Below are 113,175 nucleotides of genomic sequence, written 5' to 3'. Positions count from 1 at the left end.
CTCGGCAAGGCGCTGCACGGTCACGGCACGGTCGCCGCGCTCGTACGAACCGACCACGACCGCCTTCCAGCGTCCCTGGGACTTCTCCTCGACACCGTGGAGGGAAAGGCCCTGCTGGGTGCGGATCGCCCGGAGCTTGGCCCCGAGCTGTTTGGCGTATTCGCTGGACATATAGCTCCCCGGCACTGTGTCGACGCGTCTGGCGTGGGTGCCAGGCCGCGCGGCTGGTAACTCACTGTGAGGTTACGCAGCGTTACTCTGCCGCGTCAAGCCGAATGGTCCGCACCGACTCTTCCGTGGTATCGGCACTCTGTTAGGCCGAGTGGGTGATCCGAGGGGGCCGTCCGGGTGACGGCGAGGGCCTGCTACCGTGGATGGCGCAATCCCGACGTCCTTTAAGGTCCGTCCCGTGAGGCGGAGAAGGAGGTCCGTTTCGTATGGACTCGCACGGCACACCATCCGATGCCCGGCCCGTTCTCGAAGGCCCCGACATCGCGCGGGTACTGACCCGCATCGCCCACGAGATCGTCGAACGCGCGAAAGGCGCCGACGACGTGGTGCTCCTGGGCATTCCGACCCGGGGCGTCTTCCTCGCCCGGCGGATCGCCGACAAGCTCGAGCAGATCACCGAGCGCAAGGTTCCCTGCGGCTCGCTCGACATCACCATGTACCGCGACGACCTGCGCATGCACCCGCCGCGTGCGCTGGCCCGCACCGAGATCCCCGGTGACGGCATCGACGGCAAGCTCGTCGTCCTCGTCGACGACGTCCTCTTCTCCGGCCGCACGATCCGCGCCGCCCTCGACGCCCTGAACGACATCGGGCGCCCCCGCGCGGTGCAGCTCGCGGTCCTCGTCGACCGCGGCCACCGCGAACTGCCCATCCGCGCCGACTACGTCGGCAAGAACCTCCCCACGTCGTTGCGGGAGACGGTCAAGGTCCAGCTCGCCGAGGAGGACGGTCGCGACACCGTGCTGCTCGGTGCCAAGCCGGCCGCCCAGTAGCGCTCCAGGCGTACGCCGCTGTCGTACGCCGGCTCAGTGCGCGCACGCGCGCGCCCGTCTGCCCCGAATCTCCCGTTTGAACTGCCTTACGGAGCCTGACAGATGCAGCGTCATCTCATCTCGGCCGCCGACCTCACCCGCGACGACGCCGTCCTGATCCTCGACACCGCCGAGGAGATGGCCCGGGTCGCCGACCGGCCGATCAAGAAGCTGCCGACCCTGCGCGGCCGCACGATCGTCAACCTCTTCTTCGAGGACTCCACCCGGACCCGGATCTCCTTCGAGGCCGCCGAGAAGCGGCTGTCCGCGGACGTCATCAACTTCTCCGCCAAGGGGTCGAGCGTGTCCAAGGGCGAGTCCCTGAAGGACACCGCCCAGACCCTGGAGGCCATGGGCGTCGACGCCGTCGTCATCCGGCACGGCGCCTCAGGAGCCCCGTACCGCCTGGCCAACTCCGGCTGGATCGACGCGGCCGTCGTCAACGCCGGCGACGGCACCCACCAGCACCCCACCCAGGCCCTGCTGGACGCCTTCACCATGCGCCGCCGCCTGATCGGCCCGGACGCCGGGATCGGCCAGGACCTCGAAGGCAGGCGCATCACCATCGTCGGCGACGTCCTGCACAGCCGGGTCGCCCGCTCCAACGTCGACCTGCTGCACACCCTCGGTGCCGAGGTCACCCTCGTCGCCCCGCCGACGCTGGTGCCCGTCGGCATCGGGAGCTGGCCCTGCGAGGTGTCGTACGACCTCGACAGCACGCTGCCCAAGTCCGACGCGGTGATGATGCTGCGCGTCCAGCGCGAGCGCATGAACGCCGCCTTCTTCCCGACCGAGCGCGAGTACTCCCGGCGCTACGGCCTCGACGGCGACCGCATGGCGCGGATGCCCGAGCACGCCGTCGTGATGCACCCCGGCCCGATGGTCCGCGGCATGGAGATCACCGCCGAGGTCGCCGACTCCGACCGCTGCACCGTCGTCGAGCAGGTCGCAAACGGAGTGTCCATCCGGATGGCCGTCCTGTACCTGCTGCTGGGCGGAAACGAACCCGCCGTCACCCAGACCCGTACCGAGGAGAAGTAAGACAGATGAGCAAGATCCTGATCCGTGGTGCGAAGGTGCTGGGCGGCGAGCCGCAGGACGTGCTGATCGACGGCGGGACGATCGCCGAGGTGGGTGCCGGCCTGAGCGTCGAGGGCGCGGAGGTCGTCGAGGCCGAGGGCAAGGTGCTGCTGCCGGGCCTGGTCGACCTGCACACCCATCTGCGCGAGCCGGGCCGCGAGGACTCCGAGACCGTCCTCACCGGCACCCGGGCGGCGGCCTCCGGCGGCTACACCACCGTGTTCGCCATGGCCAACACCTTCCCGGTCGCCGACACCGCCGGTGTCGTCGAACAGGTCTGGCGGCTCGGCAAGGAGCACGGCTACTGCGACGTCCAGCCGATCGGTGCCGTCACCGTCGGACTGGAGGGCCGCAAGCTCGCCGAGCTGGGCGCCATGCACGAGTCGGCCGCCGGGGTCACCGTCTTCTCCGACGACGGCAAGTGCGTCCACGACGCGGTGATCATGCGCCGGGCCCTGGAGTACGTGAAGGCCTTCGGCGGTGTCGTCGCGCAGCACGCGCAGGAGCCGCGGCTGACCGAGGGCGCCGAGATGAACGAGGGCGTCGTCTCCGCCCAGCTGGGGCTCGGGGGCTGGCCCGCGGTGGCCGAAGAATCGATCATCGCCCGGGATGTCCTGCTCGCCGACCACGTCGGCTCCCGCGTCCACATCTGCCACCTGTCGACCGCCGGGTCCGTCGAGATCGTCCGCTGGGCCAAGTCCCGCGGCATCGACGTCACCGCCGAGGTCACCCCGCACCACCTCCTGCTCACCGACGAGCTGGTCCGCACGTACAACCCCGTCTACAAGGTCAACCCGCCGCTGCGCACCGAGCGCGACGTGACGGCCCTGCGCGAGGCGCTCGCCGACGGCACGATCGACATCGTCGCCACCGACCACGCCCCGCACCCGCACGAGGACAAGGACTGCGAGTGGGCCGCGGCCGCCATGGGCATGGTCGGCCTGGAGACCGCGTTGTCAGTGGTGCAGGAGACCATGGTCGACACGGGCCTGCTGGACTGGGCCGGCGTCGCCGACCGGATGTCCTTCAAGCCCGCGCAGATCGGACAGGCCAAGGGGCACGGCCGTCCCGTCTCGGCAGGTGAGCCCGCCAACCTCACCCTCGTCGACACGGCATACCGTGGCTCTGTGGACCCCGCGGGCTTCGCCTCGCGCAGCCGCAACACCCCCTACGAGGGTCGTGAGCTGCCGGGCCGTGTGACGCACACGTGGCTGCGGGGCAAGGCCACGCTCGTCGACGGGAAGCTCACGTGACACCTGTACTCCTGCTGGCCGCCGAGAAGGAATCGGCGCAAGTGACCGACTGGGCCGCCCGCATCGGCTGGGTCGTCGGCCTCGCCCTGTTCGTCGCGCTCGTCTACTGGCTGATGCGCGAGGGCTGGAAGTGGCGCGGCACGCTCCAGGGCGACCTGCCCGAGCTGCCGACCACCCCGGACGAGACGGGCCCGGAGCGCCTGACCATGAGCGGCCGCTACCACGGCTCCACCACCGCCGGACAGTGGCTCGACCGCATCGTCGCCCAGGGCCTGGGCACCCGCAGCCGCGCCGAGCTCACCCTCACGGACGCCGGACTGGACGTCGTACGCCCCGGGGCGAGCGACTTCTTCGTCCCGGCCGCACAGCTGCGCGAGGCCCGGCTCGACAAGGGCATCGCCGGCAAGGTGCTCACCGAGGGCGGCCTGCTCGTCGTCACTTGGGAGCACGGCGACCGGCTGATCGACTCCGGCTTCCGCTCCGACCACGCGGCCGAACACAACGAGTGGGTCGAGGCCATCAACTCCATGATCGAAACGAACAGCAGGGAAGGCGCCGAACGATGACCACCTCCACCAGGGGAGCCGCCAAAACTCCCGCCGTACTCGTCCTGGAGGACGGCCGGGTCTTCCGCGGCCGTGCCTACGGGGCCGTGGGGGAGACCTTCGGCGAAGCGGTGTTCTCCACCGGCATGACCGGCTACCAGGAGACCCTCACCGACCCCTCGTACCACCGCCAGGTCGTGGTGATGACCGCCCCGCACGTCGGCAACACCGGCGTCAACGACGAGGACATGGAGTCCAAGAGGATCTGGGTCTCCGGGTACGTCGTACGCGACCCCGCGCGCGTGCCGTCCAGCTGGCGCTCCCGGCGCACGCTGGACGAGGAGCTGGCCGCGCAGGGCGTCGTCGGCATCTCCGGCATCGACACCCGCGCCCTCACCCGCCACCTGCGCGAGCGCGGCGCGATGCGCGTCGGCATCTTCAGCGGCGACGCCGTCAAGGACGACAGCGCACTCCTTACGCGCGTGCAGGAAGCCCCGCAGATGAAGGGCGCGAACCTCTCCGCCGAGGTCGCCACCACCGAGCCGTACGTCGTCCCCGCGATGGGCGAGAAGAAGTTCACCGTCGCCGCCGTCGACCTCGGCATCAAGGGCATGACCCCGCACCGCATGGCCGAGCGCGGCATCGAGGTGCACGTGCTCCCGGCCACCGCGACCGTCGAGGACGTCTACGCGGTCAACCCGGACGGCGTGTTCTTCTCCAACGGCCCGGGCGACCCGGCCACCGCCGACCACCCCGTCTCCGTCATGCAGGGCGTCCTGGAGCGCGGCACGCCGCTGTTCGGCATCTGCTTCGGCAACCAGATCCTGGGCCGCGCGCTCGGCTTCGGCACCTTCAAGCTGAAGTACGGTCACCGCGGCATTAACCAGCCGGTGCAGGACCGCACGACCGGCAAGGTCGAGGTCACCGCGCACAACCACGGCTTCGCCGTCGACGCCCCGCTCGACCAGGTCTCCGAGACCCCGTTCGGCCGCGCCGAGGTGTCCCACGTCTGCCTGAACGACAACGTGGTGGAGGGGCTCCAGCTCCTCGACCGCCCCGCCTTCAGCGTCCAGTACCACCCCGAAGCGGCAGCCGGCCCGCACGACGCCGCGTACCTGTTCGACCGCTTCGTATCCCTGATGGAGGGCCAGCGTGCCTAAGCGCACCGATATCCAGTCCGTCCTGGTCATCGGCTCCGGCCCGATCGTCATCGGCCAGGCCGCCGAGTTCGACTACTCCGGCACCCAGGCGTGCCGCGTCCTGAAGGCCGAGGGCCTCAGGGTCGTCCTGGTGAACTCCAACCCGGCGACGATCATGACCGACCCGGAGATCGCCGACGCCACGTACGTCGAGCCGATCACCCCCGAGTTCGTCGAGAAGATCATCGCCAAGGAGCGCCCCGACGCGCTGCTGCCCACCCTGGGCGGCCAGACGGCCCTCAACACCGCGATCTCGCTGCACGAGGCGGGGACGCTCGACAAGTACGGCGTCGAGCTGATCGGCGCCAACGTCGAGGCGATCCACAAGGGCGAGGACCGCGACCAGTTCAAGGAGGTCGTGGAGGAGGTCCGCAAGAAGATCGGCCACGGCGAGTCCGCCCGGTCCTACATCTGCCACTCCATGGACGACGTCCTCCGGGGCGTCGAGGAGCTCGGCGGCTACCCGGTCGTCGTCCGCCCGTCCTTCACCATGGGCGGCGCCGGCTCCGGCTTCGCGCACAACGAGGAGGAGCTGCGCCGCATCGCCGGGCAGGGCCTCACGCTCTCGCCGACCACCGAGGTGCTCCTGGAGGAGTCCATCCTCGGCTGGAAGGAGTACGAGCTGGAGCTGATGCGCGACAAGCACGACAACGTCGTGGTCGTCTGCTCCATCGAGAACTTCGACCCCATGGGCGTGCACACCGGTGACTCGATCACCGTCGCCCCGGCGATGACCCTCACCGACCGCGAGTACCAGACCCTGCGCGACATCGGCATCGCCGTCATCCGCGAGGTCGGCGTCGACACCGGCGGCTGCAACATCCAGTTCGCGGTGAACCCCGAGGACGGTCGGGTCATCGTCATCGAGATGAACCCGCGCGTGTCGCGCTCGTCGGCGCTCGCCTCCAAGGCCACCGGCTTCCCGATCGCCAAGATCGCCGCCAAGCTCGCCGTCGGCTACACGCTGGACGAGATCCCGAACGACATCACGCAGGAGACCCCGGCCTCCTTCGAGCCGACGCTCGACTACGTGGTCGTGAAGGCCCCGCGCTTCGCCTTCGAGAAGTTCCCGAGCGCCGACTCCACCCTCACCACCACCATGAAGTCGGTCGGCGAGGCCATGGCCATCGGCCGCAACTTCACCGAGGCCTTCCAGAAGGCCCTGCGCTCGCTGGAGAAGAAGGGCAGCCAGTTCACCTTCGTCGGCGACCCCGGCGACAAGGAAGAGCTGCTCCGCGAGGCGGTCCGCCCCACCGACGGCCGGATCAACGCCGTCATGCAGGCCATCCGCGCGGGCGCCACGCCCGAGGAGGTCTTCGAGTACACGAAGATCGACCCCTGGTTCGTCGACCAGCTCTTCCTGATCAAGGAGATCGCGGACGAACTGGCCGAGGCGCCGGAGCTGACGCCCGGCCTGCTCGCCGAGGCCAAGCGGCACGGCTTCTCCGACACCCAGATCGGCGAGATCCGCGGCCTGCGCGAGGACGTCGTCCGCGAGGTCCGGCACGCGCTCGGCATCCGCCCGGTCTACAAGACCGTCGACACCTGCGCCGCCGAGTTCGCCGCGAAGACGCCGTACTTCTACTCCTCCTACGACGAGGAGACGGAGGTCGCCTCCCGCGAGAAGCCGGCCGTCATCATCCTGGGCTCCGGCCCGAACCGCATCGGCCAGGGCATCGAGTTCGACTACTCCTGCGTCCACGCCTCCTTCGCGCTGAGCGACGCGGGCTACGAGACCGTGATGGTCAACTGCAACCCCGAGACCGTCTCCACGGACTACGACACCTCCGACCGCCTGTACTTCGAGCCGCTGACGCTGGAAGACGTGCTGGAGATCGTCCACGCCGAGCAGCAGGCCGGCCCGGTCGCGGGTGTCATCGTCCAGCTCGGCGGCCAGACCCCGCTGGGCCTGTCGCAGGCGCTGAAGGACAACGGCGTGCCGATCGTCGGCACCTCCCCGGAGGCCATCCACGCCGCCGAGGACCGGGGCGCCTTCGGCCGGGTCCTCAAGGAGGCCGGCCTCCCGGCCCCCAAGCACGGCACCGCCACCACCTTCTCCGAGGCCAAGGCCATCGCCGACGAGATCGGCTACCCGGTCCTGGTGCGTCCCTCGTACGTCCTCGGCGGGCGCGGCATGGAGATCGTCTACGACGAGACGCGCCTGGAGGCGTACATCGCCGAGTCGACCGAGATCAGCCCGTCCCGTCCGGTCCTGGTCGACCGGTTCCTGGACGACGCGATCGAGATCGACGTCGACGCGCTCTACGACGGTGAGGAGCTGTACCTCGGCGGCGTCATGGAGCACATCGAGGAGGCCGGCATCCACTCCGGCGACTCGGCGTGCGCCCTGCCCCCGATCACGCTCGGCGGCTTCGACATCAAGCGCCTGCGCGCCTCCACGGAGGGCATCGCCAAGGGCGTCGGCGTGCGCGGCCTGATCAACATCCAGTTCGCGCTCGCGGGCGACATCCTCTACGTCCTGGAGGCCAACCCGCGCGCCTCCCGGACCGTCCCCTTCACCTCGAAGGCAACCGCGGTGCCGCTGGCCAAGGCCGCCGCCCGGATCTCACTGGGCGCGACCATCGCCGAACTGCGCGCCGAGGGCCTGCTGCCGGCGAACGGTGACGGCGGCGAGCTGCCGTTCGACGCGCCGATCTCCGTCAAGGAGGCCGTCATGCCGTGGTCGCGCTTCCGCGACATCCACGGCCGCGGCGTCGACACGGTCCTCGGCCCGGAGATGCGCTCCACCGGTGAGGTCATGGGCATCGACTCCGTCTTCGGCACGGCGTACGCCAAGTCGCAGGCGGGCGCCTACGGCCCGCTGCCCACCAAGGGCCGCGCCTTCATCTCGGTCGCCAACCGCGACAAGCGCTCGATGATCTTCCCGGCGCGCGAGCTGGTCGCGCACGGCTTCGAGCTGCTCGCCACCTCCGGCACGGCCGAGGTCCTCAAGCGCAACGGCATCAACGCCACGATCGTGCGCAAGCAGTCCGAGGGCACCGGCCCGAACGGCGAGAAGACCATCGTCCAGCTCATCCACGACGGCGAGGTCGACCTCATCGTCAACACCCCGTACGGCACCGGTGGCCGCCTCGACGGCTACGACATCCGCACGGCGGCCGTGGCACGCTCCGTGCCCTGCCTGACGACGGTCCAGGCGCTCGCGGCGGCGGTCCAGGGCATCGACGCCCTCAACCGCGGCGACGTGGGCGTGCGATCTCTCCAGGAACACGCGGAACACCTGACCGCGGCCCGCGACTAGCAGCCGAAGAGGGGGACACCGGAAGCGGTGTCCCCCTCTTCGTGAGGACGCCATGTCTTCGTGAGGACACCATGTACAAGATCTTCTTCAGTCTGTTCTTCAAGCGGATGGACCCGGAGCAGGCGCACCACCTGGCCTTCCGCTGGATCCGCCTGGCCGCCCGTGTGCCCGTGCTGCGCACCTTCCTCGCGGCGGCCCTCGCGCCCCGCCACAAGGAACTGCGCACGGAGGCCTTCGGGCTGCGCATGCACGGCCCCTTCGGGCTCGCCGCGGGCTTCGACAAGAACGCCGTCGGCATCGACGGCATGGCGATGCTCGGCTTCGACCACGTCGAGATCGGCACGGTCACCGGCGAGCCGCAGCCCGGCAACCCCAAGCAGCGGCTGTTCCGCCTGGTCAAGGACCGGGCGCTGATCAACCGCATGGGCTTCAACAACGAGGGCTCGCTCCGCGTCGCCGCCCGTCTGGCCTCCCGGACGCCCGTCTTCAAGACCGTCGTCGGCGTCAACATCGGCAAGACCAAGGTCGTACCCGAGGAGGAGGCCGTCGCGGACTACGTGAAGTCCGCCGAGCGGCTCGCGCCCTACGCCGACTACCTCGTGGTCAACGTCTCCTCCCCGAACACCCCGGGTCTGCGCAACCTCCAGGCCACTCAGGCGCTGCGTCCGCTCCTGAGCGCCGTCCGCGAGGCCGCCGACCACGCGGTGTCCGCACGGCGCGTCCCGCTCCTGGTCAAGATCGCGCCGGACCTCGCCGACGAGGACATCGACGCCGTCGCCGACCTCGCCGTGGAACTCGGCCTGGACGGGATCATCGCGACGAACACCACCATCGCGCGCGAGGGACTCGGCCTGAGGTCCGACCCCGCCCTGGTCGAGGAGGCCGGCGGCCTGTCCGGCGCGCCCCTGAAGGAACGCTCCCTGGACGTCCTGCGCCGCCTGTACGCGCGCGTGGGCGACCGGATCACCCTGGTGGGCGTCGGGGGCGTGGAGAACGCCGAGGACGCCTGGCAGCGCATCCTGGCCGGTGCCACGCTGGTCCAGGGCTACAGCGCCTTCATCTACGAAGGTCCCTTCTGGGGCCGCTCCGTCCACAAGGGGCTCGCCGCACGCCTGCGCACCAGCCCGTACGCCACGCTCGCCGACGCGGTGGGCGCCGACGTGAGGAAGACGGCATGAGTGGTCTCGAACCCTTCGGCGCGCGCCTGCGCCGCGCCATGGACGAGCGCGGCCCGCTCTGCGTCGGCATCGACCCGCACGCCTCCCTGCTCGCCGAATGGGGCCTCGACGACGACGTGACGGGCCTGGAGCGGTTCAGCCGCACGGTCGTCGAGGCGGTGGCCGACCGGGTCGCCGTGCTCAAGCCGCAGAGCGCGTTCTTCGAGCGGTTCGGCTCGCGCGGCGTCGCCGTCCTGGAGAAGGCGGTCGCCGAGGCGCGGGCGGCCGGCGCGCTGGTCGTGATGGACGCCAAGCGCGGCGACATCGGCTCGACCATGGCCGCGTACGCCGAGTCCTTCCTGCACAAGGACGCCCCGCTGTTCTCCGACGCGCTGACCGTCTCGCCCTACCTCGGCTACGGCTCGCTGAGCCCGGCCGTCGCGCTGGCGCGGGAGAACGGCGCCGGGCTGTTCGTGCTGGCGCTGACCTCCAACCCGGAGGGCGGCGAGGTCCAGCACGCCGTACGGTCCGACGGGCGGAGCGTCGGAGCGACCATGCTCGCGCACCTGTCCGCGGAGAACGCGGGGGAGCGGCCCCTGGGGTCCTTCGGCGCGGTCGTCGGCGCGACCCTCGGCGACCTGTCCTCGTACGACCTGGACATCAACGGCCCGCTCCTCGCGCCCGGCATCGGTGCCCAGGGGGCGACGCCGGCCGATCTTCCCCAGGTCTTCGGGAGGGCGGTGCGCAATGTCGTGCCGAACGTCAGCCGGGGAGTGCTACGCCACGGTCCCGACGCGGTCGCGCTGCGTGACGCCGCGGAACGCTTCGCGGAGGAGATCCGGCACGCCGTGACCTCCTCCTGACCTCCTTCTGGCCTCTTCCTGCTCTTCTCCGGAGTCCTCCGATGAGTGGTCCGGGGCGGGCTTGAGTCTGAATACATCCTCAAATCCGGGGCAGTATGTCCTAAATGTCCGTTCAGATGAAGGCTGACCAGGACTTTTCCGCTGTTCTCGCTGACTCTGGCGGACTTGCCCGCTAGTCTCCGACGAGAGTGAACGGGCAAGCGTGTTGCTCGTAGCTCCCCAGGTGTGGGGCGACTAGGTTCCTCACCGGTCCGTATCCGACAGTTCGACATCCGAGGTGACGTAGGCGTGGCTCTTCCGCCCCTTACCCCTGAACAGCGCGCAGCCGCGCTCGAAAAGGCCGCCGCGGCTCGCCGGGAGCGGGCCGAGGTCAAGAATCGACTCAAGCACTCCGGCGCCTCTCTTCACGAGGTCATCAAGCAGGGCCAGGAGAACGACGTCATCGGCAAGATGAAGGTCTCCGCCCTCCTCGAGTCCCTGCCGGGCGTGGGCAAGGTCCGCGCCAAGCAGATCATGGAGCGACTCGGTATCTCCGAGAGCCGCCGCGTGCGTGGTCTCGGTTCCAACCAGATCGCCTCCCTTGAGCGTGAGTTCGGCAGCACCGGTTCCTGAACCGGGCATTCCGGGGGAGCGAGTCCCGGGCACTCCGGGATTGCTGGATAATCGCTGCATGGCTGCAACACCCCGGGGGACCACCCCCGTGCCCCCGGACGTACGTCCGCGGCTGACCGTGCTCTCCGGCCCCTCCGGGGTCGGCAAGAGCACGGTCGTCGCCCATATGCGCAAGGAACATCCCGAGGTCTGGCTCTCGGTGTCGGCGACGACCCGCAAGCCCCGCCCCGGCGAGAAGCACGGAGTCCACTACTTCTTCGTCAGCGACGACGAGATGGACAAGCTGATCGCCAACGGCGAACTGCTGGAGTGGGCCGAGTTCGCGGGCAACCGCTACGGCACGCCGCGTGCGGCCGTACAGGAGCGCCTGGAGAAGGGCGAGCCCGTACTGCTCGAGATCGATCTCCAGGGCGCCCGTCTGGTCCGGGAGTCGATGCCCGAGGCCCAGCTGGTGTTCCTGGCTCCGCCCTCCTGGGAGGAGCTGGTGCGAAGGCTCACCGGGCGGGGCACCGAACCGCCCGAGGTCATCGAGCGCCGGCTCGAGGCGGCGAAGACCGAACTGGCCGCCGAGCCCGAGTTCGATACGACCCTGGTGAACACCTCCGTCGAGGACGTGGCTCGCGAGCTGCTAGCCTTGGTGGACGTCGTGTGACCATCGCTGATCGATTCCGGGTCTCGCTGATCACCCCGACAGAATCTTTCCCATCCATCGGAAGGTAGAGCGTGTCCTCTTCCATCTCCGCGCCCGAGGGCATCATCAACCCGCCGATCGACGAGCTCCTCGAGGCCACCGACTCGAAGTACAGCCTCGTGATCTACGCGGCCAAGCGGGCCCGCCAGATCAACGCGTACTACTCGCAGCTCGGCGAGGGTCTCCTTGAGTACGTCGGTCCTCTCGTCGACACCCACGTCCACGAGAAGCCGCTCTCGATCGCCCTTCGCGAGATCAACGCGGGGCTGCTGACGTCCGAGGCCGTCGAGGGCCCGGCGCAGTAAGTGCTATTTGCAGCTTGACGCTGACTTTTCCACAGGCCCGGCAGGCCGACTGCCGGGCCTGTGGTGTGTCATGGAGTCGTACGGTGTGCCGGTTGCCGAGGTCCGGGGAGAGACGTGGACAAGCCGAAGGTCGTTCTGGGGGTCAGTGGCGGCATCGCCGCGTACAAGGCCTGTGAGCTGCTGCGGCGGCTGACGGAGTCGGGCCATGACGTGCGCGTGGTGCCCACCGCCTCCGCGCTGCACTTCGTCGGCGCCGCCACTTGGTCCGCGCTCTCCGGAAACCCGGTCTCCACCGAGGTCTGGGACGAGGTGCACGAGGTACCGCACGTCCGCATCGGACAGCACGCCGACCTGGTCGTCGTCGCCCCCGCCACCGCCGACATGCTCGCCAAGGCGGCCCACGGCCTCGCCGACGACCTCCTCACCAACACGCTGCTCACCGCCCGTTGCCCGGTCGTCTTCGCCCCCGCCATGCACACGGAGATGTGGGAGCACCCGGCCACCCGGGAGAACGTGGCGACGCTGCGCCGCCGCGGCGCCGTCGTCATCGAACCGGCCGTGGGCCGCCTCACCGGCGTCGACACCGGCAAGGGCCGGCTTCCCGACCCCGGCGAGATCTTCGAGGTCTGCCGCCGGGTGCTGGCCCGGGGCGTGACCGAGCCCGACCTGAAGGGCCGGCATGTGGTGATCAGCGCCGGAGGCACCCGTGAGCCCCTGGACCCCGTCAGGTTCCTCGGCAACCGCTCCTCCGGCAAACAGGGCTACGCACTCGCCCGCACCGCGGCCGCCCGCGGCGCCCGCGTCACGCTGATCGCGGCCAACAGCGCCCTGCCCGACCCGGCTGGCGTGGACGTCGTCCCCGTGGGCACCGCCGTGCAGCTGCGCGAGGCGGTGCTGCGGGCCTGTGCCGACGCCGACGCCGTGGTCATGGCGGCGGCGGTGGCGGACTTCCGCCCGGCGGTGTACGCGGCCGGGAAGATCAAGAAGAAGGACGACCAGGAGCCCGAGCCGATCACCCTGGTGCGGAATCCGGACATCCTCGCGGAGATCTCCACCGAGCGCGCCCGCCCCGGACAGGTGATCGTCGGCTTCGCCGCCGAGACCGACGACGTGCTCGCCAACGGCCGCGCGAAACTGAAGCGCAAGGGCTGCGATCTGCTGGTGGTGAACGAGGTGGGGGAGAGCAGGACCTTCGGTTCCGAGGAGAACGAGGCCGTCGTCCTCGGCGCCGACGGCAGCGAGACCGCGGTGCCGCACGGCCCCAAGGAAGCCCTGGCCGAAACCGTATGGGACCTGGTGGTCGAGCGTCTCCACTGATGTTTCATGCGCCCTGCGACCCCGTGAAACCCGGCCGATCGGGGCGTGGCGCCTCTGGCCAACGCCGCTCGGCATTGGGCAGAATGCCCGTGCCGCAGGTCACAGCACTTCCGAGTGGCGAGACAGGGGGGCCGTGGCCGAAGCGTGACCGATAAACTGTTCCACGGACGGCGTCGGGTGCAGCCCCCGCCGTCCGCCACTGATCAGCCAGCAGCCGCTGCAACCCCAGGGAGCGTTGTGTCCCGTCGTCTGTTCACCTCGGAGTCCGTGACCGAAGGTCACCCCGACAAGATCGCTGACCAGATCAGCGACACCATTCTCGACGCGCTGCTCCGCGAGGACCCGACCTCCCGGGTCGCCGTCGAAACCCTGATCACGACCGGCCTGGTGCACGTGGCCGGCGAGGTCACGACCAAGGCGTACGCGGACATCGCGACGCTGGTCCGGAGCAAGATCCTCGAAATCGGCTACGACTCCTCCAAGAAGGGCTTCGACGGCGCCTCCTGCGGTGTCTCGGTGTCCATCGGCGCGCAGTCCCCGGACATCGCCCAGGGCGTGGACACGGCTTACGAGTCCCGTGTCGAGGGCGACGAGGACGAGCTCGACAAGCAGGGCGCGGGCGACCAGGGCCTGATGTTCGGTTACGCGACGGACGAGACGCCCACGCTGATGCCGCTGCCGGTCTTCCTGGCGCACCGCCTGTCGAAGCGCCTGTCCGACGTGCGCAAGAACGGCACCATCCCCTACCTGCGCCCGGACGGCAAGACGCAGGTCACCATCGAGTACGACGGCGACAAGGCGGTCCGCCTGGACACCGTCGTGGTCTCCTCGCAGCACGCCTCCGACATCGACCTGGACTCGCTCCTGGCTCCGGACATCAAGGAGTTCGTCGTCGACCCGGAGCTCAAGGCGCTGCTCGACGAGGGCATCAAGATCGACACGGAGAACTACCGCCTCCTGGTCAACCCCACCGGCCGCTTCGAGATCGGCGGCCCGATGGGTGACGCCGGCCTGACCGGCCGCAAGATCATCATCGACACCTACGGCGGCATGGCCCGCCACGGCGGCGGCGCCTTCTCCGGCAAGGACCCGTCCAAGGTCGACCGCTCCGCGGCGTACGCGATGCGCTGGGTCGCCAAGAACGTCGTCGCCGCGGGTCTCGCCACCCGCTGCGAGGTCCAGGTGGCGTACGCCATCGGCAAGGCCGAGCCGGTCGGTCTGTTCGTCGAGACCTTCGGCACCGCCAAGGTCGACACGGACAAGATCGAGAAGGCGATCGACGAGGTCTTCGACCTCCGTCCGGCCGCGATCATCCGCGACCTCGACCTGCTCCGCCCGATCTACTCCCAGACGGCGGCCTACGGCCACTTCGGCCGCGAGCTTCCCGAGTTCACCTGGGAGCGGACGGACCGCGTGGACGCGCTGCGCAAGGCCGCGGGGCTGTAAGTCCCGGCGAGGCGGCGGGGCCGCGCGCCCGACGCCGCCGCGGTACCTCGCGAGGCCCGGCACCCTTCGGGGCGCCGGGCCTCGTCGTGCGTCCGGTGCGCGGGCGGCGGGGACTCGGGGCCCGCCGGATGTCAGTGGCGTTTGGTAAGAATGCAAGCGTGAGCAGCGAGAACGAACAGGCGGGCGGCGGCGCGGAAGGTACGCCGCCGGAGCAGCTCGCGCTCATCCGGGAGAGTGTGCGCAAGGCCAAGACGCCCCGGGCCAAGCCGCGGACCTGGCGGGGGGCCGCGCTCGCCAAGAACCTGCCCGTAGCGCGGGTGCTCGTCGACAAGGGCGTGCTCCACCTCGACCGGTACTTCGACTACGCCGTGCCCGAGGAACTGGACGAGCAGGCCCAGCCGGGCGTGCGCGTGCGGGTCCGGTTCGGGGCCGGGCGGCACCGGGTGCGGGACGGCCGGCGCGAGGGCGGCGGGCTGATCGACGGGTTCCTCGTCGAGCGGCTGGCCGAGTCCGACTACTCCGGGCCGCTGGCCGCCCTCGCCCAGGTCGTGTCGCCCGAGCGGGTGCTGAGCGAAGAGCTGCTGGGACTGGCCCGGGCGGTCGCCGACCGGTACGCGGGCAGCCTCGCCGACGTCCTGCAACTCGCGGTGCCCCCGCGCAACGCCCGGGCCGAGCAGCGCCCCTCGCCCGCACCACTGCCGCCGCCCCCGGCGCCCGAGGCGGGCTCCTGGCAGCGGTACGAGCAGGGGGCGGCCTTCCTGGAGTCGCTGGCCTCGGGCGGTGCGCCACGGGCCGTGTGGAACGCGCTGCCCGGCCCGGAGTGGAGCGAGGAGCTGGCCCGGGCGATCGGGGCGACGCTGGCCTCCGGTCGCGGGGCGCTCGTGGTCCTGCCCGACGGGCGGGCGGTCGCGCGGGCCGACGCCGCCCTGACCGCTCTGCTGGGGGAGGGGCGGCATGCCGTGCTCACCGCCGACGCGGGTCCCGAGAAGCGGTACGCGCAGTGGCTCGCGGTGCGGCGGGGCTCCGTACGGGCCGTGATCGGGACCCGGGCCGCGATGTTCGCACCGGTCCAGGACCTCGGTCTGGTCGCCATCTGGGACGACGGGGACGACAGCCACAGTGAGCAGCACGCCCCGCAGCCCCATGCCCGTGAGGTGCTGCTGCTGCGGGCCGCCCAGGACAAGTGCGGCTTCCTGCTGGGCAGCTGGGGCTGCACGGTGGAGGCCGCGCAGCTCGTCGAGAGCGGATGGGCGCGCCCGCTGGTCGCCGGGCGTGAGCAGGTGCGCGCCACCGCCCCGCTCGTCCGCACCGTCGGCGACGGGGACCTCGCACGGGACGAGGCCGCCCGGGCCGCCAGGCTGCCCACCCTCGCCTGGCAGGTCGTCAGGGAAGGCCTGCGGCACGGCCCGGTCCTCGTGCAGGTGCCCCGGCGGGGATACGTGCCGCGCATGGCGTGCGCCAACTGCCGGGCGCCCGCGCGCTGCCGGCACTGCTCCGGACCCTTGGAAACCAGGGACGGCGGCGCGTTGTGCTGCGGATGGTGCGGCCGTGAGGAGAGCGGCTGGCACTGCCCGGAGTGCGGTGCCTTCCGGCTGCGCGCCTCGGTGGTGGGTGCCCGGCGGACCGCCGAGGAGCTCGGACGGGCCTTCCCTGCCGTCCCGGTGCGGACCTCGGGCCGTGAGCACGTGCTCGACACGGTGCCGGGAGCGCCCGCGCTGGTGGTGAGCACGCCGGGTGCCGAGCCCGTCGCCGAGGGCGGGTACGCGGCGGCGCTGCTGCTGGACGGGTGGGCCATGCTCGGGCGGCCCGACCTGCGGGCCGGGGAGGACGCACTGCGGCGGTGGATCGCGGCCGGGTCGCTCGTCCGGCCGCAGCCGGCGGGCGGCACGGTGGTGGTCGTGGCCGAGCCGACGCTGCGGCCCGTCCAGGCGCTCGTCCGGTGGGACCCCGTCGGTCACGCGGTGCGGGAACTCGCCGAGCGGGCCGAGCTGGGGTTTCCGCCGGTGTCGCGGATGGCGGCCGTGTCGGGTCCGGCGGAGGCGGTGACCGAGTTTCTCCGCGCGGCCGAACTTCCGCCGGAGGCCGAGGTACTGGGGCCGGTGCCGTTGCCCGTCCCCGCGGCGGGGCGACCGCGGCGGACGGGGGCGCCGCCGGCCGGGGAGCAGTGGGAGCGGGCGTTGGTCAGGGTGCCGCCGGGGAAGGGCGCGGCCCTGGCCGGTGCGCTGAAGGCTGCGCAGGCCGCGCGGATGGCCCGGGGAAGCGCGGAGCCTGTGTGGGTGCGGATCGATCCCGCTGACATCGGGTGAAGCGGTGGGTGGCTCGGTGGGTGGCGCGGTGGCTGTGGTCGTCGCCCGGTGCCCGCCGCTGTTCTTCCCCGTACACGCCGCTGCCCTCCCGGACGCATCGGGAGGGCAGCGGCCTGTCGGGGCGGGGTGCGGTTCAGCCGTTGCGCGGGCCGGGGAAGGCCGTCGGCCTCGCCTCGTCGCGGAGGGCCGGGCTGCCCGCCGTCGGCTGGGTGGGCATGGAGCGGGCCGCCGGGACGGTCGGGACCGTGGGGAGGCCGGTGTTCACACTGACCGTGCGGGAGCCCGACGGCTCCGGGGTGCGCTCCGCCTCGGCCGCGGCCGGCTGGGGCGTGGCACGGCGTGCGCCGTAACGGCGGTGGACCGCCTGTTTGGTGACTCCGAGCGCGGAGCCCACCGCGTCCCACGAGAAGCCGAGTGAGCGGTCGAAGTCCACGGCCGCCGTGACCAGCGTCTCGACACTGTCCCGCAGCTCCTGGGCGAGACGTACCGTCGGGGCGGGGGCGCGTCCGTAGACGACGAAGCCCGTGGAGGGGCCGGAGCGGCGCGGGCGGTAGACGTTGCCCAACTGGGCGGTGAGTGTGCGCAGTGCGTCCACCTGCCGGCGGACCCGCTCGATGTCCCGCACCAGCAAGTGCAGGCTGGCCCGAGCCTGGGCGTCGTGGGTTGCGTGGTCGGCCATGAACAAGCCTCTCGAACAGGCGTTGAAAGGGAATGGGCCGCGATCGCGGCCCGTTGTGGTCAACTCTGTCTTGACCAACGCGGATTCGCTCCGCGGGTCACGGTGTGGGGGCGTGGGGGCATATGCGTGCGCCCGTTTGCGCGGGGTGTGCGCCTCGGCCTTCGGCCTTTGGCGTCGTCTCCCACCCGCGCACCGCCCGTAACAGTTGGCCAAGAGGCTGAGGTCTCCCGTGGGGGCCGGGCGCCGTCGGCGGCTTTCCGTTCGAGGGCTCATAGACTTGGGCGTTGCCCGTCTTAGATCCCCTGCCCGAGAGGCCCCCACCACCCCATGAAGCTCGTCTTCGCCGGTACACCCGAGGTCGCCGTTCCCGCTCTGGACGCTCTTCTCGCCTCCGGGCGGCACGAGGTGGCCGCTGTCGTCACGCGGCCCGACGCGCCGGCCGGACGGGGGCGCAGGCTCGTCGCGTCGCCCGTCGCCGAGCGGGCGGAGGAGGCCGGGATCGAGGTGCTGAAGCCCGCGAAGCCGAAGGACCCCGAGTTCCTGGAGCGGCTGCGGGAGATCGGCCCGGACTGCTGTCCCGTCGTCGCCTACGGCGCACTGCTGCCCCGTGTCGCCCTGGACGTTCCCGCGCACGGCTGGGTCAATCTGCACTTCTCCCTGCTGCCGGCCTGGCGCGGTGCCGCGCCCGTGCAGCACGCGATCATGGCCGGGGACGAGATCACCGGGGCTTCCACGTTCCTGATCGAGGAGGGGCTCGACTCCGGGCCGGTGTATGGGACGGTGACCGAGGAGATCCGGGCCACCGACACCAGCGGGGATCTTCTGACGCGGCTCGCGTTCGCCGGTGCCGGGCTGCTCGCGGCGACCATGGACGGGATCGAGGACGGCACGCTGAAGGCCGTACCGCAACCGGCCGAGGGCGTCAGCCTCGCCCCGAAGGTCAACGTCGAGGACGCGCACGTCGACTGGAACGCTCCCGCGCTGCGCGTCGACCGGATGGTGCGGGGCTGCACTCCCGCGCCCGGCGCCTGGACCACGTTCCGCGGTGAGCGGCTCAAGCTCATCCAGGTCACCCCCGTGCCGGACCGGACGGATCTCGCCCCGGGGCAGATCTCCGCCGGGAAGAACAACGTGTACGTCGGCACCGGCTCGTACGCCGTCGAGCTGGTCTGGGTGCAGGCCCAGGGCAAGAAGCCGATGCGGGCGGCGGACTGGGCCCGCGGGGTGCGGATCACCGAGGGCGAGCGGCTCGGGGGCTGACACGGCGCCACGTCCGGGGCGGCGTAGGCTGGACGGCGCACTTCTTCTCACACCCGGAGCACCTTTTTCGTGAGCGACCAGCCCCGTCGGCCCCGTACGTCAGGCAAGCCCTACCGCCGGCCCAAGAAGGACCCCGTCCGCATCCTCGCCTTCGAAGCGCTGAGGGCCGTGGACGAGCGGGACGCCTACGCCAACCTCGTTCTGCCGCCGCTGTTGCGCAAGGCGCGGGAGAAGGAGGGGCCCGAGACGTTCGACACCCGTGACGCGGCGCTCGCCACCGAGTTGGTGTACGGCACGCTGCGGCGGCAGGGGACGTACGACGCGGTCATCTCGGCCTGCGTGGACCGGCCGCTGCGGGAGGTCGACCCGCCGGTGCTGGACGTGCTGAGCCTCGGCGCGCACCAGCTGCTCGGGACGCGGATCCCGACGCACGCGGCCGTGTCCGCCACCGTCGAGCTCGCGCGGGTCGTGCTCGGCGACGGGCGGGCCAAGTTCGTCAACGCCGTGCTGCGCAAGGTCGCGCAGCACGATCTGGACGGCTGGCTGGAGCGGGTCGCCCCGCCCTACGACGCGGATCCCGAGGACCACCTCGCCGTCGTCCACTCGCATCCGCGGTGGGTGGTGTCGGCGCTGTGGGACTCCCTCGGCGGCGGTCGCGCCGGCATCGAGGACCTGCTGCGCGCCGACAACGAGCGGCCCGAGGTGACCCTGGTGGCGAGGCCCGGGCGGGCCACCGCCGAGGAACTCCTCGAAGAGGACGCCGCCCTGCCGGGGCACTGGTCGCCGTATGCCGTGCGGCTGACCGAGGGCGGTGAGCCGGGCGCCGTCGAGGCCGTGCGGGACGGACGCGCGGGCGTGCAGGACGAGGGCAGCCAGCTCGTGGCGCTCGCCCTCGCCAACGCGCCGCTGGACGGGCCCGACCGGCGGTGGCTGGACGGGTGTGCGGGGCCCGGCGGCAAGGCCGCGCTGCTCGGCGCCCTCGCGGCCCAGCGGGGCGCGCTGCTCGTCGCCTCCGAGAAGCAGACCCATCGCGCCGGGCTCGTGGCCAAGGCGCTGGAGGGGAACCCCGGGCCCTACCAGGTGATCGCCGCGGACGGGACGCGTCCGGCGTGGCGGCCAGGCAGCTTCGACCGCGTGCTGGTCGACGTGCCGTGCACCGGGCTCGGTGCCCTGCGGCGCCGCCCCGAGGCACGCTGGCGGCGCCGGCCGGAGGACCTGGAGGGGTTCGCGCCGTTGCAGCGCGGCCTGCTGGGCACCGCCCTGGAGTCGGTGCGGGTCGGCGGTGTCGTCGGCTACGCGACCTGTTCGCCGCACCTCGCCGAGACCCGGGCCGTGGTCGCCGACGTCCTCAAGCAGCACCCGGACACCGAGCTCCTCGATGCCAGGCCGCTGCTGCCCGGCGTACCGGACCTCGGTGAAGGGCCCGATGTGCAGCTGTGGCCGCATCTGCACGGGACCGACGCGATGTACCTGGCGCTCATTCGCCGGACCGGCTGACCCCCGCCCCGACGCGTTCCCGGGCCGCCGCACCGCCGTCCTCCTTCGCCAGCCGGTGCGGCCACCACACCTTCGGGCCGACGTCCAGGAACAGCGAGGTCACCAGGACCGAGCGCACGATGAACGTGTCGATGAGGACGCCCAGGGCGACCGCGAAGCCGATCTCGGCGAAGGCGACCATCGGGAGGGTGCCGAGGGCGGCGAAGGTGCCCGCCAGGACCAGACCGGCGGAGGTGATGACCGCTCCGGTGGTGGCGAGCCCGGTGACCACGCCAGGTCTGGTGCCCTGGCGGCCCGCCTCCTCGCGGATGCGCGTGGTGAGGAAGATGTTGTAGTCGATGCCCAGGGCGACCAGGAACACGAAGACGAACAGCGGGAAGTCGGTCGCCTCGCCCGCGTAGTCGAAGACGTACCGGAACGCGAGCGCGCTGATGCCGAGCGCCGCCGTGAACGACAGGATCACCGTCCCGATCAGCAGCAGCGGGGCGATCAGGGCGCGCAGCAGGACGCACAGGATCAGCAGGACGACCAACAGCACCAGTGGGATGATCAGCACGTTGTCGTGTGTGGTCGCCTCGTCCATGTCGAGAAGGGCCGCCGTACCGCCGCCCACCTGGGCGTCGGCGTCCGGCACCGCGTGCACGGTGTCCCGCACCCGCTCCACCGTCTGCTTGGCGGCCTCGCTGTCCGCCGGGGCGGTCATGGTGGCCTCGAACAGGACTTTGCCCTCGAAGGCCGGTTTCGTGCCGGGCGGCAGCCCGAGGGACTGCGGGACCACGCCCTGCGTCGCCGCCACCGCGCGGCCCACCTGCTCGGCCTGCGCCTGGTTGCTGATGATGACCAGGGGATCGCCGCTGCCCGCCGGGAAGTAGCGCGCCGAGACCTCCTGGCCGGTGATCGAGTCCGGTTTCCCGGTGAACGCGTCCGCGTTGCCGATGCCCTCCGCGCGCAGCTGGATCAGGCCCAGCGAACAGACCGCCAGGGCCAGTGCCGTGACGGCCCAGGTCATGCGCGGGCGGCGGGCGATACGGCGGCCCATGCGCGCCCAGACGCCGCGCTCGGTCGGGTCGGGAGTGCCGTAGTGCGGGACCACCGGCCAGAAGATCCACCGGCCGAAGATCACCAGCAGTGCGGGGAAGAGGGTCATCATCGCCAGCAGGGCGACCGCGACGCCGATCGCGGCCACCGGGCCCAGGCCGCTGGTGGAGTTCATCTCGGCGGCCAGCAGCACCAGCATGCTCAGCACGACCGTCGCGCCGGAGGCCAGCACCGCGGGGCCCGCGCGGTGCAGCGCCAGGGCCATCGCCTCGTGCCGGTCCTCGTGCCGGCGCAGCTCCTCCCGGTAGCGGGCGACCAGCAGCAGGGCGTAGTCCGTCCCCGCGCCGAAGACCAGCACCGTGAGGATGCCGGCGCTCTGGCCGTTGACCGTCAGGCCCGCGTGCTCGGCCAGCAGGTAGATCAGCGCCTGGGAGGCGAACAGCGCGCAGACCACCGAGACCAGGGGCACCAGCAGCAGGGTCAGGCTGCGGTAGGTGATGAGCAGCATGACGATGACGACGGTCATCGCCGCGAACAGCAGCGTCGAGTCGATGCCCTCGAAGGCCTCCGCGAAGTCCGCCGACGTACCGCCCGGGCCCGTGATGTGCACGGCAAGACCGCCGCCGCCCTCGCCGACGTCGTCCCGGATGGAGTCGACGGCGGGCGAGATCCGCTCCCAGCCCTCCTCGTCCATCGTGATCGGCACGAAGACCTGCGCCGCCCGCGGATCGGTCTGCCGGTCGAAGACCGGCCCCCGGGTCTCCGCGCCCCGGATGCCGTGGTCACGCAGCTCCTTGAGCTGCCGCACGTCCTCGGCGATCTCCGCCCGGTCCTGGGCCGTCAGCCCGCCGTCCCGGGCGTAGATCACGATCGCCGGGATCTGCTCCGGCCGGAAGTCCTCGGAGAGCTCCAGCACCTGCGTCGACTCCGCGGACCCCGGCAGCCAGGACGACGCGTCGTTGTCCTGCGCGTCGGTGAGCTTCATGGCGAAGGGCGCGGCGACGAACAGCACGACCACCCACAGCACCAGCACCAGCCACTTGGCCCGCCGCCCGCAGACGAGGTGCGCGACGCCCTGTTTCATGGCAACCCCCTTCGCGACCCGGGACCGATGCCCACAACCCCCGGAGGGCATGGCAGTCTTAGGTCATGGCCGCGCAGATCAACCCCAGCATCCTGTCCGCCGATTTCGCCCGCCTCGCGGACGAGGCGAAGGCCGTGGAAGGAGCCGACTGGCTCCACGTCGACGTCATGGACAACCATTTCGTCCCGAACCTCACGCTCGGCGTGCCGGTCGTAGAGTCGCTCGCCCGTGCGACGGACACCCCGCTGGACTGCCATCTGATGATCGAGGCCCCCGATCGGTGGGCGCCCCAGTACGTCGAGGCAGGGGCCGGTTCCGTCACCTTCCACGTCGAGGCGGCCGCCGCCCCGGTCCGGCTCGCCCGGGAGATCCGCGCCAAGGGCGCCCGCGCCTCCATGGCGCTGAAGCCCGCGACTCCCATCGAGCCGTACGAGGACCTGCTCCCCGAGCTCGACATGCTGCTGATCATGACGGTCGAACCGGGCTTCGGGGGACAGGCCTTCCTCGACATCATGCTTCCGAAGATTCGCCGCACCCGCGAGTTGATCAGCAAGCACGGTCTGGAGCTCTGGCTCCAGGTCGACGGCGGAGTCTCCGCTTCCACGATCGAGCGGTGCGCGGACGCCGGGGCCGACGTCTTCGTGGCCGGATCGGCGGTCTACGGGGCAAACGACCCGGCAGAGGCGGTACGTGCACTACGCACGCAGGCGGAGGCGGCGACCGCCAAGGCCTCCTGGGCCTGCGACCACTGAGCCACAGCAAAGTGAACGGCTCCCATCAGGGCTGATCATCCGCGCCGGATCTGCAAGGATGAACGGCGAATCCAGAGTGTGAACAGCAGTGAGGAGATCGCCGTGTCGGGTATGTCGGCGGGCCGGTCAGCCATGCGGATGGGACCCGCTGAGCTGGTGCAGGCGGCGGCCATGGCCCGCCGCTTCTACCTCGAGGGGAAGTCCAAGATCCAGATCGCGGAGGAGTTCGGCGTCAGCCGCTTCAAGGTGGCCCGGGTCCTGGAGACCGCCCTCGAACGGGATCTCGTACGTATCGAGATCCGTGTGCCTGCGGAGCTGGACGCCGAGCGCTCGGACGCGCTCCGCGCCCGCTACGGCCTCAGGCACGCCGTCGTGGTCGAGTCCCCGGCCGAGGCCGAGGAGTCGCCCGACCCCGAGAACCTGGGAGAGGTGGCCGCCGACCTGCTCGCCGAGCTGGTCAACGAAGGGGATGTGCTGGGCCTGGCCTGGGGCCGCTCCACCATCCACATGGCGGCGGCGCTCGACCGGCTGCCGCCGTGCACGGTGGTGCAGCTGACGGGCGTGTACGACGCCGGGACCGCCGAGCGCGGCTCGGTCGAGGCGGTACGCCGTGCCGCCCAGGTGTCCGGCGGTGACGCGCACCCCATCTACGCGCCGATGCTGCTGCCCGACGCGGCCACGGCCACGGCGCTGCGCAACCAGACGGGCATCGCCCGGGCCTTCGAGCACTTCGACAAGGTCACCGTCGCCTGCGTCTCCATCGGCTCCTGGGAGCCGGGCATCTCCACGGTGCACGACATGCTCAGCGACGAGGAGCGCGCGCACTACGCCTCCCTCGGTGTCGCCGCCGAGATGTCCGCGCACCTCTTCGACTCCGAAGGCCGCAGGGTCGGCCGGGACCTGGGCGAGCGGTGCATCACCGTCAAGGCCGACCAGCTCCGCCGTATCCCCGAGGTCGTCGCCATCGCCGGCGGGCAGCGCAAGGGGCCCGCGATCGACGCGGTGCTGCGATCCGGGCTCGTCACCAGCCTGGTGACGGACACCTCGGCGGCGGACTATCTGATGACGGCGGGCCCGGCACCGAAGTCAGCGCTCAACAGGACCGACCCGGACGGAGTCTGACGTATGGCCGACGAGGCGCGTGAGGTACCGGACGATCCGGCCGGCCGGATCGTGCTCGTACTGGACCTGGAGGGGGTCACGGACAAGGCGGGCCTCATGGACCGCTGCGCCCGTGACCTCGCCCTGCCCGAGTGGTTCGGCCACAACTGGGACGCTCTCGCCGACTGCCTGGCCGACCCCGGCCTCTGGCCCGAGGGAGCCGTGGAGCAGGGGCTGCTGGTCGTCGTCCGGGGCTGGCGGGAGTACGCCGAGAAGCGGCCCGACGAGTGGCAGGTCGCGGAGGAGATCTTCGCGGAGGCGACGGACCGGGGCCCGGGTCTCTTCGTGACCCTGGGGCTTGGAACATCCTCCAAAGGCGCCCCTGACCAGCCTGGATGATCCGCTGGGGGACGTACGCACACCCGGCATGGGACAATGAAGTACGTGCTCTTTCCCCCTGGCCGGCCGGTCGGGGGGTCACCTCTGATCGACTGGGATGTGCAGCACGTGCGTTTCCTCAATGACATCCAGCCCGGGTACGACCTGACGTACGACGACGTCTTCATGGTGCCGAGCCGCTCCTCGGTGGGCTCGCGGCAGGCCGTCGACCTCAGCTCCCCGGACGGCACGGGCACCACCATCCCGCTCGTCGTCGCCAACATGACCGCCATCGCAGGGCGGCGCATGGCCGAGACCGTGGCCCGCCGCGGCGGCCTCGTCGTCATACCGCAGGACATCCCGATCGACGTGGTCACCGACGTCGTCTCCTGGGTGAAGAGCCGGCACCTGGTCCTGGACACCCCGATCATGCTGGCGCCCCACCAGACCTGCGCGGACGCGCTGTCCCTGCTGCCCAAGCGCGCGCACAACGCCGGGGTCGTCGTCGACGACAACCACCGGCCGGTCGGCGTGGTCACCGAATCCGACCTGTCCGGCGTGGACCGCTTCACGCAGCTCGCCGAGGTCATGTCCCGGGACCTGCTGCTCATCGACGCGGGCATGGACCCGGGCGAGGCCTTCGACACCCTCGACCACGCCAACCGCCGCTACGCCCCCGCGGTCAACGAGGACGGCACGCTCGCCGGCATCCTCACCCGCAAGGGCGCCCTGCGCGCCACGCTCTACACGCCGGCCACGGACGCGCGGGGGCGGCTGCGGATCGCCGCCGCCGTCGGCATCAACGGCGACGTCGCGGGCAAGGCCAAGCAACTGCTCGACGCGGGCGTCGACACGCTCGTCATCGACACCGCGCACGGCCACCAGGAGTCGATGATCAGCGCCCTGAAGCTGGTGCGCGACCTCGACCCGCAGGTGCCGATCGTCGCGGGCAACGTCGTGGCCGCCGCGGGCGTGCGCGACCTGATCGAAGCGGGCGCGGACATCGTCAAGGTCGGTGTCGGCCCCGGCGCCATGTGCACCACGCGCATGATGACCGGCGTCGGCCGGCCGCAGTTCTCCGCCGTCCTGGAGTGCGCCGCCGAGGCGAAGAAGTACGGCAAGCACGTGTGGGCCGACGGCGGCATCCGCCACCCGCGCGACGTGGCCATGGCGCTCGCCGCCGGCGCGTCCAACGTGATGGTCGGCTCCTGGTTCGCGGGCACCTACGAGTCCCCGGGCGACCTCCAGCACGACGCCCAGGGGCGTGCCTACAAGGAGTCCTTCGGCATGGCCTCCGCCCGGGCCGTGCGCAACCGCACCTCGGAGGAGTCGGCGTACGACCGGGCCCGCAAGGCGCTGTTCGAGGAGGGCATCTCCACGTCCCGCATGTTCCTCGACCCCGCCCGCCCCGGCGTCGAGGACCTGATCGACTCGATCATCGCGGGCGTCCGCTCCTCCTGCACCTACGCCGGCGCCGGCTCCCTGGAGGAGTTCGCCGAGAAGGCCATCGTCGGTATCCAGAGCGCCGCCGGCTACGCCGAGGGCAAGCCCCTGCACGCCAGCTGGAGCTGACGGCCCCCACGCCCTTCTCCGAGGCCCCCGGTGAAAAATCGGGGGCCTCGTGCGTGCGGGCGCCCTACCGTCGTACGCCATGGAGATCACCGTCTGCCGGGCCGCCGACGTGGCGCTGCTCGATCAGTACCTCGGCTCCCCGGGCGCCACCTCGTTCCACGCGCGCCGCTTCGAGCGCCAGGAGCGGGGCCTGAGCACCTATCTCGTCGCCTGGCGCGACGGACGGCCCGTGGGCCACACGGAGTTGCGCTGGGGCGGCTGCGACGACGCTGCCGTACGGGCGGCACGGCCCGGCTGCCCGGAGATCAACGCGCTGACCGTGTGGCCCGAGACGCTGCGTTCGCGCGGCATCGGCAGCGCCCTGGTCCGGGCCGCCGAGGAACGGGCCCGGGAGCGGGGCCGCACGGCCATCGGGCTCGGCGTCGCCGACGACAACCCGCGCGCCGCCGCTCTCTACGCCCGGCTCGGTCACCGGCCCCTCGCCCCGTACGTCGGCCGCTGGTCCTACGAGGACCACGACGGCGTCACGCACGAGTGTGTCGAGGAGCTCACATTCCTGGTGAAAGAGCTGGTCCGAGCAAGTCCCGTGCAATGGACGAACGCCGACGTGCAACGAACCTCCGGCCAGTCACGAGGAACGCAATGATCTTGCGGGCACGCGCAAGGTTGCTGCATTACACGGGCAACGTCCCTGCTCGTAGGCTGTCGCCTCGTACGTGGCGTGGCGGGGACCCCGCTCGGTGGGTCCCGGCTGTCGGGCGGGGCGCTGCCGGTCCCCGCCGCCCAAGACCGGCAGTGACGAAGGAGTCAGCGCGTGCTCGACCAAGGCGCACCCCCGCACAGCAGTAGTCAGACCGCCCCGCCGTCCCCGGGCGTCGGCGCGCGCCTCATGCGTCGCAAGCCGGTGGAGAACCTGGTCGCGGAGGGTGGCCAGGGCGAGGGAGGCTCGCTGCGGCGCTCCCTCGGCCTGTGGCAACTCACCATGATCAGCATCGGTGCCACCCTCGGCACCGGCATCTTCGTCGTGCTCGGCGAGGCCGTCCCCAAGGCGGGCCCCGCCGTCACGGTCTCCTTCGTCATCGCCGGTCTGACCGCCCTGTTCTCGGCCCTGTCCTACGCCGAGCTGGCGGGTACCATCCCGGTCTCCGGCTCCTCGTACTCGTATGCGTACGCAACGATGGGCGAACTGATCGCCTGGATATGCGGCTGGTGCCTGGTTCTGGAGTACGGCGTGTCCGTCGCCGCCGTCGCCGTCGGCTGGGGCGAGTACCTCAACGAACTGCTCGACGGGACCATCGGCGTCACCATCCCTGCCGCCCTGTCCGCCCCGCCCGGCGACGGCGGGGTGTTCAACCTGCCCGCGCTGATCGTCGTCCTGCTCGCGATGGCGTTCCTGCTGGGCGGCGCCCGCGAGTCCGCCCGCGCCAACACCGTCATGGTCATCGTGAAGATCGCCGCGCTGGTGATGTTCTGCGCCATCGGCGTCCAGGGCTTCCGCTCCGGCAACTACGAGAACTTCATGCCGCTGGGCATGGCGGGCGTCAGCGCCGCCGGTGCCACGCTGTTCTTCTCCTACATCGGTTTCGACGCAGCCTCCACCGCCGGCGAGGAGGCGAAGAACGCCCAGCGCGACCTCCCGCGCGCGATCATGCTGTCGCTCGTCATCGTCACCACGCTGTACGTCCTCGTCGCCGCCGTCGCGGTCGGCGCCAAGCCCTGGAAGAACTTCACCGACTCCGAGGCCGCCCTCGCCCAGATCATGCGCGAGGTCACCGGGCAGACCTTCTGGGGCACGCTGCTGGCCTTCTGCGCCGTCATCGCCATCGCGAGCGTGGTGCTGACCGTGCTCTACGGCCAGACCCGCATCCTCTTCGCCATGTCCCGTGACGGCCTCGTGCCGAAGGTGTTCGCCAAGGTCCACCCGAAGACCGGCACGCCCCGCGCCAACACCCTCATCGTCTCCCTGTTCTGCGGTGTCCTGGCCGCCGCGATCCCGCTCGGGGAGCTCGCCAACGCCACCAGCATCGGCACCCTGTTCGCCTTCGCGCTGGTCAACGTGGCCGTCGTGGTGCTGCGCCGGACCAAGCCGGACATGCCCCGCACCTTCCGCGTGCCGCTCTCCCCGGTCCTGCCCGCCCTGGGCTTCGCCTTCTGCGTCTGGATGATGCGCAGCCTGCCGACCGTGACCTGGGTCGTCTTCGGTGTCTGGATGGCCGCCGGGCTCGTGTTCTACTTCGTGTACGGCTATCGCCGTTCCCGACTCGCACCATCCGAAAAGTGACCGACCCACTGTGCTGAACGATCTCGACGAACGCATCGTGCACGCCCTCGCCGAGGACGCCCGCCGCTCCTACGCCGACATCGGCCACATCGTCGGCCTGTCCGCGCCCGCCGTGAAACGGCGCGTGGACCGGCTGCGGGCCACCGGAGCCATCACCGGCTTCACCGTACGGGTGGACCCGGGCGCCCTCGGCTGGCAGACCGAGGGGTTCGTCGAGATCTACTGCCGGGGCAACACCTCCCCGGAGACCATCCAGCGGGGCCTGGAGCGCTACCAGGAGGTCGTGGCCGCGTCCACCGTCACCGGGGACGCGGACGCGATCGCCCAGGTCTTCGCCTCCGACATGCGCCACTTCGAACGGGTCCTGGAGCGGATCGCCGGGGAGCCGTTCGTCGAGCGCACCAAGTCCGTGCTCGTGCTGTCGCCGCTGCTGCGGCGCTTCTCGTCGGGGTCGCCGACCTAGGGTGTGCCGTCGGCGCCGCCGACCCTGCGCACCGCCCTCAGCAGGCGCCGAACGCCGAGCGCGTGTCCGCCCGTCATCATGAGGAGACGACCGTAGAGGGCGCCGGCCGGGCCGGGGAACCTCGCCCGGGTCTCGGCACGCAGCCGGGTGTGTCCCGGGCCGGCCTCGTCCAGGTGGAAGAGCAGGGCGTACGTCGAGAAGTGATGACGCCCGACGAGGACCAGCTCCGCCCCCGGAACCGCGGCAGCCACCCGGAACCCCGGAATCGTCGAGCCCTCCCCCAGGGGACGGGGCCCGGAGGCCGTGCGGTCGGCGCAACCGACCAGGCACGCGTACGCGGCCGCTCGGCCACCCCCGAAGGAGCGGTCCAGAACCTCACCGAGCGCGCCCCACACGACCCCGGCGTCCGCCGCGACGACCGTCGTGTGCTCGTCGACGTACGGCAGGGAGAGCAGTGCGGCGGCGTCCATGGAGCCCCCTTCGCCGACCGGACCGGTTCGGTTTGCCCGGCCAGTCTCGCGCGCCTGGCCGTGAGGAGGACGGCCCTCTGGGGATTCTCGCTGGGCTCCGGGCCCCGGCCCGCCTACCATCGGTGTCATGACCTGGCGACATTGATCCACCAGCCGCGCCTCCCGAGGGCCGCCTCGGACGCCGTACCTCCGGCATCCGATCCGTCCCTGCGGGAAGGCCTCATGACACTCTCACCTGCACGCGTGCCCGCCACCGGCGTCCGGCGGCTGACGACCACGCTGTACGGCTACGCGTTCCTCGACGACTTCGTCCTGCTCTACCCGGTGTACGCGCTGCTGTTCGCCGACACCGGCATGTCGCTCTGGCAGATCTCCTCCCTGTTCGCCCTGTGGTCGATCACCTCGGTGGTGCTGGAAGTGCCCTCCGGCGCCTGGGCCGACGCCATGTCGCGCCGCAGGCTGCTGTGGATCGGCCCGCTGCTCACCGCCGCAGGCTTCGCGCTGTGGGTGGTCGTCCCGTCGTACTGGGCCTTCGCGGCCGGCTTCGTCCTGTGGGGCGCGGGCGGGGCGCTCGGCTCCGGCGCCCTGGAGGCGCTGGTGTACGACGAGCTGGACCACCTCGGCGCCGCCGGCCGGTACGCGCGGGTCATGGGCCGGGCCCGGGCCGCGCGGCTGGTGGGCACCGTGGCCTCGCTCGGCCTCGCGGGGCCCGTCTTCGCCCAGGGCGGTTACGCGGCCGTCGGTGCCGCCAGCTTCCTGGCCTGTGTGCTGACCGCCCTCACCGCGACCCGGTTCCCAGAGCACCGGCTGCGGCCCGACGACGCAGGCGACAGCTGGGCGACGATCCTGCGGACCGGTCTCGCCGAGGTCCGCGGGGACCGTGCGGTGCGCGGCGCCCTGCTGCTGATTCCGGCCGTGGCCGCGGTGTGGGGCGCGCTCGACGAGTACACCCCGCTGCTGGTCCGGGACATCGGCGTCGCGGAGGCGACCGTGCCCTACCTGATCATGCTGATCTGGGCGGGCGTCACCGTCGGCAGCCTCCTGGCCGGACCGGCCGAGCGCCTCGGCCCGGCCGGTCTCGCCACGCTGCTCGCGGGCGCCGCACTCGCCCTGGCCGTGGGCGCCGCGTCCCGCTCACTGGCCGGTATCGCCCTCGTGAGCCTCGCCTTCGCCGGGTTCCAGCTGGCGGAGGTGCTGGCCGACGTCCGCCTCCAGCACCGTATCGACGAGTCCCGCCGGGCCACGCTCACCTCCGTCGCGAGCCTGGGCACCGAGCTGGCGACGGTCGCCACGTTCGGCGTGTACGCGCTGCTCGGCACGGACATGGCGCACAGCACCGTCTTCGCGGTGCTGGCGATCCCCTATCTGGTGACAGCGCTGGCGCTGGCTAGAGCTCGGGCTGCCAGGGCACGACCGTGAAGTCGCCCGTCCCCTTCCTGACCTTCTCGAAGGGGGCGGATCCCACGCACTTGGGCAGCTCCTTCGTCTCGACGGGGCTGCCCGTGGACGCCCAGCTGTAGCCGAGCCGGTCGTGCCGGCCGGCATCGTGGACGGTGATGCCGACCCGCTTGCCCTCGGCCCCCGGCAGGTCGGACTCGGTGATCACACCGGAGACGACGGCGACCTTCCCGCCGGTCAGCAGGCAGTCGACCTCGGCCTTCGCCCGGGCGCCCTCGCCGTTCAGGTAGTGGCTGAACTCGAATGTGCCGGTCGCCTTCATCGGGTCGGCCTTGTCCTTCGCGGCCAGATGTGCGTCGAACGAGAACGTGATGTCGTCCCCGGCCGACCGGTACAGCTTGGCCTCGCCGGTGAGCGCGGCGGCCTCACGCCTGCTCTCGTCGGGGGCGGAGGCTGTAGTGCTCTCGCGCTTCCCGTCGGGGCCGGCGGCTCCGGCCGAGCCGGCCGCGGCGGCGACCGTGAGCAGCAGGGCGGAGCCGAGTAAGGCGGTCCTCGTACGGCGGTTCATGGCGGTCCTTTCCGCAGGTGACGCACGTCGACTGGACGCTCACCACTGTCCCGGCGCGGCGCCCTCGCCACATCGCACCGGGGACGGGACCCGGCCTCCGCCGCCCGGCGGAGAAAGGCCGTTCGGGCATGCGCCCGGGGAAGGACCGTCAGGGCCCGCAACGAATCGCCGCCGACCCGCCGGCGAACGCAATGATCCGCTCACGGACGCGCAACGGCTGCTCCTTGTCCGGCCGGAGCCTCCGACCGTACCGTCTATCAGGCCCCCCGAAACCCCCGCGTACCGGTGAGGAACACGCATGCGCACCGCCCTGCTCCAGAGCTCCGGCCGACCCGGCTCCACCGTCGAGAACCTCAAGGTCCTCGACGAGGCCGCGGGCCGGGCCGCCGCCGCGGGCGCCGGGCTGCTGGTCGCGCCGGAGATGTTCCTGACCGGGTACGCGATCGGCGACGACATCGGCCGGCTCGCCGAGCCCGCCGACGGCGACTGCGCCGACGCCATCGCCGAGACCGCGACCCGGCACGGACTGGCGATCGCCTACGGCTACCCCGAGCGGGCCGGCGAGACGGTGTTCAACTCCGCCCAGCTGATCTCCGCCGACGGCACGCGTCTCGCCAACTACCGCAAGACGCACCTCTTCGGCTGCTTCGAGCGCGACCACTTCACGCCCGGGGACCAGCCGGTCGTCCAGGCGGAGCTCGACGGCCTGCGCGTCGGGATCCTGATCTGCTACGACGTCGAGTTCCCGGAGAACGTCCGCGCCCACGCCCTCGCCGGCACCGACCTGCTGGTCGTCCCGACGGCGCAGATGCACCCGTTCCAGTTCGTCGCCGAGTCGATGATCCCGGTGCGCGCCTTCGAGAACCAGATGTACGTCGCGTACGTCAACCGGGTCGGCCGGGAGGGCGAGTTCGAGTTCGTGGGGCTGTCCACGCTCGCCGGGCCCGACGGGGTCGCCCGGACCCGGGCCGGGCGCGCCGAGGAGCTGGTCCTCGCCGACGTCGACCCCGTCTTCCTCGCCGCCTCGCGCGAGGCCAACCCGTATCTGCGGGACCGGCGCCCGGGCCTCTACGGGCCGCTCGTCTGACTTCCCCCCGCACCCTGCCTGTTTCCTCTGCAAGGAGTCCGTACCTCATGACGTCCACCGTGCCCAACGCCGTCGAGCACGCAGACGCGCAGCAGCCGCCGATCACCATGTTCGGCCCGGACTTCCCGTACGCCTACGACGACTTCCTCGCCCACCCGGCGGGCCTCGGGCAGATACCCGCGACCGAGCACGGCACGGAGGTCGCGGTCATCGGCGGCGGCCTGTCCGGCATCGTCGCCGCGTACGAGCTGATGAAGATGGGCCTCAAGCCGGTCGTGTACGAGGCCGATCAGATCGGCGGGCGGCTGCGGACGGTGGGCTTCGACGGGTGCGACGACTCCCTGACCGCCGAGATGGGCGCGATGCGCTTCCCGCCGTCCTCCACGGCCCTCCAGCACTACATCGACCTGGTCGGCCTTCAGACGCGGCCCTTCCCCAACCCCCTGGCGGAGACGACCCCGTCGACCGTCGTCGACCTCAAGGGCGAGTCGCACTACGCCGAGACGATCGCCGACCTGCCCCAGGTCTACCGGGACGTCGCGGAGGCCTGGAACCGGTGCCTGGAGGAGGGCGCCGACTTCTCCGACATGAACCGCGCCCTGCGCGAGCGGGACGTCCCGCGCATCCGCGAGATCTGGTCCCGGCTCGTCGAGAAGCTCGACAACCAGACCTTCTACGGCTTCCTCTGCGACTCCGAGGCGTTCCGGTCCTTCCGGCACCGCGAGATCTTCGGCCAGGTCGGCTTCGGCACGGGCGGCTGGGACACCGACTTCCCGAACTCCATCCTGGAGATCCTGCGCGTCGTCTACACCGAGGCCGACGACCACCACCGCGGCATCGTCGGCGGCTCCCAGCAACTCCCGCTGCGCCTGTGGGAGCGCGAGCCGGAGAAGATCGTCCACTGGGCCTACGGGACCTCCCTCGCGAGCCTCCACGACAACCGTGAGCCCCGCCCGGCCGTCACCCGCCTGCACCGCACCGCCGGCAACCGCATCACCGTGACCGACGCGCGCGGCGACATCCGCACCTACCCGGCGGCGATCTTCACCGCACAGTCCTGGATGCTGCTGTCGAAGATCGACTGCGACGACTCGCTCTTCCCCATCGACCACTGGACCGCCATCGAGCGCACGCACTACATGGAGAGCTCCAAGCTCTTCGTGCCGGTCGACCGGCCGTTCTGGCTCGACAAGGACGAGGAGACCGGTCGGGACGTCATGTCGATGACGCTCACCGACCGGATGACGCGCGGGACCTACCTGCTCGACAACGGCCCGGACCAGCCCGCCGTCATCTGCCTCTCCTACACCTGGTGCGACGACAGCCTCAAGTGGCTGCCGCTGTCCGCGAACGAGCGGATGGAGGTCATGCTGAAGTCGCTCGGCGAGATCTATCCCAAGGTCGACATCCGCAAGCACATCATCGGCAACCCGGTGACCGTCTCCTGGGAGAACGAGCCCTACTTCATGGGCGCGTTCAAGGCCAACCTGCCCGGCCACTACCGCTACCAGCGGCGCCTGTTCACGCACTTCATGCAGGACCGGCTGCCCGAGGACAAGCGCGGCGTCTTCCTCGCCGGCGACGACATCTCCTGGACGGCCGGCTGGGCCGAGGGCGCCGTCCAGACCGCCCTCAACGCGGTCTGGGGCGTCATGCACCACTTCGGCGGCACGACCGACCCGGCCAACCCGGGCCCCGGCGACGTCTACGACGAGATCGCGCCCGTCGAGCTGCCCGAGGACTAGCGGGAAGCGAGCCGCGGTTCGGGCAGGGGCGTGAGCAGCATGCGCCCCGCGAAGCCCACCGCCGTGTCCAGGCGCTCGGTGAACTCCTCGGCGACGTCGGGGAATCCGCGCAGCGCCCACAGCGCCCGGGCCGCCGTCCAGGTGGCGTCTCGGGCGCGCTCCAGGCTCCATGAGCCGAGCAGATGCGTCAGCGGGTCCGCGATCTGGAGGAGATCGGGGCCCGGCATCAGCTCTTCGCGGATGCGCTCCTCCAGCGAGACGAGGAGATCGCCCACCGCGTCGAACTCGTCCTCCAGCTCGGCGGGTGCGCAGTCGAGCGTACGGCAGGTGTCCACGACGGCCAGCGCGAGATCGTGCCCGATGTGCGCGTTGATGCCCGCCAGCGCGAACTGCAGCGGACGTACCCCGGGATGGCGCCGGAACTGGAACAGGGGCCGCCAGCAGGCCGGCGGGCGCCGCTCGCCGGCCACCGCCTCGACGGCCTCCAGGTACCGCTGCGCGAACCGAACGTCCAGCGTGATCGCGGCGTACGGGTCCGTGAACCGCCCGGTGTCGACGCACCGGTCCACCGCTTCCGTCACGGCGAGGTAGACGCGGTTGAAGACGGCCACCCCGTCCCGGGGGTGCAGGGTCGCGTCGAGGGCGCGCATACGGGAGATGACTCCGTCGACCGGAGTGTCCAGGGCTGGGGGGACTTGTTCGCATCGCGGCATGCGGGCAGAGTCCCAGCTCTAGGCTGGCGGGAGTACCGGCAGGCCCGGCGCTTCCCCGGAACGGGGGAACGCCGCCCGCCGCAGGGGGAGGGGGACCCGCACCGTGTCAGGCTCGCGTGCCCAGCGCCTGGCCGCCCGCAGGGCCGAGCGCAGGCGTGCCGTACGGCGTGGCGCGATGGTCGTGGCAGCCTCCGTCGTGGTCGCGGCCGGCTCGGTCGCCGGAGTGCTGTCCGCGTTCGGCGAGCGGCGCGGCCCGGATCAGGCCAAGCGCCCCGTGGTGTCCGCGTCGCCCCGTCTGGCGCCCTTGCCCGCGGCGCCGTCGGCATCCCCGTCACCCACCGAGTCCGCTTCCCCCACGCCCGCCACCTCCGCGCCCGTGACGCCGAGCCCCACGCCGTCGCCGTCGCGAACCCGCACGAAGCAGGAGCGGACCAGCCCCGTGAGCACCCGGCTCTACCGCCACCCCGACTCCCAGGTGCTCGACTGGGTCCGGGACAACTCCGGCGATCCTCGCCACGCGGTCATCGCCTCCCGCATCGCCGGCCAGCCGGCCGCCGTCTGGTTCGCCGACTACTCCCCGGACACGCTCACCGCGCGGGTCGCCGCGGTGACGTCGGGCGGTGCCGCGCTGGGCCGGGTGCCCGTCCTCGTGGCCTACGCGATCCCCGGCCGGGACTGCGGCGGGTACTCCCAGGGCGGGGCGCCCGACCTGGACGCCTACGACGCGTGGATCGACCGGTTCGCCGACGGGCTGGGCTCCGGCGAGGTCATCGTCGTCCTGGAGCCGGACTCGGTCGCCCAGGCCGAGTGCCTGTCCGCCGGTGAGCGCGCGGACCGCTTCGCCTCGCTGGCCCGGGCCGGACGTGTCCTGAAAGCCGCCAATCCGCGGACCCGCGTGTACTTCGACGCGGGGCACTCGGGCTGGAACGCGCCCGGCAAGCAGGCGGCGTGGCTGCGGCAGGCCGGTGCCGCCTCGCCCGCCTCCTCCGACGGGATCTTCAGCAACGTCTCCAACTTCCACACCACGGCCGCCGAGGTCGCCTACGACCGGCGGGTCCTGGACGCGCTCGGCGGCCCGCCGGGCCTGGGCGCCGTCATCGACACCAGCCGCAACGGCAACGGCGCCCCGCCCGACGGCACCTGGTGCGACCCGGCGGGCCGCAAGCTCGGCCGGACACCGACCCTCAGCACCGGCGAGGACCGGATCGACGCCTATCTCTGGGTCAAGCTGCCGGGGGAGTCGGACGGCTGCAAGGGCGAGCCGGGGACGTTCACAGCGTCCTACGCCTACGACTTGGCCTCGTCGTAGGAGCTGGTGCCCTCGTCCAGCAGCGGCTGCTGCGTCTTCAGGTGCGGCGGGGCGAAGGCCCGCAGCGCGTGGTAGCCGGTGATGACGACGAGCGTGCCGAGCGCGATGCCGCTCAGCGAGAAGGTGTCCGTGATCTTCATGGAGACGTTGCCGACGCCGATGATGATGCCGGCCGCCGCCGGGACCAGATTCAGCGGATTGCGCAGGTCCACCCCGGCGTTGAGCCAGATCTGGGCACCGAGCAGGCCGATCATGCCGTACAGGATCACGGTGATGCCGCCGAGCACACCGCCCGGGATGGCGGCGACGACCGCGCCGAACTTCGGGCAGATGCCGAAGAGCAGGGCGAAGCCGGCGGCGGCCCAGTAGGCGGCCGTGGAGTAGACGCGGGTCGCGGCCATCACGCCGATGTTCTCGGAGTACGTGGTGTTGGGCGGGCCGCCGACCGCGGTGGACAGCATCGAGCCGACGCCGTCGGCCGCGATCGCCGTGCCGAGCTTGTCGTCCAGCGGGTCGCCGGTCATCTCGCCGACCGCCTTGACGTGCCCGGCGTTCTCCGCGACCAGGGCGATGACGACCGGCAGGGCCACCAGGATCGCCGACCACTCGAACGACGGGGCGTGCAGGGTCGGCAGCCCGATCCAGTCGGCCTGGCCCACGCCGGAGAGGTCGAGCCGCCAGTGGTCGGTGAGCTTGCCGCTCGCGTCCACCGAGTGGATCCTGCCGAAGACCAGGTCGAAGACCCAGGAGGTGCCGTACCCGAAGACCAGCCCCAGGAAGATCGCGATCCGGGACCAGAAGCCGCGCAGGCAGACGACCGCCAGCCCGGTGAACAGCATCACCAGCAGCGCCGTCCACTGGTCCTGCGGCCAGTACGTCGAGGCCGTCACCGGCGCCAGGTTGAAGCCGATGAGCATCACCACCGCGCCGGTCACCACCGGGGGCATCGCGGCATGGATGATCCGCGCCCCGAACCGCCGCACGGCGAGCCCCACGAGGAACAGCGCGACGCCGACGACGAACACCGCGCCGGTGACGGTGGCGCTGCTGCCGCCCTGCGCGCGGATGACCGCCGCCACGCCGACGAAGGACAGCGAGCAGCCCAGGTAGCTGGGGACGCGGCCGCGGGTGGCGAGCAGGAACACGACGGTCGCGACGCCCGACATCATGATCGCGAGATTGGGGTCCAGGCCCATCAGCACCGGAGCCACGAAGGACGCTCCGAACATGGCCACCACGTGCTGGGCACCGAGCCCGGCCGTGCGGGGCCAGGAGAGCCGCTCGTCGGGGCGGACCACCGCTCCGGGCGCCGGGGTGCGTCCGTCGCCGCCGTGCAGTTTCCAGCGGACGCCGAGATCCATGGTGCGGTTTCGCTTTCGTCGTGCGTGCGAGTGTCCGGACCATTGTCGGGGTGCGTCAGCGGTGGTGATGACCCAGGGCGGTCGGACGCCCGTTCAGGGGCGCGGGTCGGGTACCGCCGCGTCCGGCCGACCGATCGTCGCCCGGTCGCCGGGGCGCAGCACGCGCGCGAACGCGACCAGCCCGCAGGACAGCAGAGTCACCAGGGCGAACGACACCATCAGGCTCGTCGCCTGCGCCAGCAGGCCGATCGCGCTCGGTGCGACCAGGCCCGAGGTGTACGTGATGGTCGCGACGCCCGCGATCGCCAGGCTCGGGTTGGACCCGCTGCGGCCCGCCGCCGCGAAGCACAGCGGTACGACGACGGCGATGCCCAGCCCCATCAGCGCGAACCCCGTCATCGCCACCGCCGGGTGCTCCGCGACCACGATCATCACCCCGCCGAGGACGGCGAACACGCCGCTCGCCCGCACCGTCCGCACGGCACCGAAGCGGTCCACGACCTTGTCACCGGCGATCCGGGCGACGGCCATGGTGAGCGTGAAGCCCGTCGTGCACGCCGCGGCGAGACCGGCCGAGGTCTCCAACTGCTCGCGCAGATAGACCGCCGACCAGTCCAGGCTCGCGCCCTCGGCGAACACCGCGCAGAACCCGATCGCGCCGATGAGCAGCGCCGACCGGGGCGGCAGCGCGAACCGCGGCGGCGGCTCCTCGTCCTCGGCGGGCTGGAGGTCGAGCACCCACTGGCAGGACAGCACGCCGACGACGGTGAGGACCGCGGCGGCCAGGACGTGGTGCAGCCGGGCGTCCGAACCGAGGTGCGCGGCGAGCGTGCCGGCCGCCGAGCCGACCAGGGCGCCCGCGCTCCACATGCCGTGCAGACCGGACATGATCGACCGGCCGAGACGGTTCTCGACCTCGACGCCCAGCGCGTTCATCGCCACGTCCGCCATGCCCGCCGTGGCGCCGTAGGTGAACAGGGCCAGGCAGAGCGTGAGCAGGTTCGGGGCGAGGGACGGCAGGACCAGCGACAGCGTCCACAGGGCGATCAGTCCGCGCAGCGCGTTGCGGGCACCGAAGCGGTGGCTGACGCTGCCGGCGAGCGGCATCGCGACGGACGCGCCGAGCGCGGGGAAGGCGAGCGCGATCCCCAACTGACCGGCGCTGACGCCCGCGTGGTCCTGGATCCACGGCACGCGGGTGGCGAACGAGCCGGTCACGGCGCCGTGCACGGCGAAGACGGCGGCCACGGCGTACCGCGACCGCTTCACCTCGCGCTCGTCATAGACCACGTTGCTCATTCTCCGGCCCCCGTCCTCTCCTGGTCTTCCCCGCGTGGGCACCCGTCGGCGCGTGTCAGCGGGCGTCGGCGGGCGTAAACTATCAGGAACCCTGCCTGATAGATAAGGGGATGACCGGTCGGCCGGAGCACCCGGCCATGCGGCCCCACAGATCTGGAAGGATCCCGGCATGCCCGCATCCCCGAGCACCGCCCGGGCCATCAACGACCGGCTCGCCCTGCGCCTGCTCCAGCAGGAGGGCCCGCTGACGGCGGGGCAGTTGAAGCACCTGACCGGTCTGTCCCGGCCGACCGTCGCCGACCTCGTCGAACGCCTCACCGCCGCAGGGCTGATCGAGGTGGTCGGCGAGGCGGGGGAGCAGCGCCGCGGGCCCAACGCCAAGGTGTACGGCATCGTCGCCGACCGGGCGCACCTCGCCGCGCTGGACGTACGCATGGAGGGTGTCGCCGTGGCCGTCGCGGACCTGGTGGGACGGGTGCTGGCCGAGGAGTCGGTGCCCATCGGCGGCGACACGGGGACGGGCCCCGCCGTGGAGCAGGCGGTGGCGCTGGTCGAGCGCGTGGTGAAGGAGGCCGGCGCGGACCGTCTGCACACCGTCGGGATCGGGGCGCCCGGCCTGATCGACCCGGCCAGCGGCGAACTCCGCGACTCCTCCGGGCTGCCGGAGTGGCACCGCCGGCTCGTCGCCGCCCTCCAGGAGCGGCTGCCCGAGGCCCGGGTGAGCGTGGAGAACGAGACCAACCTCGCGGCTTTGGCGGAGCAGCGTGACGGGGCGGCCCAGGACCGGGACACCTTCGTCCTGCTGTGGCTCGGCCACGGAACGGGCGCGGCGGTGGTCCTCGACGGCGCGCTGCGGCGCGGTGCCTCCGGCGGCACCGGCGAGATCGGCTTCCTCCCGGTCCCGGGCGCGGCCGGGCTGCCGTCCTCGAAGGACTGCGAGGGCGGGTTCCACTCCCTGGCGGCGTCGGCCGCGGTCGTGGACCTCGCGGCGCGGTACGGGGTTTCACCGGAGCCGGGGCAGGAGCCGTCGATGGTGGGGGTGGTGCGGGCGGCGGTCGGTGTGGTGCGGTCGGCGGTGCGCGACGTGCGGGCGGCGGAGACGGGGCCCGAGGTGTCCGGGTCCCCCACGGCCGTCCCCGCCGCCCGTTTCCTCGACGCCCTCGCCGATCGTCTCGCCGTCGGTGTCGCCGCGGTCGTCGCGATCCTGGACCCCGGTTGCGTGGTGCTCGGCGGCGAGGTCGGCCGAGCGGGCGGCGACGAACTCGCCGCCCGCGTGCAGGACCGCATCGCCCGGATGACCCCGCTGCCCACGGAGGTACGGACAACGGCACTCGGCGGCAGCGCGGTCCTGCGCGGCGCCCTCCTCACGGCCCGCGACCGCGCCCAGGAAGAACTCTTCGCTCCGGGGGAGCGGCCCGTACAGCGGTGGTAGTCCGGCCCGGGTGTCACGCCCGGGACTGCCCGCTGCCCGCCCGTGCCTGCTCGCCCCCGTACCGCCGCGCCAGGTACTCCTCGAAGGTGCCCGTGCCGGTCGCCCGCTGCGGTGCCAGGTGACCACCGCTGCGGAACCCCCGGAACGCCGCGCCCCACAGCGGTACGTTCACCACCGCCCGGCGCCGCCCGGTCGCCTTCAGATACGCGCGGGCCAGGGACTCGATCGTCCGCACCTGCGGCCCGCCCATGTCCTCGACCCGCCCCGCCGGCGCCCCGGCCGCCAGTCCGGCCAGCCGGTCGGCGACCTCGGCCACCTCGACCGGCTGGTCCCGGACACCCGCCGGCAGGAACAGGACCGGCAGCTTCGCCAGCCCCTGGAACAGCATGACGAGCAGGTCGTGGAACTGCGTCGCCCGCAGCACGGTCCAGTCGAGCCCCGACTGCTCGATCAGCTTCTCCACCGCGAGCTTGCTCTTGTAGTAGCGGAACGGCACCCGGTCGACGCCCACGATGGAGATGTAGACGAGGTGCCGCACACCGGCCCCGCGCGCCGCCCTGATGAGGTTCACCGCCGCCTGCTCGTCGCCCTTGGGCGCTGACGCGCAGTGCACGATCGTGTCCACACCGGCGACGGCCGCGTCCAGCGCGGCACCGCCCTCCCGCAGGTCGACCGCGTACGGCTGGGTGTGCCGGCTGAGCACCCGCACGTCGTGCCCGTCCGCGCGCAGCCGCTCGACGACGAGCCGGCCGAGCGTTCCGGTGCCACCGGTCACCAGGATCGTGGTCATGCTGTTCAGTCCCTTCGGAACGCCGGCGCTCCCGGCCGGAGCGCCCTCTGCAACTGAGACCGGACAGCCCCTGCCGGATGTGACATCCCCGCGCGGCGACCCGGGACCGCGTCCGTCGTCGCGCGCTTCGTGCCCGGCGCGACTGGCGTCCCGCGCGCCGGTGATCGGCGTCCTGCGCCGGTGATCCGCGTCCGGCCCGACGTTCCGCGACTCGCGTGGTGATCTGCGACCCGCGTGGAGTTCCGCGACGGCGCCTGGCGTTCGCGTCTCGTGCCCGGCGCGACTGGCGTCCCGCGCCGATGATCCGCGTCCCGCGCCGATGATCCGCGTCCCGCGCCGACGCCCCGCGCCCCGGGCTACGCCCCGCGACCCGCGCTACGCCCCGCGCCCCGCGCCCCGCCCGACGATCCGCGACCGCGCGCCCTTCGATCCGAGCCCGGTGCCCGGCATGACCGACGTCCCGTTCCGCCCCACGGCCCACGGCCCGTGACCCGCGCCCGGCGTCCCGCTCCCGCAGGCGACCACGCGCCCCCGCCCCGGCGGACTACGGCCGGCTGAGCTGGCGCCGCGTGCGTCCCGCTCCCGCAGGCGACCACGCGCCCCCGCCCCGGCGGACTACGGCCGGCTGAGCTGGCGCCGCGCGAACGCCAGTTTCTCCGGGTTGACCACGGCCCGCACGCCCACGACCAGCCCGTCGCGCACCTCGAACGCCGCCAGGCCGACGAGGGTGTCGCCCGCCCAGCTGGCAAGCCCCGTCGCGCCGTTGACCTCGGTGACGGTGAACTCCAGGCCCACCGAGAACTTCGGGCCCCCGCCCGCCAGGAACTGGGCGACCCTCGGCCCGCCCTCGACCGGCCACCGGGCAGCGGTGACCTTGCCGCCCCCGTCGCTCCACCAGGTCGCGTCCGCCGCGAGCAGCTTCTCCAGCCCGGCCAGGTCGCCCTCGCGGGCCGCCGTGATGAACGACGTGACGAGATCCTGCTGCCGCTCGGACGCGGCCTCGAACCGGGCCTGCGGCTCGCCCACCCGCCGTACGGCCCGCCGGTACAGCTGGCGGCAGTTGGCCTCGCTCAGATCAAGAACGCCGGCGATCTCCCGGTGCCCGTAGCCGAACGCCTCCCGCAGCACGTACACCGCCCGCTCGGCCGGCGTGAGCCGCTCCAGGAGCACCAGCATCGCCATCGACACGGCGTCCCGCTGCTCGGCCGACTCCAGCGGGCCGAGCGCGCCGTCCGCGGTCACCACCGGCTCGGGCAGCCAGGTGCCGACGTACCGCTCGCGCCGGGCCCGGGCGGAGGTCAGCCGGTTCAGACAGAGGTTGGTGACGACCTTGGCGAGCCAGGCCGCCGGATGTTCGATCTCCGCGCGGTCCGCGCCGCTGAAGCGCAGATACGCGTCCTGGACCGCGTCCTCCGCCTCCTGCGCGGAGCCCAGCAGCCGGTAGGCGAGCGAGAACAGCCGGGGCCGGTGGGTCTCGAACTCCTCGGCGAGCGTGGTGGTCATACGCCTCACCCTGCCAGAACACCGTCCGTGCGGCGTGGGAAGGCCCGACGGCGGGCAAGGGCCGTCGTCACCGCCGCCGGGCCGGTCGGGCGAGATGCGCACGACCCTAGAAAGGACTAGACCACATCGTCAATAGGTGTGTACCAACGCGAGGGTCGTCCCGCAAGGGTGGGCGTGCGCACGGGAGTTGCATCATCCTGTCGCGCTCGGGAAGGGCGGCGACACGTTCTGTGAGGCATCCCACACCGCTCGCCCGTCTGGACATCGATCAGGCGTGGCACACTGGCCTTGTATCAGTAGCAGCGCACTCCGGGGTCGGTGAAAGTCCGAACCGGCGGTTACAGTCCGCGACCCGGTCGCCTCCAGCGGCCGGTTGACCAGGTGAAATTCCTGGACCGACGGTTAAAGTCCGGATGGGAGGCAGTGCGCGGCGAGCGGGCATATGTGCGCGCCGCCCAAGAAGTCCGTCCTCCGGGCGGACTCCGTCCGGCGTCGTTCCCGGTGTCCTCGCTCGTAGATCTGTCGTCATCGACAGCCCCGGAGTCCGTGCCCGAAGAGGCAGGAGGACCCGGGAAGTGTTCACCGGAATCGTCGAAGAGCTGGGCGAGGTCACCGCCGTCGAGACCCTCGACGACGCCTGTCGCTTCCGTCTGCGAGGCCCCGTCGTCACCCAGGGCGCGAAACACGGCGACTCCATCGCCGTCAACGGCGTCTGCCTCACGGTCGTCGACCACGAGGGCGACGAGTTCACCGCCGACGTGATGGCCGAGACCCTCAACCGCTCCAGCCTCGGCGCGCTCAAGGCAGGCTCCCGCGTCAACCTCGAACGCCCCATGGCCGTCGGCGAACGCCTCGGCGGGCACATCGTGCAGGGCCATGTGGACGGCACCGGCGAGATCCTGGAGCGCAAGCCGTCCGACAACTGGGAGATCGTGAAGATCTCCCTCCCCGTGGACCTCACCCGGTACGTCGTCGAGAAGGGCTCCATCACCGTCGACGGCATCAGCCTCACGGTCGTCGACGCCGGCCCCGACTACTTCACCGTCAGCCTCATCCCCACCACCCTCGACCTGACCACGCTCGGCCACAAGCAGCCCGGCGACCCGGTCAACCTCGAGGTGGACGTCATCGCCAAGTACGTCGAGCGGATGCTGGGCGACCGTGCGCAGGGGGCGACCCAGTGAACTGGCTCAACTCCGAGGCCTTCACGCTCTTCGGCCAGCACATCAAGTGGTCGGACATGATCGGCAACGTGATCGGCCTGCTCGCCCTCGCCCTCGGCTGGCGCCGCTCCATATGGACCTGGCCCGCCCAGTTCGTCTCCGGCCTGATCCTCTTCACGGCCTTCGCCACCGCCCACCTCTCCGGCAGCGCCGGCAAGCAGATCGTCGTGATGCTCGTCGCCACGTACGGCTTCTGGCAGTGGAACCGCGGCCGGCAGCAGGCCCAGGACGGCTCCATCGCCGTACGGTTCGCGACCTGGCGCGAGCGTGGGGTGCTGGCCGGCGCCGCCGCCCTCGGCACCCTCGCGGTCGGCGGCCTGTTCACGGCCTTCCCGACCCTGTCCTGGGACCCCTGGCCGGACGCGTACATCTTCGTCGGCACGATCGTCGCGATGTACGCCCAGGCCCGCGGCATGGTCGAGTTCTGGTTCGCCTGGCTGCTGGTCGACCTGGTCGGCGTCCCGCTGAACTTCGCCAACGGCTTCGCCTTCTCCGGCTTCGTCTACGTCATCTACGGCGCGCTCGTCCTGTGGGGCCTGCGCGACTGGTGGCTGCGCTCCCGCGCGGCAGCGCAGCCCGCCCTGGAAGGAGCGCCGGCATGAGCACGGCACCGATCCTGTACGGCACCGACGGCTTCGAGGACCTCACGCTCGACCCGGTCGAGCAGGCCATCGCCGACATCGCGGCCGGCCGCCCGGTCGTGGTCGTCGACGACGAGGACCGGGAGAACGAGGGCGACCTCGTCATCGCCGCCGAGAAGGCGACCCCCGAGATCGTCGCCTTCATGATGAGCGAGTGCCGCGGCCTGATCTGCGCGCCCATGGAGGGCGACGAACTCGACCGGCTGCGCCTGCCGCAGATGGTCGAGGACAACACCGAGTCGATGAAGACCGCGTTCACGGTCTCCGTCGACGCCTCCGCCGCGCACGGCGTCAGCACCGGCATCTCGGCCTCCGACCGCGCCACCACGCTCCAGCTGCTCGCCGACGGCGTCTCGGGACCCGACGACTTCGTCCGCCCGGGCCACATCTTCCCGCTGCGCTCCCGGCCCGGCGGGGTCCTGACGCGCGACGGCCACACCGAGGCCGCCGTCGACCTCGCCCGCCTCGCGGGCCTGCGCCCGGCCGGCGCGATCGTCGAGATCGCCGGTGAGGACGGCACGATGCTGCGCCTGCCCGAGCTGGTCCCCTTCGCCCGCAAGCACGGCCTGACGATCATCTCCATCGAGGACCTGATCGCCTACCGCCGCAGCAGCGAGCCCACCGTCCGCCGCGAGGCCAGGACCCAACTGCCCACCGCCCACGGCACCTTCACGGCCTACGGCTACCGCTCCACCGTCGACGGCGTCGAGCACGTCGCCCTGGTGCACGGCGAGATCGGCGACGGCCAGGACGTCCTCGTCCGCGTCCACTCCGAATGCCTCACCGGCGACGTCTTCGGCTCCGCCCGCTGCGACTGCGGCCCCCAGCTGGACGCCTCGCTGGCCCGTATCCAGGCCGAGGGCCGCGGAGTCGTGGTCTACCTGCGCGGTCATGAGGGCCGCGGCATCGGCCTGATGTCCAAGCTGCGCGCCTACGAACTCCAGGAGCGCGGCCGCGACACCCTCGACGCCAACCTCGAACTCGGCCTGCCCGCCGACGCCCGTGACTACGCCGCCGGAGCCCAGATCCTCGCCGACCTCGGCGTGCGCGGCGTCCGCCTGCTGACCAACAACCCCGACAAGACCGACGCGCTCACCCGCCACGGCATCGTGGTGAAGGCGCGCGTGCCGATGCCCGTGAGCGCCGGCGAGCACAACCTCCGTTACCTGCGCACCAAGCGGGACCGGATGGGCCACGACCTGCCCTGGCTGGACACGACCACCGTGCCGGCCTGCGGCAACCAGTAAGAGAGCACAGAGGGAGAGACGTGAGCGGCAAGGGTGCACCGGAGCTGTCCGTACGCAATGTGGGTGACCTCAGGGTCGCCGTCATCGCGGCACAGTGGCACGAGAAGGTGATGGACGGTCTGGTCGACGGTGCCCTGCGCGCCCTGCACGACCTGGGCATCGACGAGCCGACCCTCCTCAGGGTCCCCGGCAGCTGGGAACTCCCCGTCGTCGCCAAGGTCCTCGCGGGCCGCGGCTACGACGCGATCGTCGCCCTCGGCGTCGTCATCCGTGGCGGCACGCCCCACTTCGAGTACGTGTGCCAGGGCGTGACCCAGGGCCTCACCCAGGTCTCCGTCGACACCGGCGTCCCCGTCGGCTTCGGCGTGCTGACCTGCGACACGGAGGAGCAGGCCCTGGACCGCGCCGGCCTCGAGGGCTCCAACGAGGACAAGGGACACGAGGCGGTGACGGCCGCGGTGGCGACCGCGGCCACCCTCCGCTCAGTATCCGAACCCTGGCGCTGACGAAGGGCACCTGTGGCATAGGCTGAGCGTCACCATGTCCAAGAAGACGTTCGAGGAGCTCTTCACCGAGCTCCAGCACAAGGCCGCCCACGGCGACCCCGCCACTTCCCGCACCGCAGAACTGGTCGAGAAGGGCGTCCATGCCATCGGCAAGAAGGTCGTCGAAGAGGCCGCCGAGGTCTGGATGGCCGCCGAGCACGAGGGCAAGGAGGCGGCTGCCGAGGAGATCTCGCAGCTGCTGTACCACGTCCAGGTGATGATGGTCGCCCGCGGCATCTCCCTCGACGACGTCTACGCCCACCTGTAAGCCGCCCCGTTTCCGCAAGACACCCACGCAAAGGAAGCCGACCTCATGCTGCGCATCGCCGTCCCCAACAAGGGTTCCCTGTCAGGCCCTGCGGCGGAGATGCTGCATGAGGCCGGCTACCAGCAGCGCCGGGAGTCCAAGGAGCTGCGGATCGTCGACCCGACGAACGAGGTCGAGTTCTTCTACCTCCGGCCCCGCGACATCGCGATCTACGTCGCCTCCGGCCAGCTGGACATCGGCCTCACCGGCCGGGACCTGCTGATCGACTCCGGCGCCGACGCGGAGGAGATCCTCGCCCTCGGCTTCGCCCGCTCCACCTTCCGCTACGCCGGCAAGCCCGGCACCATCAGCGGCCTGGCGGACCTGGCGGGCAAGACCGTCGCCACCTCCTACGAGGGCATCGTCGCGGCCCACCTCGCCGAGCACGGCATCGACGCCTCCGTCGTCCACCTCGACGGCGCCGTCGAGACCGCCATCCAGCTCGGCGTCGCCCAGGTCATCGCGGACGTCGTCGAGACCGGCACCTCGCTGCGCAACGCGGGCCTGGAGGTCGTGGGCGAGCCGATCATGCAGTCCGAGGCCGTCGTGATCCGCCGCACCGGCGCGGACGGCGACGACCCCAAGGTGCAGCAGTTCCTGCGCCGCCTCCAGGGCGTCCTGGTCGCCCGGACGTACGTGATGATGGACTACGACTGCCGCGTCGAGCAGCTGGAGAAGGCCGTCGCCCTCACCCCCGGCCTGGAATCGCCGACCGTGTCCCCGCTGCACAACGAGGGCTGGGTCGCCGTCCGCGCGATGGTCCCGGCCAAGGAAGCGCAGCGGATCATGGACGACCTGTACGACATCGGCGCCCGGGCCATCCTGACCACGGCCATCCACGCCTGCCGTCTGTGAGGGGCGCGCACTGATGTCCGATCTGCCCACCCTGCCCGTCACCTTCCGGCCGGGCAGCACCCGTGCGGTGCTGCTCAGCGCCGCCGTCGCGATCCTCGTGGTGATCACGGCCGTCGCCATGCTGCTGAAGCAGCTCAGCCCCGCCGAACGCCTCAGCTTCATCGTCACCGCGCTGCTGCTGGACTCCGTGCTGCTTCTGCTGGCGCGGCCCAAGGTCGTCGCCGACGAGTCCGGCGTCACTGTGGTCAACCTCACGAACAAGCGCCGGCTGGAATGGGCCGAGATCCTTCAGGTGACCCTCCGGCCGGGCGACCCCTGGGTGTTCCTCAACCTCAGCGACGGCACCAGCCTGCCCGCGCTGGGCATCCAGCCGGGCATCGCCCGGCAGCGCGCGATCGCCGACGCCCGTGCCCTGCGGGCGCTCGCCGAGGCGCGTTCCGTCGCGGACCCCGAGCGGCCTCAGGGCTGACTCGGGGCATCCTCCGGGCGGCCACCACTGCCGCACCGGGCCGTGTCTTGATTAATCTGTTGGCGGAGGCGCGAACGGATGCGCCTCCGCCCCTGTTGCCCCGCCCGGTGCGCCAGGGGCTCCTGCTAACCGAGGAGTGACCCCCTCCGGCGATGGACGGATCGTCCTGCAGTACCTGCGCCGCCCCCTGCCGACATAGCGCGGACCGTGTCCGCGACCGTGCGGAGGCGGCGGCATCATGACCATCCCCCTGCTGCTCCTGGCAGCCGCGTTCCTGCTGATTCTGGCCAACGGATTCTTCGTGGCGGCCGAGTTCGGACTCGTGACGGTCGAGCGCCCGGAGGCCGAGAAGGCCGCCGCCGAGGGCGACCGGCGCGCCCTCCGCGTCGTCGAGTCCCTCAAGGAGCTGTCCTTCCAGCTCTCCGGCACCCAGCTGGGCATCACCATCACCTCCCTCGTCGTCGGCATGCTCGCCGAACCGGCGCTGGCCGAGCTGCTGCACGGCCCGTTCACCTCGATCGGTGTCCCCGAGGGCGCCGTCTCCGGCGTCACGGTCGTCGTCGGCATGCTGCTGGCCTCCGCCGTGCAGATGGTGATCGGCGAGCTGCTGCCCAAGAACTGGGCGGTCTCCAGGCCGCTCCAGGTCGCCCGCTTCGTCGCGGGCCCGCAGCACGTCTTCGCCCGGCTGTTCCGGCCGGTCATCGCCGGCCTCAACGCCGTCGCGAACCGGCTCGTGCGCGCCCTCGGCATCGAGCCCACCGAGGAGCTGGCCTCCGCCCGCACCCCCGGCGAGCTCGTCTCCCTCGCCCGCCACTCGGCCCGGGCCGGCGCCCTGGAACAGGACACGGCCGACCTCTTCGTGAGGACCCTGTCGCTGGGCGAGCTGACCGCGCAGCACGTGATGACGCCGCGCGTGAAGGTCAGCGCCCTGCAGTCCTCGGCCACCGCCGAGGACGTGGTCAACCTGACCCGCGCCACCGGCCTGTCCCGCTTCCCCGTCTACCGGGAGAGGATCGACGAGGTCGTCGGCATGGTCCATCTCAAGGACGCCCTGGCGGTGCCCGTGCAGGACCGGCTGCGCACCCCCGTCGGCCGCATCTGCCGCCCGGCGCTGCTCGTCCCCGAGACCCTGCCCGTGCGGCCACTGCTCGCCCGCCTGCGCAGCGAACAGCCCATCGCGGTCGTCGTCGACGAGTACGGCGGCACGGCCGGTGTCGTCACACTGGAGGACATCGTCGAGGAGATCGTCGGCGAGGTCCGCGACGAGCACGACGGACACGACCTGCCCGAGCTGGCCTCCGCGCCGCCGGAGGACGGCAGGCCCGCCTGGGACGTCGACGGCAGCTGCCGGGTCGACATCCTCCAGCGCATAGGCCTCGACGTGCCCGAAGGCCCGTACGAGACCGTCGCGGGCCTGATCGCCGACCTGCTGGGCCGTATCCCGGCCGTCGGCGACAAGGCGGAGCTGCCCGGCTGGCGGCTGTCGGTACGCCAGGTGGGCCACTACCGCGCCGAGCGGATCCGTCTGGTCAGAACGGCCCCGGTCGTCGTGATGGAGGCCGCCCGATGAGCGTGCTCCAACTGACCTTCGCCGCACTCCTGGTGCTGCTCAACGGCTTCTTCGTCGGCGCCGAGTTCGCGCTCGTCTCCGTACGCCGCAGTCAGATCGAACCCCTCGGCACCGCCCGATCCCGGCAGGTCCTCTACGGCCTGGAACGGCTGCCGCAGATGATGGCGGCGGCCCAGTTCGGCATCACGATCTGCTCCCTCACCCTCGGGGCGGTCGCCGAACCGACCGTCGCGCACCTGCTGGAGCCGGTCTTCGAGTGGGTCCACATGCCGCAGGGCATGATCCACCCGCTCACCTACGTCATCGCCCTCGCCGCCGTGGTCTTCTTCCACCTCGTCATCGGCGAGATGGTCCCGAAGAACCTGGCGATGGCGGCCCCCGAGAAGGCCGCGCTGTGGCTCAGCCCGGGCCTGGTCTGGTTCGCCCGCTTCTGCAAGCCGATCACCGCCGCCCTCGGCGCCGTCTCCCAGGGCATCCTGCGGCTCTTCCACGTCGAGCCCAGGGACGAGGTCGAGGCCGTCTTCACCAGTGAGCAGCTCAACCGGCTCGTGGAGGACGCCGGCCAGGCGGGCCTGCTCGACCCCGAGGAGGCCGAGAGCCTGGAGGACGCCCTGGAGCTGGGCTCCCGCCCGGTCACGGACGTCCTGCTGAAGCGCGAGTCACTGGTGACGGTCAGCCCGTCGGTCACCCCCGGCCGCATCGTCGAGCTCACCGCCCGCACCGGGTACTCCCGGTTCCCGGTCGTCGCGGACAACGGTGCGTTCATGGGCTACCTGCACGTCAAGGACGTCCTCGACGTGGAGCACTCGGACCGTGCCGTGCCGCAGCATGTGTGGCGCTCCATGACCACGCTGCGGTCCGAGCTGCCGCTGGACGACGCGCTGACGGTGATGCGGCGGGCGGCGACGCATCTCGCCCAGGTGGCCGACGCGTCCGGGAAGGTGCTCGGGCTGGTCGCGCTGGAGGATGTGCTGGAGCTGCTGGTGGGGGAGGTGCGGGATCCTGCGCATCGGGAGGTGCGGGAAGTGAGGCTGACCGAGCCCAGGTCGGGCGAGGAGGTACTCGCGACGTAGGCCAGGCCGGGTGGGGGCGCAGCCCGGCGCGACGGGGTGCCGCCTGCGCCCACCCGTGCCGCCCCAAGCGGCACGACTGCCCGCAGGCTATGCCGGTTCACGGTCCGGGCGGATCCTGCGGCCCCCGCCCGGACAGCACCTCTCCATACGCCTGCATCAGATCCGGCAACCGCAACGTCGCCAGGTCCTCCCTGCCCAGCACCCCGGGACAGACGGACAGCCGAAGATCCCGGTACGCGCAGCTCTTCTCGTACAGCGTCCGCAGGAACCGCCCGTTGCCCAGCTCGTCGATCCACCCCTGGTCCACCACATGCCCGGCGATCGACCGCAGCTCGTCGAGGGCCTCCTCGTCCCACAGGTCGCCGTTCTCCGCGGCGAGCACCTTGCCGATCTCGGTGAGTTCGAGCGGCCGGTAGGAGGGGAAGTCGACGCGGGTGGTGAAGCGGGAGGACAGCCCGGGGTTGGCGGCGAGGAGGCGGTCCATGCCCTCGGGGTAGCCGGCCAGGATCACCACGAGGTGGTCACGGTTGTCCTCCGCCCGCTTCAGCAGCACCTGGAGCGCCTCGTCGCCGTACGCGTCGCCCTTGCCGTAGCCCGAGTTGGACAGCGAGTACGCCTCGTCGACGAAGAGCACGCCCCCGAGCGCCGAGTCGATCAGTTCGTTCGCCTTCACGGCGGTCTGCCCGAGGTACTCGCCGACCAGGTCGGCCCGCTGGGCCTCCACGAGATGGTCGCCGCCGAGCAGGCCGAGCGCGTAGAAGACGCGGCCGAGGATGCGGGCGACGGTGGTCTTGCCGGTGCCGGAGGGGCCGGAGAAGACGAAGTGGCGTTTCGGCGGCTGGACCGGCAGGCCCTGCCCGGCCCGCAGCCGGGCCATGTTCAACTGCGCCGACAGCGCCTTGACCTGGCGCTTCACCGGCTCCAGACCCACCATGCGCTCAAGTTCGGCGAGTGCCTCCTCGAGTAACACCGGGTCGGTGGGCCCCGCGGGCAGCGACGGCGCCGGGCCGGTCCGCGCGCGCACCGAGGGGTCGGTGACCGGCGGCAGGGGAGTGGAGGCGGGCGGTTCCTGATCGGGCAGTCTCAGATCACGGCCCTCGGTGCCGAAGAGCGGGTCGAATCCGTCCGGCCCGTCCACGGCGTCCTGGCCGGCGCCGGTGAGGGTGATCGCCGCGAGGTCCGTGGCCTCGTCGTAGCCGTCGCCCTCGGCGATCGCGGCGAGCCGGGCCGCGGTGTCCATGAAGGCCGGGTCGACACGGTGCACCGCCCGGTACAGGGGGAGCGCGGCGGCGCTGCGGCCGGTCCCCTCGTGCGCCCGGGCCAGCCAGTAGCGCAGTTCCTTGCGCTGGGGCTGCTCGCTGCGGCAGCGCATCAGCGCGGCGGACAGCAGTGGTTCGGCCTGCCCGTACATCTCCAGGCGGACCCGGGCCATGCCGCCGAACAGGCCCGCCTCGATGCCGAGCATCGGGTCGTCGAGGAGCGGGTCGGTGTGGCGGACCAGCTGCTCCCAGTCCTTGACCAGATAGGCGCGGCAGGCGTGCAGGAAGCGGACCTGGGCGTCGGTGTCCACCGGCGGCAGCCCGGCGAGGGCGCGGTCCAGCTCGGGGACGTGGCGGCCGTCCAGCCAGTGGGAGGCGTGCGCGAGCAGCAGATCCCGGGGGCTCTCCAGTACGGGCTGCACCCACCAGCCCAGCCAGTACCAGGAGTTGAGGGCGCGACGGTAGCGGGTGCGCTGCTCGCCGAAGCGGTCCCGGTGGCGGAACATCCTGAGCAGTGCGGTCGTCGTGTCGACGCGCAGCGCGTGCAGCCCGAGCCAGGCGTCGGCCATCCCGGAGTCCATGCGCACGGCGGCGCGGAACTCCTCCTCGGCCTGCGGATAGGCGCCCATGGTGTAGGCGTCCACGCCCCGCAGCCAGGCGAGGTCGGCCGGGGCCTGTGGGCCCTGCGTGCCGAAGTCCATCACGTCCCCCACGAACCGTGCCCCCGTCGGTATGCCAACGAGCCGCCCCCCGGCCGGCTGCCCTGCTCGAACCGCTGTGCCACGGACCGGAGTTGCAAGGTGTGCGAAGCAACCGTCCGTAGGTCGCAACGAGGGCATCGTACCTGCGCGGGCGGCGCCCCCGTAGGGTGCCGCCCGGGGCGTTCGGCGAGGTGGGAGCGGATGCGGCACACTCCCGCACGGTGACCGAGGGTGAGCACATGGCGCCGCGCGGCGCCCGGAAAACCGGAAGAAGACAGAACGAAGCCCCCGATCACGGGGGAACAACCGGGGGCTTCGCGTCTGTGGGCGGCTCCAGATGGCCGCACATTCAGAACGTAAGTCCTGTACGGGCCCCCGGTCAAGCCGAGTTGAAGCACTCCGGCAACTTGTCCCGCAAGGCCCTTCACAAGCTCAGCACACTGCGGGCGGCTCGTCACCGTGCGTGAGGGGCTGGTCCGGTCCAACGGTCGCAGCAGGTCCCGGCATCACCTCGAACCCCTTCTCTCGCTGGCGTACCAAGAGGTCGGCGTACGGCCGCGAGGGATCGTCGGCGAAATGCCGGCGTTCCGCCGGTACCCATCCGTCCCAGAACTCCCTCTGTTCCTCCCCGTCCCGTGAGCGTCCCCGCGCCCAGGCCTCCTCGCGGGGCAGCTCCATCCACAGCAGCAGGGCCAAGTGAGGCCGCAGCGCCCGGCGCCCCGCGCCGACGCCCTCCACGAGAACCACCGGGGCGGGCGGCAGGGGGCGCGGCGTACCGAAGCGGCGGGTCCGCCAGTCGTAGGGGGCGTAGTGCGCGGTCCGGCCCTGGGCCAGGGGCTCGATCACCTGGTCCAGCAGACGTCCGGTCCACTCGAACAGTTCGTCGTGGGTGGCGATGTCGTCGAGGCGCAGCACCGGCGCGCCGCCCAGCGCCAGGGCCAACTGCCCGGCGAACGTGGTCTTTCCGGAGCCGGCGTGCCCGTCGACGCCGACGAGGCGGACCGGGCCGCAAGAGGGCGGAAGGCGGCGGATCCGGGAGGCCAGGTCGCGGACGGCGGGGCCCGGTACGGGGCGGAAGGGCGGATTCATCTCGCTCAGCACTCTAACGACGGTGTCCACGGCACCCGCCAGTGGTCGACGCCAATATTGGTGGGCGTGGCGCGGGCCGAAGTGCTGGCGGGACTCGGCGGGCTGTGCTCCTATGTGGCGCATACATGTGTGCTGCTGCCCCTATGTGGTGCCTACACGTGTGAGACCGATCGTGCACTGGACCTGCCCCGCCCCTGTCCGACTCCGACTTCCGGGGGTCCCGCCATGCGCAGAGCCGAACAGCCGTCCCGCAGAACCGTCCTGGCCGCCGCGGTCGCCGCCGCCGTCACGGCAGGCGCGGGCCCGGCGGCCGCCGACACCGAGGAGCCCATGACGACCGACACCGCGGAGCCCGCCCGCGTGGTCCCGGCCCGGACCGTGGACAACCGGGCCTGGGTCTCGTACGACGACTGGTGCGGCGGCTCCGCCCGGGGCACCCGCGCCGTCTCGGGCGCCCGGCCGGGCGTGGTGATCGCGAAGCCCGCCGGAACCACCGGCTACACGGACCCCCACACCGGCACCACCGCCCGCTGGGAGTACGGCACCTGGACCTCCCCGGCCCACCGGCTCGCCGTCCCCGCCACGGAGGCGATCGTCTCCTGGAACGCGCACACCCCGTCCGGTACCTGGCTCCAGGCGGAGATCAAGGCCACCTACACCGACGGCACCACCACTCCCTGGTACGTGATGGGCCGCTGGGCGGCCGGGGACCAGGACATCCGGCGCACCTCGGTCGACGACCAGAGCGACGGCAAGAGCACCGTCTGGACCGACACCCTGGCCATCGACGACCCGTCGACGGGCCTGCGCCTCGCCTCGTACCGGCTGCGCCTCACCCTCTACCGCAAGCCCGGCACCAAGACCACGCCCACGGTGTGGCGGCTCGGCGCGATGGGCTCCGACGTTCCCGACCGGTTCACCGTCCCGGCGTCCGTGCCCGGCCTCGCCGGGGAGCTGGCCGTCCCGCGGTACTCGCAGGAGACCCACAAGGGCCGGTACCCCGAGTACGACAACGGCGGCGAGGCCTGGTGCAGCCCGACGTCCTCCCAGATGATCATCGAGTACTGGGGCGGCCGGCTCACCCCGGAGCAACTGGCCTGGGTGGATCCGTCGTACGCCGATCCCCAGGTGTGCCACGCGGCCCGCTTCACCTACGACTACCAGTACGCCGGCTGCGGCAACTGGCCCTTCAACGCCGCCTACGCGGCCACGTTCAAGGACCTCCAGGCCGTGGTCACCCGGCTCGGCTCGCTCACCGACCTGGAGACGCTGATCGCGGCCGGTATCCCGGCCATAACGTCCCAGTCCTTCCTGAAGGAGGAGCTGACCGGCGCCGGGTACGGCACCGCCGGGCACCTGATGACGGTCATCGGCTTCACCGCCGACGGCGACGTGATCGCCAACGACCCCGCTTCGGAGAGCAACGAGGCCGTGCGGCGCGTCTACCGGCGGCGGGAGTGGGAGAACATCTGGTTGCGGACCAAGCGGTACAACGCCTCCGGGAAGGTCGCCTCCGGCACCGGCGGCGTCTGCTACCTATACTTCCCGGCCCGGCCGACCGCGGCCCAGCGCAAGGCGCTGACAGCCGTGGGTGTGCGCGTGTGACCAACCTCTCGGCCACGAAAGCCGCTCCCGATGGCAAAGTGGACTGACTTTCACAGTGGATTGCCCCTCAAGGGGAAGTCCGTCCGCATCACGAATCAGCGAGAATTATGACCGCGCACTCAGCCACCGCAGCCCGCGTCCGCACCGGCGGCCCCCAGGACGACGGCCCGAAGATCGTCGAGCATGTCGCGGGCTGGACCCTCGTCGTGGTCGTCGCGATGCTCGTGACTCAGCTCGGGCTGCTGTGGTGACCCGACGCGTGGTGCTGTGACCTGATCCACGGCCCTGCCCTGCGGCCTGCCATACTGCGGATGTCCCGCCGCTGCCCGTTGGAACCAGGGTCGAAATTGAATATCAGTCAACAGCCTGCCGCGCGTCCCAGAGCCCGCGGCACCGAGCGCTCGCTGGCGCGCCGTGCCGAACTCATCGCGATCGGGCGGAGGTTGTTCGCCGACACGTCCTACGACGCCCTGTCGATGGACGACATCGCCCGGCAGGCGCACGTCGCCAAGGGGCTGATCTACTACTACTTCCAGTCCAAGCGCGGCTACTACCTGGCCATCATCCAGGACTCGGTCGCCGACCTGGTCACCCTGGCGGCGAGCGGACACGAACTGCCCCCGGTCGACCGCGTCCAGCGCACCATCGACCGCTATCTGCGCTACGCCGAGCACAACCAGGCCGCGTACCGCACCATCGTCAGCGGCGGCGTCGGCTTCGACACCGAGGTGCACGCCATCCGTGACGGTGTCCGCGAGGCCATCGTCGCCACCATCGCCGACGGGGCCTACGGCCGCGCCGACATCACCCCGCTGGCGCGCATGGGCCTGCTCGCCTGGGTGTGCGGCGTCGAGGGCACCACCCTCGAATGGATCGACCGCCCCGAACTGCCCCGCGAGACCATGTGCGACCTACTGGTGAAGGGGCTCGGCGGCGCCCTGCGCGCGATCGAGGACCTCGACCCCGCCTACCCGGCTCCGCAGGCCGCCCGCCAGGGCGCATGAGCGGGGGCGGAGGGATCAGTCATGGCCCCTCCGCCCCCGTCGGCCAGGCCTACTTGATGGCCTTGATCAGCTCACCGTTCGCCGTGTCGCCGCTCAGCTCCCAGAAGAACGTGCCGCCCAGCCCCTGCTGGTTCTTGTAGTTCATCTTGGTCGCGATGGTCGCCGGTGTGTCATAACTCCACCAGTCGCTGCCGCACTTGGCGTACGCCGTGCCGGCCACCGTCCCCGTCGCCGGGCACTTGGTCTTGAGGACCTTGTAGTCCTCGATGCCCTGCTCGTACGTGCCCGCCGCCGGGCCGGTAGCGGTGCCGCCGGGCGCCGACTGGGTGACGCCGGTCCAGCCGCGGCCGTAGAAGCCGATGCCGAGCAGCAGCTTGGAGGCGGGGATGCCGAGGCCCTTCAGCTTCGCGATGGTCGCCGAGCTGTGGTTGTCCGCCTTCGGTATGCCGGAGTACGAGGTCAGCGGGGAGTGCGGGGCCGTCGGGCCGGCGGCGTCCCAGGCGCCGAAGAAGTCGTACGTCATCGGGTTGTACCAGTCGACGTACGGCGCGGCGCCCGCGTAGTCCGCCGCGTCGATCTTGCCGCCCGGGGTGGCGTCGGCGGTGATGGCCGCGGTGACCAGGTTCTTCGAGCCGAACTTGGCGCGCAGCGCCTGCATCAGGTTCTTGAAGGCCGCCTTGCCGCTGGTGTCGCAGGTGGCGCCGCAGGCGTTGGGGTACTCCCAGTCGATGTCGATGCCGTCGAAGACGTCGGCCCACTTGGAGTTCTCGACCAGGTCGTAGCAGGACTGGGCGAAGGCGGCCGGGTTCTTGGCGGCCTCGCCGAAGCCGGCCGACCAGGTCCAGCCGCCGAAGGACCACAGCACCTTGAGGTTCGGGTGCTTCCGCTTCAGCTCGCGCAGCTGGTTGAAGTTGCCGCGCAGGGGCTGGTCCCAGGTGTCGGCCTTGCCGTCGACGGACTCGGCGGCGGTGTAGGTCCGGTCGGTGGCGGCGTAGGCGTCGCCCATCGCGCACTTGCCGCCGGTGACGTTGCCGAAGGCGTAGTTGATGTGCGTGAGCCTGGCCGCCGAGCCGGACGTCTCGATGTTCTTGACGTAGTACTTGCGGTCGTAGGTGCCCCATTCGGTGAAGTACCCGAGGACCTTGGAGCCGGCGGCCTTGGCGCCGGGAGCGGGCTTCGTGCCGGCGGCGGCCTCCTGAGCCGAGGTCGCCGCGCTGGCGGAGGCACCGGCGCCGGCCAGCAGACCGGCGCCGAGGACGGCGCAGCAGGCCGCGGACACGATGGCCCGGAAGCGGGAACGGTGGGGGGTGTGCATCCGGTGTCTCCTCGTGGGGAGAGGGAGCGCGTGCCGATTGGCATGAACGCGGTGAATCGGTGGTGCGAAACAGTAGGAGGACTAGACCAGTCCGGTCAATGGTTCGGACCAATTTCGCCCGTCGGGGCACCCTCGGGTATTTCTTGAAGTAAGCGGTCGTTAACTGGTGACGGGATGCCTCCGATCGGGCATACTCACAGCGCAGAGCCGCTGGTCAGCAGCTTCCGAGACCCGGGACTGCAAGCATCGGCCAGGCACCAGAACGACCCGGCGGCGCCGCCCCCACCCACGGGCCCGTCCGCCAGTGCCCGACAGGGAGGAGAGCGTCGCCATGCCCGACCGCGCCCCGCAGCCGGTGGACCGGCAACTGCCCACGGAGGAGGCCCGGGATCTGATCTCGCTCGTCCGCGACATCGCGCAGCAGGAGATCGTCCCGAAGGCGGCCGAGGAGGAGGACGCCGGCCGCTTCCCGCGCGAGCTGTTCACCCTGCTCTCGCGCTCCGGCCTGCTCGGCCTGCCGTACGACTCCGAGTACGGCGGCGGCGACCAGCCCTACGAGGTCTACCTCCAGGTCCTGGAGGAGCTCGCCGCGGCCCGCCTCACGGTCGGCCTCGGCGTCAGCGTGCACTCCCTCGCCTCCTACGCGCTCGCCGCCTACGGCACGAAGGAGCAGCAGGTCGAGCACCTGCCCGCGATGCTCGGCGGCGGCATGCTCGGCGCCTACTGCCTCTCCGAGCCGCACTCCGGCTCGGACGCGGCCGCCCTGCGCACCAAGGCGGTGCGCGACGGGGACGCCTGGGTGATCACCGGCACCAAGGCCTGGATCACGCACGGCGGGATCGCCGACTTCTACACCGTCATGGCGCGCACCGGCGAGGAGGGCCCGCGCGGGATCACCGCGTTCCTGGTGCCCGGCGACGCGCCGGGACTGAGCGCCGCGCCGCCCGAGAAGAAGATGGGCATGAAGGGGTCACCCACCGCCCAGGTCCACTTCGACGGCGTACGCGTCGGTGACGACCGGCGCATCGGCGAGGAGGGGCAGGGTCTTGCGATCGCCCTGTCCGCGCTGGACTCCGGGCGGCTCGGCATCGCGGCGTGCGCGATCGGCGTGGCGCAGGCGGCGCTCGACGAGGCGCTGGCGTACGCGACCGAGAGGCGCCAGTTCGGCAAGCCGATCGCCGACTTCCAGGGGCTGCGCTTCATGCTCGCCGACATGGCGACGCAGATCGAGGCGGGCCGCGCGCTCTACCTGGCGGCGGCGCGCCTGCGGGACGCGGGCCGGCCGTTCGCCCAGCAGGCGGCCATGGCCAAACTGCACTGCACCGACACGGCGATGCGGGTCACCACCGACGCCGTGCAGATCCTCGGCGGCTACGGCTACACCGCGGACTTCCCGGCGGAGCGCTACATGCGCGAGGCGAAGGTGCTGCAGATCGTCGAAGGCACCAACCAGATCCAGCGGATGGTCATCGCCCGCCATCTCGTGGGTCCAGGGGGACGCTGAACTGGTCGAGGCCCCGCCAGGGCGCCGCGAGCCGCATCCACTCCGGGTCGTGCCGGCCCGGAAGCGTGCGGCCGCGCTCGGCCCAGGCCCGCATCAGGTCACGGTAGATGGGCGGGTCCTGATAGCGCGGCGCGGCAGGCCGAACCGATTCTGCGGGCGGCGGGACGAACAGGAGGCGTTGACGCCCGGTCGCTGAGGAGATGGGGGTCATACCCGGGCAACGCGGAAGAGCCCGGACAGGTCACCCCAGGGCGGAATCGGGCGTGCGTTCAGAGGCTCAGGGGCGCCCGGTTCCGGAACCGGGCCTGGGGCCTGGAACCGGCCTGAACCGGCCTGGGGCTGACGCCTGGCCCCGGACCTGGATCCGGACGCACTGATCCCGCACCACGGCAGACTGCGAGCCGTGGTGCGGGGCAGTCACTGGGACGGGGCGAGCGGGCGAAGAGGGCCCGCGCTCAGGCCGCTTGGCGGCGCATGACGGAGACCCTGATGGGGCGTGAGCCCGGGCCGCCGACGTGAGAGAAGGGCTGGGTCCGCCAGTCGAGGCCCTGAGGGAGCGTCAACAGCAGGGCGGTGTCCTGCTCCTGAGGTTCGACGGACTCGTCGGCGGGGCGGGCGTCCGTGGCCGCGCGGCCGGTTCCGGCGCAGACCGTGAGTCCGAACGGGTTCCACGGCGAGGCGCACAGCGCGTGCTCCGGCAGGACCTCCTCGTCCGCCAGGAGGGCGATGGGCTGGGCGCAGTCCGGGCAGATGACCCGGTACATCTCGAACGTGTCGTAGGCGTCGAGTTCGTCGTCGAAGGAGTCGGGTTCGACGCCCTCCGGCTCGGGCTCGACGACGAGCTGCTGCCGCTTGGGTGCGGTGCGACCTGGGCGCTTAAGACTCTGCATTGGGTACTCCCCCTCGGGCTGGGCCGTATCAGGCACTGCGGCCTCGACCACAGCAAGCACTTCCCGTCCCCCCTGGGCGGTAATCACGAGAACATTACGGAGACTGTTCGAGCCCTGTGGCGTTCGTCACATGCCGCACGCAGGTGCCCACTGCGGCCGGTTTGTCCCCCGGCCGGTCGGCAGCCGCCGCCGGCCGGATCACGAACCGGGCAAGGCCCGGGCCGCTCAGGTATCGGAGGAGATCAACCGCACTGTAGGTTCTTGCGCCATGGAGGAGCTGGACCGACAGATCGTGCAGCTGCTCGTCAAGGACGGGCGGATGAGCTACACCGACCTGGGCAAGGCCACGGGCCTGTCCACGTCGGCCGTGCACCAGCGGGTGCGCCGGCTGGAACAGCGTGGCGTCATCCGTGGCTATGCCGCGGTCGTCGACCCGGAGGCCGTCGGTCTGCCCATGACCGCGTTCATCTCGGTCAAGCCCTTCGACCCCAGCGCACCCGACGACATCGCGGACCGCCTCGCGGACGTGCCAGAGATCGAGGCGTGCCACAGCGTCGCGGGCGACGAGAACTACATCCTCAAGGTGCGGGTCGCCACGCCGCACGAACTGGAGGAACTGCTCGCGCGGGTGCGGTCGTTGGCGGGCGTGTCCACACGGACGACGGTGGTGCTGTCCACGCCCTACGAGGCACGGCCGCCGCGGATCTGATCGCCGGGCCTGCTTTTCGGCCGTCGGGGTCACCCCTGGTCGAAACCGGTCCGAGTGAGGCGCGAGACTGGTCCTCATGAGTGAGTCCAGTGCCCCGCCGAAGACCGTCCTGCTCCGTCGCGGAGAGGTTCACAGCCCCGCCGATCCGTTCGCGACCGCGATGGTCGTGGAGCGGGGACAGGTCGCCTGGGTCGGTTCGGAGGGAGCCGCCGACGCCTTCGCGGACGGGGTCGACGAGGTGATCGACCTGGACGGGGCGCTGGTCACCCCGGCGTTCACGGACGCCCATGTGCACACCACCGCCACCGGCCTCGCGCTCACCGGCCTCGACCTGTCCGCCGCCCCCTCCCTCGAGGCCGCCCTGGCCCTCGTACGGGACTTCGCCGCCGCCCGGCCGCACGACCGTGTGCTGCTCGGGCACGGCTGGGACACCGCCCGCTGGCCCGGCGGCCGTCCCCCGACGCGTGCCGAACTCGACGAGGCCACCGGACACCGGCCCCTCTACCTCAGCCGGATCGACGTCCACTCGGCGGTCGTCACCACGGCCCTGCTCGACATGGTCCCGGGCGTCCCCCGTGCGGACGGACCCCTCACCGCCGATGCCCACCACGCCGTCCGCGCTGCCGCGTTCGCGGCCGTGACGCCTCGCCAGCGCACCGACGCCCAGCGCGCCGCCCTCGCGCACGCCGCCTCGCTCGGCATCGGCACGATCCACGAGTGCGGCGGCCCGGAGATCTCCTCCGAGGACGACTTCACCGGCCTGCTGCGCCTCGCCGCCGAGGAGCCCGGTCCGCGCGTCGTGGGCTACTGGGCCGAGGAGGACGTCACCAAGGCCCGGGAACTGGGCGCGGCCGGCGCCGCGGGCGACCTGTTCGCCGACGGCTCCATCGGCTCGCACACGGCCTGCGTGCACCAGCCGTACGCCGACGCCGACCACACCGGCCGGGCCTATCTGGACGCCGCAGCCGTCGCCGCCCACGTCGTGGCCTGTACCGAGGCGGGCCTCCAGGCCGGCTTCCACGCCATCGGCGACGCCGCGGTGGACTCCGTGGCCGAGGGCGTGCGGGCCGCCGCCGAGAAGCTCGGTCCCGCCCGCGTCCGGGCCGCCCGCCACCGGATCGAGCACGCCGAGATGCTCACGCCCGAGACCGTCGCGGCCTTCGCCGAGCTCGGTCTCACCGCCTCCGTCCAGCCCGCCTTCGACGCCCTGTGGGGCGGCGAGGACGGCATGTACGCGCAGCGGCTGGGGGTGGAGCGGGCCCGCACGCTGAACCCCTACGCGGCGCTGCTGCGCGCCGGTGTGCCCCTCGCCTTCGGCTCCGACAGCCCGGTCACGCCCCTCGACCCCTGGGGCACGGTGCGCGCCGCCGCCTTCCACCGCACGCCGGAGCACCGCATCTCCGTGCGCGCCGCGTTCACGGCGCACACGCGCGGCGGCTGGCGGGCCGTCGGACGGGATGACGCGGGAGTCCTGGTGCCGGGAGCGCCCGCCGATTACGCGCTGTGGCGCACCGGCGAACTCGTGGTCCAGGCACCGGACGACCGGGTCGCGCGCTGGTCGACCGATCCCCGCTCCGGCACCCCTGGACTGCCCGACCTGACCCCTGGCCGCGACCTGCCCGTCTGCCTGCGGACCGTGGTGGGCGGACACACGGTGTTCGTACGGCCGGGCGAGTGATCTACGGGGGTGGCGCGCATGCGATCGTGCGCCGCGCCCCCCGGGTGCCACCTGCGCATCCTCCGCGCTGACCAGGGCTTTACCGGACGATGCGCAGGTCGAACGGCTGTTGACAGGCGGCCGCAGGGGCCCGGTAGGTTCGGCCGGGTCCACCACCGGACGCCCGACCGGGGAACGTCCGCCCACTCGCCGCAGCGCCGCCGGGTCAGGGACGGTGTGCCGCACCGGGGCACCGCCACTGGGAGCCAGGCTCAGGCCGGCGCAGCGCCGAGGGAACGTTCCGGCCGGTCGGGGAGGTGTGACCCCGGGTGGGGCCCGGGCGCTCAGTAGACAACGGCTTTCGGTCGATCCGCAGCCGGCGGATCCCAGGTCGGCCCGAAGGGCGCCGGGCCCCCATCCGCCGTACGCGCGCGCCCGGAGGCGCACTCTTACCCGCGTCTTGCGGATTCGACACCACCATTCGAACGTCCTGTCACGTCATCGCAGGCCGGGCCCACTATGGTGGACCCCTGCGTACGGACATGAAGGGGCATCAGTGAACGACGGCGACGGAACCCTCGCGGCAGGAGCCCAGGGGAGGAAGTTCGGCCCGCTCGGCACGGCCTTGGTGATCATCCCGACCTACAACGAGGCGGAGAACATCAAGAGCATCGTCGGCCGGGTGCGCGAGGCCGTCCCCGAGGCGCACGTCCTCGTGGCCGACGACAACAGCCCGGACGGCACGGGCAAGCTGGCCGACGAGCTGACAGTCGACGACGACCACGTCCACGTGCTGCACCGCAAGGGCAAGGAGGGCCTGGGCGCCGCCTACCTCGCGGGCTTCCGCTGGGGCCTGGAGCGCGACTACGGCGTGCTGGTCGAGATGGACGCCGACGGCTCCCACCAGCCCGAGGAACTGCCCCGTCTGCTCACCGCCCTGAAGAGCGCCGACCTGGTGCTCGGCTCGCGCTGGGTGCCCGGCGGCCGGGTGGTGAACTGGCCGAAGTCCCGCGAGGTGATCTCCCGGGGCGGCAGCCTCTACTCCCGGCTCGCGCTCGACCTGCCGCTGCGCGACATCACCGGCGGCTACCGCGCCTTCCGCCGGGAGACCCTGGCGGGCCTCGGGCTCGACCAGGTCGCCTCCCAGGGCTACTGCTTCCAGGTCGACCTCGCCCGTCGCGCGGTCAGGGCCGGCTACCACGTCGTGGAGGTGCCCATCACCTTCGTCGAGCGTGAACACGGCGACTCCAAGATGAGCCGCGACATCCTCGTCGAGGCGCTGTGGCGGGTTACGGCGTGGGGCGTGGGGGAGCGGGTCGGCAAGGTCACGGGCCGCGGCGGCAGGCCGTCGAAGCCGTAGCGGGCACTGCGCGCCCTCTCCTCGTCCGCCGCTCACAGAAACACCTGATCGGGGCCTTATCCCGCACTGAGCCGGGCCCAGGCACACTGGAGTCATGACGACTGGCGCTCAGACCCCCGGTAATCCCGCTCGGCCCCGGCGCTCCCGGCTGCGCACGTTCCTGCCGCTGGGGCTCGCCGCGTGGCTCGTCCTGGAGATCTGGCTGCTCATGGCGGTCGCGGGGGCGTCGAGCGGGCTGGTGGTGTTCCTCGTCCTGGTGGCCGGGTTCGTCCTCGGCTCGGTCGTCATCAAGCGGGCCGGCCGACGGGCCTTCCGGAACCTGTCGGAGACGCTGCAACAGCAGCAGAGCGGCGTGATGCCCGCGGCGGCCCGGCCGAACAGCGAGGGCAACGGCCTGATGATGCTGGGCGGACTGCTGCTGATGATCCCCGGCCTGGTGTCGGACGCGGTGGGCCTGCTCCTGCTGCTGCCCCCGGTCCAGAAGGCCGTGAGCCGTACCGCGGAGCGCACCTTCGAGCGCAAGCTCCGTGAGGCCGACGCGGGCAGCCTGGGCGGCGCCTTCCAGCAGGCCCGTATGCACCGCCCCGACGGCAAGGTCGTCCAGGGCGAGGTCATCAGGGACGACGACCGGGGCGACGCACCGCGGGAACCACGCCCGCCGCTGACGCACTGACGCACTGACCCACCGATCCACCGATCCGCTGAACCGATGACCCACCGACCCGCGAGAACGCGGGCGCATCGATCCGCGAGGCAGCGTGCCCCACTGATCCGCCGCGAGGCAGCGTGACCCACTGATCCGCAAGACCGCATGACAAAAACCGCGGGCGCCGTACTTCACGTACGGCGTCCGCGGTCCTTGACGCGCTGTAACTTTCGGCCAGGCCCCGGAGGGACTTACGCCGACTTGCGGCTGTCTCGGGGATGAACCGCGATGTTCATCGCCCCGGAGCGCAGAACCGCCAGGCGCTCCTCGAGGACCTCTTCGAGTTCCTCACGGGTGCGCCGCTCCATCAGCATGTCCCAATGCGTACGCGCGGGCTTGGCCTTCTTCTCTTCAGGGCCATCGCCGTCCACGAGGAGTGCCTGGGCCCCGCAGACCTTGCACTCCCACTCCGGCGGGATCTCCGCCTCGACCGAGAAGGGCATCTCAAACCGGTGCCCCTTCTCGCATGCGTACTCCACGGCCTGGCGCGGGGCCAGGTCGATGCCGCGGTCCGTCTCGTAGCTGGTCACCACGAGGCGCGTGCCGCGAAGAGCTCGCTCACTCATGAATCGTGCCTCCCGGGCTTGTCGCCCACAGGACAGGTGTCGCTGTCGTCGTCATCCGGTCAACGTCCGGTCGGCGGTAAAGATTCCCGTTCCGAGTCCCGTTCCGGGTCATGCGTCGCCGTCGTAGCCGCCCTTGTTGTACCCACCAGCGCCCGGTTTGTCACATCTGCTAGCAGATGTAACCCAGCGTTTCGGCATCTTTGACGCGCAGTAACGGTACGCCTGGCAGGCCAAACGCGTACACTACAGCCCTTTCGCGCTGAGTGCTAAATCCTGTCAGGAACCGGATTCCCCGCTTCTTCGATCGCACGCCGCACCGGAACCCGCGCGAGCAGGGCGAAACCGATGACGAAGAAGCCCACCAGCGAGATGATCGCGTCCCGGTAACTCCCGGTCAGCTGATAGGTGAGCCCGAACAGCAGCGGCCCGAGCCAGCTCATTCCGCGGTCGCTCATCTCGTACGCGGAGAAGTATTCGGCCTCCTTACCGGGCGGGACGAGATGGGAGAACAGGGACCGGGACAGTGCCTGACTGCCGCCGAGGACCAGACCGATGCCGGCGGCCAGGACGAAGAACCACGCCGGTGCCCCGGCCGGCAGGAAGAACCCGGCCGCCAGCGTCACCGTCCACGCCACCAGCGAGCCGAGGATCGTGCGCTTGGCCCCGTACGTCCGGGCCAGCCGGCCCATCGTCAGCGCTCCCACCACCGCCAGCACCTGCACCAGCAGGACCGCCCCGATCAGGGTGGACTGCCCTAGGCCGAGTTCCTCGGAGCCGTAGACCGAGGCCTGGGAGATCACCGTCTGGATGCCGTCGTTGTAGACGAGGTACGCGAGCAGGAAGGCGAGGGTCAGCGGGTGCCGGCGCATGTCGCGGACGGTCGCCGCGAGCTGCCGGAACCCGGGAAGGGCCGCCTCCCGCGCGGCGGACCTGCGATCGCGCAGCCGGGTCAGCGGGATGAGGGCGAACGCGCCCCACCACAGGCCCGCCGACGCCAGGCAGATGCGCACCGCCGTGCTCTCGGAGACGCCGAAGCTGTCGTGCCCGGTGTACAGGACCAGGTCGACGACGAGGACCAGCGAGCCCGCCGCGTAGCCGAAGGCCCAGCCGCGGGAGGAGACCGCGTCCCGCTGCTCGGGCGGGGCGATCTGCGGCAGGTAGGAGTTGTAGAGCATCATCGCCACGGACTGCGCGGCGTTGGCGACGATCAGCAGCGCCCCGCCGAGCAGGTAGCGGTCGCCGTCCAGGAAGAACATGGCCGTCGTGGCCGTGGCCCCCAGGTAGGCGGCGGTGGCGAGCAGGGGCTTCTTGCGGCCGGTGCGGTCGGCGGCGGCGCCCACCAGGGGCATCACCAGTACGGCCACGATCACCGACAGGGACACCGAGTACGCGAAGAAGGACCCGGCGCGCACCGGGATCCCGAGAGGGTGGACGTACCCGTCGGCGTCGGCCGCCGATTCGGCGACCGACGTCAGGTAGGGGCCCAGGAACACGGTGAGCACGCTTGTCGAGTAGACGGAGCAGGCCCAGTCGTAGAAGTACCAGCCGCGCTGCTCGCGCTTGAGTCCCGCGGCGCCGTCGGCCGCCTCCGGACGCGCGGTGTCGGTGCCCACCCGTGCCCTCGCCTCCCCGTGAACGCGCAGGGGCGACCGGCCGGGGGTCTCAGACCCAGACGCCGCGGTCCTCCATGACCTTGCGCAACGTGTCGATGTGATCGGTCATGATGCCATCCACGCCGAGATCCAGAAGCCGGTGCATGCTCTCCGGGTCGTTGACGGTCCACACGTGTACCTGGAGCCCGCGCGCATGGGCGGCGCGGAGGAAACGGTGGTCCACGACCTGGATGCCGGACTGGATCTCGGGCACCTGCGCCGCGACCGCCGAGCGGCGCACCGCCGCCGGCAGCCCCCAGGAGCGCAGCCGCAGGTTGAGCACCCCCCGGGTGCCGTACGAGGTGGCCAGGCGCGGTCCGGCCAGCCGCTGGGCGCGCACCACACGGGCCTCGGAGAACGAGCCGAGGCAGATCCGGTCCCAGGCGTTCGTCCGGCCGACCAGGTCGAGGAAGGGCAGCAGGGCGGCCTCCGCCTTGACGTCGACGTTCCAGCGCACGTCCGGGAAGGTCTCCAGGAGCTCCTCGAAGAGCGGCACCGGCTCCTCGCCCGCCACGCGCGCGGGGCGCACCTCCTGCCAGGGCAGGTCGGCGATCCGGCCGGCGCCGTCCGTCACCCGGTCCAGGGTCGCGTCGTGGAAGGCGACGAGTTGGCCGTCCCGGGTGGCGTGGACGTCGGTCTCGATGTAGCGGTAGCCCGCCTCGACGGCGCACCGGAACTGCCGCACGGTGTTCTCCAGGCCGTCCGCGGCCCCGCCCCGGTGGGCGAAGGCGATCGGGCCGGGATGGTCGAGGTAGGGATGGCGTATCCGCGGGGTCACGGACGCAGTATCGCTCCTCGGGGTTGACCTGTGGCAACGACCGTGCTGCCGCCGGTTGCCGAAGGGACGGCGAACACGCGCAGGAACAGCTGGGCGAGCGGTCCGATGGCCACCGCGTACAGGAGGGTGCCGACCCCGACGGTGCCGCCCAGCGCGAAGCCGGTCGCCACGACCGTGAGCTCGATGCCCGTGCGCACCAGGCGGATCGAGACGCCCGTGAGCTGGTGCAGCCCCGTCATCAGGCCGTCGCGCGGGCCCGGGCCGAAGCGTGCCGCGATGTACAGGCCGGTCGCCGCGCCGTTCAGGACGATCCCCGCCACCAGCAGGCTCACGCGGAGCACCCAGCCGTGCGCGTCGGGCAGCAGGGCCAGCGTCGCGTCCATCGCCATGCCGATGACCAGCACGTTGGAGATCGTGCCCAGGCCCGGCCGCTGGCGCAGGGGGATCCACGCGAGCAGCACCGCGGCGCCCAGGACGGTCAGCACGACGCCGATGGACAGACCGGTCCGCTCGGCGAGGCCCTGGTGCAGTACGTTCCACGGCTCCAGTCCGAGGCCCGACCTGACGAGCAGCGCCGAACTCGCGCCGTACAGAGCGAGACCGACGTAGAGCTGCGTCAGTCGCCGGGCGAGCCGCCGCTGCGTGGACATGATGTACCCCCCTGGTGGTAGTGGACTGATGCATGACACCCTGTGGCTTGGATGGAGAGGCCATCCATGGCCAATCCGGGGAAGGTGGACTGATTCTCATGGCGCAGTGGACCTCGGCCGTGGGTGCGGCGCAGCTCGCGCGGCTGCTCAACTCCCAGCAGGACCGCCCGGCGGGGCCCGGCACGCGACGGCCGCCCGCCTATCGCGCGCTCGCCGACGGCATCCGTCTGCTGGTGCTCGAAGGGCGGGTCCCGGTGGCCGCCCGGCTGCCCGCCGAGCGGGAGCTCGCCCTCTCCCTGTCCGTCAGCCGTACGACGGTCGCCGCCGCCTATGAGGCGCTGCGCAGCGAGGGGTTCCTGGAGTCCCGGCGCGGGGCGGGCAGCTGGACCGCCGTACCCGCCGGGAACCCGCTGCCCGCGCGCGGGCTGGAACCCCTGCCGCCGGAGGCGCTCGGCTCGATGATCGACCTGGGCTGTGCGGCGCTGCCGGCCCCCGAGCCGTGGCTCACCCGGGCCGTGCAGGGCGCGCTGGAGGAACTGCCGCCCTACGCGCACACGCACGGCGACTACCCCGCCGGGCTGCCCGCGCTGCGGTCGATGATCGCCGAGCGCTACACGGCGCGCGGGATCCCGACCATGCCCGAGCAGATCATGGTGACGACCGGGGCGATGGGCGCGATCGACGCGATCTGCCACCTGTTCGCCGGGCGGGGCGAGCGCATCGCCGTGGAGTCGCCCTCGTACGCCAACATCCTTCAGCTGATGCGGGAGGCCGGGGCCCGGCTCGTGCCCGTCGCGATGGCCGAGGGTCTCGCGGGCTGGGACATGGACCGCTGGCGGCAGGTCCTGCGGGACGCCGCGCCCCGGATCGCGTACGTCGTCGCCGACTTCCACAACCCGACCGGCGCGCTCGCCGACGAGGACCAGCGGCGGCAGCTGGTCGACGCGGCCAGGTCCGCGGGGACCGTGCTGATCGCGGACGAGACCATGAGCGAGTTGTGGCTCGACCCTGATGTACAGATGCCGCGGGCGGTGTGTGCCTTCGATCCGGCCGGGTCGACGGTGATCACCGTGGGGTCGGCGAGCAAGGCCTTCTGGGCCGGGATGCGCATCGGGTGGGTGCGCGCCGCTCCGGACGTGATCCGCAGCCTGGTCGCGGCGCGGGCGTACGCGGATCTCGGCACGCCCGTCCTGGAGCAGCTTGCCGTGAACTGGCTCTTCGGCACGGGCGGTTGGGAGAAGGCCGTGGAGGTGCGACGGGCGCAGGCGCGGGAGAACCGGGACGAGATCGTGGCGGCGGTGCGGCGGGCGTTGCCCACATGGGAGTTCGAGGTGCCCCGAGGCGGGCTGACGCTGTGGGTGCGGACGGGCGGTCTGTCCGGCTCGCGGCTCGCGGAAGCCGGGGAGCGGGTGGGCCTGCGGGTTCCGTCCGGACCGCGGTTCGGGGTCGACGGGGCGTTCGAGGGGTATGTGCGGTTGCCGTTCACCGTGGGGGGTGCGGTGGCCGAGGAAGCGGCCGCGCGATTGGCTGCGGCGGCGCGGATCGTGGAGGGCGGGGGTGCGGGGGCCGGTGAGTCGCCGCGGACGTTCGTGGCGTAGGGCCGATCCCCGCAGTGCCTGCGGAGATCGGCCTGACTGACCGCGGCTAGGACGACTTCGTGGGCTTTGTCAGTACGGGCACCGGCTTTCGTTCTGCCGGTTCCGTCAGTACGGGTACTGGCTTGGACGCCACTGGCACCGGCTCCGGCACCGCCTCAGGCTCCGGCGCCGCCTCGGGCTCCGGCACCGCCTCCGGTTCCGACGGCTCCGGCTTGACCTGCCCCGGTTCGCCCTGCCCCGGTTCGACCAGCTCCGGTCCGACCAGCTCCGGTTCTCCCTGCGACGGATCCGGGTCGGGCACCGTCTCCCCGTCCGCCGGTGTCGTGCGGGGCGGAAGGAGGTCCAGCACCGCCTGGCGGAGGGCGTCGGACGTCGCGTCGTCGTACGGGTTGGGTGTGGCCGGGACCTGGAGGCGGTGGACCGGGCCCATGCCCAGACGGGCGTAACCGCGGCCGGGCGGGACCTGGTCGACGGGGGTGGTGTGCGGGGGCGCGCCCAGAACGGACTCGACCTGGTCGGCCGTCGCCGGGCCGAGGACCACGCGCGCGCGGGTGTGCTGCCGTACGGCGTCGGTGAGGGTGTCGAGGCTGTCGAGCTGGTCGGCCACCACCACCGTCACGTTCGCCGGGCGGCCGTGCCGCAGGGGGACCTGGAGGAGAGACTGGGGATCCTTTCGGTCGTCGGCGGCGGCCAGGTGTGTGAACGCCGTCGGGCGGTCCAGGAGGATCCACAGGGGACGCTTGGTGTCGTCGGGCGGCGGGTGGCCCGCCTGGTGGGCGCGGTTGGCGGCGATGAGTCGGCGCTCGGTCTCGCTCGCGGCCCACTCCAGGCTGGCCAGCGCCCCGGTGAGCCCGCACTCGACGGCCAGGACGCCGTCCCGGCCGGTCAGGCAGGCGTACTCGCCGGTCCCGCCGCCGTCGACGATCACCACGTCGCCGTGCTGGAGGGCCTGGAGGGCGATGGACCGCAGCAGGGTCGAGGTGCCGCTGCCGGGCTGGCCCAGGGCGAGCAGGTGGGGCTCGGTCGAGCGCAGGCCAGTGCGCCAGACGACCGGGGGCACGTCCCGCTGCTGTTCGCCGTAGGTGAGGGGGAGCGTGCGGCGGACCTCGGTGGGGTCGGTGAAGCCGAGGACCGTCTCTCCGGGAGTGGTGACGAAACGCTGGGCCGCGATGTCGACGGGCAGCGGCAGGAGCACGCTGACCGTCAACTGGTTGCCCTCCTCGTCCCACGTGAAGTGGTATTCGCGGCCCCGGCCCGACTTGGCCGCGAGCAGGTGCTCGATCCGGGCGCGGGCCTCGGCCTCGCCGTCGGTGAAGTACGCCGGGTAGCGGACCACCAGGTGCGAGATCCGGCCGGCGCCGTCGAACGCGTAGGTGGGGAAGGCCTTGTCCCACGCACCGCCGTGGGCGTACAGCGGCTCGGGGTCCTCGGCAGCGGAGAAGTACGGCACGAGGGCCTCGTAGAGCGCCTTGAGACGCTCTGTCTGCGACTCGTCGGGCCCGTCGGACGCGGCCGGGGCGCGGTCCCGGCCCTTCCAGGCGGCGGCCGCCATCAGGGTGACGGCGGCGCACAGCGGTCCGTACGGCAGCAGCGCCACGACCAGGAGCACGGAGGCGACGAGGAACAGCAGCGCCCCCCGTTTCTCCTTGGGGGTCTCGGTCCATCTGCGCCGTCCGGCCGCTGCCAGCCGGCGCAGACCGCGCGTGATCGTGATCAGCGGGTGGAGGACGTCGGTGGCGCTGTCGGCGGCCGTCCGGGCCAGCTCCCGGCTCCGGGCGAGCTGTGCGCTGCCGTTGCTCAGAATGCGGGGGAGGGGGCGCCGGGCCACTGCTGCCTCCAGAGAGTGCGTACGGGCGGGATGCGTACGGGGAGCGGGGTCAGAACTTGATTCCGCCGAGGAGGCTCGCCAGGCTCTCGCCACCCGCCTTGATGCTCGGGGCGATGGCCGTGCTCGCCAGGTAGAAGCCGAACAGCATCGCGACCACTGCGTGCGATGCCTTCAGCCCGTCCTTGCGGAAGAAGATGAAGACGACGATGCCGAGCAGGACCACGCCTGAGATGGAGAGGATCATTTGAGTTCTCCTGGTTCGCGGGGACAGTCACCATGAGTACTTCCAGGCTCACAGGATGTATCCATACGATTAAAGGTGCAACTGGGTGAAATTCGGACCATTTCCCCCGGTTGGCGGACCGGTCCCCGGCCCGGTCGCGCTGGGCTGTTGCGCTCGGCGAGGTCTGTGGTGATCTTTACCTCGGGCACATCGGGTCATGTGCCGCGCGAGCCAGTACGCTGGCGATTCACTCGTACGGCTGCACCGCTCGCAGACGTACGCGCCCGACGAGACGTGTGAAGTGAGAGGCGGTCCGGCCGATGACCGAAGTCCCCGACCCCGAGGTCGTGGAGCTGGCGACCAAGATCTTCGATCTGGCCCGGCGGGGACAGACGGAGGCGCTCGTGGCGTATGTCGACGCCGGTGTTCCGGCCAACCTCACCAACGACCGCGGCGACTCGCTCGTGATGCTCGCCGCCTACCACGGCCACTCCGAGGCGGTGCGCGCGCTGCTCGCCCGCGGTGCCGAGGCCGACCGGGTGAACGACCGAGGCCAGACCCCGCTCGCGGGAGCGGCCTTCAAGGGCGAGACGGACGTCATCAAGGCCCTCCTGGAGGGCGGCGCCGACCCGTCCACCGGCACGCCCTCGGCGGTCGACACCGCCCGGATGTTCGGCCGGACGGAATTGCTCGAACTGTTCGGCGAGCGCTGAGCCGACCAGTCTGACCTGGAACGACAACGAAAACGGGGGAGGCGGTACAGGGCCGCCGAAATTTCGGTCGCGGCAGATGGAACTGCCGAGTCATCATGACGTCGTGGTTCACGGACGTGATGGCTGGGCAGATGTTGCCGCACCGCGCGGACCGTGACCCGGTCCGCAAGGGCCACCGACGAGAGGCAGAGGAAGATGGTCTACAGCAAGCAGGAAACGGCGGGCACTCCGACGTGTTGTCGCGCGGCCAGGTAGTACACGTCCCCGGTTGCGTCGACGCTTGATGTGAGGCTGTTTCCCATGTTCGATCCGGTCATAGCGCCCAGCGGTACGCTGCTCGGCCTGCTCCAGCGGGGCCGCGGCGACGGCACGCTGCACGCGCTCACCGCCCCGCGCCCCGAGGCGCTGGCGGCGCTGAACCACTGTGTGCTGCGCGATCCCCGCCACGACTGGCAGGTGGAGAACCGCTCCCTCTACTACGCCCGGCTCTTCCTCGACCTGAACGGCGAACTGGACGAGATCGAGGCCCACCTCTTCGGTGCCGAGGACGTCCTCGACACCGAAGAGTCACGCACCGGGCTCGCCCTCGCCGTCCTCGGGCACCTCGCCTCCTACGGCAGGCGGGACGCGCTCGAACTGCTGCGCAGGTACGCCGCCCACGGCTCCAACTGGGCCTGGGCGCTCGACGAACTGGCCCTCAGGGACGACGACGCGGGCCTGCGCGCCCTGGCCGCACCCGTCCTCGCGCGGTTCCCGGCCGATCCGGAGGGCGACGCCGAGCTGGCCGCCACCGTCCGGGACGCCTTCGAACCGCGGCCGTGGCGGCTGTGGGCCGAGGATCCGCGCGAATCCATCGCCACACGCGTGCGTGCCGCCCACGAGACGGGCTGTTTCGACCGCTGGCAGCGGCAGATGCGTCCGGCCGGTCCCCGCCCCGGGTGGAGCGTGCAGGCCGTCTTCGACTGGGCCCAGCAAGGCCTCGAACGGGGCGCGCCACTCCATGTCCCGGCCGCCCGATGTCTCACCGCCGTGGCGGGACCCGAGGACCGGGCCGAGATCATCCAGGCCGCGAAGGACGGCGGCGACGGAGCCCGGTGCACGGCCCTGCGCTACCTCGCCGACGGCAACGATCCCGACGCCCTCGGCCTGATCGAGGGCGCCGTGGCCACCGGCTCCACGGTCGTCGTGGACGCCGCCGTCGAGGCCTTCGAACGCATGCGCTCGCTCGCCGCCGTGAACCAGGCACGCGGCTGGGCGCGGCGGCCGGACGCGCTGGGCGCCGCCGCCGGACGCGTCCTCGCCTGCCGGGGCGGGGCGCAGGACCGCGACCTGGTCCTCGCGGCACTCCGCGAAGCCGTACGGGGCGAGGGCCCCGACGCACCGACCCTGTGGACCCTGGTGGACGGCACCGGACGGCTCGGCATCGCCTGCGCCGCACCCGTGCTCCGCCACATCTACCGCGAGACCGCCTCCTCCCATCTGCGCGGCCGGGCCGCCCGTGCCCTCGCCGCCACCGACCCCTCCTTCGCCTCCGGCTTCGCCGTCGAGTGCCTGTGGGACTGCGAGGAGACCACCCGGGAGATCGCCGCCCGGCACGCCGAGACCGGAGACACCCGTGTCGTCGAGCGACTGCGCCGGCTCGCCGCCGACCCGGCCGAGGAGGCCGAGGTCCAGACGGCCGTCCGCAGCCGGATCGGTCCCGAGGAGACCGCTGTGTGACGCCCCTCCGCGTGAGCGGGTGACCCCCTTTTGTGCAAGGGCGCCGGGGCGGAATCAGGCCGCCCGGGTGAACACGGGATGACTCGCGGGTCAGGAGCGCATGGACGCGGCCTGACCTGCGCGGGTGCGGCTCAGAACGCTCATGGGACGTTCCTCGTCCCGAAAGATCCACGTTGACGCGGCCACGTCCGGCACGGCGACAACACCGGTATGCGTGTCGTCATCGTGACCGAATCCTTTCCCCCCGATGTGAACGGCGTGGCCCATTGCGCGCTCCAGACCGCCCGGCACCTCGTCGATCGCGGTCACACTCCCGTCGTTGTCGCCCCGGCCCCCGCGCCCGGGAACAAGCCCGACGCCGACGTGCCGTGCCCCGTCGTCCACGTCCCCTCCCTCCCGCTCCCCGGCTATCCCCAGGTCCGCGTCGCCCTCCCCAGCCGCCGCCTGGCCGCCACCCTCGTCGAGCACCGCGCCGATGTCGTCCACCTCGCCAGCCCCTTCGTCCTCGGTGTGCGCGGCATGGCCGCCGCCGCCCGCCTCGGCATTCCCTCCGTCGCCGTCTACCAGACCGACCTGGCCGGATACGCCCGCACCTACATGGGCGCCGGAGAGGCCGCCGCCTGGCGGCGGATCCGCTCCGTGCACGGTGCCGCCGACCTCACCCTCGCCCCGTCCAGCGCGGCCCTGCGCGACCTGGAGACCCACGGTGTGCCCCGCGTCGAGCTGTGGCCGCGCGGGGTCGACACCGAACGTTTCCGGCCAGAGCGCCGCGACGAGGCCCTGCGCCGCGAACTCGCCCCGAACGGTGAACTGATCGTCGGCTACGTCGGCCGGCTCGCCCCCGAGAAGCAGGTCGAACTCCTCGCCGGGGCCTGCGGCCTGGAGGGCGTCCGGGTCGTGGTCGTCGGCGACGGCCCGAGCCGGCCCGGCCTGGAGCAGGCGCTGCCCGGCGCGGTCTTCCTCGGCCGCCGCACCGGTGACGATCTGGCCCGGATCTTCGCCTCGCTGGACGCCTTCGTGCACACGGGGCCCTTCGAGACCTTCTGCCAGACCGTGCAGGAGGCCATGGCCAGCGGCCTGCCCGTCGTGGCGCCCGCCGCGGGCGGGCCGCTGGACCTGGTCGCCCACGGGCGCACCGGCCTGCTGGTGCCGCCGCGCGACGCGAGTGCCGTACAAAACGCGGTACGGGCCCTGGCCGCCGATGCCGGGCTGCGGGCCGCCTTCGGCGCCGCAGGGCGGGCGACCGTGGAAGGCCGTACCTGGGCGGCCGTCGGGGACCAGCTGATCGGGCACTACGCGAACGTGCTCGCCGCGCGCAGGACGGTGGTGGCGGCATGAGCGACTCGCGTCCGGGCAAGAGCAGCGGCCAGTCGCTTCGGATCGTGCGGCTCGCCAACTTCGTCGCGCCCGCGTCCGGCGGTCTGCGCACCGCGCTGCGCGAACTCGGCAAGGGCTTCAAGGCGGCCGGGCACGAGCCCGTCCTTGTGATCCCCGGCGAGCGCATGAGCGACCGGGAGACCGAGCAGGGGCGGGTGATCACCCTCCCCGGGCCGCTGCTGCCCGGCACCGGCGGCTACCGCGTCCTCGCCGACAAGCGACGGGTGGCCCGGCTCCTGGAGGAGCTCGCGCCGGACCGGCTGGAGGTGTCCGACCGTACGACCCTCAGGTGGACCGGCAAGTGGGCGCGGCGCGCCCGGATCCCGGCCGTGATGGTCTCCCACGAGACCGCCGACGGCGTGCTGCGCACCTGGGGCCTGCCCGAGGGGGCCGCCCGGCGTACCGCCGACGCCCTCAACGTCCGTACGGCCCACACGTACGCGCGCGTGGTGTGCACCACCGAGTTCGCCGAGCGGGAGTTCGTACGGATCGGGGCACGCAACGTCGTCCGCGCCCCGCTGGGCGTCGACCTGGTGCAGCGCCACCCCGCGCTGCGCGACCCGGAGCTGCGGGCGCGCCACGCGCGCGTGGACGAGACGTTGCTGGTGATGTGCTCGCGGCTGTCCGTGGAGAAGCGGCCCGGCACGGCGCTCGACGCCCTGGAGGCGCTGCGGCGGCGCGGGCGCCGGGCGGTGCTGGTGGTGGCCGGGGACGGGCCGCTGCGCGCCCGGCTCGAACAGCGGGCGCGCGAGAGCGGCCTGCCGGTCACCTTCCTCGGGCACGTCTCCGACCGCGGACTGCTGGGTGCCCTCCAGGCGTCCGCGGACGTGGCGCTGGCACCGGGGCCCGCCGAGACGTTCGGGCTCGCCGCGCTGGAGGCCATGGCGTGCGGCACGCCCGTGGTGGCGAGCGCGTCGTCCGCGCTGTCGGAGGTGATCGGCTCCGCCGGGGCCGTCGCGGGGGACCACGGGGAGGCCTTCGCGGACGCCGTGGACCTGCTGCTGGAACGCCTGGAGGCGGACCGGCGCGAGGGGGCACGCGCGCGTGCGGAGTGTTTCGGGTGGGACGCGGCGGTCGACGCGTTTCTCGCCGCGCACGACGCGGCTGTTCCTGTGCGTCCGGTTCCGCCCTTCGTGCCCGGGGGCGTGGCATGAGACCCCCGTGGTCGGAGGGAGCCCCGAGGTTCGTGGCCCTCGGTGACTCGTTGACCGAGGGCGTGGGTGACCCAGTGGGTGACGGGGCGTGGCGCGGCTGGGCCGCGCTGCTCGCCGCCGGGCTCGGCGGGGGACCCGGCGGGCCCGCCCAGGGATCCGCGGAGTACCCAGACGCACCCGCCCGGTTCACCAACCTCGCGGTGAGCGGGTCGCAGACCCGGGATGTGGTGGAGCGCCAGTTGCCTGCCGCGCTGGAGCTGCGGCCCGACCTCGTGTCCGTCGTCATCGGCGTCAACGACACCCTGCGCTGCACCTTCGACATCCAGGCCGTGGCGGCCCGGCTCGACCAGGTGTACGCGGCCCTCACCGAGCGGGGCGCGGTCCTGCTCACCGCCTGTCTGCCCGACCCGGGCGCCATGCTCGGGCTGCCAGGGCCACTGGCCCACCCGCTGGCGCGGCGGCAGCGGGCCGTGAACGCGGTCGTCCATGCCCTGTCCGACCGGTACGGGGCTGTGCACCTGCACGCCTGCGAGGGCGACTGGATCACGGACCGCGCCCTGTGGAGCGCGGACCGGCTGCACCCCGGAGAGCGCGGGCACCGGCAGCTTGCCCTGCGCTTCCACGCGCTGCTCGCGGAACACGGCCTCGCGACGGGGCCCGCGCCCTCGCCCGAGCCCGAGTTCCCCGTCCCCACCAGGTCGGCGAGCCTGTGGTGGCTGGCCACGGCCGGTACCGGCTGGGTGGCCCGCCGGTGCACCGATCTGCTGCCCCAGCTCCTGACCCTCGCCGCCGACGAGCTCCGGCACCGGGCCCGCGGCACGAGCGCCCGGCTCGATCTGCGGACCTCCGCGGCCGTGTCCGCCGCGCTGGCCGCCCTGTCGGTGGCGGAGCAACCGGACGCGGCCTGAAGGGGCGGCGGCGACCGAGGAGGGCCCGGCGGTTCAGCGGCGCCGTACGGCCACGAAGCGGACCGGCGTGCCCGGAACCGCCTGGGCCGCGGCCGGGAGATCGGCGGCGCGGACCACCGCGATCACCGGGTAGCCCCCGGTGGTCGGGTGGTCGGCGAGGAACACCACCGGCCTGCCGTCGGGCGGGACCTGGACGGCGCCGAGCACCATGCCCTCGCTGGGGAGTTCCCCGGGCCGGGCCCGCTCCAGGGCGGCCCCCTCCGTGCGCAGCCCGATGCGGTTGCTCGCGGGGGACACCCGGTAGGGACGGGAGACGAAGGACCGTACGGCCTCCGGCGTGAACCAGCCGTCGCGCGGTCCGAGTGTCACCCGCAGGACCAGCTCGGCCGGTGGCGCCGGCTGCGGGGCGACGTCCACGCGCGCGTGCACGCCCGCCGGCCGGCCCAGGGGCAGCACCGCGCCGTCCGCGAGCGGCGGCGGGCCGAGCCCCGACAGCAGGTCCGTCGAGCGGCTGCCGAGCACGGTCTCGACGGTGATGCCCCCGCAGACGCCCACGTAGCTGCGCAGGCCCGACACGGCGGGCCCGACCTCCAGGAGCGCCCCGGCGGGCACGCGCACCGGCGCGCCCCAGGCGACGGGCCGTCCGTCCACCGTGACCCGGCAGGGCGCGCCCGCCACGGCCACGGTGACGGTGCAACGGGGGCGTACGGCACAGCCGTTGACGGTCGTCTCCAGCACGGCCGCCTCGGGCGGGTTGCCCGTCAGCCGGTTGACGAGGTCCGCCGCGGGCCGGTCCAGTGCCCCGGAGCGCGGCACACCGAGGTGGGCGTGCCCGGGGCGCCCCAGGTCCTGCACGGTGGTCAGGGCCCCGGCTCGGACGACGGCGAGCGCACGGTCGGTCATGGGTGCCCCACCGGCTCGACGGGGACGAACCGCACGCGCGTGCCCGGCGACAGCAGCGCGGCCGGCACGCGCGTGTGGTCCCACAGGACGGCGTCCGTCGTGCCGATCAGCTGCCAGCCGCCCGGCGACGAGCGCGGGTACACGCCCGTGTACGGGCCCGCCAGCGCCACGGAACCCGCCGGGACGGCCGTGCGCGGGGTGGCCCGGCGCGGGACGTCGTAGCGCGGCGGCAGGCCGGTGAGGTAGGCGAAGCCCGGTGCGAAGCCGCAGAAGGCGACCCGGAACTCCGTGCGCGCGTGAATGCGGGCTACCTCCGGCTCGGGCACGCCCCAGTGCGCGGCGACGTCGGCCAGGTCCGGACCGTCGTAGCGCACCGGGATCTCGACCGCCTCACGCGCGCGTGGGGGAGCGGGCGGCAGGTCGGCGGCGGTCAGTTCGGCGGCCACCCGGGCGGGGGCGTCGAGGCCGTCGAGCAGGACCGTGCGGGCCGCGGGCACGATCTCGCGGGCCGCCAGCGAGCCCTCCGCGCGGCGGCGCAGCAGCTCGGCGTGCAGGGCCTGGGCCTCGTCGCCCGAGGAGACCTCGACGAGCAGGGCGTCCTCGCCGACCGGCAGGACCTTCATGCGAAGGCCTCCACCCGGACGCCCGACGCCTCCAGTCGCTCCCGGACGCGGCGTGCCAGCTCCACCGCGCCGGGTGTGTCGCCGTGCAGGCACAGGGAACGCGCGCGTACCTCGATCCGGGTCCCCGAGTGGGAGACGACCTCGCCGGAGCGGGCCAGGCCCAGCGACCGCTCCACGACGGTGTCGGGGTCGGTGACCACGGCACCCTCCAGCGAGCGCGGCACGAGCGTGCCCGCGTCGGTGTACGCCCGGTCCGCGAACGCCTCCGTGACGACCGGCAGTCCGGCCTTCCCGGCCAGCTCCAGCAGGCGCGAGCCGGGCAGGCCCAGCACGGGCAGGGTGGCGTCCGCGAGGAGCACGCCGTCGACGACCGCGGCGGCCTGCCCCTCGTCGTGCACGACCCGGTTGTAGAGCGCGCCGTGCGGCTTCACATAGGCCACGCCGGCACCCGCAGCGCGGGCGAAGACCTCCAGGGCGCCGATCTGGTAGGCCACCTCGGCCGCCAGTTCGGCGGACGGCACGTCCATCGCGCGCCGCCCGAATCCGGCCAGGTCCCGGTAGGACACCTGGGCGCCGATCCGGACGCCGCGCTCGGCCGCCAGCTCGCACACCCGGCGCATGGTGGGAGCGTCCCCGGCGTGGAAGCCGCACGCCACGTTGGCGCTGGTGACGACCGACAGCAGCTGTTCGTCGTCGGTGAGCCGCCAGCGGCCGAAGCCCTCGCCGAGGTCGGCGTTCAGGTCGATGCAGGCCATGTATCCAGTGTCTCCTGTCAGGCCACGCGGTACTGCTCGTCGCGGGCGTCGGTGAGGAACATCTGCCCCGGGGCGTGGGTGAGGGCGAACGGCGGGCGCGAGGCCATCACGGCCGCCTGCGGGGTCACTCCGCAGGCCCAGAACACCGGGATGTCGTCCGGCTCGGGGGCCACCGGGTCGCCGAAGTCGGGGCGGCCGAGGTCGTCGATGCCGAGCCCCGCGGGATCGCCGCAGTGCACGGGGCTGCCGTGCACCGCCGGCAGCAGACTGCTCTCCCGGATCGCCGCCGCCAGATGCGGGGGCGGCACCGGCCGCATGGACACCACCAGCGGCCCGTGCAGCCGGCCCGCCGGACGGCACTGCCGGCTGGTGACGTACATCGGGACGTTGCGGCCCTGCTCGACATGGCGGATCGGCACGCCCGCCTCGCTCAGCGCCCACTCGAAGGTGAAGCTGCACCCGATCAGGAACGACACCAGGTCGTCCCGCCAGTACGCGCGCACATCCGTCGGCTCGTCCACCAGCTCGCCGTCCCGCCACACCCGGTAGCGCGGCAGGTCGGTGCGCAGGTCCGCGCCCTCCGCCAGCACGGTGGTCCAGGACCCGGCGTCGGTGACGTCGAGGACGGGACACGGCTTGGGGTTGCGCTGGCAGAACAGCAGCATGTCGTAGGCCCAGTCGGCGGGCACCGAGATCAGATTGACCTGGGTGTGGCCCGCCGCGACCCCGGCGGTGGGGCCCGTGAGGCCCTCCCGGAAGCGGGCGCGGGCCGTTCGCGGGCTCCACGCGCGCGCGTGCTCGTCGACGAGGACGACGGGACGGTCCCCGGTCTCGGTGCCGGTGCGGTTCATGTGAGCTCCTTCCCGCGCGTCTCCGGCAGCCCGAGCAGCGCCAGGGCCGCGATGCCGTACCCGATCGCCCCGAAGACCAGTGCGCCGCCCACGCCCCAGCTGTCGGCGAGGAACCCGACCGTGGTGGGGAAGACGGCACCCACCGCGCGACCGGTGTTGTACGTGAACCCCTGCCCCGTGCCGCGCACCGCCGTCGGGTACAGCTCGCTCAGGTACGAGCCGAAGCCGCTGAAGATGGCCGACATGCAGAACCCGAGCGGAAAACCGAGCACCAGGATCAGGGTGTTGGCGCCGCTCGGGATGTTCGCGTACGCCAGGATGCAGATCGCCGACAGCAGGGCGAAGAGCCAGATGTTGCGCCGCCGTCCCAGCTTGTCGGTGAGGTAACCGCCCGTCAGGTAGCCGATGAAGGCACCCGATATCAGGAACGTCAGATAGCCGCCGGTGCCGACGACCGACAGGTCGCGCTCGGACTTGAGGTAGGTGGGGACCCAGGTGGCCAGCGTGTAGTAGCCGCCCTGGACGCCGGTCGAGAGCAGTACCGCGAAAAGGGTCGTCCGCAGCAGGCCGGGCTTGAAGATCGCCGTGAACGAGCCCTTCTCCGTGCTCTGTTCACGAGCGGCGGCCGCCTCGGGAGCGTCGTGCACGCTGCGCCGCACCCAGATGACGAGCAGCGCGGGCAGCGCCCCGGTCCAGAACATGATGCGCCAGGCCAGGTCGTCACCGGCCACCGAGAAGATGAGGGTGTAGGCGATCACGGCCATGCCCCAGCCCACGGCCCAGGAGCTCTGGATCGCGCCGAGTGTGCGCCCCCGGTGCTTGGCGCTCGCGTACTCGGCGACCAGGATCGCGCCGACCGCCCACTCGCCGCCGAAACCGAGGCCCTGGAGGGCCCGGAAGACCAGCAGCGTCTCGTAGTTGGGCGCGAAGCCGCAGGCGACGGTGAAGACCGCGTAGGTGATCACCGTGAGCATCAGGGCCTTCACCCGGCCGATGCGGTCCGCGAGGACGCCCGCGAGGGCGCCGCCGATCGCGGAGACCACCAGGGTGACCGTCGTGAAGAGGCCGGTCTGGCCGCTGCTCAGCCCGAAGTAGGCGGAGAGCGCGACCATGCTCAGCGGCAGCGTGAAGTAGTCGTACGAGTCCAGGGCATAGCCGCCGAAGGCCCCGGCGAACGCGCGCCGGCCGCGCGGGCCCAGGGCGCGCAGCCAGCCGAACGCACCGTCGCCAGTGGGGTGTTCGGCCGCCACGGTGCCTGCGTCGTCGGTCAGGGCCTGCGGTGGAGGAGTCGAGCTCATGGGCACCTCGAAGAGGGGGACGGAGGGTGCTTCGGACTGAGCAGTGGGGGTGCTCTGGGAGTGAGCTCGGTCGCTTCGGGAGCGAGCCGTGCCTAGCACCGTAGAGGATTGTTCAACGATCCCTCAATACGCATGTTGGTTCGTTCTTGTGATCTGCGATTGAATTCCGGCATGGCAGAGCAGCTGAAGGACCTCTCCGACGACCGGGCTCTCCTGGGGCGCACCAGCACCGCCGAACGCGTCTCGGACATCCTCAGGAGCCGGATCGCCGAGGGCTACTTCCCGCCCGGGACCCGGCTGTCGGAGGACAGCATCGGCGGCGCGCTCGGCGTCTCCCGCAACACCCTGCGCGAGGCGTTCCGGCTGCTCACACACGAACGCCTGCTCGTCCACGAGCTGAACCGGGGCGTCTTCGTCCGGGTCCTGACCGTCGAGGACGTCGAGGACATCTACCGCACCCGCAGACTCGTCGAGTGCGCGGTCGTGCGAGGTCTCGACGAGCCGCCCTACGGCCTCGACGGGCTGGCCGGCGCCGTGGAGGAGGGGCGGCGGGCGGCGCGGGAAGGCGACTGGAAGGGCGTGGGCACGGCCAACATCCACTTCCACCGGGAGCTGGTCGCCCTCGCGGCGAGCGAGCGCACCGCCGAGCTGATGCGGAGTGTCTTCGCCGAACTGCGCCTCGCCTTCCACGTGGTGGACGAACCACAGCGATTGCACGAGCCGTACATCGCGCGAAATGTCATGATCCTGGAGGCTCTTCAGGCGGGGGACCGGGACAAGGCCGAGCGTCTGCTCGCCGGTTACCTCGACGACTCGCTGGAACGGGTCGTCGAGGTGTACCGGCGGCGGGTGGGCGAGGACGGCTGACCAGGCCCACCCGCGTCGTTTGGGTCGTTGTCAGACCCAGGACCTAGTCTGTGCACCGTGACTTCGCCTGCATCGACGGACAGCGTTCCGCCCCAGCTCAGCGCGGGGCCGCGCCCTGCCCCGGGGCCGGCCGCCGACGAGGGCCTGGCGCGGCGCCTGCGCGCGCTCGCCTGCACCGCGCCGCTGCACGACCTCGACGCGCGCAAGGCCAACCTCGCCGGCGAGTACTCGGTGTACGGCATGGCGGAGGTCGCCCTCGCGGCCATCGACCTCGTCACCCTCAACATGGACTTCGACACGGGCGCGGACCACGACCAGATCGTCGCCCGCCTCGTCCCCCGCATCGCCGCCCAGGCACCGCAGCGGCCCGCCGCCGAGCACGAGCGGGTGGCCCGCTGGGTCCTGGAGAACCTGATCAACGTCGGCAGCGTCGACCGCGGCTTCCGCGCGGTGTACGGCACGTTCGGGGCGGACGGCACGTACGTGCGCCGTGACTACGACTTCAAGCTGATCGAGGAGGTCCCGGGCCCGGGCGGCGCGGTGTACCTGCGCACGACGGACGAGGCGGTCAACGTCCTCGTCGGCGCCCTCGACACGGACGTCACCAGCGCGCAGATCGCCGCCGAGGTCAAGCTGGAGGTGCTGATCAGCCGCGGCCGGCTCGCCGACGCCCAGCTCGCGGCCGAACAGGCCCGCTACCGCACCGTGCAGTACTCGGAGACCCTGCGCCGCGCCCTGGACGCGACCCGGCGCAACGTGCGCGCGGTGGACTGGCTCACCACCGTGCCCGACATGATCGCCGAGGCCCTGGAGCACGTGGCCGACCGCTACCGCCACGAGAACGCGATCCTCACCAACATCCGCAAGGCCCGCGACGAGTCCGAGGAGCCCGAGCACAAGCGCCGCGCCGCCGAGCTCGTCGACATCGTCAAGGATTGCATCCGGCGGCACACGCAGTTGCAGTCCCGGCTGCTCGAGGCCGGACCGCTGTTCCGCGCCGAGCAGGACCGGCAGGCCTTCGCCACACCGGCGACCACCTCGGGAATAGACCTCTACGGGCACCTCGTCTCACCCGTCCTGCCGCTGCCGCTGGAGCAGGCCGTGCGCGTCACGGACGCGTTCTTCGGGCGTGGCACCGGGTTGCGTACGCCGGTGTCCGTCCGGGTCGGGGACCTGGTCGACATACTGCTGACGCCGCCGGTGGAGCGAGAGCACCTGGGTGCCGAGATGCCCGAGCCGGACCTCATTGCCACGCCCGACGACAGCCGGTTCAGCGAGGAGCAGATGGCGGCGGCGCAGGAGCTGCTCGACCTGCCGGCGGACGCACCCCGCCGGTTGTCCGGGCTGCTGGCCGAGGCCCGGCGGCAGGATCCCGAGCTGCCGTACCTGGTGGCCTTGCTGGCGGTGCACGCGGCCAGTCCGCCGGTCGGTACCGCCTATCGCCAGGGCGAGCAGAAGCTGCTGTTCGCCGTGGACGACGGGACCGAGCTCGATGATCCGGAGTTCGGCGGGGCGGATCTGATCGTCGGTACCGCGCTGCTGGACGCGGCGGGGATGGCGGCGGACCGGACGGAAGCAGCATGAGTCAGTACGAGTGGCACAAGGAGTCCCGACCGTGAGCGAGCATGTCGAGTGGAGTGAACCGGAAGGCCCGGCCCCGACGGCCTCGGCCGCCGTCACCCCCGCCGACGCCGCCGACGCGGCGCGGCTCGTGTCCTTCGGGCTGCAGCCCAAGCTCCAGCCCGCGCGCGACCAGGAGTACGCGGACCTGCTGCGGCGCTACCGCGAGGACCCGCCCTTCGCGCGGCTCGCCGACGCCGTGGCGACCGGACTGGGGCTGATCGTGCTGGAGGTGTCCCCGCGCGCGGGCATGGCCGTGACCGCCGCGGAGGACTCGGTGTTCGCCGTCCGCATGGGCGACTACGCGCGTCGTACGTCCGCCGATGGCGGCGACCGGTTCCTGCACGGGCTCGCCCATCTCGCCGTCGCCGCCATGGCGTTCCCCCGCCCCGAGGACCTCGCCGACGACGGCTACATCGGCCGCGTCACGGTCAACGGCGTCGACGCCTTCGTCCGCCAGGCCTGCCGCCGCCTGGAGGAACGGGCCGCCGAACAGGGCGAGAACACCGACCCGGCCACCGACGCGCCCGGACTGGAGGCCGCCTGGCGGATCTGGGTGCGGCGCAGCTCGACCGGGGCCACCAAGGACGCGCGCCGGCTCGCCGGTTCGACCACCGGCATCGTCGCCAAGGCCGTCGCGTTCCTCACCGACTCCGGTTTCCTCCAGCGCACCGGCGACGACAACGGCGGCACGTACCGCACGACCGCCCGCTACCAGCTCCAGGTCCGCGACATGGCCGGCAGCGCCGCCCTGGCCGAGCTGCTGGAACTGGGCGTCGTCCCGGTCACCGACGGCACACCGACCCTGCTGCCCCCCGAGGAGAGCGACGACCTGGAGCTGGTCGCCGACGCCGGGCTGCCGTTCCACTCCTCCTGAACTCCCCGCCTCGCCACTCCTGCTGAACCCCCACCTCACGAAGCCTTACGAGAGTCCGCCATGTACGAGCTGTCCCGGGTCCGCCTCTACTCCATCGGGCCCGCCGGTGCGCGCTACGCCGACACCGTGCTTGACCTGCGCGGCGTGGGCGAGCCCGTGCCCGATCCCGCGCCCACGCAGGCGGAGTTCTTCGAGGAGGAGCCCGTCGGCCCGCCGCGCCGGCCGGCGCCCGCGGGCGTGCTCTTCCTGGAGAACGGCGGCGGCAAGTCGGTGCTGCTCAAACTAATCTTCTCCGTGATGCTGCCGGGGCACCGCAACACCCTCGGCGGCGCCAGCTCCGGTGTGCTGCGCAAGTTCCTGCTCGCCGACGACTGCGGCCATGTCGCGCTGGAGTGGCAGCACGTGCTGACCGGCGAGTGCGTCGTCGTCGGCAAGGTCAGCGAGTGGCGCGGGCGGCAGGTCTCCAACGACCCGCGCAAGTTCGCCGAGGCCTGGTACTCCTTCCGGCCCGGGCCCGGGCTGAGCCTCGACAACCTCCCCGTGGCCGAGTCCACCGCCGTACGGACCCCGGTCGAGGGCCAGTCGGGCGCGCGCGGCCGGCGTCGCACCATGAAGGGCTTCCGCGACGCCCTCACGGAAGCGGGAAAGACGTACCCGCACCTGGAGGTGCACTGGGAGGAGATCCACGACCGCTGGATCGAGCACCTCGGCGACCTCGGACTCGACCCCGAACTCTTCCGCTACCAGCGGGAGATGAACGCCGACGAGGGCGAGGCCGCCGGCCTCTTCGCGGTCAAGAAGGACGCCGACTTCACCGACCTGCTGCTGCGCGCCGTCACCGACACCCGCGACACCGACGGGCTCGCCGACCTGGTCAGCGGCTTCGGCAACAAGCTGGGCCGACGCGCCGAGCTGATCGCCGAACGCGACTTCACCGCCGGGTCCGTCGACCTGCTCGGGCGGATCGTCGAGGCCGCCGAGGCGCGCTCCCGCGCGCGGGACATCCACACCGCGGCCGAGCGCCGTACCCGGACCCTGGCGCGCAGACTGTCCGCGCGTGGCGTGCGGGAGCGGGTCCGGGCCGCCGACCTCGCACAGCGGGTCACCGCCGCCGCGTACGCCGTCACCCACGCCGAGGCGGCCCGCGAGCGCAGCGCGCTGATCTCCGCCGAACTGGCCTACCGGCACGCCTCGCTGGCCCTCGCCGCCGCCGAGAAGTCCGCCGCCGCCCAGAAGCGCGAACTCGCCGACGCCCGCACGCTGTACTCGGCGTGGCAGGCGGCCGAGGCCGTCCTGCGCCACCGCGCCGCCGCCGACCGCGTCGCCCGCGTGTCCGCCGCGATCCAGGAGGCGGAGCGCGACGCCGCCCCGGCCCTGGCCGCCCGTTCCAAGGCCGCCGTCGACCTCGTACGGGCCCTGCACGCGGCCGCGGAGAACGCCGAGAACCACGCCAACGAGGAGGAGGAGCGCTCCGCCGCCCTCCAGGAGGTCAGCGACGCCGCCTACCGGGACTCCACCGCCGCCGCCACACAGGCGCAGCGGGCCCGCAGCGAGATCGGGCACCTCAAGCAGCGCCTCGCCGAGGTCGAGCAGGAGACCGCCGAGGCGGTACGGGCAGGCTGGCTCGACGACAGCGCGCCCGACGCCGACCCGGCCCGGGCGGCCCTGGCCGCCAGCGACGCCGAGAAGACCGCCGTCGCGGCCTGGGACTCGGCCCGCGAGGCGTCCCACCGGGCCACCGAGCACGCGCGCGAGGCCGCCGCCGCCGAGACCCGCGCGGAACTGACCGCGGCCCGCGCGGCGGACGCGGCGACGGCCGCCGAGCGGTCGTACGAGGCCGAGCGCCGCACCGCCGAGGCACTGGCGGGGGAGGAGCGGCTGGCGGAACTGCTCAGCCTGACCCCCGAGACCCGCCCCGAGACCCGCCCGGGCATCCCGCAGCCCCGCCACGGCACGGACAGCGAGCCGGCCACCCGGCCCGCCCCCGGCGAGCACGGCCTCAGCCCCGAGGAGCTCGACCGCTTCGCCGACGACCTGCGCGACCTGCTCGACGACGCCGTCAGCTCCGCCGAACGGCAGCTGTTCGACCTGCGTACGGCCGCCGCCGACGACTCCCGCATCCTCGGCGCGCTCGGTGACGGCGGGCTGCTGCCGCCCGGCCCGGACGTGCTGGCCACGGTCGAGTTCCTCGGCGAGCACGGCATCCCCGCGCTGCCCGGCTGGCGCTACCTCGCCCAGGCCGTCGACCCGGCCGACCACGCGCGCGTGCTGGCCGCCCGGCCCGAACTGGTCGACGGCGTGATCATCACCGACCCGGACTCCCACGCACGCGCCCGGGAGGCACTGGGCGACGCGGCGCTGCTGCCCCGTTCCGCCGTGGCCGTCGGCACCGCCGCCGCCCTGCTCGCCCCGACCCCCGCCCCGGACACGGACAGCGGTGACGTGTTCCTCGTCCCGCCGAACCCTGCCATGCACGACGAGCACGCCGCCGACGAGGAGCGGCAGGCGCTGCGCGCCCGGGCGACCGAGCGGGACGAGGAGATCCGCACACTCGCCGCCCGGCTCGGCAAGGACCGGGAACTGGCCGCCCGGCTCGCCTCCTGGCGCACCGGCTGCCCGGCCGGCCGACTGACCGAACTGGCCCAGGCCGCACACGACACCCGCGCGTTCGCCGAGGAGTCGGAAGCCGAGCTGGCCGAGGCGCGCACGGTGCGGGCCGAGGCCGACGAGGCCGCCGCGGAGGCCGCGCGCGTCCGGGACGAGCGGCAGGAGGCCGCCCAGAAGGCCCGCCGCTCCGCCGACGCCCTCGCCGGGCTCGCCTTCCGGCTGCGCGAGCGGGCCGGCTGGCAGGTCAAGCTGCGCGAACTGGCCGACGAGGCCGCCGAGTCCGAGGCGAGCGCTCAGGCCTGCCTGGAGCGGGCCCGAGCCGCCGACGAGGACCGGCGGGCCGCCCAGCGCGCCGCCGACGACGCCCGCCGCACCGCCCGCGCCCTGCGCGCCGAGCGCTCCGAGATCGCAGGCGCCCCCGACGACGTACCCGAGGACGACGCCCAGACCCCGAAGGCCTCCCTGCCCGCCCTGCGCGAGGCCTACCGGGCGGCTTCGCAGCTGTACGAGAAGGTCGGCGTCGGCGCCGACCTGCGGGCCGAGCAGGCCCGCGCGGAGAGCGACGAGAGCGCGGCCCGCGCGGAGCTGGACCGGCTGAGCAACAAGGTCCGTACACGCGCCGAGCAGCTCCTCGAGTCTCCCGGCGGCTCCGACGGACCCAGCCGTCAGGCCGCCGCCGCCCGCGCCGAGGAGCTGGTGCAGCTCCTGGAGACCCGTATGTCGAGCGCGAGCGAGCAGCTCGGGCGGCTGCGCGGCGAGGCCGAACGGCTAGCGCCCGAGGACGGCGAGGCGCACACCGACCTCCCCGAGGAGCGCCGGCCGCGCGACGCCGAGCACGCGCAGACCCTGCTGCGCACCGCCACGGCCGAACTCGCCTCCCACACCGAGGCGCTGAACCAGGCACGCGAGGCGCACGCCGAGCTCCTCGACGCCCACCGCGCCGCCGAGGACGCGGCGAGCGGCTTCGACGAGATCGCCGCCATGCTCCGCGACCTGCTGCGTGAGCACACCACGGAGGAGGAGCAGGAGGAGGCCGAGCCGTACCCCGGCAGTCCGGAGGAGGCCCGGCAGTCGGCCGCCGAAGCCCGCCGCTCCCTGCGCGGCTGCGCCGCCGACCTGTCCGCCGCCGAGGCCGCCGTCCGCGAGGCCAGCGACATCCTCGTCCGGCACGCCAACTCCACGCGTTACGAGCAGGTCCGCACCCCGGCACGGCAGCAGATCCGCGAACTGCCCGCCTCCGCACTGCCCGAACACGCCCAGAAGTGGGCCGACGCCTTCGCGCCCCGGCTCCGGGTCCTGACCGACGAGCTGGAGCAACTGGAGCGCAACCGCGACTCGATCGTGGACCGGCTGCGCGGCCTGGTCGAGTCGGCCCTGGCCACGCTGCGTTCCGCCCAGCGCCTCTCCCGCCTCCCGGAGGGTCTCGGCGAGTGGTCGGGACAGGAGTTCCTCCGCATCCGCTTCGAGGAACCCGACCAGGCCACGCTCACCGAGCGACTGGGCGAGGTCATCGACGAGGCGACCCGCGCTGCCGTCAAGAAGAACTCGGACCTGCGGCGGGACGGCATGTCCCTGCTGCTGCGGGGCGTCGCCGCGGCCCTCCAGCCCAAGGGCGTCGCCGTCGAGATCCTCAAACCCGACGCGGTGCTGCGCGCCGAGCGTGTCCCCGTCGGGCAGATGGGCGACGTCTTCTCCGGCGGCCAGCTCCTCACCGCCGCGATCGCCCTGTACTGCACGATGGCCGCGCTGCGCTCGAACGACCGGGGCCGCGACAAGCACCGGCACGCCGGCACGCTGTTCCTCGACAACCCCATCGGCCGCGCCAACGCCACGTACCTGCTGGAACTCCAGCGGGCGGTGTCGGACGCCCTGGGCGTCCAGCTCCTCTACACCACCGGCCTGTTCGACACCACGGCGCTCGCTGAGTTCCCCCTGGTCATCCGCATGCGCAACGACGCCGACCTGAGGGCCGGCCTCAAGTACATCAGCGTCGAGGAACACCTCCGCCCTGGGCTGCCGCAGCAGCCGCAGGCGGGGGAGGCGGTACACAGCGAGATCACGGCGACCAGGATGTACAAACGCCCCGCGTCCACGACGCCTTAGGGGAGCGCGGACCTGTGCGACCAGCCGCTACTTGTCGCGCAGCCGCCCGCGGTCAGGCGCTGTCGGCCGCTGGGGCGGCGACGGAAGTGGTGCCGCTGGCGTCCGAACGGTGCTCGGCGAGCACGCCGGTCCGGTGCCGCTGGACGAACCCGCGGTCGCCCCTCACGAGTGGGACAACTGCCCGGCCCCGCCCCGCCGACGTATCCGCTCCTGCGCCCGCTCGTCGGCGCGAGCCTGGCGCCGGGCCCGGCGGCGTTCGCGTCGCAGGGCCCGTGCCGTGCTGCTCGGCGTGGACACCACGCCGTTGCGCTGGTTCCAGACCTGACGCGTCACCCACACGTCGAGGGCTCCCCAGGTCGCCACGATCGTGCTGACCACGCTGCTGATCACCATCGGGAACGCCAGCCAGGACCCGGCCATCGTGCACAGGAAGGCCACCATGGCCTGAACCAGCGTCAGAGCGATGAGCAGGACCGAGCGCACGGCGGCCGTCCGTACCGGATCCGGCAACCGGCGCCGCCGCGCCGGCTCCTCGACCCACAAGGGCCGGTAGCACTGCTGCTCGCGCACGTCACGGCCCGGCTGAGCCGGCACTCCCGCCTCTCGAGCCGTGCTCTCCGCCTCGTCAGCCGGGCTGTCACGACCAGCCGCCTCGGCGCCCTGATGCGCTGTCCCTTGAACCTCAGCCGCCCTGGGCGCCCCGCGCCGCTCCGCCGTGCCCGTCACCGTGTCACTCCCCATCGCCAGCAGACTGCTCGCTCGCATCCGAAGACCCGTGCTTCCCAGTGGCTGCCCGGCTTGCGCTGTTTTACGCCGCCCGGATGCGGGATGCGGCTCCTGTGGCCGATTCCGCCCCCATTTCCCGTAGAGAAGGACGAACAACCCCCCACGAAGATTCCCAGAAACCGAAAAATTTCAGCCAACCGTTCGGGCTCTCCACGGCCCTTGGCCCGCACGGCTCCCACCGGTTTCGGGGAGACAACTCCCGCAATGCCCTGACAACTCCACATGCCTCGTGGCTGGCGCGGAAGTTCACCTTCCGGACCGGCCTTCGAGTTCCCTGGGCGTCGGTAGTAGGCTCGCGCCGTTTGTTGACGCACATGTGTACCCCCGGTAGCCCCGGGGGCCCGAGCTGGGGGAGGCCATGCGCTTTCGCGGGAAGTCCATCCGCCGGAAGATCGTGGCGCTGCTTCTCGTGCCGCTGGTGTCCCTGACCGCGATCTGGGCCTTCGCCACGGTGCTGACGGGACGTGAGGCGGGCGACCTGTTCAACGTGTCGTCCGTGGTGGAGAAGATCGGCTACCCCATCGAGGACACCGTCCGCGTCGTCCAGGAGGAGCGCCGTCAGACCCTGGTCTACCTCGCCGACCCCCGTGCCTCCGACGGGCTCGCCGCGCTCCGGCGCAGCCGGACCGCCACCGACAAGGCCGTCGGGAGCATCCGCGAGAACGCCCGGAATCCGGACGTGCGCGACGCGATGGGAGCGGACACCGACGAGCGGCTGACCGCGGTCCTGGACGCCTTCGACGGCATCGAGTCGCTGCGCCGCAGTGTCGAGGACGGCACCGTCGACCGCTCCCAGGCCCTCGACCTCTACAACCGGCTGGTCGACCCCTGTTACGTCCTGCTCGCCAACCTCCACGTCGTCGACAACGTGGAACTGGACAAGCAGTACCGCGCGCTGGTCAACCTCGCCCGCGCCCGCGAACTGCTCTCCCGCGAGGACGCCCTCCTCGGCTCCGCTCTGATCGTCGGCAAGGTCTCCCGCTCCGAAGAGCGTGACATCTCCGACCTCGTGGCCCAGCGCACCCTGATGTACGACACCAGCCTCCCGCTGCTGCCCGTCTCGGAACGCGACCGCTACCAGAGCTTCTGGAAGAACGCCTCCACCGCTCCGCTGCGCGTGGCCGAGGAAGCTGCCGTCTCCTCCGCCGACGGAACACCGCGCGGCGTCAGCGCCAAGAGCTGGGACAGCGCCGCCGGCAACGTGCTCGACGAGCTCGGCACCCTCAACGACCAGGCCAACGACCGCTATCAGAGCCGCGTCGAACCGGTGGCCATGGGCGTCATCGCCAAGGCGGTCATCGCCGGCGTACTCGGCCTGCTCGCTCTCCTGGTCTCCCTCTTCCTCTCCGTGCGCGTCGGCCGCACCCTCATCCGCGATCTGCGACAGCTGCGTCTGGAGGCCCACGAGGCGTCCGGAGTGCGGCTGCCCAGCGTGATGCGCCGCCTCTCGGCGGGCGAGCAGGTCGACGTCGAGACCGAGGTCCCGCGCCTGGAGTACGACAAGAACGAGATGGGCGAAGTCGGCCAGGCCCTCAACACCCTGCAGCGCGCCGCCGTCGAAGCCGCCGTCAAGCAGGCCGAGCTGCGCGCCGGTGTCTCCGAGGTGTTCGTCAACCTCGCGCGCCGCAGCCAGGTCCTGCTCCACAAGCAGCTCACCCTGCTCGACGCCATGGAGCGCCGGACCGAGGACACCGAGGAACTCGCCGACCTGTTCCGTCTCGACCACCTGACGACCCGTATGCGCCGGCACGCCGAGGGCCTCGTGATCCTCTCCGGCGCCGCGCCCTCCCGGCAGTGGCGCAAGCCCGTCCAGCTCATGGACGTCGTACGCGCCGCCGTCGCCGAGGTCGAGGACTACGAGCGCATCGAGGTCCGCCGTCTTCCGCGGATCGCCGTCACCGGTCCGGCCGTCGCCGACGTCACCCACCTCGTGGCGGAACTCCTGGAGAACGCCACCGTCTTCTCGCCGCCGCACACCGCCGTCCAGGTCCTGGGCGAGCGGGTCGCCAACGGCTTCACCCTGGAGATCCACGACCGCGGCCTCGGCATGGCCGCCGAAGCGCTCCTGGACGCCAACCTCCGGCTCGCCGAGACCCCGGAGTTCGAGCTGTCCGACACCGACCGGCTCGGCCTGTTCGTGGTCAGCCGTCTCGCCCAGCGGCAGAACGTCCGCGTCTCCTTGCAGCCCTCCCCGTACGGAGGCACGACCGCCGTCGTCTTCCTCCCGGACGCGCTGCTGACGGACGACGTCCCGGACACGAACGGCATCGGGTTCCGGCTCGACCGGCCCCAACTGGCCAAGGAGAGCGAGCCGCAGGAAAGCCGCCGCGCCGCGCTGTCCCAGGGACCCGCGCATCGGCCCGGTCTGCCGGCCTCCCTCCTGGACGGACCAGTGGAGCTGGAAGCCCCCGTCGACCTGGACGCCATCGGCGACTTCCCCGGCGCGCTCGACGACGAGGACAGCGAACACGGCGCCCTGTTCCGGCCCCGCCCCCTCACCCGCGCCCAGGACGAAGCCGCCGGCCGCCGCCCCGATCCGCACCAGGCGGCCGACCCCCGCAGCGCCCACGACCGGACCGACAGCGACGACGACCCGGGCGCCCCGGTCCAGTTGCCGCGCCGCCACACCCCGAAGCTGGTCAGCTCCCACGGGCGCCCGGTCACCGAGCAGCGCCCCCGGCGGGGGAAGACGGACGAGGAGACCACCACGGGCACCGGCCGAGCGGAGCCGGGCGATGACTCCCCGCTCCCTTCGCGTCGCCGGGGCGACGACTCCGTGAGCGGTCCGGCCACGGGCCGGTCCGGGCCGGAGCCCGCGTCCGCGCTTCCGGTACGCCGCCGCACCGAAGGCTCCTCGACCGGCAGCGGGCGAGGCGAATCCCAGCCGGACGCACCGCCGCCCCTGCCGGCCCGCCGTCGAGGGGCACAGTCCGCCCGCCGCGGCATCGGCGCGGCCGGCCGGAACGAAGACCGCACCGCCTCACCGGCCTCGTCCGGGACCGGGCCGGAGCCGCCCACACTCCCCACGCGGACACGCCGCGCGGAGATCGCATCGAGCGGCCCGGACGGCTTCGACCGTTGGCCGGACCCCGGGCAGGACTCCACCGGCGGGCCCGCCCGCCAGGCGACCGGCTCCGATGCCGGGCCCCAGGACACCGGATCGACTCCCGGCACCGGACGACGGGGGCAGGCTCCCGGGTCCGCACCGAACGAGCCTCGCTCCGGCACCGCGCCGCTGCCCCGGCGCGTCCGCCAGGCCAACCTGGCACCGCAGCTGAAGCGGGGGTCCGAGCCGCGTACGGAGGACAGAGCCGAGCCCGTCGAGCGCGACGCCGACGAAGTACGCAGCCGTATGGCCTCGCTCCAGCGCGGCTGGCAACGCGGCCGCGAGGAGAACGCAGCGGGCGACGCCGCCCACAGCGGCACAGCACAACAAGGAACGACAGAGGGGGACGGTCGATGACCGCACCGAAGGCCACCGGCCACACCGCAGCCAACAAGGGGGAGCTGAACTGGCTCCTCGACGACCTGGTGGACCGCGTCGCGAGCATCCGCAAGGCCCTCGTGCTCTCCAGCGACGGTTTGCCGACAGGCGTCTCCAGGGATCTGACCAGGGAGGACAGCGAGCACCTGGCCGCTGTCGCCTCCGGGTTCCACAGCCTCGCCAAGGGCGTGGGACGCCACTTCGAGGCCGGCAACGTCCGTCAGACGGTCGTTGAGCTCGACGACGCCTTCCTGTTCGTGACGGCCGCCGGCGACGGCAGCTGCCTCGCCGTCCTCTCGGACGCCGACTCGGATGTCGGCCAGGTCGCCTACGAGATGACGCTCCTGGTGAAGCGGGTGGGTGTGCATCTGGGTGCCGCTCCGCGCACCGATCTGCCCGCAGGCGGGTAGTGGGATGACATGAGCGCTGACGGTCAGGGAAGAAGGCACTGGTTCGACGACGAGGCCGGACCGGTCGTCCGTCCGTACGCCATGACCCGCGGCCGCACCAGCAGCCAGGGCCAGCACCGTCTGGACCTGATCGCGGTCGTGGTCACGGAACCGCACGCGGACGACCCGGAGGCGGACCACATGCTCTCCCCGGAGCATGTGGACATCGTCGAACTGTGTCGTGACGTCCCGCAGTCGGTCGCCGAACTCGCAGCGGAACTCGACCTGCCGATCGGGGTGGTACGGGTCCTTGTCGGAGATCTCGTGGACGCGGAATTCGTCCATGTGAACCGGCCCGTACCCCCTGCCGAACTGCCGGACGAGAGTATTCTGCGCGACGTGATCAACGGCCTCCGGGCGCTGTGAGCAGCACGGAAGCGGGGTACTGACGTGACAGGCTGGCAGTTCTGGGTCGACCGAGGCGGCACCTTCACCGACATCGTCGCGCGTCGCCCGGACGGCCGGCTGCTCACCCACAAGCTGCTGTCGGACAGCCCGGCCCGCTACGCCGACGCGGCCGTCGAGGGTGTCCGCACGCTGCTGGCCGGCTCCGACGACCCCGTCGACACCGTGCGCATGGGCACGACGGTCGCCACCAACGCCCTCCTGGAGCGCAAGGGCGAGCGCACCCTGCTGGTCATCACCCGCGGCTTCCGCGACGCCCTGCGCATCGCCTACCAGAACCGCCCGAGCATCTTCGCCCGCCGCATCGAACTGCCCGAGCTGCTGTACGAACGGGTCGTCGAGGTCGACGAGCGCATGGCCGCCGACGGCACCGTCCTGCGCGCACCCGACCCGGACGCCCTCGCCGGGCCCCTCCAGGAGGCGTACGACGACGGGATCCGGGCCGTCGCCGTGGTCTGCATGCACAGCCACCTCCACCCGGCCCACGAACGGGCCGTCGGAGAACTCGCCGCCCGCATCGGCTTCCCGCAGATCTCGCTCTCCAGCGAGGCCAGCCCCCTGACGAAACTGGACGACGGTGACTACGCCTACGAGACCGACTCGGGCGCCGTCATCCGCGTCAGCGTGCGCGTGGACCGCGAGAACCGTGCCGCGACCATCGACTTCACCGGCACCTCGGCGCAGCTGCCCACCAACTTCAACGCCCCCTTCTCGGTCGTCAACGCGGCCGTCCTGTATGTCTTCCGCACGCTCGTCGCCGACGACATCCCCCTCAACGACGGCTGCCTGCGCCCCCTGGACATCGTCGTACCGCCCGGCTCCCTGCTCTCCCCCGAGCCGCCGGCGGCCGTCGTCGCCGGCAATGTGGAGACGTCCCAGGCCATCACCGGCGCCCTCTACGCGGCGCTCGGCGTCCAGGCCGAGGGCTCCGGGACCATGAACAACGTGACCTTCGGCAACGAACGCCACCAGTACTACGAGACCGTCGCCTCCGGCTCCGGCGCGGGTGACGGATTCCCCGGCGCCCCCGTCGTCCAGACACACATGACCAACTCCCGCCTCACCGACCCCGAGGTCCTGGAGTGGCGACTGCCCGTGCGCCTCGAGGAGTTCGCGGTCCGGCGCGGCAGCGGCGGAGCCGGCCGGTGGTGCGGCGGCAACGGTGCCGTGCGCCGCATCCGGTTCCTGGAGCCCATGACCATCTCCACGCTGTCCCAGCACCGCCGTGTTCCCCCGTACGGCATGGCGGGCGGCGAGCCGGGCGCTCTGGGCACCAACCGGGTGGAACACACCGACGGCGCGGTGACCGAACTCGGCGGCAGCGACTCCGCGGACGTCGTCAGCGGCGACGTACTCGTCATCGAAACCCCAGGCGGCGGAGGCTACGGCCCGCCGTCGCCCGACCCCCATCAAGCAGGAGAAGAGATCGATGATCTTCGGGCGTTCTGAGCGCGGCAAGCCTCCGGTCGAGCCCGTCACGCTCAAGATCCTGGTGGCCGGCGGCTTCGGCGTGGGCAAGACCACGCTCGTCGGCGCGGTCAGCGAGATCCGGCCGCTGCGCACCGAGGAGCTGCTCACCGAGGCCGGGCGCCCGGTCGACGACACCAGCGGTGTGGAAGGCAAGCACACCACGACCGTTGCCATGGACTTCGGCCGCATCACGCTCCGCGAGGACCTGGTGCTGTACCTCTTCGGCACACCCGGCCAGGAACGGTTCTGGTTCATGTGGGACGAGCTCTCCGAGGGCGCACTCGGGGCCGTCGTCCTCGCGGACACCCGCCGCCTGGAGGACTCCTTCGCCGCCGTCGACTACTTCGAACGGCGCTCGATACCGTTCCTCGTCGGCGTCAACTGCTTCGAGGACGCACCGCGTTACCCGGTCGAGGACGTACGCCAGGCCCTCGACCTCGACGACGGCGTGCCGCTCATGATGTGCGACGCCCGCGACCGCGAGTCGGTCAAGGAAGCGCTCATCGGCGTCGTCCAGCACGCCATGGCGTACGCGGCCGACCGCCGCCAGACGGTGACCACCTGACACTGGCCACCTGACGCCCGCACCGCCGGTGCGCGCGTGGCCGGCGGCCGGCATGGCGGGCGCGGACCGTACCCCCGCCGACAGGGGTACGGTCCACCGTCCGGAAACGACCCCGCACGCGCGCGTGGCTAGCTGTCGGCGTCCTCCTCCCAGCCGAAGCTCTTCTCCACGGCCTTGCGCCAGTTGCGGTGCTCGCGGTCCCGCACGGACGCGTCCATGGACGGTGTCCACTCGACGTCCTTCTGCCAGTGCGCCTTGAGCTCGTCCAGGTCGTTCCACACACCGGTGGCCAGACCGGCCGCGTACGCGGCGCCCAGACAGGTCGTCTCGGAGACCTTGGGCCGCACCACGGGCACGTCGAGCACGTCCGCCTGGTGCTGCATGAGCAGGTTGTTCTTCGTCATGCCGCCGTCGACCTTCAGGGTGGTGATGTGCACCCCGGAGTCCTGGTACATGGCGTCCACGACCTCGCGGGTCTGCCAGCTCGTCGCCTCCAGCACCGCGCGCGCGAGGTGCGCCTTCGTGACGTACCGGGTCAGCCCGGTGACCACGCCACGCGCGTCGGATCGCCAGTACGGCGCGAACAGGCCCGAGAACGCCGGCACGATGTACGCACCGCCGTTGTCCTCCACACTCGCGGCCAGGGGCTCGATCTCGTCGGCGGTACGGATGATGCCGAGCTGGTCGCGGAACCACTGGACCAGCGCGCCCGTTATGGCTATCGACCCCTCCAGACAGTAGACCGGCGCCTCACTGCCGATCTTGTATCCCATCGTCGTCAGCAGACCGCTCTTCGACGACACCGGACGGTTGCCGGTGTTGAGCAGCAGGAAGCTGCCCGTGCCGTAGGTGTTCTTCGCAGTGCCCACGTCGTAGCAGGCCTGGCCGAACACGGCGGCTTGCTGGTCGCCCAGCGCGGAGGCCACGGGCACGCCGGCGAGCTGGCCGATGGCGGTGCCGTACACCTCGGCGGAGGACCGGATCTCCGGCAGCATGGCCTCGGGGATGTTCATCGCCGAGCAGATCGAGGAGTCCCACTGCAGGGTCTCCAGGTTCATCAGCATGGTGCGCCCGGCGTTGGTCACGTCGGTGACGTGCTGCCCGCCGTCCGTGCCGCCGGTGAGGTTCCAGATCAGCCAGGAGTCCATCGTCCCGAAGGCGATCTCACCGCGTTCTGCCCGGGCCCGGAGGTCGGGCACGTTGTCGAGCAGCCAGGCCGCCTTGGGCCCGGAGAAGTAGGTGGCCAGCGGCAGACCCGTCTGCTCGCGGAAACGGTCCTGCCCCTCCGAGCCGCCCAGCTGGTTGCACAGCGCCGCCGTCCGCGTGTCCTGCCACACGATGGCGTTGTGCACGGGCTTTCCCGTCGCGCGGTCCCACAGCAGGGTCGTCTCGCGCTGGTTGGTGATCCCCATCGCGCTCAGCTGGTCGGCGCGCAGCCCGGCCTTGGCGAGCGCCCCGGCGACCACCGCCTGCACCTTGGACCAGATTTCGGTGGCGTCGTGCTCCACCCACCCGGGCTTGGGGAAGATCTGGCGGTGCTCGCGCTGGTCCACGGCGACGATGGCACCGTTTTCGTTGAAGACGATGCAGCGGCTGGAGGTGGTGCCCTGGTCGATCGCTGCTACGTACTTCTCGGAGTTGTCCGTCATGGCTACTACCTCTTGATCGCTTGGTCAGAAGGCTGCGTTGCAGATGAGGGCCCCGAGAATTCCGACGGCCGCAGGCCCTGAGGTTGATCGCGGAGCCGGTGGGCCCGAGGATCGAGTGACGGCGGGATCGCAGTGGCCGCCCGGCAGCGGGGCGGCGGTGTACGCGCCCGCCGTGCCGCTGATCTCGCCGACGACGATGTGCACGTTGCTCATGGCGGCTCCTAGGCCGAGGCCCGGGGACGATCCGCCCCGATCCTCGTGTGCGGGGTGCGTTTCCCATGGCTCCTTCAGCCGAAGGCAGGGATACCCGCGCCCCGCCCGGCGTCCGTGACGAGCGTGCCGATCGCAGCCGAATCGCCCATGGGGCAAAGGGCCTTGGCGTCGGCGCGCCCGCGCGCCGCATGCCGGATACGCCGAGTATGTACGGCGATGTCGACTGACACCGGAAGTGTTCACCGGCGCCCAGGGGGCGTCAAGGTCGCCGACCGCAACGGTTGACGGCCGTTGTGGCGGCGGCCGGGCCTGCCGGGCCGGGTGACCGGTTGCACGGCCCTGGCGGCGCCCGGTCGGGTCGTTGTTCAGATGTGGTCGGGGCCTGCGCGGGCTTCGCTGAGCCGCGCGAGGCCTTGCTGGTGGTGTCGTCCGGCCTGCGCCGGGCTCCGCCCGTGGGCGAGCGCCCAGTCGCATCCGACTCCTCGCTTGCTAGCCACCAGCATCCACCTGACCAGGCGGTCTCTCAACCGGACGAGCAGCGCCCCGCCCCTGGCCTCCTGACCGAGTCCTGCCAAGAGAACTGAGTCCTGCCCACCAGACGCCCCCTAAGAGGCCCCACACCGCGCCGCTGCCGGCGTCGTCTCACCGCCACGGCGGGTCTCATGTCCGGGCGTACCCGCGCGGCCCAGCACCCAACTCGCCCCGTGCAACGCCTTCGCCGCCTTCTTCAGGGGAGCCAGGCACGCCGCCGCCTGCCGGTGGTCGGTCACACTGCCCGGCGCGCACAGCACCGTGGCGAGCGACAGCGTGACCGGCCGACCGCCCGCCGACCAGGGGGCGTCCAGCACGGACGCGGCCAGCGGATCGAGGCCCTCCGGCTCAGCGAGCACCAGGAAATCGTCGCCGCCGATGTGTCCCACACGGGTGCCGTCCATCGCGGCCTGCTGCAACGCACGCCCCACCGCCCGGATCAGCTCGTCACCCGCCGCGAACCCGGCCCCGTCGTTGACCTGCTTGAAGTGGTCGACGTCCAGCCAGCTCAGCGCGAACGCCCTCCCGGACGCGATCCGCCGGTCCACCTCCCCGGTGATCACGTCCGAGCCGGGCAGCCGCGTCAGCGGATTCAGCCCCGCCGCCTCCTCCACCCGTGTCTCGGCCAGTGCGCGCACGAGGTCCGCGAGCCGAACGACGCCCACACACCGCCCGTACTCGTCCACGACGGCGACATCGTCCGACGTACGGTCCCGCCCGCCGACCGCCACGACGTCCAGTACCTCCCAGGCGGTGGCGTCGATGCCCACCGTCCGCGGGGGATCACCGAGCTTGGCCGCGGGCCGGTCGGCGTAGAGGGCGTGCCCGTAGCGCCCCGACATCGACAACAGGAACCGGGACCGGTGCACCGACCGGACCGGAACCCCGGCGGTGTCCACGAGCAGCACCCCGGACACATCCGGTGACCCGGTCAGCAGCGCCCGCACCTGCCCCGCGGACGCCGTGGCGGGCAGCAGTGCGGCGGGCCGCACGAACTCCCGCACCGACGGTCCCGACCGCGGCACGGCCACATCGGCGGGGGAGCGGGGCGGGACGTAGACGTCGGCGGCGGGCAGCCGGGCCGGCGGGGCGAACAGCTCGCCCTGTGCCAGCTGCGCCCCGGCCGCCAGCGCCGCCGCGCACTGCCCTTCGGTCTCCACGCCCTCGACGGCCAGGAGCGCTCCCAGCTCGTCGCACAGCGTCCGCATCGACCGCACCACCGCCGGCCGCGCCAGCAGTGACGCGTCCAGCTTCACGAGCTCGGGCGTGATGTCCGAGAGGAGCCGCAAGGGCACGTCCCCGTCCCCGACGCCGTCCGCGCAGATCCGGAAGCCCTGACCGCGCAGCCTGGACACCGCCTCCAGCAGTGCCCGCTGCGGCACGTGTGTGTACGGCGGACAGACGTCGATCGTCACCTCCCACGGAAGCCGCCCCGCCTCGCGCACGGCGTCGTGCAGCGAAGGAAGCCCGCCGAGGTCGGCGAGGGTGCCGGCGAAGGCGTTGACGAACAGCGGCAGCAGGGTCTCCTTGCGGACCGCCGCGCGGAGCGCGGACACCGCCAGCCGACTGTCGAGCTCGGGATCACGGCGGGCCTCGGCCAGGATGTCGCCGGTCTCCGGGCGGGCGAGTATCTCCAGTCCCGTGACCGCGCCGGTCGTCAGATTGACCACCGGTTGGAAGGCGAAGCGGAGAGTGTCCGTCCAGGAGTGCACGGCAGCATGATGGCTCGACCGGCGCACGCCCAAGCCCAGTTCATGAGACGTTCACGCAGGATTCCGGAGCGGTCACGCAGCGTAGGCCAAGGCGCGTTCGCCGCCGTAGCACCAGCCCTCTCGCACGGCCCCCCGCCCACGTCCGAGCACCATCCCCAGTGCGTCCGGGCGTCGTCTCGTGCATGTCCCGGCACCGCCCCGAGCCACGTCCCGCCCCCCGGCCGCTCACCGCACCGCGATCACCGCTGATCCGTGCCCGAACAACCCCTGGTTCGCGCTGATGCCCACGCGCGCTCCCGTGACCTGCCGGTCCCCTGCCTCGCCCCGCAACTGCCGGGTCAGCTCGCACACCTGGGCTATCGCCTGCGCCGGAACCGCCTCGCCGAAGGAGGCCAGGCCACCGCTGACGTTCACCGGTATGCGCCCACCCAGGGTCGTCGCCCCGTCGCGCAGCAGCTTCACGCCCTCGCCCTCACCACACAGCCCCAGATCCTCGTACCACTGCAACTCGAGCGCCGTGGACAGGTCGTAGACCTCGGCCAGCGACAGATCCTCCGGCCCCACCCCCGCCTCCTCGTAGGCCGCCCGGGCGATGGACGCCCGGAACGGCTCGGCAGGCGGGTCGACCGCCACCGCGGAGTCCGTGGCGATGTCCGGCAGGTCCAGCACGGTGTTCGGGTACCGCGGCGTCAGCGTGGCCACGGCCCGGATCCGCACCGGATCCGCATGGCCGTGCCGATGTGCGAACTCCATGCTGGAGAGCACGACCGCCGCGCCCCCGTCGGAGGTCGCGCAGATGTCGAGCAGCCGCAGCGGGTCGGCGACGACGGCCGAGGCGGCCACCTCCTCGGCGGTGACTCGCCGGCGGTAGCGCGCATGGGGGTTCAGGGCGCCCATCGCCGCGTTCTTCACCTTCACCTGTGCGAAGTCACCCGGGGTGTCCCCGTGCATGGCCATGCGCCTACGGGCGTACAACCCGAAGTACACGGGGTTGGTCGCCCCGAGAATCCGGAACCGCAGCCAGTCGGGATCGTCGGGCCGGTCCCCGCCCGCAGGGCGGAAGAATCCCTTGGGAGCGGCATCAGATCCCACCACGAGGACCACCTCGGCGAGGCCGGAGAGGATCTGAGCCCGCGCGGCGTCCAGCGCCTGGGCCCCGGACGCGCACGCCGCGTACACGCTCATGACCCGGGCCCCTTGCCAGCCCAGTGCTTTCGCGAACGTCGCCCCGGCGACATACCCGGGATAGCCGCCACGCACGGTGTCCGCGCCGATGATCGAGCCGACGTCCCGCCAGTCGAGCCCGGCGTCGGCGAGCGCCGCGCGAGCCGCTGCGACGCCGTACTCGACGAAGTTCCGTCCCCACTTGCCCCACGGGTGCATGCCCGCACCCAGCACCGCCACCTCACCGGTCACGCCTTCACCACCCCCGTCGGCCGCCAGTGCCATGTCGTCCAGGTCGTATGCGCGTCCTCGTGGAGCACGCCGGGCACGACCTCCACCTCCATGCCCACCGCCAAGTCCTCGACGGTGACCCCGGGAGCCGCCTGACCCAGCATCACGAGCCGCTCGGCCTCCAGCTCCACAGCGATCAACGCGCACGGCTCCCACGAAAGTTCCGGATCGCTCACGTAGGGTGACGGCGGTCGATACCGGCTGTCCGTGTACGACCAGACGCGGCCGCGCCGCGACAGGGGGACCTCCGTCAACTCTCCGCCCCCGCAAGCCGGGTTGCGGCAGTGGTGGTCCTCGCGGGGGAAGAAGACCGAAGAGCACGCCGCGCAACGCGTGCCGAGCAGCCGGAAATCCTCCCCCTCCCCGGCGAACCACCCCGCTACCACCGGCGTTCGTGCACGCGACACAGTGCCTCCCCGCAGACCGAATCTGACGGAACGTCAGAAGTCTGCCACGCCCCTCCGGATTTCGGCATCCCTTCCCCGGCGGGACCGTCTCCTGGTAGACGCAGGAGCCATGACACGACTCACCACCGTGGCACGCGGCCTGATCACCGCCTTCGCCGCCGTGCTGGCAGCGACCGCCCCCACCGCCACCGCCCAGCCCAAGACCGGGCCCCATGCACCCGAAGACTTCGTGGCCCTGAGAAGCGTGGCCCCGACGATCATCCAGGAGATGCGCTACTTCACCCCGCACAACTTCGTCGGCGAGCGCATCGACGGCTACGCCCAGCCGATCTGCATCCTCACCCGTCCCGCCGCCCACGCCCTCCACCGGGCCCAGACGAAGCTGCTGCGCCAGGGCTACACACTCAAGGTGTACGACTGCTACCGGCCGCAGCGCGCGGTGGACCACTTCGTCCGCTGGGCCGAGGACCTCGACGACCAGGCCATGAAGGGCGAGTTCTACCCGAACGTCGACAAGACCCGGCTGTTCACCGACGGTTACATCGCCGAGAAGTCAGGCCACAGCCGCGGCTCGACCCTCGACGTCACCCTCGTGAAACTGCCGGCGAAACCGACCCGGCCGTACCACCCCGGAGAGCCCCTCGTGCCCTGCTTCGCCCCCAAGGACGAGCGGTTCCCCGACAACTCCGTCGACATGGGAACCGGCTTCGACTGCTTCGACACCCTCTCGCACACCCTCGACCCCCGCGTCCAGGGCGAGCAGCGCGCCAACCGGCTGCTGCTCAAGAACACCCTGGAGGGCCTCGGCTTCGTGAACCTGGCGGAGGAGTGGTGGCACTACACCTACAAGCCCGAGCCCTACCCGGACACCTACTTCGACTTCCCCGTGTCCAGGAAGGCGCTCACCCGCGCTCACTGACCCGCCCGCCCGAGACGCCCTCTCCGTGATCGGCTACAGTCCGCCGCGTGTCCGAAACTCAGCACTCCAGTTCCAACTCCGCGCCGAACTCCCATTGTTCGAGCTGCGGCGCGCCCTACGGAGAGGGCGTCTCCGGCTGGCCCCGCACCTGCCCGGCGTGCGGCAGCGTGGCCTACCGCAATCCCCTCCCGGTCGCGGTGGCCCTCCAGCCCGTGTACGACACCAAGGGCACCGCCCTGGTCGTCATCACCCGAACCGTCGCTCCCGCGCGCGGGGGCGCGGCCCTGCCCGGTGGCTACATCGACGACCGGGAGGACTGGCGGCACGCCGTCGTACGCGAACTCAAGGAGGAAACCGGCATCGACGCGGCCGTCCGCGACGTACGCCTCGTCGACGCGATGAGCTCGCCCGACGGACACCTGCTCCTGTTCGGCCTCCTCCCGGAACGCCCAGCCGAGGGCCTGCCGCCCTCCGCCGCCACGGACGAGACGGACGGCTGGCACCTCCTGCGCAGGGCCGAGGAACTCGCCTTCCCCCTGCACACCGTGGCCGTACGGGCCTGGTTCGAAGGCCGCTACATCTGAGCTCAGCGCTCCCCGGCACCGCGGACGCGCACCGGGTGGGACGGCACGCCCCCGCCGTCCTCACCCTCCCGCTCGACGACCACCCGCGAGCCCATCCACCGAGCGGTGTAGCGCTCGATCTCCGGCTCGTCCCACCCGTCGCCCCCGTCCTGCACGACCAGCCCGCCCCCGGTCCGTCCCCGGGCAGGCGCCCACACCTCCAGCTCCAGCCCGCCGTGCTCCCCGCGTACGGGGAGCACCGCACCCGCGCGTGCGAACACCGGGATCCGCGACAGAGGCGCGTCGACGAGCACCTGCGCCGGCCCCTCGTACGCCCGCTCCGTCACCGTGTCGTACCAGCGGCCCCGCGGCAGCTGCACGGCACGCCGGTCCGCGCCCGGGTCGAGCACCGGCGCCACCAGCAGGCTGTCGCCCAGCAGGAAGGCGTCCCCGCAGTCACGCAGCGCCCGCTCCTCCGGCGCAACCCACCACAGGGGCCGCACATAGGGCGCTCCAGTACGCCGCGCCAGATGCGCCAGCGTCACGAAGTACGGCAGCAGCCGCCGGCGCTCCAGGAGCGCCACGCGCGCGTGCTCCAGCACCTCCACACCGAACTCCCACGGCTCCCTGCGCCCCGCCCGCAGACTCGCGTGCGTGCGGAAGAGAGGCAGGTACGCGCCCAGCTGGAACCACCGCAGATACAGCTCGGGGGAGGGATCCCCGTCGAAGCCTCCGATGTCCGGCCCCGAGTACGGCACGCCGCACAGACCGAGGCCCATCACCAGCGCCAGAGAAGCCCGCAGTCCCGGCCAGCCGGTGGCGACGTCGCCCGACCAGGTCCCGCCGTAGCGCTGCATGCCGGCCCACCCGGAGCGGGAGAACAGGAACGGCCGCTCCTCGGGCACGAGTTTCCGCAACCCCTCGAAGCCCGCCCTGGCCATGCACAGCGCGTACACGTTGTGCGCCTCACGGTGGTCACCGCCCCGCCCCTCCAAGGAGTGCCGCGCCGAACGCGGCAGCGTCGACTCCCCGAAGGCGGCGAACGACGTGGGCTCGTTCATGTCGTGCCAGAACCCGGAGAATCCCTGCGCGAGCCGCTCCTCGTAGAGACCGCCCCACCACTCACGCACGCGCGCGTGCGTGAAATCGGGAAACACCGCCTCCCCGGGCCACACCACACCCTGCACGACCTGCCCCGAGGCGTCCCGCACGAACGCGTCCCCGGCCGTCCCACCGTCGTACACGGCATTGCCCGGCAAGGCCTTCACGGCGGGGTCGACGATCGACACCAGCCGGATGCCTTCCCGCCGGAGTTCCTCGGCCAGAACGGGCAGCTTCGGAAAGCGGTCCTGGTCGACCGTGAACACCTGATGCGCGTCGAAATGGTCGATGTCCAGGTGCACGGCGTCGAGCGGCAGACCGTGCTCCAGGTAACCCGCGACGATCCGCCGCACCTCCTGCTCACTGCCGAACCCCCACCGCGCGTGGTGGTGCCCGAGCGCCCACGCGGGCGGCAGCGCGGGCGCGCCGGTGAGCGACGCCCAGGCGAACAGCACGCGCGCGGGGGTGCCCGCCATCACCCAGCAGCGCAGAGGTCCGCCGTCCATCCGCAGCTCGCTCGTCCCGACCCGGTCGTGCCCGGAACCGGCGCCCTCCTCGCCCTCCTGCAGCGTCACCGTGCCGTCCCACGAATTGTCGTGGAACACCAGATGCGTACCGCCGTCGGACACCACCATCTGCACCGGCATCGTGATGTACAGCGGGTCGTCACCAGGCCCGAAGGCGAAACCGGGGTCGGTGTTCCACAGCCGGTACGTCCCGTCCGGCAGCCGAGGACCCGAAGCACGACCACCGAGCCCGAAGAACCGCGCGTCGGCAGCCACCTCCGACCGCTGCATCCACCGCGCCGGACCGCCACCGACCGGTTCCCACCACCGCGGCGGCAGATCACGGCGCAGCGTCACGCCACCGGGGGTGCGCACCTCCACCGCGCCATGCCGTGACACGACGACCGTCACCCGCTCGGCCACCACCCGCCAGCCGCCGTCCTTGTCCGGCTCCAGCACCGCCCGGGGATCCGCTTCCGGACACCGGCCGGCCAGCGCGTACGACGGCTCGGGCTCGGCCCCGTCCCAGCCCCAGAAGACGGCTCCGCTCACGGCGACGAGAATCCGCAGCTCCGACCGGCTGAACCGGACGACACCGCCCCCCGGCCCCGGTTCCACCTCCTGCACGGCCCCGGGGACCCGGGCGCGCTCCGCCCCGCGTGACGGCAGCCCGGTGGCGTCGGCCCGCCGCCTGCGCCACGCTGCTCGTACGGTACGAACAGCCTGTGCCGCGCCGACCGAACCTACCGCTTTCACCGAACGCACCAGGTCACGACCGTTCATGCTGCTCACCCTGCCATTGATCGCCCCGCACGCGCGTGTCGTTCAACTGCCGTTCATCCGTGCCGGGACCACATCTTCACGACATGGACTATGTGGGGCGCACCCTGGTGCCGAAGTCGATCACATGGCATTGTCCGTGCCAGCCGCGTCACGCGCACACCCCAGCCCGTGCGCGGAGGACGCACACGACGCGCACAGTCCGGGAGCCGACCATGTCGACCGATAGCCCTCAGCCGCTGTGGCAGCCAGACCCCGAGCGCATCGCCCGGGCACGGATCACGAGGTTCCAGGCCTGGGCAGCCGAGCACCACGGTGCCCCCGCCGAGGGCGGTTACGCGGCCCTCCAGCGCTGGTCCGTCGACGAGCTGGACACCTTCTGGGAAGCCCTCACGGAGTGGTTCGACGTCCGTTTCTCGACGCCCTACGCGCGCGTGCTCGGCGACCGTTCGATGCCCGGCGCCCAGTGGTTCCCCGGGGCGACCCTCAACTACGCCGAACACGCTCTGCGCGCGGCCGACACCCGCGCTGACGAACCGGCCCTCCTGTATGTGGACGAGACGCACGAACCGAGCCCCGTCACCTGGGCCGAGCTGCGCCGTCAGGTCGGCTCCCTGGCCGCCGAATTGCGCGGCCTCGGCGTACGCCCCGGAGACCGCGTCAGCGGCTATCTCCCCAACGTCCCGCAGGCCGTGGTCGCCCTCCTCGCCACAGCCGCCGTGGGCGCCGTCTGGACGTCCTGCGCGCCCGACTTCGGAGCCCGCAGCGTCCTCGACCGCTTCCAGCAGGTCGAACCCGTCGTGCTGTTCACGGTCGACGGCTACCGCTACGGCGGCAAGGAGCACGACCGCCGCGAGATCGTCGCCGAACTGCGCCGCGAACTGCCCACCCTGCGCGCCGTCGTCCACATCCCCCTCCTCGGCACCGAGGCACCCGAGGGCGCCCTCGACTGGGAGGCCCTCACCTCCGCCGACACCGACCCCGTCTTCGAGCAGGTGCCCTTCGACCACCCCCTGTGGGTGCTCTACTCCTCCGGCACGACCGGCCTGCCCAAGGCCATCGTCCAGTCCCAGGGCGGCATCCTGGTCGAGCACCTCAAGCAACTCGGCCTGCACTGCGACCTGGGCCCCGAGGACCGCTTCTTCTGGTACACGTCGACCGGCTGGATGATGTGGAACTTCCTCGTCTCCGGCCTGCTCACCGGCACCACGGTCGTCCTCTACGACGGCAGCCCCGGCTACCCGGACACCGGCGCCCAGTGGCGCATCGCCGAACGCACCGAGGCCACCCTCTACGGCACCTCGGCCGCCTACGTCATGGCCTGCCGCAAGGCGGGCGTCCACCCGTCCCGCGACTTCGACCTCTCATCCGTCCAGTGCGTCGCCACCACGGGCTCGCCCCTGCCCCCCGACGGCTTCCGCTGGCTCCACGACGAGGTGCGCGACAACCTGTGGATCGCCTCCGTCAGCGGCGGCACGGACGTGTGCTCCTGCTTCGCCGGAGCCGTCCCGACCCTCCCGGTCCACGTCGGCGAGCTCCAGGCCCCCTGCCTCGGCACCGACCTCCAGTCCTGGGACCCGAACGGCACCCCCCTGATCGACGAGGTCGGCGAGCTCGTGGTCACCAACCCCATGCCGTCGATGCCCATCCACTTCTGGAACGACCCCGACGGCAGCCGCTACCACGACAGCTACTTCGACACGTACCCCGGCGTCTGGCGGCACGGCGACTGGATCACCGTCACCTCCCGTGGATCCGTCGTCATCCACGGCCGCTCCGACTCCACGCTCAACCGCCAGGGCGTACGCATGGGATCCGCCGACATCTACGAGGCCGTGGAGCGCCTCCCCGAGATCAGGGAATCCCTCGTCATCGGCATCGAACAGCCCGACGGCGGCTACTGGATGCCCCTCTTCGTGCACCTGATCCCCGGAGCCGTCCTCGACGAGACCCTGCTGAACCGCATCAAGCAGACCATCCGCGAACAGCTGTCACCGCGCCACGTCCCCGACGAGATCATCGAAGTACCCGGCGTCCCTCACACCCTGACCGGCAAACGCATCGAGGTCCCGGTCAAACGCCTCCTCCAGGGCACCCCGCTGGAGAAGGCGGTCAACCCGGGCTCCATCGACAACCTCGACCTGCTCAGCTTCTACGAGGACCTGGCCCGCAAACGCGCCTGACCGGCACCTGAGACCACTCGTCGTAACCATGACTGTCGATGCAGTCATGTCCGCTTCAAAGGTGCTGACCTGTGGTTTTCATGCTTGCTCGGGTATGTGATCACCACGCCCACCCCCGTTGTCAGTGCTGCCGGTTACTGTGAGTGAGCATTGATCGACCGTGCACAGGGGGAACAATGACGCACACGGACAGCCGGACCATGCGACGTGTCCTGCACCGAGAAATCGCCGGCACCATCGGCCTGATCACCGACGAGCACGACTTCCGGGCCATGCGGCGGTACCGCAGCTTCACCTTCCACGACCATGCCGCCTACCTCAAACATGTGGAAGGGCTCCTCAGGGCACGAGCCCTGCAAGGCAGTCACACCACGGTGGCTCTCTTCGACCCCGAGGAGTACGCCGAGTTCTGCAGGCAAAAGGGCCTTGATCCCGACAATCCGTCGAGCCGCACACGCTTCACCGCACGACTCGCGGTCACAGGCCCGACCCTTCCCTACGAGGGCCAGCCGCTGGCTGACCTCCTCCCGGCCCTCGTCGACGAGGCCGTGCGACAGGCCACCTGGGAATACGCGACCACACTCCTCGCCCGCCTGGGCGCCTGCACAGCCTGCGGCGAGGACATCGGACACGCCGCCTTCAACCGGGCCTCGGACCTCCTCGCCCGCATCCTCGACACGGCCCCACCCGGCAACCGGCACCTCGTATGCAGCGTCACCGGACCGCCCGAAACCCTCGTCGCCGCCCTCCACGTCGCCGACACCGGCGGCGCCGTGAAACTGGACGAGGCCGAAGCCCTCGAGTTCACCACGGTCCTGGCCCTCGGCCTGGCCACCGAAAGCCCAGGGGGCCTCGTCATCCGCGCCAGCTCCCCAGGCGCACCCGACCGCGTCTACGGCTGGCGACTGCGCGCATACGGACTCGAACCCCTCACCGCGGGAGAGGTCTTCGACGCCTACTGCACCGACGTCGAGTCCGGCGACCTGATCTCCCCCGAATCCAACGTCGACTACTGCGAGCCGCCGGACCTGGGAGAAGTGAATCCCGAACGGGGACACAACCACTGAAAAGCGGGCGGGGCGCCCCACCGCAGTGGAGCGCCCCGCCCGGGCAGCCTCGGCCGGCAGCGGCCCGGCTCACTCGCCCGACAACACCGCCTGTGCCGCGCTGCGCGCGTCCTCGGCACTGTCCGTGGCCCGCGCCGCCGCCGCAGCGCGCTCGCACTGCGCCAGCGTGTACTTCGCCAGCGTGGCCCGGACATAGGGAATCGACGCCGCGCCCATCGAAAGAGAGGTGACGCCCAGACCGGTCAGCACACACGCGAGCAGCGGGTCGGACGCGGCCTCACCACACACGCCACAGCTCTTGCCCTCGGCCTTCGCGGCCTCGGCGGACAGCGCCACCAGGTCGAGCAGCGCCGGCTGCCACGGATCCTGGAGACGGGAGACCGCACCCACCTGACGGTCGGCGGCGAAGGTGTACTGCGCCAGGTCGTTCGTCCCCAGCGACAGGAACTCGACCTCCTGGAGGATCGAGCGTGCCCGCAGCGCGGCCGACGGGATCTCGACCATCGCGCCGAACTTCGCCCGCAGCCCGGCCTCTCGGCACGCGTCCGCGAAGGCCCGGGCATCGGTGCGGTCCGCGACCATCGGGGCCATGACCTCGAGGTAGACCGGCAGCCCCTCCGCGGCCTTCGCGAGCGCCGTCAGCTGGGTACGCAGGATCTCCGGGTGATCCAGCAGAGTCCGCAGACCCCGCACGCCGAGCGCCGGGTTCGGCTCGTCGGCCGGCGTCAGGAAGTCGAGCGGCTTGTCCGCACCCGCGTCCAGCACCCGCACCACGACACGCCCCTCGGGGAACGCCTCCAGCACCTGCCGGTACGCGGCGACCTGCTTCTCCTCCGACGGCGCCTGCTTGCTGTCGTCGAGGAAGAGGAACTCGGTCCGGAAGAGACCGACACCCTCCGCCCCGGCCTCGACCGCTGCCGCCACATCCGCGGGGCCGCCGATGTTCGCGAGCAGCGGCACCTTGTGACCGTCCGCGGTGGCACCAGGACCGGTCGAGGCCGCCAGCGCCGCCTTGCGCTCGGCGGCCGCGGCCTCGAGCTGAGCCTTCTTCTCATCGCTCGGGTCCACGAAGATCTCGCCGGTGCTGCCGTCCACGGCGATCATCGTGCCCTCGGCGAGTTCACCCGCACCCGGCAGCGCGACCACGGCCGGCACCCCGAGCGCCCGCGCCAGAATCGCACTGTGGCTGGTCGGACCGCCCTCCTCGGTGACGAAGCCGAGCACTAGAGTCGGGTCCAGCAGCGCGGTGTCGGCAGGCGCGAGGTCACGGGCGACAAGGACATAGGGCTCGTCGCTGTCGGGGACACCCGGCATCGGCACCCCCAGCAGACGGGCGACGATACGATTCCGCACGTCGTCGAGGTCGGCCACGCGACCGGCGAGGTACTCACCGGCGCCCGCCAGCAGCTCGCGGTACGCGGCGAACGCGTCGTACACCCCGCGCTCGGCCGTGCTGCCGACGGCGATGCGTCGTTCCACGTCTGCCATCAGCTCGGGGTCCTGGGCCATCATGGCCTGCGCCTCGAGCACCGCCTGGGCTTCACCACCCGCCAGATTCCCCCGTGCCATCAGGTCGGCCGCCACAGCCTCCACGGCTTTGCGGGCGCGCCCCTGTTCACGCTCCGCCTCCTCCGCGGGGATCTGCTTCGCGGGCGGCTCCAGCACCGCCGTTCCCATGTGCCGAACCTCGCCGATAGCCACACCGTGGCTTACGCCGACGCCTCGCAGCGTTGTGTCCATCTCACCCGTCTCCGATAGTGCGGCGGATCCGACCGCCGCGTTGGTTCTCCTGCTAGCCGCCATACGACGGCACTGACGTCACTTCCAGAGGAAGAGACTGTCGCCGGCCTTCACATCGCCGTCGTCACGAAGATCGGAGAGTGCTTCGGCCGTGGCCTCCAGCGCCACGATCGGGCAGATAGCGGACTTGCCGGCGGCCTCGACGGCAGCCGGGTTCCAGCGCACGATGCCCTGACCGCGCCTGACGGTGTCACCCTTGTTCACGAGCAGCTCAAAACCCTCGCCGTTGAGCTGCACTGTGTCGATACCGAGGTGGGTGAGAACACCGTGCCCGTTCTCGTCGACGACGACGAACGCGTGCGGGTGCAGGGAGACGATGACGCCGTCCACGGGCGAGACGGCCTCGGAAGGCTCACGTACGGGGTCGATCGCTGTGCCCGGGCCGACCATGGCCCCGGAGAAGACCGGATCCGGCACGGCTGCCAGTCCGATGGCGCGTCCTGCGAGTGGGGACGTCACGGTGGTCATGGGAAGCCTCCCAGGGGTGGAGATCGATATGGGCCGTCCCTGTCGGTACCGGGCGGCACACTGTTCAGCAGGGTATGTCACCTGAAGTGCCGGTTCCGCAGGAGCGCTTAAGAGTGGTCTAGACCATACCGCATATCGATTTGCACCGGCTCTGCGGCCGCGTGTACAGTCGTACTCCTGCCTGGGGCTGAGCGACGCGACCTAGTGTCCTGGTCCGGCAGCACCCAACTTGCCAGATCCTATCTCGGGGTCACCTTCTGCATGCCTGCAGGACGGTGGTCAGAGGGCCGGAAAAACACTGGTAGAGTTGGAAACGCAAGACCGAAGGGAAGCGCCCGGAGGAAAGCCCGAGAGGGTGAGTACAAAGGAAGCGACCGTTCCTTGAGAACTCAACAGCGTGCCAA

General features: G+C 72.0%; 98 protein-coding genes, 2 pseudogenes and 1 riboswitch (1 of these 101 only partly in view). Of the genes and pseudogenes, 65 read left to right on the top strand and 35 right to left on the bottom strand.

Annotation, left to right across the window (positions count from 1 at the left end):
- On the bottom strand, positions 1-171 hold the 5' portion of the coding sequence (gene bldD, locus ACZ3I3_RS36575) for a transcriptional regulator BldD (RefSeq protein WP_003988955.1). It extends 333 nt beyond the left edge of the window; only the first 171 of its 504 coding nucleotides appear in the window; it begins with the start codon at positions 169-171; its stop codon lies beyond the left edge, outside the window.
- Positions 172-437: 266 nt separating this feature from the next.
- On the opposite strand from bldD, the gene pyrR reads away from it, so the two are divergent.
- The 14 genes from pyrR (at position 438) to ACZ3I3_RS36505 (ending at position 17,079) form a co-directional block, all read left to right on the top strand.
- Positions 438-1,004: a bifunctional pyr operon transcriptional regulator/uracil phosphoribosyltransferase PyrR gene (pyrR, locus tag ACZ3I3_RS36570; protein ID WP_356928660.1), complete on the top strand. Its 567-nt coding sequence runs from the start codon at positions 438-440 to the stop codon at positions 1,002-1,004.
- A gap of 102 nt (positions 1,005-1,106) precedes the next feature.
- Positions 1,107-2,084 (top strand): aspartate carbamoyltransferase catalytic subunit, encoded by a 978-nt coding sequence (locus ACZ3I3_RS36565; RefSeq protein WP_467372104.1) that lies wholly within the window; start codon positions 1,107-1,109, stop codon positions 2,082-2,084.
- Between the two features lie 5 nt (positions 2,085-2,089).
- The gene (locus ACZ3I3_RS36560; RefSeq protein WP_467372103.1) at positions 2,090-3,376 is read left to right on the top strand and encodes a dihydroorotase; all 1,287 of its coding nucleotides are present in this window, start codon (positions 2,090-2,092) and stop codon (positions 3,374-3,376) included.
- Positions 3,373-3,942, top strand: coding sequence for a PH-like domain-containing protein (locus ACZ3I3_RS36555; protein ID WP_467372102.1), 570 nt, complete (start codon positions 3,373-3,375; stop codon positions 3,940-3,942). Before ACZ3I3_RS36560 ends, ACZ3I3_RS36555 begins: the two co-directional genes overlap by 4 nt.
- Positions 3,939-5,081, top strand: a complete 1,143-nt coding sequence (carA, locus tag ACZ3I3_RS36550; protein WP_467372101.1) for a glutamine-hydrolyzing carbamoyl-phosphate synthase small subunit — start codon at positions 3,939-3,941, stop codon at positions 5,079-5,081. The genes ACZ3I3_RS36555 and carA overlap by 4 nt, the downstream gene beginning before the upstream one ends.
- Positions 5,074-8,382 (top strand): carbamoyl-phosphate synthase large subunit, encoded by a 3,309-nt coding sequence (gene carB / locus ACZ3I3_RS36545; protein WP_467372100.1) that lies wholly within the window; start codon positions 5,074-5,076, stop codon positions 8,380-8,382. Before carA ends, carB begins: the two co-directional genes overlap by 8 nt.
- A 71-nt stretch (positions 8,383-8,453) precedes the next feature.
- Positions 8,454-9,560, top strand: a complete 1,107-nt coding sequence (locus tag ACZ3I3_RS36540) for a quinone-dependent dihydroorotate dehydrogenase (protein ID WP_467372099.1) — start codon at positions 8,454-8,456, stop codon at positions 9,558-9,560.
- A complete protein-coding gene (pyrF, locus tag ACZ3I3_RS36535) occupies positions 9,557-10,402 on the top strand; it encodes an orotidine-5'-phosphate decarboxylase (RefSeq protein WP_467372098.1) in 846 nt (281 codons plus the stop codon). Before ACZ3I3_RS36540 ends, pyrF begins: the two co-directional genes overlap by 4 nt.
- A gap of 288 nt (positions 10,403-10,690) precedes the next feature.
- Positions 10,691-11,014: an integration host factor gene (locus ACZ3I3_RS36530; RefSeq protein WP_003977346.1), complete on the top strand. Its 324-nt coding sequence runs from the start codon at positions 10,691-10,693 to the stop codon at positions 11,012-11,014.
- Between the two features lie 58 nt (positions 11,015-11,072).
- Positions 11,073-11,666 carry a guanylate kinase gene (gene gmk, locus ACZ3I3_RS36525; RefSeq protein ID WP_399411991.1) on the top strand — a complete coding sequence of 198 codons (594 nt, stop codon included), beginning with the start codon at positions 11,073-11,075 and terminating at the stop codon, positions 11,664-11,666.
- Positions 11,667-11,737: 71 nt separating this feature from the next.
- Positions 11,738-12,010, top strand: coding sequence for a DNA-directed RNA polymerase subunit omega (rpoZ, locus tag ACZ3I3_RS36520; RefSeq protein ID WP_003988945.1), 273 nt, complete (start codon positions 11,738-11,740; stop codon positions 12,008-12,010).
- A gap of 114 nt (positions 12,011-12,124) precedes the next feature.
- Positions 12,125-13,327, top strand: a complete 1,203-nt coding sequence (gene coaBC / locus ACZ3I3_RS36515) for a bifunctional phosphopantothenoylcysteine decarboxylase/phosphopantothenate--cysteine ligase CoaBC (RefSeq protein WP_467372097.1) — start codon at positions 12,125-12,127, stop codon at positions 13,325-13,327.
- A 237-nt stretch (positions 13,328-13,564) separates the two neighbouring features.
- Positions 13,565-14,773: a methionine adenosyltransferase gene (gene metK, locus ACZ3I3_RS36510; protein WP_356928650.1), complete on the top strand. Its 1,209-nt coding sequence runs from the start codon at positions 13,565-13,567 to the stop codon at positions 14,771-14,773.
- A 158-nt stretch (positions 14,774-14,931) separates the two neighbouring features.
- Positions 14,932-17,079 carry a primosomal protein N' gene (locus tag ACZ3I3_RS36505; protein WP_467372096.1) on the top strand — a complete coding sequence of 716 codons (2,148 nt, stop codon included), beginning with the start codon at positions 14,932-14,934 and terminating at the stop codon, positions 17,077-17,079.
- A 133-nt stretch (positions 17,080-17,212) separates the two neighbouring features.
- On the opposite strand, the gene ACZ3I3_RS36500 is transcribed toward ACZ3I3_RS36505, so the two are convergent.
- Positions 17,213-17,758: a hypothetical protein gene (locus ACZ3I3_RS36500; RefSeq protein WP_150479757.1), complete on the bottom strand. Its 546-nt coding sequence runs from the start codon at positions 17,756-17,758 to the stop codon at positions 17,213-17,215.
- Positions 17,759-18,085: 327 nt separating this feature from the next.
- On the opposite strand from ACZ3I3_RS36500, the gene fmt reads away from it, so the two are divergent.
- Positions 18,086-19,018, top strand: a complete 933-nt coding sequence (gene fmt / locus ACZ3I3_RS36495) for a methionyl-tRNA formyltransferase (protein ID WP_467372095.1) — start codon at positions 18,086-18,088, stop codon at positions 19,016-19,018.
- Between the two features lie 69 nt (positions 19,019-19,087).
- A complete protein-coding gene (locus ACZ3I3_RS36490) occupies positions 19,088-20,515 on the top strand; it encodes an RsmB/NOP family class I SAM-dependent RNA methyltransferase (protein ID WP_467372094.1) in 1,428 nt (475 codons plus the stop codon).
- Here the strand turns inward: ACZ3I3_RS36490 and ACZ3I3_RS36485 are convergent.
- The gene (locus ACZ3I3_RS36485; RefSeq protein ID WP_467372093.1) at positions 20,496-22,637 is read right to left on the bottom strand and encodes an MMPL family transporter; all 2,142 of its coding nucleotides are present in this window, start codon (positions 22,635-22,637) and stop codon (positions 20,496-20,498) included. The two genes, ACZ3I3_RS36490 and ACZ3I3_RS36485, sit on opposite strands and share 20 nt — an antisense overlap.
- Positions 22,638-22,702: 65 nt before the next feature.
- Between ACZ3I3_RS36485 and rpe the strand changes: the two genes are divergently transcribed.
- The 7 genes from rpe to ACZ3I3_RS36450 all read left to right on the top strand — a co-directional run bounded on the left by rpe (position 22,703) and on the right by ACZ3I3_RS36450 (position 29,184).
- Entirely contained in the window at positions 22,703-23,389 is a 687-nt protein-coding gene (gene rpe / locus ACZ3I3_RS36480; protein WP_031138926.1) for a ribulose-phosphate 3-epimerase, read from the top strand.
- A 78-nt stretch (positions 23,390-23,467) separates the two neighbouring features.
- On the top strand, positions 23,468-24,511 hold the full coding sequence (locus ACZ3I3_RS36475; protein WP_184981658.1) for a sugar-binding transcriptional regulator: 1,044 nt from the start codon (positions 23,468-23,470) through the stop codon (positions 24,509-24,511).
- A gap of 3 nt (positions 24,512-24,514) precedes the next feature.
- Entirely contained in the window at positions 24,515-24,889 is a 375-nt protein-coding gene (locus ACZ3I3_RS36470) for a barstar family protein (protein WP_467372092.1), read from the top strand.
- A gap of 108 nt (positions 24,890-24,997) precedes the next feature.
- Complete coding sequence (locus ACZ3I3_RS36465) at positions 24,998-26,440, top strand: GuaB1 family IMP dehydrogenase-related protein (protein ID WP_467372091.1); 1,443 nt, start codon at positions 24,998-25,000, stop codon at positions 26,438-26,440.
- A gap of 79 nt (positions 26,441-26,519) precedes the next feature.
- Positions 26,520-27,086, top strand: coding sequence for a GNAT family N-acetyltransferase (locus ACZ3I3_RS36460; protein WP_467372090.1), 567 nt, complete (start codon positions 26,520-26,522; stop codon positions 27,084-27,086).
- Positions 27,087-27,254: 168 nt separating this feature from the next.
- Positions 27,255-28,721: an amino acid permease gene (locus ACZ3I3_RS36455; protein ID WP_467372089.1), complete on the top strand. Its 1,467-nt coding sequence runs from the start codon at positions 27,255-27,257 to the stop codon at positions 28,719-28,721.
- A 10-nt stretch (positions 28,722-28,731) separates the two neighbouring features.
- A complete protein-coding gene (locus tag ACZ3I3_RS36450) occupies positions 28,732-29,184 on the top strand; it encodes an Lrp/AsnC family transcriptional regulator (protein WP_010046396.1) in 453 nt (150 codons plus the stop codon).
- On the opposite strand, the gene ACZ3I3_RS36445 is transcribed toward ACZ3I3_RS36450, so the two are convergent.
- Positions 29,181-29,654, bottom strand: a complete 474-nt coding sequence (locus ACZ3I3_RS36445; RefSeq protein ID WP_467372088.1) for a hypothetical protein — start codon at positions 29,652-29,654, stop codon at positions 29,181-29,183. The two genes, ACZ3I3_RS36450 and ACZ3I3_RS36445, sit on opposite strands and share 4 nt — an antisense overlap.
- Positions 29,655-29,876: 222 nt before the next feature.
- Between ACZ3I3_RS36445 and ACZ3I3_RS36440 the strand changes: the two genes are divergently transcribed.
- A complete protein-coding gene (locus ACZ3I3_RS36440) occupies positions 29,877-31,073 on the top strand; it encodes an MFS transporter (RefSeq protein WP_467372087.1) in 1,197 nt (398 codons plus the stop codon).
- Here the strand turns inward: ACZ3I3_RS36440 and ACZ3I3_RS36435 are convergent.
- A complete protein-coding gene (locus tag ACZ3I3_RS36435; protein WP_467372086.1) occupies positions 31,042-31,620 on the bottom strand; it encodes a Repetin in 579 nt (192 codons plus the stop codon). The genes ACZ3I3_RS36440 and ACZ3I3_RS36435 overlap by 32 nt on opposite strands.
- 298 nt (positions 31,621-31,918) lie before the next feature.
- Here ACZ3I3_RS36435 and ACZ3I3_RS36430 point away from each other — a divergent pair, with 298 nt between their 5' ends.
- Together ACZ3I3_RS36430 and ACZ3I3_RS36425 are read left to right on the top strand one after the other, a co-directional pair.
- Complete coding sequence (locus ACZ3I3_RS36430) at positions 31,919-32,707, top strand: carbon-nitrogen hydrolase family protein (protein ID WP_467372085.1); 789 nt, start codon at positions 31,919-31,921, stop codon at positions 32,705-32,707.
- A gap of 47 nt (positions 32,708-32,754) precedes the next feature.
- Positions 32,755-34,452 carry a flavin monoamine oxidase family protein gene (locus ACZ3I3_RS36425; protein WP_467372084.1) on the top strand — a complete coding sequence of 566 codons (1,698 nt, stop codon included), beginning with the start codon at positions 32,755-32,757 and terminating at the stop codon, positions 34,450-34,452.
- Here the strand turns inward: ACZ3I3_RS36425 and ACZ3I3_RS36420 are convergent.
- Entirely contained in the window at positions 34,449-35,165 is a 717-nt protein-coding gene (locus tag ACZ3I3_RS36420) for a DUF5995 family protein (RefSeq protein WP_467372083.1), read from the bottom strand. The two genes, ACZ3I3_RS36425 and ACZ3I3_RS36420, sit on opposite strands and share 4 nt — an antisense overlap.
- Before the next feature lie 175 nt (positions 35,166-35,340).
- Here ACZ3I3_RS36420 and ACZ3I3_RS36415 point away from each other — a divergent pair, with 175 nt between their 5' ends.
- Complete coding sequence (locus tag ACZ3I3_RS36415; RefSeq protein WP_467372109.1) at positions 35,341-36,474, top strand: glycoside hydrolase family 6 protein; 1,134 nt, start codon at positions 35,341-35,343, stop codon at positions 36,472-36,474.
- Here the strand turns inward: ACZ3I3_RS36415 and ACZ3I3_RS36410 are convergent.
- Both ACZ3I3_RS36410 and ACZ3I3_RS36405 read right to left on the bottom strand, forming a co-directional pair.
- Complete coding sequence (locus ACZ3I3_RS36410) at positions 36,453-37,835, bottom strand: uracil-xanthine permease family protein (protein WP_467372082.1); 1,383 nt, start codon at positions 37,833-37,835, stop codon at positions 36,453-36,455. The genes ACZ3I3_RS36415 and ACZ3I3_RS36410 overlap by 22 nt on opposite strands.
- A 93-nt stretch (positions 37,836-37,928) precedes the next feature.
- Positions 37,929-39,134, bottom strand: a complete 1,206-nt coding sequence (locus ACZ3I3_RS36405; RefSeq protein WP_467372081.1) for an MFS transporter — start codon at positions 39,132-39,134, stop codon at positions 37,929-37,931.
- 169 nt (positions 39,135-39,303) lie between these two features.
- Here ACZ3I3_RS36405 and ACZ3I3_RS36400 point away from each other — a divergent pair, with 169 nt between their 5' ends.
- A complete protein-coding gene (locus ACZ3I3_RS36400; RefSeq protein WP_467372080.1) occupies positions 39,304-40,566 on the top strand; it encodes an ROK family transcriptional regulator in 1,263 nt (420 codons plus the stop codon).
- Between the two features lie 13 nt (positions 40,567-40,579).
- Here ACZ3I3_RS36400 and ACZ3I3_RS36395 read toward each other — a convergent pair whose 3' ends face one another.
- Together ACZ3I3_RS36395 and ACZ3I3_RS36390 are read right to left on the bottom strand one after the other, a co-directional pair.
- Positions 40,580-41,356 carry an SDR family oxidoreductase gene (locus ACZ3I3_RS36395; protein ID WP_467372079.1) on the bottom strand — a complete coding sequence of 259 codons (777 nt, stop codon included), beginning with the start codon at positions 41,354-41,356 and terminating at the stop codon, positions 40,580-40,582.
- Between the two features lie 615 nt (positions 41,357-41,971).
- Entirely contained in the window at positions 41,972-42,859 is an 888-nt protein-coding gene (locus ACZ3I3_RS36390; protein ID WP_467372078.1) for an RNA polymerase sigma-70 factor, read from the bottom strand.
- Positions 42,860-43,159: 300 nt separating this feature from the next.
- Positions 43,160-43,290: riboswitch (FMN riboswitch) on the top strand.
- Between the two features lie 144 nt (positions 43,291-43,434).
- Between ACZ3I3_RS36390 and ACZ3I3_RS36385 the strand changes: the two genes are divergently transcribed.
- The 9 genes from ACZ3I3_RS36385 to ACZ3I3_RS36345 all read left to right on the top strand — a co-directional run bounded on the left by ACZ3I3_RS36385 (position 43,435) and on the right by ACZ3I3_RS36345 (position 50,789).
- Positions 43,435-44,043, top strand: a complete 609-nt coding sequence (locus ACZ3I3_RS36385; RefSeq protein WP_467372077.1) for a riboflavin synthase — start codon at positions 43,435-43,437, stop codon at positions 44,041-44,043.
- Complete coding sequence (locus ACZ3I3_RS36380; RefSeq protein ID WP_467372076.1) at positions 44,040-44,684, top strand: nicotinamide mononucleotide transporter family protein; 645 nt, start codon at positions 44,040-44,042, stop codon at positions 44,682-44,684. The genes ACZ3I3_RS36385 and ACZ3I3_RS36380 overlap by 4 nt, the downstream gene beginning before the upstream one ends.
- Entirely contained in the window at positions 44,681-45,970 is a 1,290-nt protein-coding gene (locus tag ACZ3I3_RS36375; protein ID WP_467372075.1) for a bifunctional 3,4-dihydroxy-2-butanone-4-phosphate synthase/GTP cyclohydrolase II, read from the top strand. Before ACZ3I3_RS36380 ends, ACZ3I3_RS36375 begins: the two co-directional genes overlap by 4 nt.
- A gap of 20 nt (positions 45,971-45,990) precedes the next feature.
- Positions 45,991-46,476: a 6,7-dimethyl-8-ribityllumazine synthase gene (gene ribH, locus ACZ3I3_RS36370; protein WP_010046367.1), complete on the top strand. Its 486-nt coding sequence runs from the start codon at positions 45,991-45,993 to the stop codon at positions 46,474-46,476.
- A 34-nt stretch (positions 46,477-46,510) separates the two neighbouring features.
- The gene (locus tag ACZ3I3_RS36365) at positions 46,511-46,783 is read left to right on the top strand and encodes a phosphoribosyl-ATP diphosphatase (protein ID WP_010046365.1); all 273 of its coding nucleotides are present in this window, start codon (positions 46,511-46,513) and stop codon (positions 46,781-46,783) included.
- A gap of 45 nt (positions 46,784-46,828) precedes the next feature.
- A complete protein-coding gene (gene hisG, locus ACZ3I3_RS36360; RefSeq protein WP_020273518.1) occupies positions 46,829-47,677 on the top strand; it encodes an ATP phosphoribosyltransferase in 849 nt (282 codons plus the stop codon).
- 13 nt (positions 47,678-47,690) lie between these two features.
- Entirely contained in the window at positions 47,691-48,146 is a 456-nt protein-coding gene (locus ACZ3I3_RS36355; protein ID WP_467372074.1) for a PH domain-containing protein, read from the top strand.
- A 238-nt stretch (positions 48,147-48,384) separates the two neighbouring features.
- Positions 48,385-49,716, top strand: a complete 1,332-nt coding sequence (locus ACZ3I3_RS36350) for a hemolysin family protein (RefSeq protein ID WP_467372073.1) — start codon at positions 48,385-48,387, stop codon at positions 49,714-49,716.
- Positions 49,713-50,789: a hemolysin family protein gene (locus ACZ3I3_RS36345; protein WP_467372072.1), complete on the top strand. Its 1,077-nt coding sequence runs from the start codon at positions 49,713-49,715 to the stop codon at positions 50,787-50,789. Before ACZ3I3_RS36350 ends, ACZ3I3_RS36345 begins: the two co-directional genes overlap by 4 nt.
- Before the next feature lie 97 nt (positions 50,790-50,886).
- Here ACZ3I3_RS36345 and ACZ3I3_RS36340 read toward each other — a convergent pair whose 3' ends face one another.
- Entirely contained in the window at positions 50,887-52,749 is a 1,863-nt protein-coding gene (locus tag ACZ3I3_RS36340) for an AAA family ATPase (protein WP_467372108.1), read from the bottom strand.
- Between the two features lie 432 nt (positions 52,750-53,181).
- On the bottom strand, positions 53,182-53,838 hold the full coding sequence (locus ACZ3I3_RS36335) for a uridine kinase family protein (protein ID WP_467372107.1): 657 nt from the start codon (positions 53,836-53,838) through the stop codon (positions 53,182-53,184).
- Between the two features lie 225 nt (positions 53,839-54,063).
- Between ACZ3I3_RS36335 and ACZ3I3_RS36330 the strand changes: the two genes are divergently transcribed.
- From ACZ3I3_RS36330 to ACZ3I3_RS36320, 3 genes are all read left to right on the top strand, one after another.
- Positions 54,064-55,443: a peptidase C39 family protein gene (locus ACZ3I3_RS36330; protein WP_467372071.1), complete on the top strand. Its 1,380-nt coding sequence runs from the start codon at positions 54,064-54,066 to the stop codon at positions 55,441-55,443.
- A gap of 107 nt (positions 55,444-55,550) precedes the next feature.
- The gene (locus tag ACZ3I3_RS36325) at positions 55,551-55,694 is read left to right on the top strand and encodes an SCO1431 family membrane protein (protein ID WP_467372070.1); all 144 of its coding nucleotides are present in this window, start codon (positions 55,551-55,553) and stop codon (positions 55,692-55,694) included.
- A gap of 96 nt (positions 55,695-55,790) precedes the next feature.
- Positions 55,791-56,447: a TetR/AcrR family transcriptional regulator gene (locus ACZ3I3_RS36320; RefSeq protein WP_467372069.1), complete on the top strand. Its 657-nt coding sequence runs from the start codon at positions 55,791-55,793 to the stop codon at positions 56,445-56,447.
- A gap of 49 nt (positions 56,448-56,496) precedes the next feature.
- On the opposite strand, the gene ACZ3I3_RS36315 is transcribed toward ACZ3I3_RS36320, so the two are convergent.
- The gene (locus tag ACZ3I3_RS36315; protein ID WP_467372068.1) at positions 56,497-57,762 is read right to left on the bottom strand and encodes a glycoside hydrolase family 18 protein; all 1,266 of its coding nucleotides are present in this window, start codon (positions 57,760-57,762) and stop codon (positions 56,497-56,499) included.
- Positions 57,763-58,093: 331 nt separating this feature from the next.
- Between ACZ3I3_RS36315 and ACZ3I3_RS36310 the strand changes: the two genes are divergently transcribed.
- Complete coding sequence (locus tag ACZ3I3_RS36310) at positions 58,094-59,266, top strand: acyl-CoA dehydrogenase family protein (protein ID WP_467372067.1); 1,173 nt, start codon at positions 58,094-58,096, stop codon at positions 59,264-59,266.
- Here the strand turns inward: ACZ3I3_RS36310 and ACZ3I3_RS36305 are convergent.
- Entirely contained in the window at positions 59,229-59,477 is a 249-nt protein-coding gene (locus ACZ3I3_RS36305; RefSeq protein WP_399411686.1) for a hypothetical protein, read from the bottom strand. The two genes, ACZ3I3_RS36310 and ACZ3I3_RS36305, sit on opposite strands and share 38 nt — an antisense overlap.
- A gap of 244 nt (positions 59,478-59,721) precedes the next feature.
- A complete protein-coding gene (locus tag ACZ3I3_RS36300; RefSeq protein ID WP_467372066.1) occupies positions 59,722-60,156 on the bottom strand; it encodes a hypothetical protein in 435 nt (144 codons plus the stop codon).
- Positions 60,157-60,424: 268 nt separating this feature from the next.
- Here ACZ3I3_RS36300 and ACZ3I3_RS36295 point away from each other — a divergent pair, with 268 nt between their 5' ends.
- The 4 genes from ACZ3I3_RS36295 (at position 60,425) to fxsA (ending at position 64,555) form a co-directional block, all read left to right on the top strand.
- Positions 60,425-60,865 (top strand): Lrp/AsnC family transcriptional regulator, encoded by a 441-nt coding sequence (locus ACZ3I3_RS36295; RefSeq protein WP_010046337.1) that lies wholly within the window; start codon positions 60,425-60,427, stop codon positions 60,863-60,865.
- Positions 60,866-60,941: 76 nt separating this feature from the next.
- Positions 60,942-62,543: an amidohydrolase gene (locus ACZ3I3_RS36290; protein ID WP_467372065.1), complete on the top strand. Its 1,602-nt coding sequence runs from the start codon at positions 60,942-60,944 to the stop codon at positions 62,541-62,543.
- Between the two features lie 535 nt (positions 62,544-63,078).
- Positions 63,079-63,882, top strand: a complete 804-nt coding sequence (locus ACZ3I3_RS36285) for a polyprenol monophosphomannose synthase (protein ID WP_467372064.1) — start codon at positions 63,079-63,081, stop codon at positions 63,880-63,882.
- 94 nt (positions 63,883-63,976) lie between these two features.
- Complete coding sequence (gene fxsA / locus ACZ3I3_RS36280) at positions 63,977-64,555, top strand: FxsA family membrane protein (RefSeq protein WP_467372063.1); 579 nt, start codon at positions 63,977-63,979, stop codon at positions 64,553-64,555.
- A gap of 224 nt (positions 64,556-64,779) precedes the next feature.
- Here fxsA and ACZ3I3_RS36275 read toward each other — a convergent pair whose 3' ends face one another.
- From ACZ3I3_RS36275 to yczE, 4 genes are all read right to left on the bottom strand, one after another.
- A complete protein-coding gene (locus tag ACZ3I3_RS36275; RefSeq protein WP_003977404.1) occupies positions 64,780-65,154 on the bottom strand; it encodes an RNA polymerase-binding protein RbpA in 375 nt (124 codons plus the stop codon).
- Positions 65,155-65,420: 266 nt separating this feature from the next.
- Positions 65,421-66,767 (bottom strand): MFS transporter, encoded by a 1,347-nt coding sequence (locus ACZ3I3_RS36270; protein ID WP_467372062.1) that lies wholly within the window; start codon positions 66,765-66,767, stop codon positions 65,421-65,423.
- Positions 66,768-66,816: 49 nt separating this feature from the next.
- Positions 66,817-67,584 carry a glycerophosphodiester phosphodiesterase gene (locus ACZ3I3_RS36265; protein WP_467372061.1) on the bottom strand — a complete coding sequence of 256 codons (768 nt, stop codon included), beginning with the start codon at positions 67,582-67,584 and terminating at the stop codon, positions 66,817-66,819.
- Positions 67,581-68,234, bottom strand: a complete 654-nt coding sequence (gene yczE / locus ACZ3I3_RS36260; RefSeq protein ID WP_467372060.1) for a membrane protein YczE — start codon at positions 68,232-68,234, stop codon at positions 67,581-67,583. The genes ACZ3I3_RS36265 and yczE overlap by 4 nt, the downstream gene beginning before the upstream one ends.
- 98 nt (positions 68,235-68,332) lie before the next feature.
- On the opposite strand from yczE, the gene ACZ3I3_RS36255 reads away from it, so the two are divergent.
- On the top strand, positions 68,333-69,832 hold the full coding sequence (locus tag ACZ3I3_RS36255; RefSeq protein ID WP_467372059.1) for an SCO1417 family PLP biosynthesis transcription factor: 1,500 nt from the start codon (positions 68,333-68,335) through the stop codon (positions 69,830-69,832).
- A gap of 46 nt (positions 69,833-69,878) precedes the next feature.
- Here the strand turns inward: ACZ3I3_RS36255 and ACZ3I3_RS36250 are convergent, their stop codons facing one another.
- The gene (locus ACZ3I3_RS36250; protein WP_467372058.1) at positions 69,879-71,660 is read right to left on the bottom strand and encodes a hypothetical protein; all 1,782 of its coding nucleotides are present in this window, start codon (positions 71,658-71,660) and stop codon (positions 69,879-69,881) included.
- A 49-nt stretch (positions 71,661-71,709) separates the two neighbouring features.
- Positions 71,710-71,904 carry a hypothetical protein gene (locus ACZ3I3_RS36245; protein WP_030843336.1) on the bottom strand — a complete coding sequence of 65 codons (195 nt, stop codon included), beginning with the start codon at positions 71,902-71,904 and terminating at the stop codon, positions 71,710-71,712.
- Between the two features lie 299 nt (positions 71,905-72,203).
- On the opposite strand from ACZ3I3_RS36245, the gene ACZ3I3_RS36240 reads away from it, so the two are divergent.
- From ACZ3I3_RS36240 to ACZ3I3_RS36220, 5 genes are all read left to right on the top strand, one after another.
- The gene (locus ACZ3I3_RS36240) at positions 72,204-72,596 is read left to right on the top strand and encodes an ankyrin repeat domain-containing protein (protein WP_467372057.1); all 393 of its coding nucleotides are present in this window, start codon (positions 72,204-72,206) and stop codon (positions 72,594-72,596) included.
- Positions 72,597-72,896: 300 nt separating this feature from the next.
- A complete protein-coding gene (locus ACZ3I3_RS36235; RefSeq protein WP_467372056.1) occupies positions 72,897-74,315 on the top strand; it encodes a HEAT repeat domain-containing protein in 1,419 nt (472 codons plus the stop codon).
- Between the two features lie 210 nt (positions 74,316-74,525).
- On the top strand, positions 74,526-75,653 hold the full coding sequence (locus ACZ3I3_RS36230) for a glycosyltransferase family 4 protein (RefSeq protein WP_467372055.1): 1,128 nt from the start codon (positions 74,526-74,528) through the stop codon (positions 75,651-75,653).
- Positions 75,650-76,846, top strand: coding sequence for a glycosyltransferase (locus ACZ3I3_RS36225; protein ID WP_467372054.1), 1,197 nt, complete (start codon positions 75,650-75,652; stop codon positions 76,844-76,846). The genes ACZ3I3_RS36230 and ACZ3I3_RS36225 overlap by 4 nt, the downstream gene beginning before the upstream one ends.
- Positions 76,843-77,754, top strand: coding sequence for an SGNH/GDSL hydrolase family protein (locus ACZ3I3_RS36220; RefSeq protein WP_467372053.1), 912 nt, complete (start codon positions 76,843-76,845; stop codon positions 77,752-77,754). The genes ACZ3I3_RS36225 and ACZ3I3_RS36220 overlap by 4 nt, the downstream gene beginning before the upstream one ends.
- A gap of 33 nt (positions 77,755-77,787) precedes the next feature.
- Here ACZ3I3_RS36220 and ACZ3I3_RS36215 read toward each other — a convergent pair whose 3' ends face one another.
- The 5 genes from ACZ3I3_RS36215 to ACZ3I3_RS36195 are packed head-to-tail and all read right to left on the bottom strand — an operon-like array spanning position 77,788 to position 82,184.
- The gene (locus tag ACZ3I3_RS36215) at positions 77,788-78,657 is read right to left on the bottom strand and encodes a 5-oxoprolinase subunit C family protein (protein ID WP_467372052.1); all 870 of its coding nucleotides are present in this window, start codon (positions 78,655-78,657) and stop codon (positions 77,788-77,790) included.
- Positions 78,654-79,280: a 5-oxoprolinase subunit B family protein gene (locus ACZ3I3_RS36210; protein WP_467372051.1), complete on the bottom strand. Its 627-nt coding sequence runs from the start codon at positions 79,278-79,280 to the stop codon at positions 78,654-78,656. Before ACZ3I3_RS36210 ends, ACZ3I3_RS36215 begins: the two co-directional genes overlap by 4 nt.
- Positions 79,277-80,035, bottom strand: coding sequence for a LamB/YcsF family protein (locus ACZ3I3_RS36205; protein WP_467372050.1), 759 nt, complete (start codon positions 80,033-80,035; stop codon positions 79,277-79,279). The genes ACZ3I3_RS36210 and ACZ3I3_RS36205 overlap by 4 nt, the downstream gene beginning before the upstream one ends.
- A 17-nt stretch (positions 80,036-80,052) precedes the next feature.
- Positions 80,053-80,886, bottom strand: a complete 834-nt coding sequence (locus ACZ3I3_RS36200) for a putative hydro-lyase (RefSeq protein ID WP_467372049.1) — start codon at positions 80,884-80,886, stop codon at positions 80,053-80,055.
- Entirely contained in the window at positions 80,883-82,184 is a 1,302-nt protein-coding gene (locus tag ACZ3I3_RS36195; protein ID WP_467372048.1) for an MFS transporter, read from the bottom strand. Before ACZ3I3_RS36195 ends, ACZ3I3_RS36200 begins: the two co-directional genes overlap by 4 nt.
- 171 nt (positions 82,185-82,355) lie before the next feature.
- Here ACZ3I3_RS36195 and ACZ3I3_RS36190 point away from each other — a divergent pair, with 171 nt between their 5' ends.
- From ACZ3I3_RS36190 to ACZ3I3_RS36175, 4 genes are read left to right on the top strand one after another with little or no spacing between them, the layout of a single operon-like run.
- Entirely contained in the window at positions 82,356-83,051 is a 696-nt protein-coding gene (locus tag ACZ3I3_RS36190) for a GntR family transcriptional regulator (RefSeq protein WP_467372047.1), read from the top strand.
- A 57-nt stretch (positions 83,052-83,108) separates the two neighbouring features.
- Positions 83,109-84,635: a hypothetical protein gene (locus tag ACZ3I3_RS36185; protein ID WP_467372046.1), complete on the top strand. Its 1,527-nt coding sequence runs from the start codon at positions 83,109-83,111 to the stop codon at positions 84,633-84,635.
- A gap of 31 nt (positions 84,636-84,666) precedes the next feature.
- The gene (locus tag ACZ3I3_RS36180) at positions 84,667-85,548 is read left to right on the top strand and encodes a hypothetical protein (protein WP_356928614.1); all 882 of its coding nucleotides are present in this window, start codon (positions 84,667-84,669) and stop codon (positions 85,546-85,548) included.
- A gap of 60 nt (positions 85,549-85,608) precedes the next feature.
- Positions 85,609-90,258: a hypothetical protein gene (locus tag ACZ3I3_RS36175; RefSeq protein ID WP_467372045.1), complete on the top strand. Its 4,650-nt coding sequence runs from the start codon at positions 85,609-85,611 to the stop codon at positions 90,256-90,258.
- Between the two features lie 162 nt (positions 90,259-90,420).
- On the opposite strand, the gene ACZ3I3_RS36170 is transcribed toward ACZ3I3_RS36175, so the two are convergent.
- On the bottom strand, positions 90,421-90,999 hold the full coding sequence (locus ACZ3I3_RS36170) for a hypothetical protein (RefSeq protein WP_467372106.1): 579 nt from the start codon (positions 90,997-90,999) through the stop codon (positions 90,421-90,423).
- A 403-nt stretch (positions 91,000-91,402) separates the two neighbouring features.
- On the opposite strand from ACZ3I3_RS36170, the gene ACZ3I3_RS36165 reads away from it, so the two are divergent.
- From ACZ3I3_RS36165 to ACZ3I3_RS36140, 6 genes and pseudogenes are all read left to right on the top strand, one after another.
- Positions 91,403-94,507 carry a sensor histidine kinase gene (locus tag ACZ3I3_RS36165; RefSeq protein WP_467372044.1) on the top strand — a complete coding sequence of 1,035 codons (3,105 nt, stop codon included), beginning with the start codon at positions 91,403-91,405 and terminating at the stop codon, positions 94,505-94,507.
- Positions 94,504-94,938, top strand: a complete 435-nt coding sequence (locus ACZ3I3_RS36160) for a roadblock/LC7 domain-containing protein (RefSeq protein ID WP_356928617.1) — start codon at positions 94,504-94,506, stop codon at positions 94,936-94,938. The genes ACZ3I3_RS36165 and ACZ3I3_RS36160 overlap by 4 nt, the downstream gene beginning before the upstream one ends.
- Before the next feature lie 9 nt (positions 94,939-94,947).
- A complete protein-coding gene (locus ACZ3I3_RS36155; RefSeq protein ID WP_059416049.1) occupies positions 94,948-95,343 on the top strand; it encodes a DUF742 domain-containing protein in 396 nt (131 codons plus the stop codon).
- Positions 95,344-95,367: 24 nt separating this feature from the next.
- Positions 95,368-95,889, top strand: a pseudogene (locus ACZ3I3_RS36150) (hydantoinase/oxoprolinase N-terminal domain-containing protein); the annotation flags it as partial.
- 60 nt (positions 95,890-95,949) lie between these two features.
- Positions 95,950-96,831, top strand: a pseudogene (locus tag ACZ3I3_RS36145) (hydantoinase B/oxoprolinase family protein); the annotation flags it as partial.
- Positions 96,812-97,417 (top strand): GTP-binding protein, encoded by a 606-nt coding sequence (locus ACZ3I3_RS36140; protein ID WP_467372043.1) that lies wholly within the window; start codon positions 96,812-96,814, stop codon positions 97,415-97,417. The pseudogene ACZ3I3_RS36145 and the gene ACZ3I3_RS36140, both read left to right, overlap by 20 nt.
- A 128-nt stretch (positions 97,418-97,545) precedes the next feature.
- Here ACZ3I3_RS36140 and glpK read toward each other — a convergent pair whose 3' ends face one another.
- The 5 genes from glpK to ACZ3I3_RS36115 all read right to left on the bottom strand — a co-directional run bounded on the left by glpK (position 97,546) and on the right by ACZ3I3_RS36115 (position 103,363).
- Positions 97,546-99,066, bottom strand: coding sequence for a glycerol kinase GlpK (gene glpK / locus ACZ3I3_RS36135; RefSeq protein WP_467372042.1), 1,521 nt, complete (start codon positions 99,064-99,066; stop codon positions 97,546-97,548).
- 24 nt (positions 99,067-99,090) lie between these two features.
- Positions 99,091-99,279, bottom strand: coding sequence for a hypothetical protein (locus tag ACZ3I3_RS36130; RefSeq protein ID WP_467372041.1), 189 nt, complete (start codon positions 99,277-99,279; stop codon positions 99,091-99,093).
- A 605-nt stretch (positions 99,280-99,884) separates the two neighbouring features.
- Complete coding sequence (locus ACZ3I3_RS36125) at positions 99,885-101,522, bottom strand: EAL domain-containing protein (RefSeq protein ID WP_467372040.1); 1,638 nt, start codon at positions 101,520-101,522, stop codon at positions 99,885-99,887.
- A 225-nt stretch (positions 101,523-101,747) separates the two neighbouring features.
- On the bottom strand, positions 101,748-102,938 hold the full coding sequence (locus ACZ3I3_RS36120; protein ID WP_467372039.1) for a lipid-transfer protein: 1,191 nt from the start codon (positions 102,936-102,938) through the stop codon (positions 101,748-101,750).
- Positions 102,935-103,363: a Zn-ribbon domain-containing OB-fold protein gene (locus ACZ3I3_RS36115; RefSeq protein ID WP_467372105.1), complete on the bottom strand. Its 429-nt coding sequence runs from the start codon at positions 103,361-103,363 to the stop codon at positions 102,935-102,937. The genes ACZ3I3_RS36120 and ACZ3I3_RS36115 overlap by 4 nt, the downstream gene beginning before the upstream one ends.
- A gap of 130 nt (positions 103,364-103,493) precedes the next feature.
- Here ACZ3I3_RS36115 and ACZ3I3_RS36110 point away from each other — a divergent pair, with 130 nt between their 5' ends.
- Positions 103,494-104,303: a M15 family metallopeptidase gene (locus tag ACZ3I3_RS36110; RefSeq protein ID WP_467372038.1), complete on the top strand. Its 810-nt coding sequence runs from the start codon at positions 103,494-103,496 to the stop codon at positions 104,301-104,303.
- A gap of 47 nt (positions 104,304-104,350) precedes the next feature.
- Positions 104,351-104,887 carry an NUDIX domain-containing protein gene (locus ACZ3I3_RS36105; RefSeq protein ID WP_467372037.1) on the top strand — a complete coding sequence of 179 codons (537 nt, stop codon included), beginning with the start codon at positions 104,351-104,353 and terminating at the stop codon, positions 104,885-104,887.
- A 2-nt stretch (positions 104,888-104,889) separates the two neighbouring features.
- Here ACZ3I3_RS36105 and ACZ3I3_RS36100 read toward each other — a convergent pair whose 3' ends face one another.
- Complete coding sequence (locus ACZ3I3_RS36100; RefSeq protein ID WP_467372036.1) at positions 104,890-107,256, bottom strand: glycoside hydrolase family 31 protein; 2,367 nt, start codon at positions 107,254-107,256, stop codon at positions 104,890-104,892.
- Between the two features lie 212 nt (positions 107,257-107,468).
- Here ACZ3I3_RS36100 and ACZ3I3_RS36095 point away from each other — a divergent pair, with 212 nt between their 5' ends.
- Positions 107,469-109,436: an acetoacetate--CoA ligase gene (locus ACZ3I3_RS36095; RefSeq protein WP_467372035.1), complete on the top strand. Its 1,968-nt coding sequence runs from the start codon at positions 107,469-107,471 to the stop codon at positions 109,434-109,436.
- 176 nt (positions 109,437-109,612) lie between these two features.
- Positions 109,613-110,503, top strand: a complete 891-nt coding sequence (locus tag ACZ3I3_RS36090) for a hypothetical protein (protein WP_467372034.1) — start codon at positions 109,613-109,615, stop codon at positions 110,501-110,503.
- Positions 110,504-110,572: 69 nt separating this feature from the next.
- Here the strand turns inward: ACZ3I3_RS36090 and ptsP are convergent, their stop codons facing one another.
- Together ptsP and ACZ3I3_RS36080 are read right to left on the bottom strand one after the other, a co-directional pair.
- Entirely contained in the window at positions 110,573-112,243 is a 1,671-nt protein-coding gene (gene ptsP, locus ACZ3I3_RS36085) for a phosphoenolpyruvate--protein phosphotransferase (protein ID WP_467372033.1), read from the bottom strand.
- A gap of 78 nt (positions 112,244-112,321) precedes the next feature.
- Positions 112,322-112,771, bottom strand: a complete 450-nt coding sequence (locus tag ACZ3I3_RS36080; RefSeq protein WP_356928626.1) for a PTS sugar transporter subunit IIA — start codon at positions 112,769-112,771, stop codon at positions 112,322-112,324.
- Between the last annotated feature and the right edge of the window lie 404 nt (positions 112,772-113,175).

The sequence above is a fragment of the Streptomyces sp. NPDC016851 genome, assembly GCF_055562795.1.
This window is presented reverse-complemented; position numbering and strand designations above follow the sequence as displayed.

Excerpts from the sequence above, each read along its gene's own strand:
- ptsP (WP_467372033.1), bottom strand. The coding sequence starts at position 112,243 with ATGGACACAACGCTGCGAGGCGTCGGCGTAAGCCACGGTGTGGCTATC.
- ACZ3I3_RS36435 (WP_467372086.1), bottom strand. The coding sequence starts at position 31,620 with ATGAACCGCCGTACGAGGACCGCCTTACTCGGCTCCGCCCTGCTGCTC.
- ACZ3I3_RS36305 (WP_399411686.1), bottom strand. The coding sequence starts at position 59,477 with ATGACCCCCATCTCCTCAGCGACCGGGCGTCAACGCCTCCTGTTCGTC.
- ACZ3I3_RS36225 (WP_467372054.1), top strand. The coding sequence starts at position 75,650 with ATGAGCGACTCGCGTCCGGGCAAGAGCAGCGGCCAGTCGCTTCGGATC.
- hisG (WP_020273518.1), top strand. The coding sequence starts at position 46,829 with ATGCTGCGCATCGCCGTCCCCAACAAGGGTTCCCTGTCAGGCCCTGCG.
- glpK (WP_467372042.1), bottom strand. The coding sequence starts at position 99,066 with ATGACGGACAACTCCGAGAAGTACGTAGCAGCGATCGACCAGGGCACC.
- ACZ3I3_RS36300 (WP_467372066.1), bottom strand. The coding sequence starts at position 60,156 with ATGCAGAGTCTTAAGCGCCCAGGTCGCACCGCACCCAAGCGGCAGCAG.
- ACZ3I3_RS36255 (WP_467372059.1), top strand. The coding sequence starts at position 68,333 with ATGGCGCAGTGGACCTCGGCCGTGGGTGCGGCGCAGCTCGCGCGGCTG.
- ACZ3I3_RS36345 (WP_467372072.1), top strand. The coding sequence starts at position 49,713 with ATGAGCGTGCTCCAACTGACCTTCGCCGCACTCCTGGTGCTGCTCAAC.
- ACZ3I3_RS36390 (WP_467372078.1), bottom strand. The coding sequence starts at position 42,859 with ATGACCACCACGCTCGCCGAGGAGTTCGAGACCCACCGGCCCCGGCTG.
- ACZ3I3_RS36080 (WP_356928626.1), bottom strand. The coding sequence starts at position 112,771 with ATGACCACCGTGACGTCCCCACTCGCAGGACGCGCCATCGGACTGGCA.
- ACZ3I3_RS36415 (WP_467372109.1), top strand. The coding sequence starts at position 35,341 with ATGGTCGTGGCAGCCTCCGTCGTGGTCGCGGCCGGCTCGGTCGCCGGA.
- ACZ3I3_RS36310 (WP_467372067.1), top strand. The coding sequence starts at position 58,094 with ATGCCCGACCGCGCCCCGCAGCCGGTGGACCGGCAACTGCCCACGGAG.
- gmk (WP_399411991.1), top strand. The coding sequence starts at position 11,073 with ATGGCTGCAACACCCCGGGGGACCACCCCCGTGCCCCCGGACGTACGT.
- ACZ3I3_RS36485 (WP_467372093.1), bottom strand. The coding sequence starts at position 22,637 with ATGAAACAGGGCGTCGCGCACCTCGTCTGCGGGCGGCGGGCCAAGTGG.
- ACZ3I3_RS36165 (WP_467372044.1), top strand. The coding sequence starts at position 91,403 with ATGCGCTTTCGCGGGAAGTCCATCCGCCGGAAGATCGTGGCGCTGCTT.
- ACZ3I3_RS36325 (WP_467372070.1), top strand. The coding sequence starts at position 55,551 with ATGACCGCGCACTCAGCCACCGCAGCCCGCGTCCGCACCGGCGGCCCC.
- ACZ3I3_RS36295 (WP_010046337.1), top strand. The coding sequence starts at position 60,425 with ATGGAGGAGCTGGACCGACAGATCGTGCAGCTGCTCGTCAAGGACGGG.
- ACZ3I3_RS36470 (WP_467372092.1), top strand. The coding sequence starts at position 24,515 with ATGGCCGACGAGGCGCGTGAGGTACCGGACGATCCGGCCGGCCGGATC.
- pyrR (WP_356928660.1), top strand. The coding sequence starts at position 438 with ATGGACTCGCACGGCACACCATCCGATGCCCGGCCCGTTCTCGAAGGC.
- ACZ3I3_RS36420 (WP_467372083.1), bottom strand. The coding sequence starts at position 35,165 with ATGCCGCGATGCGAACAAGTCCCCCCAGCCCTGGACACTCCGGTCGAC.
- ACZ3I3_RS36445 (WP_467372088.1), bottom strand. The coding sequence starts at position 29,654 with ATGGACGCCGCCGCACTGCTCTCCCTGCCGTACGTCGACGAGCACACG.
- ACZ3I3_RS36240 (WP_467372057.1), top strand. The coding sequence starts at position 72,204 with ATGACCGAAGTCCCCGACCCCGAGGTCGTGGAGCTGGCGACCAAGATC.
- ACZ3I3_RS36100 (WP_467372036.1), bottom strand. The coding sequence starts at position 107,256 with ATGAACGGTCGTGACCTGGTGCGTTCGGTGAAAGCGGTAGGTTCGGTC.
- ACZ3I3_RS36215 (WP_467372052.1), bottom strand. The coding sequence starts at position 78,657 with ATGACCGACCGTGCGCTCGCCGTCGTCCGAGCCGGGGCCCTGACCACC.
- ACZ3I3_RS36500 (WP_150479757.1), bottom strand. The coding sequence starts at position 17,758 with ATGGCCGACCACGCAACCCACGACGCCCAGGCTCGGGCCAGCCTGCAC.
- ACZ3I3_RS36090 (WP_467372034.1), top strand. The coding sequence starts at position 109,613 with ATGACGCACACGGACAGCCGGACCATGCGACGTGTCCTGCACCGAGAA.
- ACZ3I3_RS36110 (WP_467372038.1), top strand. The coding sequence starts at position 103,494 with ATGACACGACTCACCACCGTGGCACGCGGCCTGATCACCGCCTTCGCC.
- ACZ3I3_RS36200 (WP_467372049.1), bottom strand. The coding sequence starts at position 80,886 with ATGAACCGCACCGGCACCGAGACCGGGGACCGTCCCGTCGTCCTCGTC.
- ACZ3I3_RS36290 (WP_467372065.1), top strand. The coding sequence starts at position 60,942 with ATGAGTGAGTCCAGTGCCCCGCCGAAGACCGTCCTGCTCCGTCGCGGA.
- ACZ3I3_RS36230 (WP_467372055.1), top strand. The coding sequence starts at position 74,526 with ATGCGTGTCGTCATCGTGACCGAATCCTTTCCCCCCGATGTGAACGGC.
- fmt (WP_467372095.1), top strand. The coding sequence starts at position 18,086 with ATGAAGCTCGTCTTCGCCGGTACACCCGAGGTCGCCGTTCCCGCTCTG.
- ACZ3I3_RS36440 (WP_467372087.1), top strand. The coding sequence starts at position 29,877 with ATGACACTCTCACCTGCACGCGTGCCCGCCACCGGCGTCCGGCGGCTG.
- ACZ3I3_RS36195 (WP_467372048.1), bottom strand. The coding sequence starts at position 82,184 with ATGAGCTCGACTCCTCCACCGCAGGCCCTGACCGACGACGCAGGCACC.
- ACZ3I3_RS36460 (WP_467372090.1), top strand. The coding sequence starts at position 26,520 with ATGGAGATCACCGTCTGCCGGGCCGCCGACGTGGCGCTGCTCGATCAG.
- ACZ3I3_RS36340 (WP_467372108.1), bottom strand. The coding sequence starts at position 52,749 with ATGGACTTCGGCACGCAGGGCCCACAGGCCCCGGCCGACCTCGCCTGG.
- ACZ3I3_RS36400 (WP_467372080.1), top strand. The coding sequence starts at position 39,304 with ATGCCCGCATCCCCGAGCACCGCCCGGGCCATCAACGACCGGCTCGCC.
- ACZ3I3_RS36210 (WP_467372051.1), bottom strand. The coding sequence starts at position 79,280 with ATGAAGGTCCTGCCGGTCGGCGAGGACGCCCTGCTCGTCGAGGTCTCC.
- ACZ3I3_RS36170 (WP_467372106.1), bottom strand. The coding sequence starts at position 90,999 with ATGGGGAGTGACACGGTGACGGGCACGGCGGAGCGGCGCGGGGCGCCC.
- ACZ3I3_RS36130 (WP_467372041.1), bottom strand. The coding sequence starts at position 99,279 with ATGAGCAACGTGCACATCGTCGTCGGCGAGATCAGCGGCACGGCGGGC.
- pyrF (WP_467372098.1), top strand. The coding sequence starts at position 9,557 with ATGAGTGGTCTCGAACCCTTCGGCGCGCGCCTGCGCCGCGCCATGGAC.
- ACZ3I3_RS36095 (WP_467372035.1), top strand. The coding sequence starts at position 107,469 with ATGTCGACCGATAGCCCTCAGCCGCTGTGGCAGCCAGACCCCGAGCGC.
- ACZ3I3_RS36410 (WP_467372082.1), bottom strand. The coding sequence starts at position 37,835 with ATGGATCTCGGCGTCCGCTGGAAACTGCACGGCGGCGACGGACGCACC.
- ACZ3I3_RS36565 (WP_467372104.1), top strand. The coding sequence starts at position 1,107 with ATGCAGCGTCATCTCATCTCGGCCGCCGACCTCACCCGCGACGACGCC.
- ACZ3I3_RS36375 (WP_467372075.1), top strand. The coding sequence starts at position 44,681 with ATGAGCACGGCACCGATCCTGTACGGCACCGACGGCTTCGAGGACCTC.
- ACZ3I3_RS36205 (WP_467372050.1), bottom strand. The coding sequence starts at position 80,035 with ATGGCCTGCATCGACCTGAACGCCGACCTCGGCGAGGGCTTCGGCCGC.
- ACZ3I3_RS36220 (WP_467372053.1), top strand. The coding sequence starts at position 76,843 with ATGAGACCCCCGTGGTCGGAGGGAGCCCCGAGGTTCGTGGCCCTCGGT.
- ACZ3I3_RS36395 (WP_467372079.1), bottom strand. The coding sequence starts at position 41,356 with ATGACCACGATCCTGGTGACCGGTGGCACCGGAACGCTCGGCCGGCTC.
- ACZ3I3_RS36560 (WP_467372103.1), top strand. The coding sequence starts at position 2,090 with ATGAGCAAGATCCTGATCCGTGGTGCGAAGGTGCTGGGCGGCGAGCCG.
- ACZ3I3_RS36155 (WP_059416049.1), top strand. The coding sequence starts at position 94,948 with ATGAGCGCTGACGGTCAGGGAAGAAGGCACTGGTTCGACGACGAGGCC.
- ACZ3I3_RS36315 (WP_467372068.1), bottom strand. The coding sequence starts at position 57,762 with ATGCACACCCCCCACCGTTCCCGCTTCCGGGCCATCGTGTCCGCGGCC.
- ACZ3I3_RS36235 (WP_467372056.1), top strand. The coding sequence starts at position 72,897 with ATGTTCGATCCGGTCATAGCGCCCAGCGGTACGCTGCTCGGCCTGCTC.
- ACZ3I3_RS36540 (WP_467372099.1), top strand. The coding sequence starts at position 8,454 with ATGTACAAGATCTTCTTCAGTCTGTTCTTCAAGCGGATGGACCCGGAG.
- fxsA (WP_467372063.1), top strand. The coding sequence starts at position 63,977 with ATGACGACTGGCGCTCAGACCCCCGGTAATCCCGCTCGGCCCCGGCGC.
- ACZ3I3_RS36245 (WP_030843336.1), bottom strand. The coding sequence starts at position 71,904 with ATGATCCTCTCCATCTCAGGCGTGGTCCTGCTCGGCATCGTCGTCTTC.
- ACZ3I3_RS36405 (WP_467372081.1), bottom strand. The coding sequence starts at position 39,134 with ATGAGCAACGTGGTCTATGACGAGCGCGAGGTGAAGCGGTCGCGGTAC.
- ACZ3I3_RS36365 (WP_010046365.1), top strand. The coding sequence starts at position 46,511 with ATGTCCAAGAAGACGTTCGAGGAGCTCTTCACCGAGCTCCAGCACAAG.
- ACZ3I3_RS36275 (WP_003977404.1), bottom strand. The coding sequence starts at position 65,154 with ATGAGTGAGCGAGCTCTTCGCGGCACGCGCCTCGTGGTGACCAGCTAC.
- rpe (WP_031138926.1), top strand. The coding sequence starts at position 22,703 with ATGGCCGCGCAGATCAACCCCAGCATCCTGTCCGCCGATTTCGCCCGC.
- ACZ3I3_RS36430 (WP_467372085.1), top strand. The coding sequence starts at position 31,919 with ATGCGCACCGCCCTGCTCCAGAGCTCCGGCCGACCCGGCTCCACCGTC.
- ACZ3I3_RS36140 (WP_467372043.1), top strand. The coding sequence starts at position 96,812 with ATGATCTTCGGGCGTTCTGAGCGCGGCAAGCCTCCGGTCGAGCCCGTC.
- ACZ3I3_RS36175 (WP_467372045.1), top strand. The coding sequence starts at position 85,609 with ATGTACGAGCTGTCCCGGGTCCGCCTCTACTCCATCGGGCCCGCCGGT.
- yczE (WP_467372060.1), bottom strand. The coding sequence starts at position 68,234 with ATGTCCACGCAGCGGCGGCTCGCCCGGCGACTGACGCAGCTCTACGTC.
- ACZ3I3_RS36335 (WP_467372107.1), bottom strand. The coding sequence starts at position 53,838 with ATGAATCCGCCCTTCCGCCCCGTACCGGGCCCCGCCGTCCGCGACCTG.
- ACZ3I3_RS36350 (WP_467372073.1), top strand. The coding sequence starts at position 48,385 with ATGACCATCCCCCTGCTGCTCCTGGCAGCCGCGTTCCTGCTGATTCTG.
- ACZ3I3_RS36355 (WP_467372074.1), top strand. The coding sequence starts at position 47,691 with ATGTCCGATCTGCCCACCCTGCCCGTCACCTTCCGGCCGGGCAGCACC.
- ACZ3I3_RS36190 (WP_467372047.1), top strand. The coding sequence starts at position 82,356 with ATGGCAGAGCAGCTGAAGGACCTCTCCGACGACCGGGCTCTCCTGGGG.
- carA (WP_467372101.1), top strand. The coding sequence starts at position 3,939 with ATGACCACCTCCACCAGGGGAGCCGCCAAAACTCCCGCCGTACTCGTC.
- ACZ3I3_RS36330 (WP_467372071.1), top strand. The coding sequence starts at position 54,064 with ATGCGCAGAGCCGAACAGCCGTCCCGCAGAACCGTCCTGGCCGCCGCG.
- ACZ3I3_RS36160 (WP_356928617.1), top strand. The coding sequence starts at position 94,504 with ATGACCGCACCGAAGGCCACCGGCCACACCGCAGCCAACAAGGGGGAG.
- ACZ3I3_RS36425 (WP_467372084.1), top strand. The coding sequence starts at position 32,755 with ATGACGTCCACCGTGCCCAACGCCGTCGAGCACGCAGACGCGCAGCAG.